The organism is Marininema mesophilum (assembly GCF_900106775.1).
Taxonomy (GTDB): domain Bacteria; phylum Bacillota; class Bacilli; order Thermoactinomycetales; family DSM-45169; genus Marininema; species Marininema mesophilum.
The window spans coordinates 115,343-230,685 of sequence record NZ_FNNQ01000001.1 but is presented as its reverse complement, the minus strand read 5'-3'; the positions used below and the strand labels follow the sequence as shown (position 1 = coordinate 230,685).

85 protein-coding genes and 1 other annotated feature (2 of these 86 running past the window's edge) are annotated in these 115,343 nt (G+C 47.0%); of the genes, 73 read left to right on the top strand and 12 right to left on the bottom strand.

Annotated elements, in window-relative coordinates; genetic code table 11:
• The 12 genes from ftsZ to ileS all read left to right on the top strand — a co-directional run.
• On the top strand, window positions 1-837 hold the 3' portion of the coding sequence (gene ftsZ, locus BLV90_RS00910) for a cell division protein FtsZ (protein ID WP_091734759.1). Its footprint begins 279 nt before the window's first position; only the last 837 of its 1,116 coding nucleotides appear in the window; its start codon lies off the left edge, out of view; its stop codon occupies window positions 835-837.
• A 236-nt stretch (window positions 838-1,073) separates the two neighbouring features.
• Window positions 1,074-1,982, top strand: coding sequence for a sigma-E processing peptidase SpoIIGA (spoIIGA, locus tag BLV90_RS00905; RefSeq protein WP_091734757.1), 909 nt, complete (start codon window positions 1,074-1,076; stop codon window positions 1,980-1,982).
• Window positions 1,983-2,012: 30 nt separating this feature from the next.
• Window positions 2,013-2,735 (top strand): RNA polymerase sporulation sigma factor SigE, encoded by a 723-nt coding sequence (gene sigE / locus BLV90_RS00900; protein ID WP_091734755.1) that lies wholly within the window; start codon window positions 2,013-2,015, stop codon window positions 2,733-2,735.
• A 175-nt stretch (window positions 2,736-2,910) separates the two neighbouring features.
• Window positions 2,911-3,690, top strand: a complete 780-nt coding sequence (sigG, locus tag BLV90_RS00895) for an RNA polymerase sporulation sigma factor SigG (RefSeq protein ID WP_091734753.1) — start codon at window positions 2,911-2,913, stop codon at window positions 3,688-3,690.
• A 119-nt stretch (window positions 3,691-3,809) separates the two neighbouring features.
• On the top strand, window positions 3,810-4,124 hold the full coding sequence (locus BLV90_RS00890; RefSeq protein ID WP_091734751.1) for a YlmC/YmxH family sporulation protein: 315 nt from the start codon (window positions 3,810-3,812) through the stop codon (window positions 4,122-4,124).
• Between the two features lie 64 nt (window positions 4,125-4,188).
• Complete coding sequence (pgeF, locus tag BLV90_RS00885; protein WP_091734749.1) at window positions 4,189-5,013, top strand: peptidoglycan editing factor PgeF; 825 nt, start codon at window positions 4,189-4,191, stop codon at window positions 5,011-5,013.
• Between the two features lie 5 nt (window positions 5,014-5,018).
• Window positions 5,019-5,711, top strand: coding sequence for a YggS family pyridoxal phosphate-dependent enzyme (locus BLV90_RS00880; RefSeq protein WP_091734747.1), 693 nt, complete (start codon window positions 5,019-5,021; stop codon window positions 5,709-5,711).
• Window positions 5,712-5,736: 25 nt separating this feature from the next.
• Complete coding sequence (locus BLV90_RS00875) at window positions 5,737-6,153, top strand: cell division protein SepF (protein ID WP_091734745.1); 417 nt, start codon at window positions 5,737-5,739, stop codon at window positions 6,151-6,153.
• Between the two features lie 4 nt (window positions 6,154-6,157).
• Window positions 6,158-6,427: a YggT family protein gene (locus tag BLV90_RS00870; RefSeq protein ID WP_091734743.1), complete on the top strand. Its 270-nt coding sequence runs from the start codon at window positions 6,158-6,160 to the stop codon at window positions 6,425-6,427.
• On the top strand, window positions 6,427-7,206 hold the full coding sequence (locus BLV90_RS00865; RefSeq protein ID WP_091734740.1) for a YlmH family RNA-binding protein: 780 nt from the start codon (window positions 6,427-6,429) through the stop codon (window positions 7,204-7,206). The genes BLV90_RS00870 and BLV90_RS00865 overlap by 1 nt, the downstream gene beginning before the upstream one ends.
• A gap of 132 nt (window positions 7,207-7,338) precedes the next feature.
• Window positions 7,339-8,184 carry a DivIVA domain-containing protein gene (locus BLV90_RS00860; RefSeq protein ID WP_091734738.1) on the top strand — a complete coding sequence of 282 codons (846 nt, stop codon included), beginning with the start codon at window positions 7,339-7,341 and terminating at the stop codon, window positions 8,182-8,184.
• 170 nt (window positions 8,185-8,354) lie between these two features.
• Window positions 8,355-8,594 (top strand) — a binding site (T-box leader).
• A 40-nt stretch (window positions 8,595-8,634) separates the two neighbouring features.
• A complete protein-coding gene (gene ileS, locus BLV90_RS00855) occupies window positions 8,635-11,415 on the top strand; it encodes an isoleucine--tRNA ligase (RefSeq protein ID WP_091734736.1) in 2,781 nt (926 codons plus the stop codon).
• A gap of 83 nt (window positions 11,416-11,498) precedes the next feature.
• Here the strand turns inward: ileS and BLV90_RS00850 are convergent, their stop codons facing one another.
• Entirely contained in the window at window positions 11,499-11,708 is a 210-nt protein-coding gene (locus BLV90_RS00850) for a hypothetical protein (RefSeq protein ID WP_091734734.1), read from the bottom strand.
• A 188-nt stretch (window positions 11,709-11,896) separates the two neighbouring features.
• On the opposite strand from BLV90_RS00850, the gene BLV90_RS00845 reads away from it, so the two are divergent.
• The 31 genes from BLV90_RS00845 to BLV90_RS16615 all read left to right on the top strand — a co-directional run bounded on the left by BLV90_RS00845 (window position 11,897) and on the right by BLV90_RS16615 (window position 64,272).
• Window positions 11,897-12,610 carry a TraR/DksA C4-type zinc finger protein gene (locus BLV90_RS00845; protein ID WP_091734732.1) on the top strand — a complete coding sequence of 238 codons (714 nt, stop codon included), beginning with the start codon at window positions 11,897-11,899 and terminating at the stop codon, window positions 12,608-12,610.
• Between the two features lie 172 nt (window positions 12,611-12,782).
• A complete protein-coding gene (gene lspA / locus BLV90_RS00840) occupies window positions 12,783-13,280 on the top strand; it encodes a signal peptidase II (RefSeq protein WP_091734730.1) in 498 nt (165 codons plus the stop codon).
• Complete coding sequence (locus BLV90_RS00835; RefSeq protein ID WP_245726202.1) at window positions 13,277-14,203, top strand: RluA family pseudouridine synthase; 927 nt, start codon at window positions 13,277-13,279, stop codon at window positions 14,201-14,203. The genes lspA and BLV90_RS00835 overlap by 4 nt, the downstream gene beginning before the upstream one ends.
• A 159-nt stretch (window positions 14,204-14,362) precedes the next feature.
• Window positions 14,363-14,902, top strand: a complete 540-nt coding sequence (gene pyrR / locus BLV90_RS00830; RefSeq protein ID WP_143034964.1) for a bifunctional pyr operon transcriptional regulator/uracil phosphoribosyltransferase PyrR — start codon at window positions 14,363-14,365, stop codon at window positions 14,900-14,902.
• 150 nt (window positions 14,903-15,052) lie between these two features.
• On the top strand, window positions 15,053-16,414 hold the full coding sequence (gene uraA, locus BLV90_RS00825; protein ID WP_091734728.1) for a uracil permease: 1,362 nt from the start codon (window positions 15,053-15,055) through the stop codon (window positions 16,412-16,414).
• A gap of 168 nt (window positions 16,415-16,582) precedes the next feature.
• The gene (locus BLV90_RS00820; RefSeq protein ID WP_091734726.1) at window positions 16,583-17,503 is read left to right on the top strand and encodes an aspartate carbamoyltransferase catalytic subunit; all 921 of its coding nucleotides are present in this window, start codon (window positions 16,583-16,585) and stop codon (window positions 17,501-17,503) included.
• A gap of 6 nt (window positions 17,504-17,509) precedes the next feature.
• Complete coding sequence (locus BLV90_RS00815) at window positions 17,510-18,805, top strand: dihydroorotase (RefSeq protein WP_091734724.1); 1,296 nt, start codon at window positions 17,510-17,512, stop codon at window positions 18,803-18,805.
• 68 nt (window positions 18,806-18,873) lie between these two features.
• Entirely contained in the window at window positions 18,874-19,959 is a 1,086-nt protein-coding gene (gene carA, locus BLV90_RS00810; RefSeq protein WP_091734722.1) for a glutamine-hydrolyzing carbamoyl-phosphate synthase small subunit, read from the top strand.
• Window positions 19,952-23,173, top strand: coding sequence for a carbamoyl-phosphate synthase large subunit (carB, locus tag BLV90_RS00805; protein WP_091734721.1), 3,222 nt, complete (start codon window positions 19,952-19,954; stop codon window positions 23,171-23,173). Before carA ends, carB begins: the two co-directional genes overlap by 8 nt.
• Window positions 23,173-23,922, top strand: a complete 750-nt coding sequence (pyrF, locus tag BLV90_RS00800) for an orotidine-5'-phosphate decarboxylase (protein ID WP_091734718.1) — start codon at window positions 23,173-23,175, stop codon at window positions 23,920-23,922. The genes carB and pyrF overlap by 1 nt, the downstream gene beginning before the upstream one ends.
• Window positions 23,919-24,503 (top strand): orotate phosphoribosyltransferase, encoded by a 585-nt coding sequence (gene pyrE / locus BLV90_RS00795; protein WP_091734716.1) that lies wholly within the window; start codon window positions 23,919-23,921, stop codon window positions 24,501-24,503. Before pyrF ends, pyrE begins: the two co-directional genes overlap by 4 nt.
• A 566-nt stretch (window positions 24,504-25,069) precedes the next feature.
• Complete coding sequence (gene sbnA / locus BLV90_RS00790) at window positions 25,070-26,032, top strand: 2,3-diaminopropionate biosynthesis protein SbnA (protein WP_091734714.1); 963 nt, start codon at window positions 25,070-25,072, stop codon at window positions 26,030-26,032.
• 42 nt (window positions 26,033-26,074) lie between these two features.
• On the top strand, window positions 26,075-27,040 hold the full coding sequence (locus BLV90_RS00785; protein WP_091734712.1) for a 2,3-diaminopropionate biosynthesis protein SbnB: 966 nt from the start codon (window positions 26,075-26,077) through the stop codon (window positions 27,038-27,040).
• A 14-nt stretch (window positions 27,041-27,054) separates the two neighbouring features.
• Window positions 27,055-27,861 (top strand): ParB N-terminal domain-containing protein, encoded by an 807-nt coding sequence (locus BLV90_RS00780; protein WP_091734710.1) that lies wholly within the window; start codon window positions 27,055-27,057, stop codon window positions 27,859-27,861.
• Between the two features lie 78 nt (window positions 27,862-27,939).
• On the top strand, window positions 27,940-28,203 hold the full coding sequence (locus BLV90_RS00775; RefSeq protein WP_091734708.1) for an acyl carrier protein: 264 nt from the start codon (window positions 27,940-27,942) through the stop codon (window positions 28,201-28,203).
• Window positions 28,200-29,348: an acyl-CoA dehydrogenase family protein gene (locus BLV90_RS00770; protein WP_091734706.1), complete on the top strand. Its 1,149-nt coding sequence runs from the start codon at window positions 28,200-28,202 to the stop codon at window positions 29,346-29,348. The genes BLV90_RS00775 and BLV90_RS00770 overlap by 4 nt, the downstream gene beginning before the upstream one ends.
• Window positions 29,345-30,484, top strand: a complete 1,140-nt coding sequence (locus BLV90_RS00765; protein ID WP_091734704.1) for a GNAT family N-acetyltransferase — start codon at window positions 29,345-29,347, stop codon at window positions 30,482-30,484. Before BLV90_RS00770 ends, BLV90_RS00765 begins: the two co-directional genes overlap by 4 nt.
• A gap of 22 nt (window positions 30,485-30,506) precedes the next feature.
• Window positions 30,507-31,736, top strand: coding sequence for an ACP S-malonyltransferase (locus tag BLV90_RS00760; protein WP_091734702.1), 1,230 nt, complete (start codon window positions 30,507-30,509; stop codon window positions 31,734-31,736).
• Between the two features lie 21 nt (window positions 31,737-31,757).
• Complete coding sequence (locus BLV90_RS00755) at window positions 31,758-32,612, top strand: 3-hydroxyacyl-CoA dehydrogenase family protein (protein ID WP_091734700.1); 855 nt, start codon at window positions 31,758-31,760, stop codon at window positions 32,610-32,612.
• A 22-nt stretch (window positions 32,613-32,634) separates the two neighbouring features.
• A complete protein-coding gene (locus BLV90_RS00750; protein ID WP_091734698.1) occupies window positions 32,635-32,886 on the top strand; it encodes an acyl carrier protein in 252 nt (83 codons plus the stop codon).
• Window positions 32,883-34,070, top strand: coding sequence for an acyl-CoA dehydrogenase family protein (locus tag BLV90_RS00745; RefSeq protein ID WP_091734696.1), 1,188 nt, complete (start codon window positions 32,883-32,885; stop codon window positions 34,068-34,070). The genes BLV90_RS00750 and BLV90_RS00745 overlap by 4 nt, the downstream gene beginning before the upstream one ends.
• Window positions 34,067-35,611 carry a non-ribosomal peptide synthetase gene (locus BLV90_RS00740; protein ID WP_091734694.1) on the top strand — a complete coding sequence of 515 codons (1,545 nt, stop codon included), beginning with the start codon at window positions 34,067-34,069 and terminating at the stop codon, window positions 35,609-35,611. Before BLV90_RS00745 ends, BLV90_RS00740 begins: the two co-directional genes overlap by 4 nt.
• Window positions 35,611-43,320, top strand: a complete 7,710-nt coding sequence (locus tag BLV90_RS00735; RefSeq protein WP_091734692.1) for a hybrid non-ribosomal peptide synthetase/type I polyketide synthase — start codon at window positions 35,611-35,613, stop codon at window positions 43,318-43,320. The genes BLV90_RS00740 and BLV90_RS00735 overlap by 1 nt, the downstream gene beginning before the upstream one ends.
• 12 nt (window positions 43,321-43,332) lie before the next feature.
• Window positions 43,333-53,490: a type I polyketide synthase gene (locus BLV90_RS00730; protein WP_281241987.1), complete on the top strand. Its 10,158-nt coding sequence runs from the start codon at window positions 43,333-43,335 to the stop codon at window positions 53,488-53,490.
• Between the two features lie 24 nt (window positions 53,491-53,514).
• A complete protein-coding gene (locus tag BLV90_RS00725) occupies window positions 53,515-59,208 on the top strand; it encodes a non-ribosomal peptide synthetase (protein WP_091734690.1) in 5,694 nt (1,897 codons plus the stop codon).
• 2 nt (window positions 59,209-59,210) lie between these two features.
• A complete protein-coding gene (locus BLV90_RS00720) occupies window positions 59,211-60,248 on the top strand; it encodes an LLM class flavin-dependent oxidoreductase (protein ID WP_091734689.1) in 1,038 nt (345 codons plus the stop codon).
• Between the two features lie 65 nt (window positions 60,249-60,313).
• Entirely contained in the window at window positions 60,314-61,357 is a 1,044-nt protein-coding gene (locus BLV90_RS00715; protein WP_177167826.1) for an HAD-IIIC family phosphatase, read from the top strand.
• An 87-nt stretch (window positions 61,358-61,444) separates the two neighbouring features.
• On the top strand, window positions 61,445-62,008 hold the full coding sequence (locus tag BLV90_RS00710) for a hypothetical protein (RefSeq protein WP_091734685.1): 564 nt from the start codon (window positions 61,445-61,447) through the stop codon (window positions 62,006-62,008).
• Complete coding sequence (locus BLV90_RS00705; protein WP_091734683.1) at window positions 62,008-62,976, top strand: BtrH N-terminal domain-containing protein; 969 nt, start codon at window positions 62,008-62,010, stop codon at window positions 62,974-62,976. Before BLV90_RS00710 ends, BLV90_RS00705 begins: the two co-directional genes overlap by 1 nt.
• 26 nt (window positions 62,977-63,002) lie before the next feature.
• A complete protein-coding gene (locus BLV90_RS00700; RefSeq protein ID WP_091734681.1) occupies window positions 63,003-63,932 on the top strand; it encodes an ornithine carbamoyltransferase in 930 nt (309 codons plus the stop codon).
• Between the two features lie 214 nt (window positions 63,933-64,146).
• Complete coding sequence (locus BLV90_RS16615; RefSeq protein WP_281241986.1) at window positions 64,147-64,272, top strand: hypothetical protein; 126 nt, start codon at window positions 64,147-64,149, stop codon at window positions 64,270-64,272.
• An 83-nt stretch (window positions 64,273-64,355) separates the two neighbouring features.
• Here BLV90_RS16615 and BLV90_RS00695 read toward each other — a convergent pair whose 3' ends face one another.
• The gene (locus tag BLV90_RS00695; protein ID WP_091734680.1) at window positions 64,356-66,695 is read right to left on the bottom strand and encodes an FdhF/YdeP family oxidoreductase; all 2,340 of its coding nucleotides are present in this window, start codon (window positions 66,693-66,695) and stop codon (window positions 64,356-64,358) included.
• A 408-nt stretch (window positions 66,696-67,103) separates the two neighbouring features.
• Here BLV90_RS00695 and BLV90_RS00690 point away from each other — a divergent pair, with 408 nt between their 5' ends.
• Window positions 67,104-67,967, top strand: a complete 864-nt coding sequence (locus BLV90_RS00690) for a hypothetical protein (protein WP_091734678.1) — start codon at window positions 67,104-67,106, stop codon at window positions 67,965-67,967.
• A gap of 110 nt (window positions 67,968-68,077) precedes the next feature.
• Here BLV90_RS00690 and BLV90_RS16075 read toward each other — a convergent pair whose 3' ends face one another.
• Complete coding sequence (locus tag BLV90_RS16075) at window positions 68,078-68,218, bottom strand: hypothetical protein (RefSeq protein WP_177167825.1); 141 nt, start codon at window positions 68,216-68,218, stop codon at window positions 68,078-68,080.
• Between the two features lie 296 nt (window positions 68,219-68,514).
• The gene (locus tag BLV90_RS00680; RefSeq protein WP_091734674.1) at window positions 68,515-70,230 is read right to left on the bottom strand and encodes an Rqc2 family fibronectin-binding protein; all 1,716 of its coding nucleotides are present in this window, start codon (window positions 70,228-70,230) and stop codon (window positions 68,515-68,517) included.
• Window positions 70,231-70,646: 416 nt separating this feature from the next.
• On the opposite strand from BLV90_RS00680, the gene BLV90_RS00675 reads away from it, so the two are divergent.
• The 4 genes from BLV90_RS00675 to ilvA all read left to right on the top strand — a co-directional run bounded on the left by BLV90_RS00675 (window position 70,647) and on the right by ilvA (window position 77,539).
• Complete coding sequence (locus tag BLV90_RS00675; RefSeq protein ID WP_177167824.1) at window positions 70,647-73,385, top strand: calcium-translocating P-type ATPase, SERCA-type; 2,739 nt, start codon at window positions 70,647-70,649, stop codon at window positions 73,383-73,385.
• Between the two features lie 201 nt (window positions 73,386-73,586).
• A complete protein-coding gene (locus tag BLV90_RS00670) occupies window positions 73,587-75,095 on the top strand; it encodes an FG-GAP-like repeat-containing protein (RefSeq protein WP_177167823.1) in 1,509 nt (502 codons plus the stop codon).
• A gap of 196 nt (window positions 75,096-75,291) precedes the next feature.
• Window positions 75,292-76,131, top strand: coding sequence for a diaminopimelate epimerase (gene dapF / locus BLV90_RS00665; protein WP_091735391.1), 840 nt, complete (start codon window positions 75,292-75,294; stop codon window positions 76,129-76,131).
• Window positions 76,132-76,243: 112 nt separating this feature from the next.
• Window positions 76,244-77,539, top strand: coding sequence for a threonine ammonia-lyase IlvA (ilvA, locus tag BLV90_RS00660; protein ID WP_425433845.1), 1,296 nt, complete (start codon window positions 76,244-76,246; stop codon window positions 77,537-77,539).
• A gap of 47 nt (window positions 77,540-77,586) precedes the next feature.
• On the opposite strand, the gene BLV90_RS00655 is transcribed toward ilvA, so the two are convergent.
• The 5 genes from BLV90_RS00655 to BLV90_RS00635 form a co-directional block, all read right to left on the bottom strand.
• Entirely contained in the window at window positions 77,587-78,675 is a 1,089-nt protein-coding gene (locus tag BLV90_RS00655) for a nitric oxide synthase oxygenase (RefSeq protein ID WP_091734670.1), read from the bottom strand.
• Between the two features lie 306 nt (window positions 78,676-78,981).
• Window positions 78,982-79,389: a hypothetical protein gene (locus BLV90_RS00650; protein WP_091734668.1), complete on the bottom strand. Its 408-nt coding sequence runs from the start codon at window positions 79,387-79,389 to the stop codon at window positions 78,982-78,984.
• A gap of 598 nt (window positions 79,390-79,987) precedes the next feature.
• Window positions 79,988-81,106, bottom strand: a complete 1,119-nt coding sequence (locus BLV90_RS00645) for a Ger(x)C family spore germination protein (RefSeq protein WP_091734666.1) — start codon at window positions 81,104-81,106, stop codon at window positions 79,988-79,990.
• Window positions 81,093-82,244: a GerAB/ArcD/ProY family transporter gene (locus tag BLV90_RS00640; protein WP_177167822.1), complete on the bottom strand. Its 1,152-nt coding sequence runs from the start codon at window positions 82,242-82,244 to the stop codon at window positions 81,093-81,095. The genes BLV90_RS00645 and BLV90_RS00640 overlap by 14 nt, the downstream gene beginning before the upstream one ends.
• Entirely contained in the window at window positions 82,231-83,817 is a 1,587-nt protein-coding gene (locus BLV90_RS00635) for a spore germination protein (protein ID WP_091734662.1), read from the bottom strand. Before BLV90_RS00635 ends, BLV90_RS00640 begins: the two co-directional genes overlap by 14 nt.
• A 218-nt stretch (window positions 83,818-84,035) precedes the next feature.
• Here BLV90_RS00635 and BLV90_RS00630 point away from each other — a divergent pair, with 218 nt between their 5' ends.
• From BLV90_RS00630 to BLV90_RS00620, 3 genes are read left to right on the top strand one after another with little or no spacing between them, the layout of a single operon-like run.
• Complete coding sequence (locus BLV90_RS00630; protein ID WP_245726201.1) at window positions 84,036-84,257, top strand: FeoA family protein; 222 nt, start codon at window positions 84,036-84,038, stop codon at window positions 84,255-84,257.
• A 29-nt stretch (window positions 84,258-84,286) separates the two neighbouring features.
• Window positions 84,287-86,275, top strand: coding sequence for a ferrous iron transport protein B (gene feoB / locus BLV90_RS00625; RefSeq protein WP_091734657.1), 1,989 nt, complete (start codon window positions 84,287-84,289; stop codon window positions 86,273-86,275).
• Window positions 86,276-86,303: 28 nt separating this feature from the next.
• Window positions 86,304-86,498 (top strand): hypothetical protein, encoded by a 195-nt coding sequence (locus BLV90_RS00620; RefSeq protein WP_091734655.1) that lies wholly within the window; start codon window positions 86,304-86,306, stop codon window positions 86,496-86,498.
• A 55-nt stretch (window positions 86,499-86,553) separates the two neighbouring features.
• On the opposite strand, the gene BLV90_RS00615 is transcribed toward BLV90_RS00620, so the two are convergent.
• Together BLV90_RS00615 and BLV90_RS00610 are read right to left on the bottom strand one after the other, a co-directional pair.
• A complete protein-coding gene (locus BLV90_RS00615; RefSeq protein WP_091734653.1) occupies window positions 86,554-87,081 on the bottom strand; it encodes an S-ribosylhomocysteine lyase in 528 nt (175 codons plus the stop codon).
• A 37-nt stretch (window positions 87,082-87,118) separates the two neighbouring features.
• Window positions 87,119-87,835, bottom strand: a complete 717-nt coding sequence (locus tag BLV90_RS00610; protein WP_091734651.1) for a 5'-methylthioadenosine/adenosylhomocysteine nucleosidase — start codon at window positions 87,833-87,835, stop codon at window positions 87,119-87,121.
• Window positions 87,836-88,078: 243 nt separating this feature from the next.
• Between BLV90_RS00610 and BLV90_RS00605 the strand changes: the two genes are divergently transcribed.
• A complete protein-coding gene (locus BLV90_RS00605; RefSeq protein ID WP_091735386.1) occupies window positions 88,079-89,434 on the top strand; it encodes a glucose-6-phosphate isomerase in 1,356 nt (451 codons plus the stop codon).
• Between the two features lie 97 nt (window positions 89,435-89,531).
• Here the strand turns inward: BLV90_RS00605 and BLV90_RS00600 are convergent, their stop codons facing one another.
• On the bottom strand, window positions 89,532-91,214 hold the full coding sequence (locus BLV90_RS00600) for a phospho-sugar mutase (protein ID WP_091734649.1): 1,683 nt from the start codon (window positions 91,212-91,214) through the stop codon (window positions 89,532-89,534).
• A gap of 208 nt (window positions 91,215-91,422) precedes the next feature.
• Here BLV90_RS00600 and BLV90_RS00595 point away from each other — a divergent pair, with 208 nt between their 5' ends.
• The 21 genes from BLV90_RS00595 to pknB form a co-directional block, all read left to right on the top strand.
• A complete protein-coding gene (locus BLV90_RS00595) occupies window positions 91,423-92,628 on the top strand; it encodes an ROK family transcriptional regulator (protein ID WP_091734647.1) in 1,206 nt (401 codons plus the stop codon).
• Between the two features lie 341 nt (window positions 92,629-92,969).
• On the top strand, window positions 92,970-93,800 hold the full coding sequence (locus BLV90_RS00590; protein ID WP_177167821.1) for an MIP/aquaporin family protein: 831 nt from the start codon (window positions 92,970-92,972) through the stop codon (window positions 93,798-93,800).
• Between the two features lie 123 nt (window positions 93,801-93,923).
• Complete coding sequence (glpK, locus tag BLV90_RS00585) at window positions 93,924-95,435, top strand: glycerol kinase GlpK (RefSeq protein ID WP_091734643.1); 1,512 nt, start codon at window positions 93,924-93,926, stop codon at window positions 95,433-95,435.
• Between the two features lie 157 nt (window positions 95,436-95,592).
• A complete protein-coding gene (locus BLV90_RS00580) occupies window positions 95,593-96,180 on the top strand; it encodes a glycerol-3-phosphate responsive antiterminator (RefSeq protein ID WP_091734640.1) in 588 nt (195 codons plus the stop codon).
• A gap of 16 nt (window positions 96,181-96,196) precedes the next feature.
• Window positions 96,197-97,825 (top strand): glycerol-3-phosphate dehydrogenase/oxidase, encoded by a 1,629-nt coding sequence (locus BLV90_RS00575; protein WP_091734639.1) that lies wholly within the window; start codon window positions 96,197-96,199, stop codon window positions 97,823-97,825.
• A gap of 225 nt (window positions 97,826-98,050) precedes the next feature.
• Window positions 98,051-99,442, top strand: coding sequence for a branched-chain amino acid transporter BcaP (gene bcaP / locus BLV90_RS00570; RefSeq protein ID WP_091734637.1), 1,392 nt, complete (start codon window positions 98,051-98,053; stop codon window positions 99,440-99,442).
• Window positions 99,443-99,586: 144 nt separating this feature from the next.
• Complete coding sequence (locus BLV90_RS00565) at window positions 99,587-100,477, top strand: YicC/YloC family endoribonuclease (protein WP_091734635.1); 891 nt, start codon at window positions 99,587-99,589, stop codon at window positions 100,475-100,477.
• Between the two features lie 111 nt (window positions 100,478-100,588).
• Window positions 100,589-100,855 (top strand): extracellular matrix/biofilm regulator RemA, encoded by a 267-nt coding sequence (gene remA, locus BLV90_RS00560; RefSeq protein ID WP_091734633.1) that lies wholly within the window; start codon window positions 100,589-100,591, stop codon window positions 100,853-100,855.
• Window positions 100,856-100,867: 12 nt separating this feature from the next.
• Window positions 100,868-101,491, top strand: coding sequence for a guanylate kinase (gene gmk / locus BLV90_RS00555; RefSeq protein ID WP_091734631.1), 624 nt, complete (start codon window positions 100,868-100,870; stop codon window positions 101,489-101,491).
• Window positions 101,492-101,707 carry a DNA-directed RNA polymerase subunit omega gene (gene rpoZ / locus BLV90_RS00550; protein ID WP_091734628.1) on the top strand — a complete coding sequence of 72 codons (216 nt, stop codon included), beginning with the start codon at window positions 101,492-101,494 and terminating at the stop codon, window positions 101,705-101,707.
• Window positions 101,708-101,744: 37 nt separating this feature from the next.
• Entirely contained in the window at window positions 101,745-102,950 is a 1,206-nt protein-coding gene (gene coaBC / locus BLV90_RS00545; RefSeq protein ID WP_091734626.1) for a bifunctional phosphopantothenoylcysteine decarboxylase/phosphopantothenate--cysteine ligase CoaBC, read from the top strand.
• Window positions 102,935-105,391, top strand: a complete 2,457-nt coding sequence (gene priA / locus BLV90_RS00540; RefSeq protein WP_091734624.1) for a primosomal protein N' — start codon at window positions 102,935-102,937, stop codon at window positions 105,389-105,391. Before coaBC ends, priA begins: the two co-directional genes overlap by 16 nt.
• Window positions 105,392-105,429: 38 nt before the next feature.
• Complete coding sequence (def, locus tag BLV90_RS00535) at window positions 105,430-105,897, top strand: peptide deformylase (protein WP_091734622.1); 468 nt, start codon at window positions 105,430-105,432, stop codon at window positions 105,895-105,897.
• Window positions 105,898-105,901: 4 nt separating this feature from the next.
• Window positions 105,902-106,855 (top strand): methionyl-tRNA formyltransferase, encoded by a 954-nt coding sequence (fmt, locus tag BLV90_RS00530; protein WP_091734621.1) that lies wholly within the window; start codon window positions 105,902-105,904, stop codon window positions 106,853-106,855.
• Window positions 106,855-108,228, top strand: coding sequence for a 16S rRNA (cytosine(967)-C(5))-methyltransferase RsmB (gene rsmB / locus BLV90_RS00525; RefSeq protein WP_091734619.1), 1,374 nt, complete (start codon window positions 106,855-106,857; stop codon window positions 108,226-108,228). The genes fmt and rsmB overlap by 1 nt, the downstream gene beginning before the upstream one ends.
• A 205-nt stretch (window positions 108,229-108,433) precedes the next feature.
• A complete protein-coding gene (locus BLV90_RS00520) occupies window positions 108,434-110,026 on the top strand; it encodes a spore germination protein (RefSeq protein WP_091734617.1) in 1,593 nt (530 codons plus the stop codon).
• Window positions 110,007-111,155, top strand: coding sequence for a GerAB/ArcD/ProY family transporter (locus tag BLV90_RS00515; RefSeq protein ID WP_177167820.1), 1,149 nt, complete (start codon window positions 110,007-110,009; stop codon window positions 111,153-111,155). Before BLV90_RS00520 ends, BLV90_RS00515 begins: the two co-directional genes overlap by 20 nt.
• Entirely contained in the window at window positions 111,136-112,269 is a 1,134-nt protein-coding gene (locus tag BLV90_RS00510; protein WP_091734613.1) for a Ger(x)C family spore germination protein, read from the top strand. The genes BLV90_RS00515 and BLV90_RS00510 overlap by 20 nt, the downstream gene beginning before the upstream one ends.
• 220 nt (window positions 112,270-112,489) lie before the next feature.
• A complete protein-coding gene (gene rlmN, locus BLV90_RS00505; RefSeq protein WP_091734611.1) occupies window positions 112,490-113,554 on the top strand; it encodes a dual-specificity RNA methyltransferase RlmN in 1,065 nt (354 codons plus the stop codon).
• A gap of 200 nt (window positions 113,555-113,754) precedes the next feature.
• Window positions 113,755-114,507 (top strand): Stp1/IreP family PP2C-type Ser/Thr phosphatase, encoded by a 753-nt coding sequence (locus tag BLV90_RS00500; protein WP_091734609.1) that lies wholly within the window; start codon window positions 113,755-113,757, stop codon window positions 114,505-114,507.
• Between the two features lie 31 nt (window positions 114,508-114,538).
• Window positions 114,539-115,343, top strand: the 5' end (the start) of a protein-coding gene (pknB, locus tag BLV90_RS00495; RefSeq protein WP_177167819.1) for a Stk1 family PASTA domain-containing Ser/Thr kinase. Its footprint extends 977 nt past the window's final position; the window shows 805 of its 1,782 coding nt (coding positions 1-805); the start codon lies at window positions 114,539-114,541; its stop codon lies beyond the right edge, outside the window.

Here is a 115,343-nt window from a genome sequence, read left to right as displayed (position 1 = left end):
AAAGGGTCGGATTTGGTCTTTGTAACCGCTGGGATGGGTGGTGGTACTGGTACTGGGGCTGCACCAGAGATCGCTGAAGTTGCTCGAGAAGTAGGGGCGCTGACCGTTGGGGTAGTGACTCGTCCCTTCACCTTTGAAGGGCGTAAACGCTCCTTGCAAGCGGATGAAGGGACCGCCGCTCTAAAGGATAAGGTTGATACCCTGATCGTCATCCCCAATGATCGACTCTTAGAAATCGTCGATAAAAATACGCCGATGTTGGAAGCCTTCCGTGAAGCGGATAACGTTCTCCGGCAAGGGGTGCAGGGTATTTCTGATTTGATTGCGGTCCCTGGATTGATCAACCTCGACTTTGCTGATGTAAAAACCATCATGACTGAGCGCGGCTCTGCCCTTATGGGCATTGGGATGGCAACCGGTGAATCCCGTGCTACAGAAGCGGCTAAGAAGGCCATTTGTAGTCCGCTTCTGGAGACCTCCATCGATGGTGCGCGTGGGGTTTTGATGAATATCACAGGTGGTACGAATCTCTCACTCTATGAAGTGAATGAAGCCGCTGATATTGTTGCTTCTGCTTCAGATCCAGAAGTGAATATGATCTTTGGTGCTGTGATCAATGAAGAGCTGAAGGATGAAATTCTCGTTACGGTGATTGCAACTGGCTTTGATCACAAGGAGCAAGAAAAAGCAGCGAAAAAGCCAGACTTTGGTAAACTTCACAACGAGAGTAGCCAGCAAAAAAAGAAGCAACAAATTGTGGATATCGTCGGACCCAAATATGAAGATGAAGACAGCTTGGATATACCAACCTTCCTACGTCATCGGCGTAAAAAGTAAATAGGAAAAAACTAGCTCTCCAGCTTTAGCGGAGAGCTAGTTTTTTTGTGGACATCCGAAATGAGGCGAAATTCCAGTGAAGGTTATAAAGGGAGTTTAGGCTTATCTAGTACAGAAGGGTACGATTCTTGCGCTCAATCGACAAAAAAAATGACCTCTATCCAGCAAGTTTAGACAGACATTGAAATAGAGATTAGGTATACTGATGACACCTCTAAAGGGAAAGGGAACCAAATATGGTTGTCTATGCCGATGTGGTATTTCTGCTCAACCTATGTATTGACTTTCTACTTCTCTGGTTGATGACAGCCATCCGGCGTCAACACCCATCCCTTCTACGAATTTTGTGTGCAGCTATATTGGGGGCGGGTTACGCTGTTTTTCAACTATGGCAGCCCCTCACGTTCTCCTACACGTTCTATGGCAAACTTCTATTTTCTATGCTGATGGTTTGGGTCGCAATTGGATATCATTCCTTGGTGGCGTATCTACGTAGTCTAGGTATCTTTTATCTGATTTCCTTTGTGACTGGAGGCGGCATGTTTGCCCTCCATTACTTCCTAGGTAGTGGGGTTCATGCAGGAGGAGGTTCTCTGTTCTCTCTTTCTTCTGGCTGGGGATCACCGATTTCTTGGGTATTTGTCTTGGTAGCTTTTCCGATTGTTTGGCTTTACACTCGTTTTTCCTTCCGCTCCTTAGCTGATCGGCAAGTGGTAAATGACCATTTGGCTAAAGTAAGAGTCCAATGGGGAGATGTCAAACTAGAATTGATGGGATTGATTGATACGGGAAACCAATTGCGAGATCCCATCTCACGAACGCCAGTGATTCTAGTGGAAGTGGAGGAATGGGGACGGGTATTGCCAGTCGGTCTTGTGGATGCTGTAAGGAAAGGAAATTGGGATGGACTTGGCAAGGAGATGCCAGGGGAGTGGATGACTCGCGTAAGACTTGTCCCCTTTCGGGGAGCAGCTAGTGATGGAGATATCCTTGTTGCATTGAAGCCGGATAAGTTAGAGGTGTATCAGCAAGGAGAGTGGCATGAAGCGGGCAAGGTGTTGGTTGGGCTGGATACTGGACGTCTTTCCTCCGACGGAACCTATCAGGCAATTCTTCATCCTTCATGTGTGTCGGTGGCGGGATAGGATTAAGAGATGGGGAGGTCATAGGGAAATATGATGATCAAATGGAAGTTGGCAATGCAACTCTTTTGGTACCGTATCCTTATGCAGATCGGATTAAAAGGAGAAGAGATTTATTACATCGGTGGTAGTGAGGCTCTTCCTCCACCGCTCAACCGGGAAGAAGAAGAGCATCTCCTTGATCGTCTTCCTAGTGGGGATACGGCTGTACGCGCGATGTTAATCGAGAGAAACTTGCGTTTGGTCGTCTATATCGCGCGCAAGTTTGAAAACACAGGAATCAATATTGAAGATCTAGTCTCTATTGGGACGATTGGATTGATCAAAGCGGTTAATACCTTTGATCCTTCTAAGAAGATCAAGTTGGCGACCTATGCATCGCGCTGTATTGAAAATGAGATCTTAATGTTCCTGCGTCGCAACAATAAGATTCGTTCAGAGGTATCCTTTGATGAACCGTTAAATATGGACTGGGATGGCAATGAGCTTCTGTTATCGGATGTGATGGGAACTGAAAACGATATCATTTGTCGCAACATCGAAGAACAGGTGGATCGTAAAATTCTTCGTGTTGCATTGATGAGGTTATCGGAGCGAGAGCGAAAAATTATGGAGCTTCGCTTTGGGTTAGATGGTGGGGAAGAAAAAACGCAAAAAGATGTAGCGGATATGCTTGGTATTTCCCAATCCTACATCTCTCGATTAGAAAAACGGATCATCAAACGTTTACGAAAAGAATTTAACAAGATGGTGTGAAAAAAAGAAGTTCATCATGCCTAGAAAGCATGAGTGTTTGAGCCCTACGGGGCTTTTTCTTTTGCTTGAAGAGATTCCGCCTAGGTGGTTTTGCTTGGGAATATTTGCTTTTATGGATTATAAATTTTCCTCTGGAGGAGATACTTAACAGTAGCTTTGAGTAGGAGGGGAATCCATGGCGCGAAACAAAGTGGAAATCTGCGGAGTGGACACATCCAAGCTCCCCGTGCTCAAAAACGAAGAGATGCGAGCGCTCTTTCGTTCCTTGCAGGGAGAGGGGGATCTCTCGGCAAGGGAGAAGCTGGTGAATGGCAATCTACGTCTTGTACTCAGTGTCATTCAACGCTTCAATAACCGTGGTGAAAATGTGGACGACCTTTTCCAAGTCGGTTGTATCGGCTTGATGAAGGCAATCGACAATTTTGACCTGGGACAAAACGTGAAATTTTCTACCTATGCAGTCCCCATGATCATCGGGGAAATCCGTCGCTATCTGCGTGATAATAATCCGATCCGCGTCTCTCGATCTTTGCGCGACATCGCTTATAAAGCGCTTCAGGTACGGGATTCTCTAACTTATCGACACTCCCGAGAGCCAACAATTGTGGAAATATCAGAAGTGCTCAATGTTTCAAAGGAAGAAGTGGTGTTTGCCTTAGATGCCATCCAAGACCCAGTCTCCCTCTTCGAGCCCATCTATCAAGATGGAGGCGATCCGATTTTTGTGATGGACCAGCTCTCGGATGATCGAGACAAGGACCTGCATTGGGTAGAGGAGATCGCGCTTCGCGAAGCAATGGGTAAGTTGAATGATCGGGAAAAAATGATCTTATCCATGCGGTTTTTCGAAGGAAAGACCCAGATGGAAGTGGCTGACGAAATTGGTATTTCCCAAGCCCAGGTTTCACGTTTGGAAAAGGCAGCGATTCAACAGATGAACAAGTTTATTATGTGATCCTATGGACTGTCCGCACGCATGATCGTGCGGTCTTTCTTTTTGATGAGATGAACAAGGACAATTTTCAGGGCGAGTACATATACTGGGTATAAAAAGAAAAAGCAGGGTGATCGCCCATGATTAAAATTTCGGAGCTTCAAGCAAAAGATGTGGTCAATATCAGTGATGGGAAAAAACTTGGTCAAATTAACGATTTAGAATTAGATTTACGAGAAGGACAGATCAAGGCGTTGGTTGTGCCTAGTGAAAGCCGGTTTTTTGGTCTGGTCACAGGGGGAAAAGAGACAGTGATTCCATGGAATCGTATTGTAAAAATCGGAAATGATGTGATCCTTGTTCGCTTGGATAACGGGCAAAGCTATGTGGAGGATTCAGAGCGTTCCAGAGAGCCTCGCCCACTCCTCAATTCCCCTTTTGAGTCAGCGCGGTAAGGGATAAACACCTTTGTCTCCTCCTAGGCCTGTGGTAATATATGATGGGAAGGAGGAGAGAGAAATGGAACCGTTTCAAGCTTGTAAAGAATCATCTGTACCGTACTTTTCTCTTCTCCCCTGGGAACGAGAGTTTCCAAGACTGAGAGCAGGGATCAGCACTCGAGATAGCGAATCCATACAAGATCCAATGCATTGTAACTATGCTCTGCATATTGGCGATGATCGAGCAAATGTCCTAGATAATCGTAAAAGGCTAGCAGAAGCCCTGGATGTGCCGCTGTCTTACTGGACATGTGGCGATCAAGTTCATGGAACTCATATCCATGAAGTGACATCAGAAGAGCAGGGAAGAGGGTTGTATGATGCCTCTACTGCCTATCCGGCCACAGATGGTCTTATCACCCATGCAGATGATGTGTTACTCACCTCCTTCTATGCGGATTGTGTTCCCCTTTTGTTTTATAGCCCAGATACGGAATGGATGGGGGTAGCCCATGCAGGTTGGCGGGGAACAGTAGGGGGAATTGGAAGGAACATGGTTGAAGCTTTCCACCTTCGTGGGGCAAGCCTAGCCAATTTAAGAGTGGCTATTGCACCGTCGATAGGTCGATGTTGTTATGAGGTGGATGAGCATGTGACAACCCCCTTACTTCAAGCGTTACCCCATGCGGATGAAAGGGTCTTACAATCGACTGGTGAAGGGGGATGGCGGTTGGATCTAAAGGAAGCCAATCGTCAAATTCTTCTCCAAAGTGGTCTTTTTGAAGAACATATCTTCGTCAGTCAGTGGTGTACCAGTTGCCATCCCGCTCATTTTCATTCGCACCGTCGAGATCGAGGTAACACGGGTCGTATGGTTGCCTACATCGGAAGGCGGAAGGGGTGAGAAGGATGGATGAGGATATCTTGACCTCATGGCGTGTTGTAAAAGGAGAGATCGACACAGCTTGTCGTCAGGTTAACCGTGACCCTGAGGAAATCAATGTAGTCACGGTCACGAAATACGTTGATCAGAAGCGAACACAAGAAGCCCTGGATGCAGGACTACTCCATATTGGGGAAAGCCGTGTTCAGGATGCTGTTCCCAAATGGGAAGCACTTGGCAAACGGGGAATATGGCATTTTATTGGGCATTTGCAACGGAATAAGGCAAAGGCGGTTGTGGGCAAATTTTCATACCTCCACTCCCTCGATCGCTTTTCTTTAGCAGAGGAATTGTCCAAGCGTTGTGATACAGTGGGTGAGAACATCCGCTGTTTCCTACAGGTGAATGTTGCTGGGGAAGAAAGTAAATTTGGCCTGTCACCCAAGGAACTACCGGAATTCGCTCGGGAAGTGAGCCAATTGCCCGGGATTCAATTAGAGGGGCTGATGACAATGGCCCCTTATGTAGAAAATCCCGAGGAAGTGCGTCCTATTTTCCGACACCTTCGTGTTCTTAGGCAGGAACTAAGACAATTGGACGAGCTTCTGCTCACACTACCCCACTTATCCATGGGAATGTCCCGAGATTATCGGGTGGCGATTGAAGAAGGAGCAACCTATATTCGCTTAGGTTCTGTATTGGTCGGGGGAGGAAAATAGCGCGGCGCTGAAGGGGGCGGCCGTTTTGAATTTTAAGGATCGCATGATGGGGTTCTTTGGGATTAATGAAGACGAAGAGTATGAGGTTGATGGATCACCGGATGTTGACGCCTCTACTGTGATGAAAAATCGGAAGAACGTGGTCTCTTTGCACTCCCAGAAAAATGTTCGGGTGGTGCTTGCTGAACCACGAATGTATGATGAAGCCCAAGAAATTGCGGATAACCTAAAAAATCATCGACCTACCGTGGTGAACCTGCAACGGGTGCCTAAAGATCAAGCTATCCGTATCGTTGACTTTTTGAGTGGTACGGTTTATGCTCTGGGCGGAAATATCCATAAGTTAGGATCTCACATTTTCTTTTGCACGCCGTCCAACGTTGATATACAGGGAACAATTTCTAATATCTTTCCAGATGAAGCAAATGATATACTGAGGTGACCCCATGAACATCTTTGCTATTGTCGACATGTTGTTTAATATTTACTCCGTGGTGCTAGTGATTTATATATTGATGTCCTGGATTCCACAATTGCGCGAATCTGCGATTGGTACGGTAATTGGCTGGATAGCAGAGCCGTATCTTTCCGTTTTTCGTCGCTTCATCCCGCCCATTGGGATGATTGATATCTCACCCATTATTGCGTTGTTTGCTCTGCGATTTGTGCAACAAGGTGTCTTTTTTATCATTGAATTGATCTTGAGGAATATGTGATGTCAATGGAAGATGAGCTTTTTCATCATTTTCGTCCGGATGAACGGATGTTCGTCGAGCGAGTTCTGGATTGGACTTCGCGAGCTGAAGAACGGTATCAATCTGTACTTACCCCGTTTCTAAATCCACGAGAACAACGAATCGTCGATATGCTTGTTAGGCGATCACCAGATCTTCACGTTACCTTTGATGGTGGGTTTTCCAATGCTGAGAGACGCAGGGCTCGGATTGCTCCTCAGTATATGGATGAGGAGGATTTCGGACTCGCTTTTTTTATGGTGAGTTCGCTATCTCCTGATGGAAAATTGAAACATCCAGATGTCCTAGGCTCCTTACTGGGCTTAGGTATGAAGCGAGATAAGATTGGGGATCTTCTTTCTCATGCTGATGGGTATCAAATTATTATCGCCTCGGATATGGCGGATTATATACCACTTCAGTTAACTCATGTGGGGAAGCTTACCATTCGCATTAGCGAAATGGATCGGAATCAGCTGATCTCCCCCATTATAGAAACGACAGAAATGTCGATTTCTGTCGTTTCTATGCGTCTGGACGCCGTCGCTTCGGATGCTTTTCGTATATCTAGGTCTAAAGTAGTAACCCTAATCAAGAACGGTCGATGTCAGGTGAATTGGAAAACGACTGAGAATCCGGCAGAACCGGTAAAAGAGGGAGATGTCTTGTCGCTACGCGGGTCTGGCCGTACAAAGGTGGGGGAAATTCAGGGGCGTTCTAAAAAAGGACGTTTGCTAGTTTCGCTTATCAGGTATAAGTAAGAAAGCCGTTAAAACCGGAGGTTCTTCCCACGAATGTCACCACTTTTGGACAAAATAGCTGGTCATGTGGAGGTAATTCTGCTACCATTGTAGAATAGTAAGTGGCGAACCCAAATTAGAGGAGGTGTCGACATGCCGCTTAGTCCTTTGGATATACACAACAAAGAATTTACTAAGTCTTTTCGCGGCTATGATGTAGATGAAGTAAACGACTTCCTCGACGAAATCATCAAAGACTTCGAATTTTTCACTCGTGAGAAAAAACAATTGGAGCAACAAGTCGAGGAATTACAGCAGGAATTGGAGCAAGCAATGGATCAACAATTGCCTCCGATTCAGGAAGCTAGTCCACAACCTCCTGCACCTGCTCAACAACCGCAGCCTCGCTATCAAGCACCAGAACAATCTTATCCGGCTACGCCTTCCCCAGCTGCACTATCGTCCATGGAGCAAAGCATCCATAAGTCGATTCGTGTCGCTCAGGAAGTGGCTGAAGAAGTTCGCTTGAATGCAAAGAAAGAAGCAGAGTTGATTGTACAAGAGGCTGAGAAAAACGCAGATCGGATCATCAACGAAGCGTTGCAAAAAGCCCGTGCAATTCACAGTGAACTGTTTGACCTCAAGCAAAAAGCAACGATCTATCGTGCGCGTTTCCGTACGCTGGTTCAATCTCATATGGATATCCTAGACAATTCCGATTGGGAATCCCTTGAGGAGCTTGAGGAAGGTTTGGAAGAAGCGGGAGAACAGTTGAATCAATATGCACAATCTGGCCCTGAAACGATGAGCCTGGAATCTGGTGAACAGTTCAGTACACAGGAATATAGTGCACAGGACTTCAACACCCAAGAATTTAACCCAACGATAGGTAACGATGATAGTGGCTACGCAGAATCTTCTTATATGGATGAAGAGGACGAGCCACGTCGTGATCTGCGCCGTACATCTCGCAAGATGAAACGGAAAGCGATGTTCTAATAACTGATAGAAGCACTGACCAGCTTGACACAGGGGTTTTGTGCTTGGTATCATTTAGAAAATGATCGATTGGGTTACCCAATGAAAAGAAATCAGGTAGGTCTTCGCTAACAAGAGACAAACCTGAGTTTTTCAAAAAGACCCTGTGGATCCTCCACAGGGTCTTATCATATCCGGCAATGACTGGGAGAGTAAGCAAGGGGTTCATGGTATAAGCGAGCCAGGGATGGTGTAAGCCTGGTCGATGTCCCTTACTGAAGATCACCCAAGAGCCGTCCCCTGAAATGGCGAAATCCAGAATAGGGCGGACCGAGTCATTTACGTTACGAATGCTTGAGTGAGTTCTAACCACTTTTTTGTGGCTTAGGACTTTAGTAGGGTGGTACCACGGGTTACTTCTCGTCCCTAAGGGGATTGAGAAGTTTTTTTATTTCTGAAGGGGTGAGATTGTTGGACTATAAAAAAACCTTAAATTTACCTGAAACGGAGTTTCCGATGCGAGGAAACTTACCCAACCGTGAACCAGAAATGCAGGCATGGTGGGATAGGACAGATGTCTATGGTCAAGTGGCAAAGAAACGGGCGGGACAGCCGAAGTTTATCTTGCATGATGGTCCCCCCTATGCGAATGGAGATATCCATATTGGGCATGCATTAAATAAGGTGCTAAAGGATTTTATCGTTCGATATAAATCGTTGCAAGGATTTGATGCTCCATATGTTCCCGGATGGGATACCCATGGTCTGCCGATTGAACAGGCAGTTACCAGCAAGAAGAAAGTGAACCGGAAGAAGATGGACCCTGTCGAGTTCCGCAAGATCTGTGAAGATTACGCTCTCTCCTTTGTTGAAAAGCAGAAAGCACAGTTTAAACGATTGGGCGTTCGCGGGGATTGGGATCATCCGTACATTACCTTAAAGCCGGAGTATGAGGCAAGTCAGATTCGCGTTTTTGGTGAGATGGCGAAGAGAGGCTATGTGTATCGTTCCTATCGCTGCATCTATTGGTCTCCTTCCTCGGAATCCGCCCTGGCTGACGCTGAGATCGAATATCAGGATAAACGTTCTCCCTCCATCTATGTAGCCTTTGATGTAAAAGATGGGAAGGGCAAACTACCTGAGGATGCCTCCGTCATCATCTGGACAACCACTCCCTGGACGCTCCCTGCTAACTTGGGGATTGCTCTCGGTGCAGAATTTACGTATGTACTCGTAACTACAGGAGAAGGGCGTAAATTTTTGTTGGCAGAGGATTTAGCTGAGGATGTGCTTAAGCTAATCGGAGTTGAAGAGTACACCAAAGAAGAAACTTTCCGCGGAAAAGAGTTAGAGGGTGTTCTTTGCCAACATCCCTTTTATGATCGAGAAAGTCCAATCATTCTTGGAGACCATGTCACATTGGATGCGGGTACAGGTTGTGTCCATACGGCTCCTGGGCATGGTGTGGATGACTTTGAACTTGCTAAGAAGTATGGACTGGGTGTTATTAGTCCAGTTGATGAAAAAGGAAAGTTGACGAAAGAAGCTCCTGGATTTGAAGGATTGTTTTACGATGATGCCAATAAAGTGGTCACCGAAAAACTGACCGAATCAGGTCATCTATTGAAACTCGTCTTTATCACCCATCAATATCCCCATGATTGGCGGACGAAGAAGCCAGTTATCTTCCGGGCGACAGAGCAATGGTTTGCCTCCATCGATGGATTCCGCAAAGAGATGCTAGATGCGATTCAACATGTAAAATGGACTCCATCCTGGGGAGAAACACGACTAGGAAATATGGTAGAGGATCGAAATGACTGGTGTATTTCCAGACAACGAGTCTGGGGAGTACCCCTTCCTATTTTCTATTGTGAATCCTGTAATCACCCGCATATCACGGATGAGTCAATCGATAAGGTGGCTGATTTATTTAGCCAAGAAGGTTCCTCTGTGTGGTTTGCCCGAGATGCAAAAGAGTTATTACCTGAAGGTACTCAGTGTTCGGAGTGTGGAAACCATAGCTTCCGTAAAGAGACCGACATCATGGATGTCTGGTTTGACTCCGGTTCGAGTCATGCGGCTGTTCTGGAAACACGAAAAGATTCCTCCTGGCCAGCGGACCTCTATCTAGAAGGTTCAGATCAATATCGTGGCTGGTTTAATTCTTCCTTGTCTACTTCGGTTTCGACGAAGGGTACTGCACCTTATCGTGAAGTTCTCTCCCATGGATTTACACTGGACGGGGAAGGAAAGAAGATGTCTAAATCCCTCGGCAATGTGATTGATCCCTTGAAAGTGATGAAAAACTATGGCGCCGACATTTTACGTCTATGGGTTTCCTCTACGGATTATCAAGCCGATGTTCGGGTTTCAGAGGACATCCTGAAGCAGATCGCTGAGGCTTACCGGAAAATCCGTAATACCTTGCGTTTTCTTCTTGGAAACTTGGCGGATTTTGCTCCTGTGGAATACGCGGTCCAAGTGGCTGATTTGGATGAAATCGACCGCTATGCGTTAATTAAGTTGCAGCGGTTGATTGAGAAAGTAACGACTGGATATGAAAACTATGATTTTCATACTGTCTACTATCAAATCCATCACTTCTGCACCGTTTTCTTGAGCCAGTTCTATCTAGACGTATTAAAAGATCGCCTCTACACGTTGCCTGCTGCTGATGCCAAACGCCGTTCTTCCCAGACGGTCATGTTGGAAATGCTAAAAACCCTGGTGGTTTTGGTGAACCCCATCATTCCGCACACGACAGAAGAAGTATGGAAATTTGTGCCGGGTACCAAGGATGAAAGCATTCAGTTAGCAGATTTTCCTCAAATGAAGGTAGCGGTATTGGATCGTGAACTTGAGGAGAAGTGGGATCGCTTGACTGAACTGCGGGATACGGTGCTGAAAGCGTTGGAAGAAGCACGTGCGGCCAAGGTGATTGGGAACTCCCTCGGAGCGGCTGTAGAGCTATATCCATCCGAATCCAATTTTGAGCTACTACACAGCATTCAGGACAATCTGACGGAGCTGTTTATCGTTTCCCAGGTTAGCTTATTCCAAGGAGCTAAACCTGAGAGTGAAGGAGTAGTTAAGGGAGAGGGACTCGATGTAAAGGTAAATCCTGCTTCCGGTGAAAAATGTCAACGTTGCTGGATGATCAGTCCCACGGTAGGGACGGATGAAACCTACCCAGAGCTTTGTGATCGCTGCGCAGACACGGTTTCTAAGCACTACGCTGACGTGGAGTGACGAGGTAGGATTAAAGAGATCATCCCACTGCATTTCAAGAATGAAAAAATCCGCAACCAGAGAATGTAGCTGGTTGCGGATTTTTATTGTCGTTGTTGACCTTCACTGTGGATAAGAAAAGCTAATAACGAAATAGCAGAGATACCAATCATGATCATGCCAATGTGATTAAGGAGTGGGGAGCTATAGGGAAGGATGAGGCGATCCACAAAAAGGAGTAGGACTCCAGTCCACCCATTGACTATCAATACACGATGATTGGCATGTGTGTAAAACCCTTCTTCGTCTTTCATGTGTGTCACACCTCTTGTTACTAATGTAGGTTCAGGATATCACAGGTAGTCAGGTGTTTGTAGGAGACTCAGCGAGTAAGGATTCGTATTCATTCAGACGCGTTGAATTTGTGGATTTTGGGAGACTATAAAAGGAATTCCTTCCCGTCATTTGCGCATGACCCGCGACTGCACAGGAAGAAAGGGGTATGATAGCCATGCTAACAGAGGAACAACTGGCTGGATTAAAGAGCCAATTGGAAAATGAAAAGGCACGTCTGCAAAAGAAATTATCCGATAACAACCATTTTGGGATGGAACAAGGAATGAATGACTCAATCGGTGAGTTATCCGGTTATGATAACCATCCTGCGGATATTGGAACCGAATTGTTTGAGCGAGGGAAGGATCTTGCTTTAAATGATGAACATGAAGAGCAATTGGAAGAAGTAGAAATGGCGCTTCTGCGGATGGATGCACATCATTATGGCACTTGTGTGGTTTGTGGTGAAGAGATTCCTTATGAACGACTGGAGGCAGTACCTGAGACTTCTTTTTGTATTGACCATCAACGGGATAAGGATATTTCCAATCGTCGCCCTGTTGAGGAACAAGTACTACAGAGTCCCTTTGGGCGGACCTTTAATGATTGTAAAGATGATAATGCCTTTGATGGAGAGGATGCATGGCAAGCTGTTGAACGTTATGGGACATCTAATCCACCGGATTTCTTCCGCGAAGGGAAGGACTACAATGAGTTAACGATTGATCCAGAAGAGCGGATTGGATATGCAGATGATGTAGAGGAACTTGCAGTGGCTGGAGTGGATGGCCGGCCGATTGAAAGTACTGTAGGAATTTATCAAGATGCAGCCAATCGAAGAAAAGAAGAAATAGATGACGAAGAGAATCCCCTCGAGTAACTAACTCTATTGTGAACATGATATGCCATTTCTACCTGGAGAGCCTCCATGCTCTCCTTTTCAAGTTGTTGGCTTACTTGGGCTTGTGCTACAATGAGATCCTGAAACCAGTGTGAATAAATCCGTGAAAGCGGTACTTATAAGTCATGAAGAGGGACAGGAGGAAGCATTGTTGCGCTACTATATATTTGCTGCTGCAATCTTGCTGTTGGATCAGGCGACAAAGTGGTTGGTTATGAAAAAAATGCATTTGTATGAGTCGATTCCATTGTGGGAAGGCGTTTTTCACATTACTTCCCATCGAAACCGTGGAGCTGCTTTTGGCATTTTGCAAGACCAACGCTGGTTGTTTATTTTGGTTACGTGTGCCGTGTTGGCGGCTATCGTCTTCTACCTGATGCGGATAGGAAAGAGTCAACCGATGCTTTCTTGGTCTTTGGCTTTAATCCTGGGTGGAGCGATCGGAAATCTTGTGGATCGGATCCGTTTTGGTGAAGTCGTCGATTTCCTGGATTTCCGCTATATCAACTTTGCCATATTTAACATAGCGGACTCTGCAATTTGTATCGGAGTTGCCCTCATGTTGTTGGTTACGTTACGTCAGTCCGAGGGTGAGTCGGAAGGGGCGGCAAAGGAGAAGTTGGTCCAAAAAGCAGGGGATAGCCAGTGAGTGATACAGAGAACTTACACGCTTTTCATGTGGACGAATCGGAGGCAGGAGAACGGCTGGATAAATTCCTTGCTAATCGCGAGGATGATTGGTCCCGGATGGCTGTCCAGGCTTGGATCAAGGATAACCGAGTGCTGGTAGATGGCCAGCATGTAAAAAGCAATTATCGTCTTGCAGTAGGGGAACATATAGAAGTAGCCGTTCCTCCTCCGGAAGAGTTACACATCGAAGCAGAAGCGATCCCACTGGAGATTGTATATGAAGATGACGATGTGATCGTTGTGAATAAAGAGCGGGGGATGGTGGTTCACCCGGCACCAGGAAATTACTCGGGAACGATGGTCAATGCTTTACTTTACCATTGCGACGATCTTTCGAGTGTAGGCGGGGTGATTCGCCCCGGGATTGTGCATCGCATCGATAAAGATACCTCGGGCCTGATCATGGCTACTAAAAATGATGTGGCACATTGGTCTTTAGCGGAGCAGTTGAAGGAGCATACGGTGGAGCGAGTCTATGAAACACTTGTTATCGGTAATCTCCCCCATGATCATGGAACCATCGATGCGGCGATTGGACGCGATCCAAAAAACCGTCAACGAATGGCCGTGGATCCAAAAAAGGGAAAACATGCGATTACTCATTTTGAAGTGGTAGAGCGATTTGGAAAGGCGACTTTGGTTCGATGTTGTTTGGAGACGGGTCGCACCCATCAGATTCGTGTGCATATGAAGTATATTGGCCATCCGATTGTTGGAGACCCTGTGTACAGCACCCAGGTGAAGAAATGGCCGATTAACGGGCAGGCGTTACATGCCAAAGTACTCGGGTTTCTCCATCCACGCACCGGGGATAAGCTTCGCTTTGTATCCGAAGTACCAGAGGATATGAAGGCATGTTTAGTTCGTCTTCGTCAACAATAATGTGATTGACATCCTATAGGGGATCCGTCATAATAATTTTAACTGAATAAGACCTTTTAACTCAGTCCCGTGAGGCTGGCAAGGGTGCGTATGCACGGAGTAGTGTGCGCTTTTTTGCCGAACATGGGTAAAAGAAGCGCTTTTTTTATGGAGAGAGGAATGATCCACTTGGATATGAAAACCATCCTCGATGATGCGGCCATTCGCCGGGCATTGACACGGATCGCTCATGAGATCATTGAGCGGAACAAGGGAGTATCGGAAGTGGTTCTCGTCGGTATTCGAACGCGAGGGATCTACCTTGCCAAACGGTTAGCCGAACGAATTCAGACCATCGAAGAGCAGACGGTCCCTGTTGGGGAATTGGATATCACCCTCTACCGAGACGATTTGACAGAGAAGATCGAACAACCGGAGGTGCGGGATTCAGATCTACCTGTCTCTATCCATGGTAAGACCGTTGTTCTGGTGGATGATGTTCTCTTTACCGGACGTACGGTACGAGCGGCAATGGATGCATTGATTGATCAAGGGCGCCCGAAGATGATCCAACTGGCCGTACTGGTGGATCGGGGACACAGGGAGTTACCGATTCGGCCTGATTATGTAGGGAAAAACGTTCCTACCTCTCACAGTGAAGTCGTCACGGTCACTGTAGAGGAAATTGATCCCCAGGATCGAGTCATGATTCGTAAATAAAATCAATAAGAGTTCACCCTTTAAGGACGATCCCGTGAGGTCGGTAAGGGAGGACGCTAGGCTTCCCCATGGTCCTTTGAAACTTGGGAAAGTGCGTCTCTCTGCCGAATCTCAGGCAGAGAGCTTTTTTATACCAAGGAGGTTTCGTTTATGAAAGAAAAAATGGTTCTGGATGTTCATGAGAAACCGCCTATTGGAAAGTGGTTGGCCTTTAGCTTACAACACCTTTTTGCCATGTTCGGAGCAACCATTCTTGTACCGATGCTGACCGGCCTCTCCCCTGCTGTTACCCTGATGTGTAGTGGAGTAGGAACGATAGCCTATCTCCTCATTACACGAGGGAAAGTACCTGCGTACCTAGGCTCATCCTTCGCTTTTATCGTTCCGATTATCTCAGTATCCCAATCCCAAGGAAAAGAGGCCGCTTTGTTCGGATGTTTCCTCGTCGGCCTCGTTTACGGTGTAGTGGCTCTGATCGTTGGTAGGATGGGTTCTGGTTGGTTGGATAAAATATTGCCACCCGTTGTTATAGGCTCAGTGGTCATTGTCATTGGGTTGGCTTTAGCAGGAACCGCAGTCGATATGGCGAGTATGAAAAAGGTAGCCGTACCCATCCCCGATACAGTAAAAGAGTATCAGGCATTACCAGGTCAAGTGGATCAGGTGAATCAGGAGAAAGGGACCATTACTTTGAAGGTTTACTCGATGGAAACCTTCGGGGTAGCTTTAGCCACCCTGGCAATCGCGATCAGTGCCAGTCTTTTTCTTAGAGGGTTCCTCAATTTAATTCCGATTTTACTGGGGATCATTGGAGGATACCTCATTGCCCTCTCACTAGGAATGGTCGACCTTACCCCTGTACGAGAGGCCCCTTGGTTGGCGCTCCCTGAGTTTACTTCCCCGAAAGTCTCCTGGTCAGCAGCATGGGTAATCGTACCCGTCACCTTGGTGGTGTTGGCTGAGCATATCGGTCACTTAGTCGTGACGAGTAACATTATGGAACGAGATTTGTCAAAGGATCCAGGACTTCATCGCTCCCTTTTGGGAGATGGGGTATCCGTCATTTTTTCCTCCTTTCTAGGAGGGCCGCCAACAACGACTTACGGAGAAAATATCGGTGTGATGGCGATCTCGCGTATCTTTAGCGTCTGGGTGATTGGTGGGGCAGCCGTGTTGGCGACAACCTTCTCCTTTATCGGAAAACTCTCGGCATTGATTGCGACCATCCCTACCCCAGTGATGGGTGGTGTTTCCATCCTCCTCTTTGGCATCATCGCCTCCTCGGGACTTCGGATGTTGGTAGAAAATCGCATTGATTTTAGTGATAAGCGAAATTTGGTCATCGCCTCTGTGGTCCTGGTCATCGGCATTGGCGGTGCTGTCCTCAAGTTGACGGGTATTCATCTGGAACTTGAAGGTACAGCGCTAGCTACCGTAGTGGGGATTCTACTCAATCTAGTGTTTCCGCTGAAACGAAAAGGAAAAAATAACAGTGCTTCCCAAGTGGCCTAAAACTATAAAGCGAAGAAGCAACCTTTAAATCCAGTCCTGTGAGACTGAGGAAGGAAGCGGGTAATCTCCAGTGGTAATTCCTATCACTTGGTGGATTGCAACCTGGCCACTCCTTCCGATAAAACAGAAGGAGTTCTTTTACGAAGAAGAGAGAGGAGACGATATAGAATGATTTCAATGATAGCGGATCGCGGCCATTTAATTGATACGGATCATTTGTCTCGGGAGGAGATGGAGGAGCTCTTCATACGAGCAGAGTATTGGCGTACCCATCCTGAAGCATGGCAACACGCCTTTCCAGGACGCTTTGCTGCCAATCTCTTCTTCGAACCAAGTACGCGCACACGGATTTCTTTTGAAGTGGCGGAGAAAAAACTAGGAATGGAAACCCTACATTTAGATGGTGAACGCTCCAGTACGGTGAAGGGCGAGACGATGGAGGATACGTTAAAAACTTTGGCGGCCATCGGGGTGGAGGTCGTCGTCGTTCGCCACCAGGGAGTTGGGCGACTGGCTACCATGGCGGAGGTCGACACAGGGGTTACCTTGATCAACGCAGGGGAAGGAAATGGTGGCCATCCTACCCAAGCATTGCTGGACCTCTTTACATTACAGCGTCATTTTGGTCACTTAGCTGGTCTAACCGTAGTGATCGCTGGGGACATTCGTCACAGTCGTGTAGCTCGCTCTAATTTGTGGGCATTACGCTCCTTCGGTGCCCGGGTAATAGTAACTGGCCCGGAATCCATGAGAGATCCCTCAATGGAGGAGGTAGCAAGCTACCTTCCCTTTGATGAAGCGATCGAACAGGCCGATGCGCTCATGATGCTCCGCGTCCAATTGGAACGGCATGAGGAGAGTCTATTTACTTCAGCCGATGCGTATCGGTTGGCCTATGGATTGACACGGGAACGATTGGAGAGGATGCCCGCTCATGGAATCATCCTGCATCCAGCACCTGTCAATCGTGATGTGGAGATTGAGAGCGAGTTAGTTGAGCATCCCCGCTCTAAGATTTTTACTCAAATGGAGAATGGGGTTTGGATTCGGATGGCCGTCTTGGAACGAGCACTATTGGGGAGAGGATGAGGGGATATGGGAGGACAATTGTTAACGAAGGGCAGAATGATCGGTGAGGGCGGTCAGTTGGTCCCTGCAGATGTGCGTATCCATGAGGGACAGATTGTTGAGATCGGAGCCAATCTTCCAGAAGCAGGGGATAAGGTGATTCCGGTAGATGGCAAGCTAATCATACCTGGATTAATCGATCTGCATATTCACCTGCGGGAGCCAGGTTTTGAGGCAAAGGAGACAATCGCAACAGGGACAAGCGCCGCGGCTAAGGGTGGCTATACTGCAGTGGCATGTATGCCAAATACACGCCCAGTGACGGATCGTGTAGAAGGTGTGCGCAGGATCCTTGAGACCAATGAGCGCGAAGGAAGTGGTGTACGAGTTCTCCCGATTGCTGCGATTACCAAGACTTCTAATGGCGAAGAGCTGACGGATATGGAGGCCTTAAAGGAAGCGGGAGCCTTTGCAGTTTCTGATGATGGGGTAGGGGTACAGAGTCCACGGATGATGAAAGCGGCGATGCGACTTGCAGCAGAGGTGGATGTTGCGGTAGTTGCCCACTGTGAAGAGGAGGATCTGTTGGTAGAGGGAGCCTGTGTTCATGAGGGTAGCTTTGCAAAAGCTTACGATCTTCCTGGCATCCCTGGAGAGTCTGAAGCGATCCATGTAGGACGGGATATACTACTAGCCGAAGATACCGGGGTACATTATCACATTTGCCACATGAGTGCAGAGGCATCTGTCCGTTTGCTTCGGGAAGCAAAATCCCGGGGGCAGCGGGTAACCGGGGAAGTCACCCCTCATCATCTACTTCTTTGCGAAGAGGATATTCCAGGGTTAGATACACGCTATAAAATGAACCCTCCTCTAAGACGGAAAAGGGATCAACAAGTTTTATTGGCAGCACTAAAGGATGGCACCATCGACTTTATTGCGACGGACCATGCCCCTCACATCGCTGAGGAGAAGGCGCAAGGGATGGTTAACTCCCCCTTTGGGATCGTCGGTCTAGAGACAGCTTTCCCCCTCCTTTACACGCACCTTGTGGAAACAGGCAAGCTGACGCTAAGTGAGTTAGTGGACAAGATGACCCGGATTCCAGCAGAGTGCTTCAATCTGCCCTGGGGACGTTTGGTGGAGGGAGCGGTTGCGGATCTGGCCGTGATTGACTTAGAAACCGAACGAGCAGTCGACCCCGATAATTTTGCTTCAAAAGGGCGTAATACCCCCTTCGAAGATTGGAAGCTAAAAGGCTGGCCTACGATGACCATAGTTGAAGGGCGTATCGTATGGCAGGAAACTGGGGTTCACATCTAAGCTCGGGCATGGTTGGATTAAAGTAGAGAGGCTGACAATAAGGAACGGGAAAATTGGGAGGGTGAAACATGAGGGCCAAGCTATTATTAGAAGATGGAACCAAGATGGAAGGACACTCCTACGGAGCAGAGGGTGAGCAGGTAGGGGAAGTCGTATTTAATACAGGGATGACAGGGTATCAAGAAGTGTTGACGGACCCTTCCTATTGTGGGCAAATCGTTACGATGACGTATCCTCTCATCGGCAACTATGGGCTAAATCGGCATGACCTAGAATCGCGTAGTCCTTTTGTGAACGGATTTATCACCCGGGAAGAGGCTACAGTACCTAGTCATTGGCGAAGTGAGCAGAGCATTAGCCACTGGCTAAAGGAATACGGGATTCTGGGGGTCAGTGGGATTGATACCCGAATGCTCACGAAGAAACTTCGTATCCATGGCACGATGAAAGGAATCCTTTCTACTTTAGAAGAACCATGGGAGGCATTAGCTGAACGCCTCGGGGCGACGGAGTTAATGCGCGATCAGGTTGCACGGGTAAGTGCACGCAACATCCATGTTTCCCCAAGTTATGGACCGCGAGTGGTGCTGATGGACTTTGGCGCCAAGTATGGACAACAGCGTGAATTAACCAAGCGGGGTTGCGATGTCGTCGTAGTTCCCTGGAATACCTCAGCAGAGGAAGTTCATCGCTTGCGCCCAGATGGCGTATTTTTGTCCAATGGTCCTGGAGACCCGAAGGATATCCCCTCAGCGATTCGTACGGTAGAACAATTACTAGGCCATTATCCACTCTTCGGGATCTGTCTTGGTCATCAATTATTTGCCCTCGCCTGTGGCGCGGACACAGAGAAGATGAAGTTTGGTCACCGGGGTTCTAATCAACCGGTAAAGGAATTATCTACAGGGCGCACTGCGATTACCTCTCAAAATCATGGGTACACCGTGCGCATCGATTCCTTAAAAGATACGCCCCTGGAATTAACGCACATTGCTCTAAATGACGGTACCTGTGAAGGATTAGCACATAAGGAGTTGCCAGCCTTCTCCGTTCAGTACCATCCCGAAGCCGCTCCAGGCCCTCATGATTCCAATTATCTCTTTGATCGCTTCGTAGAAATGTTGACCAAAAAGGAGGGCGCCGTCCATGCCTAAAGATACCACGTTGAAAAAAATCCTGGTGATCGGTTCCGGTCCCATAGTGATCGGGCAGGCGGCGGAGTTTGACTATGCGGGTACCCAGGCGTGCCAATCGCTAAGAGAAGAAGGCATTGAAGTGATTCTGATCAATAGTAACCCCGCAACGATTATGACGGATACGGACATCGCCGATAAAGTTTACATTGAGCCAATGACCCCAGAGTTTATCACCCAAGTGATTCGAAAAGAACGCCCAGATGGACTTCTGCCAACTCTAGGAGGGCAAACGGGTCTGAACTTAGCAGTAAAGTTGGCGGAGAGTGGCGTCTTGGAGCGAGAAGGAGTACGACTTCTCGGTACGGAGCTCCATGCGATCACCTGTGCAGAGGACCGGGATCTGTTTCGTAATTTGATGCGCGAGTTAAATGAGCCGGTGCCTGAGAGCGATATCGTACACACCGTGGAGGAGGCGGTCTCCTTTGCGGATCAGACTGGGTATCCATTGATCGTACGTCCCGCCTATACATTGGGCGGCTCCGGCGGAGGAATTGCCGACTCGGAGGAAGAACTGCGTGAAATCGTGGATAATGGGATTCGCTATAGTCCGATTGGCCAATGTCTCATTGAACAGAGTATCGCTGGATTTAAGGAAGTAGAGTATGAGGTCATGCGGGATGCGGCGGATAACGCTATCGTCGTTTGTAACATGGAAAACTTTGACCCAGTGGGTGTCCATACAGGGGATTCTATCGTCTTCGCTCCTACCCAAACCCTCTCGGACCGAGAGCATCAAATGTTGCGTACGGCTTCATTGAAGATAATTCGAGCGCTTGACATTCGCGGTGGATGTAATGTGCAGTTGGCCCTTGATCCACACAGCTTTCAGTATTATGTCATCGAGGTAAATCCCCGGGTAAGCCGCTCCAGTGCCCTCGCCTCTAAAGCGACGGGTTATCCTATCGCTCGGATCGCGGCAAAGATTGCGATTGGCTATCAATTGGATGAGATTATTAACCCGGTGACAGGGGAGACCACCGCTTGCTTTGAACCCACACTGGACTATGTTGTATCAAAAATTCCGCGCTGGCCCTTCGATAAATTTACGGATGCAAACCGGAAGCTAGGTACCCAGATGAAAGCGACTGGGGAAGTAATGGCCATCGGTCGTACCCTGGAAGAATCTCTGTTTAAGGCTGTACGGTCCCTAGAGATTGACCTGGATCATGTACAACTTCCTGATGCAGATCAATTGGATCGCAAGACCCTCATCCAACGCTTAGCCGTACCCGATGATGAACGTCTCTATTTACTCGCAGAATGGTTCCGCCGTGGGGAAGGCCTTGAAGAGGCACACCGCATCACCCAGATTGATCGTTTCTTCCTCGGGAAATTAGAAAAGATCGTTGCATTAGAGAGGGAGCTAGCCGATGAGGAGTGGACGCTAGATCTTCTTACCCGAGCCAAACGACTTGGGCTAACGGATCGAAGTATCGCCCGGTTTAGTGGTCGAAAGGAAGAAGAAGTGCGTCGCTATCGCCAAGCAGAGGGATTACGGCCGGTATATAAGATCGTGGATACCTGTGCCGCGGAATTTGAAGCGGCTACTCCTTACTTTTACTCCACCTATGAGTGGGAAGATGAGGTAGTTAAGACAGGGAAAGATACCGTCGTAGTTCTTGGGTCGGGTCCTATCCGGATTGGGCAGGGAGTAGAGTTTGACTATGCGACTGTCCATGCGATCCAGGCGATTCGTGATGCTGGATTGGAAGCCGTAATTATCAACAACAACCCGGAGACGGTTTCCACTGACTTTAATATCTCTGATCGACTCTACTTTGATCCGCTCTACATTGAAGACGTTCTTCACATTATTGAAAAGGAACAACCTGTCGGGGTCATCGTCCAATTTGGTGGACAGACTGCCTTAAACCTGGCACGGGATTTAAGAGAAGCAGGTATCCCGATCCTGGGTACTTCTCTTGATGAGATTGACCGAGCAGAGGATCGCGAAAAATTTGAGCGTCTTCTTGGTGATGTAGGAATCCCACAACCTCCTGGTAAAGGGGTTACCTCCGTTGAAGAGGCGTTGGAAGTGGTCAGAGAGCTTGGCTTCCCTGTCCTTGTACGCCCCTCCTATGTGATCGGAGGACGGGCGATGGAGATCGTCTATAGTGAGAAAGAATTGCTTAATTATATGGCTGCGGCGGTGAAGGTAAATCCTAATCACCCGGTTTTGATCGATCGCTATTTGCAAGGGAAAGAGATCGAGGTAGATGCTATCTCCGATGGTGAAACCGTGATGGTGCCTGGCATCATGGAGCATATCGAGCGGGCAGGAGTTCACTCAGGGGACTCGATTGCGGTTTACCCTCCACGCTCCATCACCCAGAAGCAAAAAGAGCGCCTGGTAGAAATGACGACCCAGCTAGCTCGGGCACTAAAAACCAAAGGGCTTATCAATATCCAGTTCGTTCTTCATGAAGAAGAAATTTATGTGCTGGAGGTAAATCCTCGGGCATCACGAACCGTACCTTTCCTCAGTAAAGTGACAGGGGTACCTATGGCGCGTGTTGCGACACGAATCATGCTGGGGCATAATCTATTGGCTCAGGGGTATTCAGGTGGCTTATGGCCTGAAGGGGAGGATGTAGCGGTTAAAGTACCTGTATTCTCCTTCGCCAAACTGCGCCGAGTGGATGTCACACTAGGGCCGGAAATGAAATCGACAGGAGAAGTTATGGGACGAGATCGAGATTATGCTCGTGCTGTCTATAAAGGGCTCCTCGCAGCAGGTGTCTCTCTCCCTCGCTTTGGAACAATCATCGCTACGATTAGCGATAAGGATAAAGAAGAGGCGATGGTTCTCATGCATCGCTTCCACCAACTGGGATATCAAATTGTAGCGACCAGCGGAACAGCCGATATGTTAACAGAAGCAGGCTTGCCCGTTACGCGGGTTAATAAGTTAAAGGATGGATCTCCCCATATTCTGGACTGGATTCGTGAAGGGAAGGCGGACCTCGTCGTCAACACCTGGACCCGTGGTAAAACGCCAGAGCGAGATGGTTTCCGGATTCGTCGGGAGGCCGTCGAGCACGGGATCGCTTGCCTTACCTCACTCGATACCGTAGAAGCCCTTCTTACAACCCTAGCCTCCATCTATCTAACCGCTGAACCTATCGGACAACCGAAGGAAGCCCCTGTACAAACGGTGGAGGTGACCGTCTGATGAGTGCCACCAGCACAGATCAATCGTTGTCTCAACGTGAGAGGGTGGCGGTGGCGCTTGATGTGCCCAGTTGGCAAGCGGCAGAGGCTTTTCTAAACCAGTGGCAGGGAAATGAAAAACCCTTTATAAAGGTGGGAATGCAACTCTTCTATGCCGCAGGGCCTGGGTTTATCCAGGAACTGACCGCCGCAGGGTATGACATTTTCCTCGATGTAAAACTACACGATATTCCGAACACCGTAGCGAGTGCGGTTCGTTCCCTTGCAGGGCTTGGGGTGAAATGGATAACCCTTCATGCCTCAGGTGGCCGGGCGATGATGGAGGCTGCTCGGGAAGCGGCAGAAGAGGCCGGTAGCCAGCGCCCGCGGCTCCTCGCGGTCACTCAACTAACGAGTACCGATCAAGAGATGTTAAATCATGAGATCGGCATCCCGGGAACGGTGCGCGACTCAGCTCTTCATTTAGCCGATCTAGCCCAACAAGCGGGGATGGACGGTATCGTCTGCTCAGGGGAAGAGGCACGAGGCATGAAGGAAAGTGTGGGTTCTCTCTTCACGGTCACCCCAGGAATTCGCCTCGACGGGAAGGCCTCAGAGGATCAAAAGCGTGTCATGACTCCCGAAGCGGCAATCAGTGAAGGGGCGGATATCCTTGTTGTGGGCCGTCCCATCACCCAGGCAGAAGACCCTGTAGCAGCTTATCAGAGTATCCTTAAGCGAGTGGAAGAAGCAAGGGGGAATAGAGGATGAGTCAAATCTGGAACGGATTGGAAACCATGAAGCGAACCGGTGTACTGAAAGAAGGTCACTTCGTCCTCTCATCAGGTCGTCATAGTGAGCAATACATGCAGTGTGCTCAGCTTCTGCAAAATCCAAAGGAAGCCGAAGCGGCGGGAGAAGCCCTAGCTGATTTGTTTCGCGACATCGAAGTGGATGTCGTAGTCGGTCCGGCATTAGGTGGCGTTATCATCGCCCATGAAACCGCAAGGGCGCTAGGTGTCCGCTGTCTCTTTGCCGAGCGGAAAGAAGGAGAGATGAGCCTTCGCCGGGGCTTTGCAGTATTTCCAGGAGAAAAGGTTCTTGCTATCGAAGATGTCGTCACTACCGGGGGATCTGTCCAGGAAGTCGTCGACCTTGTAGAGGAACTTGGGGCTAAGGTCGTCGGAATCGGCTCCATCGTTGACCGAAGTGGTGGAAACACAAATTTCCGCCATCCCTATAAAGCACTCCTAGCTCATACGATTGAAAGCTATGAGCCAGAGGCATGTCCCCTATGTATAGAAGGGGTTCCTGTAGAAAAACCGGGGAGTCGGCAAATGACAAAGGCATAAGAATGAAAAGGAATCGACCCAATGCTAGGGTCCGGTTCCTTTTTTGATTTGATGATAAATTGGTACAACCGCTTCTAGTTGACCAAAAGGGTAATTTATTTTAATAGAGAAATAAAAGGTATGAACAAGTTGCACCGTCCCAAAGGGGAAAAAATGCTTTTCTTTATTGTATAACTATCCAAGCGAGAGTAATATTATTTGTATTTTTATATTATTTTTACATACACGAAGGGAATAGCTCTTTTTTAGAGAATATAATTTTTGGAGAGGATGCTCGATAGAGAATTTCTGAATGGGTCGCAGTAGTGTTTGAGTAAATGAGAATGAAGTGTATTGTCCTTTGTGTTCTAGTTAGTGGATGTATGATGAAGTGAAAGAGTTAGATCATATCACTTTAATAATAACTTAATAATAATGATATTTTCTATTTACTCTCTATTGTTATTTTAGAATCAAAAAAAAGATACTGAGTAAAAATAATGCGCCGAGCCGTGGATTAATTTGAGGAGCGATTGTGGTTTGCCTGAGTATCGTGGGTTAAAATTTTCATTTTGCGGGAGACGCATATGATTAACAAACTACAACAAGTACGAGCCTTTATTGGTAACACTCCGCTTGTCCAATTAGATTATGATCGTTTAGAAATTTTTGCGAAGCTAGAGTATCACAATCTGATGAATAGCATTAAAGTGAGACCAGCCTATCACATCCTAAAAGCGGCGATTAAAAAGGGTGAGATAACCCCGAGTACCACGGTAGTTGAATCTTCCTCGGGGAATTTTGGCATTGCGCTTGCTGCTTTGTGTAGACAACTTCAAATAAAATTCGTTCCAGTAATCGATCCTAATATTAATAATGCTTATGAAGATATACTCCGTGCCCTGTCCTATCGAGTGGAGAAGGTTACGGAACGAGATAGGACAGGGGGGTATCTATTAAATCGTTTGCAGAAGGTAAGAGAGCTTTTGCAGGGGATTCCTGATTCTTACTGGCCTAATCAATATGAGAATCCGCTCAATTATGAGTCCCACTACTTTGGGGTAGGAAGTGAAATCGCTCATCACTTTGAAGTGTTGGACTATGCGTTTATTGGGGTGAGTACAGGTGGAACGATTGCGGGTATTTCCCACCGATTGAAGGAGAAATTTCCAAAAATCAAAATCGTTGCCGTGGATTTGGTGGGATCGGTGATCTTTGGTGGGCCACCAAAAAAACGTCACATACCTGGTATTGGTGCTAGTATGGTGCCTAAGCAAATTGAACGCGCATTGATCGACGATGTGGTGATGGTTAAGGAAATCGATGCAATAGATGGCTGTCACCGTTTGTTTGAAGAACATGGGGTGTTTGCCGGGGGTTCCTCGGGAAGTTGCTATCATGCTATCCATCATTATTTTTCTGAGATGGATTTGGTTGAGCGACCGAAGGTGGTTTTTTTGTGCCCAGATGGGGGCACAGCCTATGTAAATACCGTCTATAACGCTGACTGGGTTGCGCAATTACGTCAGGAAGAACATGTAACCAGTTGATCGATGATGCGGTAGTGAACTAAACGAAAAAGAGGGAAAAATATGCTTTATTTGAATACTGAACATATTCAAACCTTAGGGATTGACTGGGATGAAACGGTAAGGGTCATTGGTGAGACGGTTCGCTATATCCAAGAGGGAGCGTATCATCAACCGATAAAGCCCTATCTGCAATTTCCTAACCCGAGTAATCGCATTATTGCTATGCCTGCTTATGTGGGTGCCGATGTCAATATGGCGGGTATTAAATGGATTGCCTCTTTTCCCAAAAATATCGATCAGGGGATGCAACGTGCTCATTCATTAACGATCCTGAATGATGCGAATAATGGCTGTCCGATTGCCATGTTTAATACAGCGATTATCAGCGGGATTCGTACCGCATCAGTGACAGGGCTGATGATCCAAGAAGCCTTGAAAGACCGCCATTTACAGGATTTAAAAGTGGGTCTCCTTGGCTTTGGACCGATTGGGCAGTTGCATTTGCAAATGCTTACAGCCCTTTTTGCGGATTCGATCACAGAGGTCCACTTGTATGATGTACGGGAAATCGACAGGACAGCGATTCCTGAGCAGATCGCAACGCGTACGCACATCGTGGATAAATGGGAAGATGCTTATGAAGGGGCGGATTTATTCATTACTTGCACTGTTTCTGCGAGCGGTTACATCGATAAAAAACCGAAAAAAGGTGCGCTATTACTAAATGTTTCCCTGCGTGATTTTAAGCCTGTGATGCTTGACTACGATCTCGCAGTAGTTGTTGATAGCTGGGAGGAGGTATGTCGGGCGAACACAGATATTGAAGTGATGGCTAAGGAGCGGGGATTGCAAAAGGAAGAGACATTTTCGATGACGGATGTGGTGTGTAAAGGGGTACTTCAGGAGATTCCGGATAACAAAACCCTATATTTTAACCCGATGGGGATGGCCTCCTTTGATATTGCCATTGCAGCCTATTATTACAGACAAGCAGGTGAAAAGGGTGTAGGTCAGACTCTTCAATAAGGGTGTGATTTCAAATGAGTCAGGTCATTCAGGATTATAGGAGGTTCGCAGGTAATGATGTCCTTACTACGCTAACGCTTCTATCCGCTGAGAAGCTCTTATTCCATGAGACCCATGAAAAAGAGCGATTGGATCGAGTTTGCCGATCCATAATGGAAGAGGGAGTTATTCATCATCCGGCGCTCGCTCTGAAACTACCCTCAGGCAATTACTTATTGCTTGATGGTGCCCATCGTGTCATGGCGATGAAAGAGCTTGGTTGCAAAGGGTTAGCTGTACAGGTGGTAGAGGAGCAGCAGGTAAGACTGCGGGCTTGGAATCACCTGCTTCCGATGGGCGAGTGGTGGGAAGCGCTAGGATGTGATCCACATATCACCTGGTCGGATACGAGGATGGATGGCCGCCTGCTTGCTCATGTAACGGAGGCGACGGGCAGGGAGTATTTTCTGTATCCTCGTGACACAGATGAAAATTTGTTCACCCATCTTACAGCTTGGCATCGCATTGTTAGCAAGTACCAACACGGGTGTATCGTACAACGAGTTGCGGATGGAGGAACGACACAGTTTAGGGAAGGGGAAGTATTATTCTCCTATCCGGATTATACCCTGGAGGAGCTAAAGTGGGTTGTGGAAAATGATCGTTTGATGCCAGCGGGTGTTACACGAACAATTGTACAGGGGCGGCTTCTTAATTTACGCATCTCACTAGATTTGCTACAGGAAGAACGCTTCGATCAACACCGCTGGGAGGAGCTGCTCCAGGGTTGGAGTCGTAGCTTAAGACTCTATACGGAACCGGTATACATATGTGAAGGATAGTAGGATCAAAAATTAGCTAGCCGAAGGCATGAGCCACTCAGCAAAAAGACGAGGGAAATTCGTTAAGGAGGTAGAAATATGAGCACCCATGAGAAAATTCGTCAATATATCGAGAGTAATCTCGTTACCTTCGATGCTACAGAAGCTGAATTTACCGATGATGACAATATTTTCGAAAAGGGATTTTTAAATTCGTTGTTTGCTATGCAGATGCTTACCTTTATCGAAACGGAATTCGATTTGACAGTAGACAATGATGACCTTGATCTCGTCAATTTTTCCACAGTGAATAACATTGTTCGTCTTATTGAAAAGAAGCAAAAGGGTAGGTCACCTGCATGAAAGCCCTTCACGATGTGCTTACCCAGGTGGAACAGTTCGCAGCGGAGGAACTTAGGCCCAGAGCAGGGGAGTTTGAAGCACAGCAAGAGATCCCGCAAGATGTGATCATAAGTCTTGCAAAGCATGGGGTCCTAGGTGCAACAATTCCGGTGGAATATGGTGGACTGGCGCTGGATGCTATCGACTACGGTAATCTTACAGAAACGGTTGGTAAGGCATGCAACTCGGTACGTGAATTGCTTACCGTTCATGTTTCATTAGTAGGGGAGTCGATAAAGCGTTGGGGGTCAGAGGAGCAAAAACGGTACTGGTTACCGAGAATGGCAACGGGGGAAATCCTGGCGGCCTTTGCTTTAACCGAACCGGAAGTAGGCTCCGATGCGAAAGGGATTGGTACATCCTATCGACAAGAAGGGAATCGCTTTATCCTTAATGGTCGTAAAAAATGGATCTCCTTTGGGGGAATTGCGGATTTATTTTTGGTATTTGCTTCCCGGGGGGAAGAGATGACTGCCTTTCTCGTCGAATCCTCGATGGCTGGTGTCTCCACGACGAAGATGAGCAACTTACTAGCAAGTAGCTCATCTCACCTTGCTGAAATCCACCTCCAGGATGTAGAGGTACCACTGGAAAATGTATTGAGTCGAGTGGGAGGTGGGTTTGCCTATGTGGTTAATACCGCACTGGATCATGGGCGTTACAGCATTGCTTGGTCAGGAGTAGCCATCGCCCAGGAAGCCCTTGATGGGATGGTGACTTATGGAAGAACCCGCAAACAAGGGGGCAGGGTGATCTGTGAATATGCTGAGGTGCAAAAAATGATCGCAGATGCCAGTGCGAATCTACATGCAGCGCGTGCTCTCTGTGTAGCCGCTGGTTTGAAACGACGGGATAAGCATCCCGATGCGATCATCGAAACCACCATCGCTAAGTACTTCTCCTCAAAAATGGCGATGAAAGTGGCTACCGATGCGGTGCAAGTATTTGGCGGGAACGGTTTTTCCCGGGACTATCCGGTAGAGCGCTTGTTCCGTGAAGCGAAGGTATTAGAGATCATAGAAGGCACCTCCCAGGTGCTTCAACCAGTGATTGCCCAGCATGCACTACGAACTTGCTATCGAAAGGGTTGGTGGAGTGAACCATGATCTATCCGTTAGCAAGGGAATCGGTAGTTCCCGAACAGATCCAGCCTCTCTTTCATGAGCACCTTCGGCATCCCATATTAAATGGAATTCTAGCCGGTCATAACAAAGGACGCATCTATGTGGATCATCCAAGGCACCCTGCCTGTGCATTGATTTGGGCTGAACAAGAGATTTTTTATCTGCTTGGGGAGCCGAAGGCGGCTTTCGTCGATACCCTGCCCACTTTTATCAAAGAAGTGATTGCACCGGAAGCCATGCGCATAGACGACCCTTTTTTTCAGGTAGAGTTGCTTCCTGGGGCAAGTGATTCGCTGAAATGGCAGTCCATTATTGAGGAAGAACTATACGAGTTTATCCCCAAGTCCTATGATCGGGTCATGTTTACCTTTTCCCAGGAGAGATATCGCAAGCTCCCTCCGCTTTCCATACCCCCGGGGGTTCGTGTTGAACCAATTACCTTCGAGTCGCTAGCGAAGGATGAATTGAAAGAGGTACGAGAGATGATCACTGATTTTTGGGTGACATCGGATGCTTTTCTCAAGAAGGGGTTTGGCTATGTTGTCCTGCTTGGGGATGAGGTTGTTTGCTGTTGTTTGACCGCCTTTGCCACTGAGACGGATGTAGAGATTGGGATTCACACGTATAGTCGTGCTCACCGAGGCAAGGGTTATGGCGAGATAGTCACCCGTGCCTTCCTCGACAAGTGTTTGGCAGAGGGCCGGGTTCCCCATTGGAAAACAGAGGATTTTCGTCTGCCCTCGCTCAAGCTGGCGGAAAAGGTAGGGTTTATCAATCGTCAAGAGTATAGAGCGTACGTGTTTTTGTACAACGAATTGGATAATTTCCTATTTACTGCTTACCATCGTCTTCGTTACCGAGGGAACTTTGTGGAAGCAGAGCATTATCTTGAACAAGCGATTAGACTAGGGAAATTAAAGGGGTGGCATCATTTTCTGCTCGCCTGCGGTTATTCATTGGCTAAAGATATAGAAAAATCCTTATTCCATATGAAACAAGCGGTGGAATTGGGTTGGAAGAATGTTTCAGATATCCGCTATGATCTCGATCTAGTCAATCTTCGCAAAACAAAGAGGGGACGATTGTTGCTGGAGGAGTTTGAGAGGAGATTGGGCTAAAGAAAGGCAGGGGACACGATTGATGAAGGTCGCATTTATGTTCCCGGGGGTAGGATCCCACTATGCTGGAATGGGTGAATATTTTAACGATAACTTTAAAATTGCCCGGGAAACCTTTCAAGAAGCGAGTGATACGTTAGGGACAGATATGGTTAGTCTCTGTATGGATAAATCCCGTAAGTTGAGTTTAGATGCCTTGGAAAACGCGCAGACAGCATTGGTCACGGTTAGTATGGCGGCATTTCGCGTGTTTGAGCAGGAGATTGGCATAAAACCGGATGCAATGCTTGGTTATTCACTCGGTGAGTACTCCGCTCTTTGTGCTTCAGGGGTGATGGGATTCGCAGATGTGTTGAAGCTCGTGCATAGTCGGGGGCTGATTGTAAGTGAATATGCAGCCTCAATAGATGGCACGATGGCATGGGTGAACAACCTTGAACCAGAGACGGTGGAACAAATTTGTGCAGAGGTAAAGAAGGCGGGGGAAGAGGTGGTTGTTTCCGCCTATGATACACCGCAAAAAACATCGATCTCAGGCTCAAATGCTGGGATTCGCCTTGCGGGGGAGAAGGTAGTAGAGCGCGGAGGAATTCCTATCCCGTTAAGGATGAGTGGTCCTTTTCATTCTCCTTTGATGAAGCCGGCGGCGGATCGCTATCGAGAATTATTGATAGACAGTAAGATCCATTCACCGAATGTCCCCGTGATCGCAAATCGTAGTGCACTTCTTTACAGAGATGTGGAAGGTGTATTGGACAACCTGTGGTTACAATTGGTGGAACCAGTACGTTGGCTTGATTCTCTCCGCTATTTACTCCAAGAGGGGATGACGATTGCAGTGGAGATGGGGCCGAAGGATGTTCTGAAATATCTGCTCAAGGCCGTTGATCCTAACCTGTTAATGGTTAACTACGAAAAGGAAAAGGACGTGCGCAGGACCGAGCAAGCGCTAGTCGTGCAGGAGACAGAGTATAACCAAGTGATTACCAATTGTCTGGCAGTGGTTGCCGGCACGCGTAATTATAGCACCGATCTAGCGGATTACGAGAGACGTGTCGTGCTTCCCTTTCGACAAGTTCAGCATCGCTATGAGGAGTTAGCCGCCTCTGAATCCTCCCCCAAATTGAGTGATGTACAGAGGGCACTTCAAATGATGCAAGGTGCACTAACAGCGAAACGGATACGCGGGGAAGAGCGAGAACGTCATTTGCAAAGAGTATTGAACAACAAAGTGTTGCAGATGCATGGATAAAACCCAAGGAGCGATGCGGGAATGTTTCAAAGAATCGGGATTATCGGTGCTGGTACGATGGGCACCGGCATGACGGTGGATCTAGTGTTGCATGGTCTAGAAATCATTTTAGTGGATATAGAGGAGGAGCAGTTGGAGAGGGCAAAGGCTGAGATTTTACAGACCGTTCGCTTTGCCCCGATGCTGAATAAAAAATACCCCAGGATGTCCGAAGAGGAAGTCCTATCCTTGGTACATGCCACCACCCAGTTAGAGGATGTGGCGGACTGCGACTATATCGTAGAGAATGTACCTGAAAATTGGTTAATCAAAGAACTGATCTACCTCCGATTAGATGAGATTTGTAGAGAAGAGACTGTTTTTGGTGTAAACACCTCATGTATTTCGATCACGAAGGTAGGCGGTGTAACGAATCGCCCAGATCGAGTGATTGGCATGCATTTTATGAATCCTGTTTATATGAAGCCTTCTATTGAAGTTATCCGTGGTCACTTAACTTCGGATGAGACAGTAGCGAGAGCGGAGGCGTTTCTTGCCCAATTGGATAAAGATGCGATTATCGTCAATGATCAGACGGGTTTTGTCTCCAATCGGATTTCCCATCTCTATATGAATGAAGCTGCTTGGGTAGTGATGGATGGAGTAGCAACGTCAAAGCAAGTGGACGATATCTTTAAAAAATGCTTTGGTCACAAAATGGGCCCCTTGGAGACAGCGGACCTGATCGGGTTAGATACAGTTATGCACTCCTTGCATGTACTTTACGAAGAATACCAAGATCCAAAATTCCGCTGTTGTCCCCTGTTAAAGAAGATGGTGGATGCAGGGGAGTGCGGTCGAAAGCAAGGAAAGGGATTTTATGCTTATTCTAAATAAACTCTCTAGGGAGTGAGAAAAAATGGTCGAGGCAACATTGGAACAAATCGTATATACCTATATCGCTGAACATGTGGATGATGAGTTCGATTATGATACAGAGATCTTTGAAGAAGGGTTCGTAAATTCGCTGTTTGCGATTCAGTTGATGACCTTTCTGGAGAAGGAATTTGCTATCAAAATCACGATGGACGATCTCGATATGGAAAACTACAAGTCTGTCAATGCTATCGGGGAATTTGTCCGTCGCTGGCGGGAGCGGAATGTGCGATGAGAGGGCATTTGGCCCGATCTCATCAAGAACCGTATCGAGAGTTTGTTGATTTCGTAAATACGTATGTAGAACCCTATGCAAATCGCTGGGATATCGAGCAGGGTATTCCCCAGGATGTGATCCGCCGATGTGCTGAAAAGGGTTTTCTCGGTGCGACGATTCCTCGGGAGTATCGCGGGCAGGGTTGGGATTATCTCACCTATGGAGCATTCACTGAGGCTATCGGTAGGGGTAGCATCTCTTTGTCTGGTTTGTTTAATGTTCATACGATGGTGATGGAGTCGATACTCAAGTGGGGATCCGAGGAGCAAAAGGCCTATTGGTTACCCATGTTGGCTTCAGGTGAGAAGGTTGGGGCGTTGGCCATGACCGAACCTGGCGCTGGCTCTGACTTAATGATGATGCAGACGACGTACCAGCAACAGGGAGATCGATTCATCTTAAACGGCCAAAAAAAATGGATCACCTTTGGTGCTGCTGCCGATGTGTTATTGGTTTTTGGGAAGCTAGCAGGTGAAGAACCGATTGCCTGCCTTGTCCCAAAGGACAGCCCAGGGCTGACCATTACTCCCATTCCGGATATGTTAGGCTTTAAAGCTTCGTACCTTGCTACATTGGAATTTAACAATGTGGAAGTACCAGCGGCAAATATGATCGGACGTCCGGGGTTTGCGATCTCTTACCTAGCGCCCTATGCGCTGGAGTTCGGGCGAATTTCCATCGCCTTTGCCTCCCTTGGTTTACTCCGTGCTTGTATAGAGTTATGTGGGGCACATGTGATGGATCGTAAGACCTTTGGCACCAATCTGATTGACCAGGGGATGATCTCCCATATGATCACCGATATGGGGGTGGATTTAGAAGCAGCCACCCTGCTCTGCCTAGAAGCCGTTAAAGCAAAGGATGGGCATAGTCCTGATGCAACAGAAAAAATCATGGTTGCTAAGTATTTTTCATCCCGGGCGGGCGCGCGCCATTCTACTAATGCCGTGCAGATGATGGGTGCGTTAGGATGCAACGAACATCACTCGGTATCCCGTTACTATCGCGACGCAAAGACGATGGAAATCGTCGAAGGGAGCAATCAGATCCACCAGCTATTGCTTGGTAAAGGGTTTGCCAAAAGGGCGAAGCGCGCGATGCGGACGTCGGAAAAGGCAAAGGGAGTGCAACAGCGAGTATGAATCCAATCATGCAACTATTTTTTGAGGCGCAGGTAAAACGAACGCCTGATGCTGTAGCAGTCACCTTTGGTAAGCAATCTTTAACCTACAGGGAATTAAACACGAAGAGCAACCAATTAGCCTCTTGCCTGCGCAAACGTGGTGTTGGACCTGAAACGATAGTTGGTGTGATGGTGGAACGTTCCTTGGAGATGATGATTGGTATTTTTGGGATTCTGAAGGCGGGTGGAGCCTATCTCCCCCTCTCCCTCTCTTATCCGAAAAAACGTCTCCAATATATTGTGGAGGATAGCGGGATGGCGTTAGTCCTGACCCAGAGCAACCTCCTTCAGCAGTTGAAAGAGTCAATAGAGTTAGCTGCTTTATCATTGGATGATGCTACTTTGTACATAGGTTCAGGGGAAAATCTCCCCTGTTTGAATCAACCAGCGGATCTTGTTTATGTGATTTATACCTCGGGCTCGACGGGCAAACCGAAGGGAGTAATGATTGAGCACCGTGCTCTGGTGAATCGCCTTGAATGGATGCAGGAAGCTTATCCTATCGACTCCCAGGATACCCTCCTGCAAAAAACACCAGTTACCTTTGATGTTTCCGTTTGGGAGATATTTTGGTGGTCCATGGTTGGCGCAAAGGTATGCCTCCTGGCACCCGGCATGGAAAAGTTTCCCCAAGCAATTATCGAAGGTACTAAAACGATGCAAGTTACGGTGATGCATTTTGTTCCTTCGATGATGAATGCCTTTCTAAACTACATCGAAGGGGCGGATGAAATCGATCAACTAACTTCCCTGCGGCGTGTATTTGTTAGTGGGGAAGCATTGATATCCCGACAAGTGAAGAAATTTAACGATCTACTTCATCGTACGAACGGTACGCGGTTGACGAACCTTTATGGTCCGACAGAAGCGACGATTGATGTATCCGCCTATGACTGCCCAACGAAGAGCAATTTAGAGGAGAATATACCGATTGGTCGAGCAATTCGAAATATTGATCTCTTTGTCATCGATGACAAGGGTCATCCGTTGCCACGAGGACAAGTAGGGGAACTATGTATAGCTGGAATTGGCCTGGCACGCGGATATGTAAATAATCCTTCCTTGACTGCTGAACGTTTCATCGAGAATGAAGAGGGTCAGCGCATGTATCGAACAGGGGACTTAGCCCTTAGACGACTTGATGGCAACATCGAGTATCACGGTCGGATCGATCATCAGGTTAAAATCCGCGGATTGCGGATTGAACTAGGCGAGATTGAAGCCTGTGCCATGGCTTGTGCAGGGATTCAACAATGTGTTGTGTTAGTGCGCAGGGAATCGGAGACTGTAGTGAAGTTGGTTGCCTACTATGAGGCATCAGAGGGTTTTCAATCGATCCGTCTGAAAAAACACCTTCGCTTGCATTTGCCTGACTATATGGTGCCGAGTAGCTATATACACCATCGGACGCTACCACTGACCGAGAACGGCAAGGTCGATCGGAAGTTGTTAGCTACCTGGGTAGCTTCAAAGAACCTTACGGGAGGAGGGGTCTCTTGATGACGGAGGCAACGAAGATACGGAAGGAAGATGTTGAGGATATACTGGCGCTTACACCGCTTCAGGAAGGAATTATCTTTCATTATTTAAAAGAACCTCATAGCAACATATATCGAGAAGAACTTCGTCTTCGCTTGTCAGGTGAGGTCTCTATCCCGTTATATGAGCGGGCCTGGCAGCATGTGGTTCGCATGAATGAGATGCTTCGGACAGCCTTTCGTTGGGAGGGTGTTAAACATCCTGTACAGATCGTGTTGAAGGAGCATACACCGCGCTTACTTTTTAGTGATGGAGCAGCGCTAGGAGATGATGAGGCTTACGATCTGCATCAGGTACCCTTTTCCGTGGAGTTGTGCCGTCTGGGGGAGAAGGAGTATGAAATGATTCTCCGCCATCACCATATTTTGTTTGACGGGTGGAGCAACGGTGTGATCCTGCTCGAGTTTATCCAGGCGTATCGTGAACTGGTACAGGGGAAGACCCCATCACTGACCAAGAAAGCGAAATTTAAAGATTTCATCCGTTGGCAACAAGACCAGGATGCATCTCGTCAACAAACCTTTTGGCAAAAGTATCTGGCGGATTTAAAAGAACCCATCCCTTTGTCTGAAAAAAGGTTGAAGCGTTCGATAGCACAAACGGTTACCAATCACCTGGGTGAGGAGCAGAGCGCTAGGATCAGAGAGTTTGCCAGGCAACAGGGTATTACAGTGGCAGCATTGTTCTATGCTGCTTGGGGTGTGCTACTGCAACGGTATCAAGATTCTGAGGACGTATTGTTTGGTACGACCGTATCTGGCCGTGGGGGAACGCTCCCAGGTGTGAAGGAGATGGTAGGGCTATTTATTAACACTCCACCACTTCGGGTGACCCATCAGGAGGAGCAGAGGGTAAGTGACTTGCTCCAGCAAGTGCAAAAGGATCTATTAGATCGGTCGGAATATGAGAGTATCTCCTTAGTCGATGTGGATAGTTCCTTTGACACCATCCTAGTGGTAGAGAATTACCCCCTTGATGTAGCGCAATTGACCAAACCAGATGAGATCCTACAGGTGACAGGCTATGAAATGCGTGAGCTGACCAACTACGATCTTACGGTTTCCGTCGAGTGTTTTGATTCTATTAAACTCGTAATGATGTGGCCTGAGGGTGCTTTTGATGCACAGATGATCACTCGCATGACCCATCATTTTCTACGTCTGCTAGATGAAATGATAGCGGATGTTACAAAACCCATCGCATCCCTTGCGATGATGAGTAATGATGAGCAATTAAAATTGTTGCAAGGCGGCCTTCAACCAGCAGCCACCTATCCACCTCTGACAATCTATGAATTATTTGAAGCCCAGGTGAGAAAGGATCCTGAGCGAATTGCACTGACCTTTGGTGATGAGCACATGACCTACGGTCAATTGCAGGAACGCGCAGATCAAGTAGCGGTTTTGCTACAGCAAAGGGGCGTGAAGCCTGATGAACTCGTTGGTGTGATGCTGGAACCTTCCTTTGATATGATGGCGGTTCTGCTCGGGATACTGAAAGCTGGGGGGGCGTATGTCCCGATTGAACCGGACTATCCGCAGGAGAGGATCTCCTTCATCCTCGAAGATTGTGGAACGCAGTGGTTGATTACTTCTGAACGATTCAGGGAGAAGGCGAAAATTGCAGGTGAGCTACTCTTTATCGAGCATTTCTCGAAGCTCGCTGAAGAAGATTCCTCAAAGGGAGCTAGCATTCCGATGCCAGCCGTTAGTCCTGAGAATCTGGCTTATGTGATCTACACTTCAGGAACCACCGGTCGCCCCAAAGGAGTGATGATCGAGCATCGTAATGTAGTACAGCTTGTGATGCATCAACCGAGCCAGTTTCATTTTTCAGATCAAGATACATGGTTGCTGTTTCACTCCTTTTGTTTTGATATGTCCGTCTGGGAGATGTATGGTGCTCTCCTCCATGGAGGCCGACTGATCATTGTGCCAAAACAAACCCTGCGCGATACCTATGGGCTAGTTGAACTAGTAGCCCGGGAAAAAGTGACCGTGTTAAACCAAACCCCCTCTGCGTTCTATATGTTTCAACAGGTAGCAGAAGAATTTCCCGATCAAACATTTTCCCTTCGTCTGATCACATTCGGCGGAGAAAGGTTGAAACCGGATTTACTAAAAAGCTGGCGCCAACGTTCTCCTCATATAGTGATGGTCAATATGTATGGGATTACAGAGACGACGGTCCATGTAACCTATAAAGAAATCGGCGATGAGGAAATGAATAGCAACCTTAGTGCTATCGGAGTTTCCTTGCCAACCTATGCTTGTTATGTGCTAGATTCACACCGACGATTGTTACCTAAGGGTATGCAGGGTGAATTATATGTGGGTGGCGGTGGTGTAGCCCGGGGCTACTTGAACCGCACTGAAATAAATGCGGACCGTTTTATAGAAAATCCCTACCGCCCTGGGGAGAGATTATACCGATCTGGTGACTTGGTGCGCATGCTGGAAAGCGGTGAAATGGAGTATATCCGTAGGATCGACCATCAGGTGAAAATTCGTGGATATCGTATCGAGACAGGTGAAATTGAACACCATTTGCAACAACACGATGCGATCAAGGAAGCCGTGGTTGTGGCGGTAAATGATCAGGAGGGTACGCCGGAGTTATGTGCCTATGTGGTAACCCATACGGAGATTTCTAAGGAAGAACTACGTAACGATTTGGTGGATAAAGTTCCTGGTTACATGATCCCTGCTTATTTTATTCCTATAAACAATATCCCGCTTACATCCAATGGGAAAGTGGATCGCAAGGCGTTGCTGCGCAAGAGTGAGGCAGTTCATGTCAATAGAGGTCATGAAGTATCCCAGGACGAGATAGAGTCTACTGTGGCGAAGGTATGGCAAGAGGTGCTCGGGGTGCAAGAGATTGGTTTGCATGAGAACTTCTTTGATGTGGGGGGAAACTCTCTCAAAATGATTCGCCTGCTGTCGCGCCTGCGCAGTACCTTTACGAAGGAAGTGTCCATGCCGACGTTATTTAGATATACCACCATATACGACCAGGCCTGTTACTACCGAGGTGGAGAGAAGGATGCACTGGCTACCCCCACCCCCATGCCTCCCACGGGGAGTGATGTGGCGGTTGTGGGGATGGCGGTGCGGTTGCCTGGAGCGCCTAATCTGGGACAGTTTTGGGCTAATTTACAACAGGGTGTAGAGTCGATTCGTGTCTTTACAGAGGAAGAATTGCGTGTGGCGGGTGTGCCAGAGGAGCAACTTCAAAAACAGAACTATGTGAAGGCAAAGGGCTACTTGGAGGATACCGATGCCTTTGACCATCAGTTTTTTGAATACGGTGCTAAAGAAGCAGAGATGATGGATCCACAGCTTCGTATTCTCCATGAATGCGCCTGGGAAGCCTTGGAGCATGCTGGGGAATCCAAATGGGCAAATGGCGAACGGATGGGAGTTTATGTGGGTGGCTCACCCAACTTTCATTGGTTACGCTCGGTTGCTGGGGAGGGTACGAGTGCTCTCGATGAATTTCAAGCGATGTTGCTGAATGAGAAGGATGTTTTCGCTACTCGTCTTGCCTACAAACTGAATTTGACGGGGCCAGCGGTTACAGTGCAAACAGCATGTTCCACTTCCCTTGTTGCGATTGAGAACGCCTGGGCGGACCTGATCCATGGATGTTGTGAGGCGGCACTCGCAGGAGGAGTGAGTATAACCTATCCGACGAAGACGGGTTATTTGTATGAGGAGGGGATGATTCATTCCCCAGATGGTCACTGCCGGGCCTTTGACGAAGATGCCGCGGGAACTGTTGGCGGAAACGGTGTCGGTATGGTTGTATTGAAGCGGCTCGAGGATGCCCAGCGCGATGGGAATACGATCTATGCCGTGGTCAAAGGGGCAGCGGTCAACAACGATGGGGCACGTAAGGCTGGATTTACAGCCCCTGGTGTTGAAGGACAGGCAGCTGTAATCCAAGCAGCTCAACAAATAGCCGGGGTAAAACCTGAGGAGATCGCCTATGTAGAGGCCCATGGGACAGGTACACAGTTGGGTGATCCCCTTGAAATGGAAGCACTAAAGCTGGCCTTTGGAGAACAGGAGTCAGGACGGGTACTGATCGGGTCGGTAAAAACGAATATCGGACATCTGGACGCAGCGGCAGGTGTAGCCGGATTTATTAAAACAGTTTTAGCCCTTTATCATAAACAAGTTCCCCCAAGCCTTCATTATCAGCTCCCCAATCCGAAGATTGACTTTGGTAAAAATCCCTTCCGTGTTAATACGATGTTGACTCCCTGGGATGATAAGGTGTATCGCGCTGGTGTTAGCTCCTTCGGGATGGGAGGCACGAATGCCCATGTCGTACTTGAATCAGCACCTAGTGTCCCTTCGTTGGCAGAGAGTCGGAAGTGGCATGTACTGACGCTTTCTGCTAAATCAGAGCTTGCGTTGCAGATGATGGTCGAAAATTTAGCCAAGGATTTGGAAAAAAATCCATACAGAATGCTTTCTGATGTTGCTTATACATTGCACACTGGACGCCAGGACTTTCCGCACCGCCGTACGGTGGTAGCTCCAAATATAGCTGATGCAATTGCTCAATTGCGTAGTGTTGGTGAAACATCGGAAGCAAAATCTCTCCGTCCAGTCATGTTCCTCTTTTCTGGCCAGGGTTCCCAATACGTGAATATGGGTCGGGATCTTTACGAAAATGAGCCGGTTTTCCGCGAACAGATGGATTACGGTTTTACCTTGTTGAAAAAACACATCAACATCGATATGCGCTCCATCTTATTTCCAACCGCAGGCGCTGAGGAACTAGCTACCCAACGACTGAAAGAGACCGCGTTTACCCAACCGCTCCTCTTCCTCATCGAATATGCACTTGCCTTCCTATTGATCCACTGGGGTGTGACTCCACAGCGGATGATTGGACATAGTATCGGAGAATATGTTGCTGCCTGTGTGGCAGGGGTAATGGCCTTTGAAGATGCTCTTTATTTGATATCTATACGGGGTAAATTGATGCAAACGCTTCCTGTAGGGTCCATGCTCAGTGTGAATCTAGCAGAGGGTGATATCGAAGAATTTTTAAGAGAAGAGATTGATCTAGCAGCGGTTAATTTACCGGAGCAGGTAGTTCTCTCAGGTCCGACCGCTCTCCTCGAAAATTTGGAGCGTACATTGTCCGAAGCTGGAGTGAAGGCAGCGATGCTACATACGTCACACGCCTTCCATTCTCGCATGATGGACCCTATTCTCGCTCCATTTGAGAGGGAAGTAGCCAAGGTGAGCCTCTCTGCCCCGAATATCCCCTACCTTTCTAATGTGACGGGTACATGGATTACCGCAGAACAAGCAACCTCGCCAACCTATTGGGTTAAACATCTACGTGGTACTGTCCAATTTTCAAAGGGATTATCTGAGCTCCTCCGTACGGAGCAAGCGATTTGCCTTGAAATTGGACCGGGTCGTGTGTTGTCCACCTTTGTACAAACTCATCCCGAACGTCAGGTGGGGCAAACTGCACTTAATCTTCTTCGCCATCCCCTTGATTCTGTGAAGGATAGCGCTCACTTACTCAAGCAGATCGGTCGTTTGTGGATGCTTGGAGGAAGGGTAGGCTGGCAAGCCTTCTACGGTGAAGAGAAGCGACAGGTCCTACCTTTGCCTACCTATCCCTTCGAGAAAAACCGCTTCCCCACCGATCCAAAAACCGCCAGCCTCAGCTCGCTTCCACAGGTGAATCATGCTAAAAAACGGGCCAACATGGATGAGTGGTTCTACATACCCTCTTGGGAGCGGAGTTCGATACCTGCGCAACCACAGGTAGAATCATGGGAGAATGGGGACGATGTTTGGCTCCTCTTTGTGGATCAGCAAGATCGCATGGAATCGTTAGTGGTACATCTACGTAATAAGGGACAACGGATTATCATTGTGCAACTGGGTGAATGGTTCTCTCGTACAGCAGAGGATGCCTATACAATTCACCTCCACGAAAAAGCCGACTACGGCGAGCTTTTCGCTGATTTGGAACGCAGAGGGTGCCTCCCTCGAAAAATACTGCATGCCTGGAGCTGTCATGGCATACAGGAAGAAACGCTATCCCAGGAGCGAGTAGTACAGGGGATCGATGAAGGGTACTATTCATTGCTCTATTTGGCACAAGCCCTTGGCAAATACGGGGTTGAAGGGAAGTTGTATGTCCTGACGGAGGGCATGCAAGAAGTTACAGGGACGGAGAAGGCGCTTTATCCTGAACGAGCGACGATCTTGGGATTCACTAAGATTTGTGGACTCGAATTTCCCTCGCTCACCTGCCGAACGCTGGATATGGATTTTGGGCTCCCGGAGAAATTTTTTACTGAGGTGATATTACAGGAGTGTCTCAGTGACACCCCCGATCTAGTAGTTGCTTATCGCGGTCGGCATCGCTGGGTACCGACCCTTCGCCAAACTTCCTTTGCCAAGGAAGAAGGGGAGACAAACCGTTTACGAGCAGGTGGTGTCTACTTGATTACAGGAGGTCTTGGTGGGATTGGTTTGGCAATCGCCCAGTACCTGGCCCAGCGGGTGCCTGATGTCAAACTAATCCTGCTTGGCCGCTCAGAGTTTCCAGCCCGTCATGAGTGGGATCATTGGATCAATGGACAGGAGCAAGATCTGCGCAAGGCGGCTGTTATACGTGCCCTAGGTGAAATGGAGAGCCAGGGTGCTGAGGTGATGGTAGTACAGGGGGATGTGGCTAAGGAACATGATATGCGTCACATGCTCAGCCAAGCAAAGGCGCGGTTTGGTGAGATCCAGGGAGTGGTTCATGCAGCTGGAGTTGCGGATTATCTAGGTATTATGATGAATCGCGACAAGGAGCAAAACGATGCCATCCTCGCCCCGAAAATCACAGGGACTTTGCTTATGGACTCTCTCCTTCAGGAGGAGCCCCTTGATTTCTTCGTGCTTTGCTCCTCCATTGGGAATGTTGCCTATCACATGAAGTTCGGGCAGAGCGGCTATAGCGCAGCCAATGAATTTCTCGATGCATTTGCTGTTTATAAAAACCTGCGTGATGGAGTATATACGGTGTCCATCAATTGGCCGGATTGGCAGGAGGTCGGTATGTCCTTGCAATCGGCAAAGGTGTGGGCGAAGCAATTGAACACAGATGTTGAAAGTGTGCTGGAGGATGGGGTAACCGCCCAGGAAGGGGTTGAGGTATTCCATCGCATTATCAGCCACAACCATCCTCAGGTAGTGGCATCCCCGGTTGATCTGCATTGGAAATTGACCGATGGGATGAGGTACTACACGGAGCTATTGGATCAAGGGGGCAAAAATAAAGCAAAACAACAGCGTTCTGATCGGTTAGTGGACTTTGTCGCTCCGTCCAATGAGATCGAACAACAGTTAAGTGAATTGTTACAGGGCATGTTTGGGTATGAACAGGTGGGTATTCACGATAATTTCTTTGATCTAGGGATGAGCTCACTCGATCTTGTCCGGGTTAACGCCAAACTAAAGGATTTGTTCCAATACGATCTGCCTGTGGTTACCCTCTATGAATATTCGTCGATTCATACCCTCGCGAAATACCTGAGCCAACCTGGGGCGACTGAAGAAGCACAGCCACGTGAAGAGCTAGGTATAGCGAAAACCGTGATGAAAAATACATTGGCCCGATTGAATAAACGACAGTAGGGAGGGAATCCGTTGACACGCAGCCTGGATGACAACGAGAAAACAGGTCTGGAAATTGCCGTGATTGGGATGGGTGGTCGATTTCCAGGAGCAAATCATATCGACGATTTTTGGGAAAACCTCAAACAAGGTGTTGAATCGATAGCGCATTTTAGTGAAGAAGAGCTGATCGAGGCGGGTGTCGATCCCGACTTGGTTCAGCACTCTAACTATGTGAAGGCGAAGGGTTATATCGAAGATGTCGAAAAGTTTGATGCTTCCTTCTTCTCCTACTCACCTCGAGAAGCGGAGATTACCGACCCGCAGATTCGCATCCTGCAAGAGATCGTCTGGGAGGGACTTGAGATGGCGGGATACGATCCTAAGTCGTATCCGGGTCTCATCGGCCTTTATGTTGGTGCTGCAACCAATTTTAATTGGATGAAACAGAGTCCGCTCCTCGGTAGCAGTAGTGCAGCCGAGTTTTCAGAAGCAGGGACCCTGTGTTACAAGGATGCGTTATCCACGCTAACTTCCTACAAGCTTGGATTAAAAGGTCCATCCTTTACACTGTATACGGCGTGTTCTACCTCGTTGCTCAGTGTTCACCTCGCTAGTCGTGCTCTGTTGACGGGTGAGTGTTCGATTGCTGTGGCAGGGGGGGTACGGGTCTCTTACCCGACGAAGGAGGGTTATCTCTACGAAGAGGGCATGACGTCATCGCCTGATGGAAAGGTGCGCGCTTTTGATGCTGCTGCCAAGGGAGCTGTGTTTAGTGATGGGGCGGGAATCGTTGTGCTCAAGCGCTTAGAAGATGCCCTAGAAGACGGGGATACCATCCATGCGATTATCAAGGGTTCCGCTGCTAATAACGATGGGGAGCGCAAGGTGGGGTATACCGCGCCAAGTGTCGAGGGTCAGGCTGAGGTGATCAGGGCAGCACATGGCTTTGCTGAAATTGAACCAGAGAGCATTTCCTACATCGAAACCCATGGAACCGCGACAGCGCTGGGAGATACGATTGAATTTGAGGCGATTAAGCGCGCTTTTTCGGATACAAAGCGAAAAGCATTCTGCGGTATTGGCTCAGTCAAGAGCAACGTCGGACATTTAGATACAGCGGCTGGCGTTACAGGGCTAATCAAAACGATTCTGTCGCTAAAACACAAACAGTTGCCGCCTAGTCTTCATTTTAATAACCTCAATCCTAAAATCGATTTCGTAGATAGTCCTGTTTATCTAAATAGAGAGCTTTCCGAGTGGAGGACAGAAGGGATCTATCCCCGTCGTGCAGGTGTCAGCGCCTTTGGGTTTGGTGGCACCAATGTGCACGTCGTGCTAGAGGAATGCCCAAAGCTTACAAGTGAACTACCATCGACAGATCGTCATCTGTTGGTGCTATCCGCACGCAGTGAGTATGCTTTGGCTCAGATGGCAGAGAACCTGGCGACGCATTGTGAACAACATCCTGAGATTTCCTTGGCGGATCTTGCGTATACGTTGCAGATAGGGCGGCGTGAATTCCCTGTTCGTCGCTCCCTAGTTGTTAAGGATACAGCGGATGCGATTCGGCAATTACGTCAATCTTCCTTACCCACTCCTATTCATACGGAGAAGCGTCCTGTTGTTTATCTTCTACCTGATAATGCCAAGGAAGCAGTCAAATTGGCCCTCGCGCTGGCTGATGGTGATGGACAGTTTCCTAGGGAACTGGAAGAGGTGTTGGAGCGGGCTTCCTCTCAGATGGGCTTTAATCTAACTGAAGCGATCCTTTCTCAATCCTGGCCCGCCGCTACTGAAGAGGCTATAGTCGTTGCGATTGGCGTTGCACTCAGTACTTTTCTTCATAAAATTCTACCAGCGGCATCTCTTGTAGGCTTTGGGGTGGCTGAATTGGCTGCCGCTGCAGTAGCAGGGGTTTTTGAGCTAGAGGATGCCCTTACCCTTGCCACAACACGTCAACAAGCTACGCTAGAACGTCATGTAAAAAAGATCTCATACAACCCTCCCAAGATTCGTTTTCTGTCCAATGTGACAGGGGATTGGATTACTGCGAAGCTCGCGATGGACCCCCTTTACTGGGCAAAGGTAGCGGTAGCGCCTCCTGCTCATGAGGTCGGCATGGAGGAGGTGCATAAACTTCTAAACAATAATCACCTTTGCCTTCACATGCTAGAGCTTCCTGCTAAGATCGAATCAGAATGGGCATCGGAGAAACTGATTCCATTAACGGCGGACTTATCCTCTATACTCGGGTGTTGCTGGGAAAAAGGTGCTGTAGTGAAATGGGAGGCTCTTTATGAAGGAGAACGCCGTTTACGAATCCCATTGCCTACCTATCCCTTTGAAAAAAGGCGGTATTGGCTAGAACCAAAAGCCCAAGATGCTATTAAGCAGCATGCCAATGTATTGGAGAAACGGCCGGACATCGCAGACTGGTTTTACCGTCCGATATGGGGGAGCAAACCCTTTCCGGCTAATCTGTCAGGGAAGGATCAACAGCCATCTCTCAACTGGCTACTTTTCGTCGACAAAGAGGGGGTAGGGCAAAGAGTTGCTGAGGGTTTACAGGCAGGTGGGCATCGAGTCATAACAGTTGCTTGCAAGTCGGCCTTTGCTGTAGCGGGGGAGATGGCCTATGCGGTAGATGCAACGAAGGAAGAGGACTATCATTCTCTGTTCGATGAGCTGCGTAAGCGGGAGTTGCTACCTGATCGTATTGTGCACCTGTGGAATGTTTCCCAGGAGGATCAGGGGCTTGCCTTTTTGGAGACTGGCTTTTATAGCATGATTCACCTTGCCAAGGCTCTTAGCGTTCAAAATATTATTCATCCCCTTGAAGTATCGGTTGTGACAAATCAGCTACAAAAAGTGTGTGGAGATGAAAGCGTTTGTGCTGAAAAACAGCCTTTGCTCGCACCCGTTAAAATATTGCCCCAGGAATATCCCAATGTGCGTTGCCGAAGTGTAGATATCGAACTTACCGATTTGGAATGGACTGTATCTCACTTGCTAGCTGAGTTGCAACGAGAGATTGCTGATACGGTGTTAGCTTATCGAGGGGACCAGCAATTCATCAGTACCTTCGAGCTACTACCCAAGGAAGAAATCCAAGCGGCCATTAACCTGGAACCACAAGAGGTTGCTCCTCGTCTGCGTGAAAGGAGTGTCTACCTGATCACGGGCGGGCTTGGTGGTATTGGATTAAAACTGGCTGAATACCTAGCCCGTTCCGTCAAGGCGAAGCTTGTTTTGATTGGCCGTCACGGATTACCCGAACGTAGCGAGTGGGAGCAGGTTTTAGCCACCCATGGCAATGATGATCGGCTAGCGATTCGAATTCGAGCAGTATTAACCCTTGAGCAATTGGGGGCCGAGGTACTGGTACTTGGAGCAGATGTTGCAGACTCTACCGAAATGCGCGCAGCTCTCCTCCAAGCTGAAGAGCGATTCGGAGCGGTCCAAGGGGTGATTCATGCTGCGGGGGTACTTCGCGTTCGCTCTGCCCAATGTGTGATGGCGACAATTACGCGGGAGGATTGCGAAGAGCAATTCCGACCGAAGCTTCATGGATTGATGGTATTAGAGGAGCTACTAGGTGATCGTGAGCTGGACTTTTGTCTGTTTGTCTCCTCACTGTCTCCTATCCTCGGCGGACTTGGGTTTGTTGCCTATGCCGGTGCCAACCTGTATATGGATGGCGTGGCTGACCGATTGAGTAATCGAGTAAATAATCGGTGGGTGAGCGTCAACTGGGGCGACTGGCAATACACAGGCGAGGCTTATGATAAGCCGATGTTGGGTGAAACCCTGGAACGTCTCGAGTTAACTGCGGAGGAGGGGATCAAGACTTTTCAGTGTGTTCTTGCCCTCTCCAACATTCATCGCGTCATTATTTCCGCGGGGGATATGTTTAGTCGATATGATCAGTGGATCACTATGGAGAGCCAGCGTCAGCAGCAATCACTTCCATCTGGTAAACCCCAACAGGGCAATAACCAACGAAATCGCATGACTATCGGTAGCTCAAACCTTGTAGAGATTGAAGCAAGCATCGTTGACATATGGCAGGAGTTCTACCGCGTAGACCATGTAGAAGTAACCCATAATTTCTTTGATCTAGGAGCAACCTCCCTTGATATCATCCAAATTCATGGGAAGCTGATCAACCGACTGGAACGGCATATCCCCATCGATGTGATGTTTGAACACGCGACGATTCGCGCTCTTGCTACTTATTTAAGTGGTGGGGAAGAAGTTTCCTCACAGGTAACCCATCGCCGATACTCCCCAGGATCAGTAACGGGAGATATTGCCATCGTGGGGATAGCGGGTCGCTTTCCCGGGGCGCAAAATATAGGGGAATACTGGGATAACCTGACCGCAGGTATGGAGTCGATTCGCTTTTTTAGCAATGAAGAGCTATTGGAAGCGGGTGTACCAGAAGCAGATGTGACCCAACCCAATTACGTCAAGGCAAAGGGGTATTTAGAGGGCGTTGATCGCTTTGATGCGGCATTCTTCGATTACACGCCCCAGGATGCAGTATTGATGGACCCGCAACTGCGGATCTTCCACGAGGTAGCCTGGGATGCCCTGGAACATGCAGGGTATGAAGGGGAAACCTATCCGGGTCGTGTTGGCGTATATGCGGGAGCCTCCCCGAACCTTTACTGGCAAGTACTTTCCACCTTAGCAGAATCGAGCGAACCATCGGGGCAGTTTTTGACTTCGCTACTCAATGATAAGGATTCACTCACCACACAAATATCTTATCGATTTAATCTGAAAGGTCCCAGTACCAATATCTTTACGGGGTGTTCCACATCCTTGGTGGCTATTCATACAGCCTCCCAAGCGCTTTTGAATGGTCATTGTGAGATGGCTCTTGCAGGAGGGGTTACCCTTGCCCTCCCTGATAAATCAGGTTACATCTACCAAGAAGGGATGCTTTTCTCTGCGGATGGTCATTGTAAGCCCTTTGATGAAAAGGCAAATGGAATGCTCTTCGGCGATGGTGTGGGTGTGGTTGTATTGAAAAGGCTAGATGATGCACTCGCCGATGGGGATACGATTCATGGCGTAATTAAGGGTAGTGCCATTAACAACGATGGGAGTAATAAAATTGGCTACACCGCTCCAAGTGTAGAGGGACAAGTTGACGTGATCCAGTCGGCCCATGTAGCGGCTGGCATTGATCCTGATACCATCTCTTACATTGAAACCCATGGCACAGCAACCAAATTGGGTGACACCATTGAGGTTAAGGCACTTGGCGATGTCTTCGGGGGAAGAGAAAAACAAAGTCTCCCCATTGGCTCCGTAAAGTCGAATGTCGGCCATCTCAATGCTGCTTCAGGGGTTGCTGGTTTAGTAAAGACCGTGCTTGCGATGCAACATCGTCAGCTTCCTGCTAGTTTAAATTTTGATGAACCGAATAAGGCGATTGACTTTGCAAACAGTCCCTTCTATGTCAATACGAAACTTAAGGATTGGGATGAAAGTGATGGTGTGCTTCGGGCGGGGGTTAGTTCCTTTGGCATTGGGGGGACGAATGCCCACGTGGTACTTGAGGAAGCCCCCGATCTTCCTCCGACTTCTCCGAGTCGCCCTTATCAAGTGTTGCTGTTATCCGCCAAGACAGAAAAAGCCCTGGAGCGGATGACCGCTAATTTGGGTCAATTTCTGGAGGAGAATCCTGAAATAAATTTGGCGGATACCGCTTATACACTCCAAGTAGGGCGGAAAGAGTTTACTTACCGCCGTGCACTCCTCGCCTCCTCGGCACGCGAAGCGGCTGAGTGGCTACAAGAGAAAGAGTCACGCCGAATCCATCACCACCATGTGAAAGAGAAGAATCCGAAGATCGCCTTTCTCTTTGCGGGCAATGGTTCCCAATATAGCCATATGGGACGGGATTTGTATACTAACGAACCGATCTTCCAAAAAGAGATGGACAAATGTTTTGCCATCCTACATCGCTTGACGGGTCAAGATTTCAAAGCAGTGGTCTTTCCAAGGGAAGAAGATCGTGAAGTAGCAAAACAGAAACTGCTGAAGATGGAATACTGTCAACCACTTATTCTCTCCTTCGAATATGCCTTAGCTGCCTTGTTACAACATTGGGGTATTGCACCATCTGCACTGCTAGGCTATTCCTTCGGTGAGTATGTAGCCGCTTGTCTAGCCGGTGTGTTCACATTGGAAGAGGCGCTGAATCTTATCGTTATCCGGGGTCGCTTGATGAGTTCTTTGCCGGGTGGTGGCATGCTTTCGGTTCCCCTCGAGGAAGAAACATTACTACCGATGCTCGAAGAATTTTACGAACAGGGTGGCGGTCCCTTGTCCCTGTCGATTGTTAACGGTCCATCCTGTATCGTGGCAGGTTCCCCTGGGACGATACAGGAATTTGAAAAGTGGCTCCGTAGTAAGCGTCTGTTGAGCATGCGAGTCACCATTGAAGGAGCTGCCCACTCTCATCTTCTTGAACCGATTATGGAACAGTTTGCCGAGCATGTGCGTCGCATCAACTTCAAGCCGCCGATCTCCCCATATATCTCCTGTATTACAGGAACATGGATCACAAAAGAGCAGGCCGTTGACCCAGACTACTGGGTACGTCATATGCGTGAAACGGTACGTTTTGACAGAAGTATCGAAACGTTAAAAAGAGAAGGAATCGGTGTTTTTATTGAAATCGGACCTGGGCGAGACCTTAGCGTGATGGTCCAGCGTTCCCTTGATAGGAAAGAGAACGCACCAAGGCTATTCAATACGACCCGTCCCGAGCAAACCACGTTGACCGATGATCAGTACCTGCTCAACCAGATGGCCCAGCTCTGGACAGTAGGTGTTTCGATTGATTGGAAACGTTTCTATGAGGGAGAGAAGCGACGCCGCATTCCGCTACCGAGCTATTCCTTTGAACCTGTTTCCCACAAGTTACAAGGGAACCCCTTTGATATCGGTAGCCAGCTTCAGGCTACGAAGCCGAAGCGGACGGGTAAGAATACCAATTTGGATGAGTGGTTTTACGTCCCACAATGGACGTCTACCTTATCACCTCAACTTGTATCCGTTGGGAAAGAGCGTTGGTTGATCTTTGCGGATCGCTGTGGGCTAGGGGATGGGATCGCTACCCACCTAAGGGAGACGGCGGATGTCACAGTGGTTTATCCAGGAGATCATTATAGCAAGCAAGATCACAAGAAATATCAGATAAACCCAGCTGAAGCAGCAGACTATGCTTCCTTGCTGAAGGATACAGGGATTCCTACCCGTATTTTGCACCTTTGGGGCGTGACGAAGAGTCCACGAAAGCGTAGTCCTGAGCGGGTAGCGAAGATGCAGGAAGTAGGATTTTACGCCCTTTTCCACCTTGCTAAGGCATTTAGCACTCAACAGGTGATCGATCCAATAACCCTGTGCGTGATTACGAATGGTGTGCAATCCGTCACAGGGGAGGAAGAGCTCGTTCCAGAAAAGGCTCCCCTGTTGGGGACATCCATCGTCCTTCCCCAGGAGTACGCCTACTTTAATTGTTTGAGTATCGATGTATCGCTTCCCCAGCGGGGCAGCCAGCAGGAGCGCCGTTTGATAAAGCAATTGATCGCTGAAGCGATGGTGGACAGGGTAGAGGATAAAGCGATTGCCTACCGTGGGATGACACGCTTTGTGCAAAGTTATACCCCGCTGAAGATGGGGAAAGCGGATGAAACGGAGCTCCCTCTAAAACGAGGCGGAGTCTATTTGATCACAGGGGGACTTGGCGGCATCGCTTTGATACTTGCTCGTCATCTAGTAAAGCAAACCCAGGGAACCATCGTCCTCACCTCTCGGTCAGGGCTCCCACAACGGGATGAATGGAATCAACACCTCAGTGCAGCCACGGCCAATGCCGCGAAGATTCGCCAGGTGTTGGAGTTAGAGGAGCTTGGTGGAAGAATCGATGTGCAGGCAGTGGATGTCAGTGATCGCGAGGGCATGGAGGGATTGGTTGCTGATATAGAAACTCGTTTTGGTGAGCTCAACGGTGTGATTCATGCTGCGGGTATTATCGGCGGAGATACCTATAATCTGGTCAGGGAGTTGACAAGGGAGGATTGTGAAGCTCACTTCACCTCAAAGGTATACGGTCTTCTTGTGTTGGAAGAAGTACTTCGAGGTAAGAAACTGGACTTTTGTCTGTTGATGTCTTCGATCTCCGCTGTTCTCGGAGGATTAGGTTATCTTCCCTATGCAGCCTCCAACCTCTATATGGATGCCTTTGTCACCTACTACAACCGCGAGGCGGAATTGCCCTGGCTCAGTGTAAACTGGTCGGATTGGAAGTACTGGGAGGAAGAGGACAAGGATATGCAAATCGGTGCCGCGGTTCATGAATTGTCTATGACACCAGAAGAGGGGATTGACATGTTTAATCGAGTCCTCACCTGGCGCCAAGGGGATCTGCTTGTGCACAGCCCTGGAGATCTGCAAGCCCGTATCGATGAGTGGGTCCATTTGAAATCACTGCGGGAGGAAGAGGATGAAGTACTTGAAGGCACAGAGTCCTTCCATTCACGTCCGAATTTGTTAACCGAATTCATCCACCCACGCACTCGAACAGAGGAAAAACTATGTAGTATCTGGCAGCGTGCCTTCCGTGTGCAACAGATTGGTGTGCGAGATGACTTTCTCGAACTGGGTGGCGATTCGCTAAAGGCGATTACTATCGTGTCGCGAATTCATAAGGAATTAAATGTAGAGGTGTCTGTGGCAGAGATGTTTAATCTCTCCACGATTGAAGGGCTGGCCAACCATATTGAAGGAACGGAAGAAAGCCAGTACAACGCGATCATGCCTGCACCGGAAAAGGAGTACTATGAACTTTCTTCTCTCCAGAAGCGGTTCTACATCTTGCACCGCTTACATCCAGACAGCACTTCTTACAACGATACATCGGTTATTTTACTCGAAGGAAGTATCGATACGAATCGGCTTGAGGAGGGTTTCCAAAATCTAGTACAGCACCATGAAATCTTCCGCACCACCATTGAGATGGTGGGCGATGTACCCAAGCAACGAATTCATCCCCATGCTGAGGTAGAGGTAGCGTATTTTACAGCCGTGGAATCGGAAGTGGATGGAATCATCCATCAGTTTGTGAGACCCTTCGACTTTAATCAGCCACCATATCTGCGGATCGCTTTGATTCGTTTGGTAGAAGAGCGACACATCCTGGTGATTGATCTTCATCACATCGTAACGGATGGGGTGTCTTATGATATCTTCGTGCGCGACTTTTTGACACTTTATGCTGGTGGCGAGTTGATTCCGTTGCGCCTTCAGTACAAGGATTACGCGGAATGGCAAAACAGTGAGCAAGAAAAGAACGCGATGAGTCGCCATAGGGAGTATTGGATCGATCAATTCCAAGATGAAATTCCCGTATTGCAATTACCACTAGACTTCCCCCGTCCTGAAACACAGAACTTCACAGGGAATACATGCCACTTTACTCTCGGAGCAGAGTTAACACAAAAGATCCGTAAGCTGGCTATCCAGGAGGAGACGACTCTCTTTACGGTTCTTCTGGCAAGCTACTATGTCACACTTGGTAAATATAGCAATCAGGATGATATTGTGATCGGTACCCCAGTCACCGGGCGCCCCCATGCTGATCTGCAAAACATCATTGGTGGTTTCATCAACATGTTGGCTCTGCGTAATTCTCCGCAGGAAGATAAACCCTTACAACTGTTCCTTCAGGAAGTGCGCGACCATGCGTTGGAGGCCTTTGAACACCAAAAATACCCCTACGAAGATCTCATCCTGGAACTTGGTCTGCAGGGGAATCTAAGCCGTAATCCACTGTTTGATGCGGTGTTTGTACTGCAAAATATGGATACAGAAAAGATGGAAGTGGACGGGCTATCCGTTTCATCCTACGATTACGATCACCAGCGGGCACAGTTTGATCTGCTTCTACGGGCCAATGAAGGAGACGACAGTATCGAGATGGCATTGGAGTATGCGGATGCATTGTTTAGACGAGAATCGATGGATAAATTTTGCCATCGTTTTATCGAGGTGTTAGAACAGATTACTTCCCATGTGGATATTCCCATCCGAGAGATTAAAGTGAAGCATCAATTGAAGGAGCTACAGTCGGTAAATTCAGCAACGGATTTTGACGATTTTAATTTTTAATCGGGAGCAAGGAGTTGGTTCGAAATGGCAGCGCGAATCGTCACAGAAGATCTCATCATAGCAGGCCAGCAAAAAAATAGAGAACGCCGCTACTGGTTGGGCCAACTGGCGGGGGAGCTAGCTGACAGCCGCTTTCCCTCTGATCGGGTGGCTGGGTTGGAGGGAGAAGGGGGCTTGGCCTCTATCCCCTTCGACTTCGACGAGGAGTTGTCTAATCGTCTTGGGGAAATTTCCAACCATTCCGACCTTCGCCTATTTATGGTGCTGACGGCTGGGCTGACTTTGCTTTTAAATAAATACACGGGGTTGGAAGACGTCCTGGTAGGAGCACCGGTGAACCGTCAACAGGAGGAGGCAGATTTTATCAACACGGTTCTCATTCTGCGCCAGAAAGTTCAGGATGAGATGAGTTTTAAGCAGCTTCTCATGCAGGTGCGTGACACGACCTCTGCGGCGATCCAACATCAAAACTTTCCCCTGATCACCCTTAAGGATCAATTGAATGAGGAACTACCTGAAGGTCGTTCCTTTCCCTTTCGGACAGCCATTGTGCTCGAAGAATTGCAGGATATTGACTATCTTGAGCCTGCTGCCCCGGAAATGATCTTCTCCTTTCGCCGGGAGAATGGTCGTTTTATAGGAACGATCCACTATCGTACCGAGCGATTTCTCCCCGGTACGGTTGCAAGACTCGGAGGTCATTATTTATCCCTGCTTGCTCAGGCAGTAAAGCATGCGGATATTCCTCATGTTGAGCTAGATTGGATTCCCTCAGGGGAGCAGGAGGAACTGCTGCATTTTAATGATACAGTGGCGGATTATCCCCATGAATGTACGCTCGTCCAGCTATTTGATCAGCAGGCGGCCAATACCCCGGATAGACTGGCCGTCGTAGCGGAGGGGAGCTCCCTTACCTATGCTGAGGTAAAACAACAGGCAGATCGTGTCGCTACCGCCTTACGCCATAAGGGGATTGGCTCCGGTCACATCCTGGGTCTGTTACCTGAACGGAACTCGAAAACGATTGTTGCGCTCCTCGGTATCATGAAGGCTGGGGCAGCGTATCTGCCCATTTCCCCCCATTGGCCAGCCAATCGTGTCCAGGAAGTATTGGAGGATTGCGATTCCCCCCTGTTGATCACCCCGGAAGTATACAGGCAATTGCTTACTGTGGAGGCCGAGGAATTGCCTCCTGTCAGTCATCCAAATGATTTGGCCTATGTGATCTACACCTCGGGTTCCACGGGCAAACCGAAGGGGACCATGATTGAGCATAAGAGTGTTGTCAATTTTACCTGGGGAATGTGGAGGGAGATTTATTCCCTATATGAAGCCCCCTTCCGCGCAGCACTCGTCTCGCCCTTTGAATTTGATGCTTCTATACAGCTGATTTTTGGAACGCTTTTATTTGGCCATACCCTTTATATTGTGCCGGAGGAGGCCCGACTGAACGGGGGGCTACTTCTTGATTTCTTTCGTTACCATCAAATAGAAGTGACTGATGGTACACCGACTCACCTGCGCCACATGATGGATCATCTCCAATATGGAGAGGATCTTGCTCTGTGCCATCTCATCATCGCCGGAGAAACCTTACCCCCGTTGCTAGCCAAGGGCTTCCTGGAGCGATTCGGCGCCAAAAAACCACAGTTAACGAATGCCTACGGACCAACCGAGGCAACAGTCAATGCAAGTAGCTATCACATCTCCTATGAAAAACTAGCAACTATGCAACGCGTTCCGATTGGGTCGCCATTACTGAACTCAAAGGTTCTTATTTTGGGTCCACGAAATCAGCTCCAACCCATCGGAGTACCCGGTGAACTGTGCATAACGGGGAATGGTTTGGCTCGGGGTTATCTTCATCGACCAGAAAGTAACCTAGAGAAATTTCAAGTTAATCCCTTTGCTGCTTCGACAGCTATGGTCGACGAAGGCCGCATGTATCGTACGGGGGATCTTGCACGTTGGTTACCTGATGGAAACTTAGACTACCTAGGACGAATCGATGATCAAGTGAAGATTCGCGGCATGCGAATTGAACTAGGGGAGATTGAGAGCCGGTTGCGGGCTCTGCCATCGGTTCGTGATACAGTGGTTACCCTTCGGAAAACGGCGGAGAATGAAGATGCCCACCTTTGTGCCTATGTAGTCCTGGAGATACCTGTTGATGTAGCGGATATTCGCCGCTCTTTGGCAGAGGATTTACCCTACTACATGGTACCTACTTATCTGATTCCAATGGATAAATTTCCAGTTACCCCTAATGGGAAGATTGACCGAAAAGCACTACCCGCTCCGGAAAGGCTTCAATCGAGTAGCACCTTTGAAGCGCCACGCAATGATGTTGAAAGGGCATTGGCGGATATTTGGTGTAGAGTGCTTGGGGTAGAAGAAATCAGTATTCACGATAGTTTCTTTGAACGGGGTGGCAATTCGCTCCAAATTACTACGATTGCTTCTCATATCAAACGGGACTTAGGCGTCGATATTCCCCTACGTGAAGCATTCATAAAGCCAACCATTCTCGATTTAGCGGCTTATGTGCAGTCGGCGGAGCAAAAGGATTATACGGGATTGCAACGGCAAGAAGAGCGGGAAGACTATCCTGTTTCTTCCGCACAAAAACGTCTCTATGTCTTGAATCGGTTTGAGGGTATTGGTACGGCGTATAACATCCCTGGTGTTCTAAAGGTGGATGGCCCCTTTGCAGCTGAACGACTTACAGTTGCTGTTCAATCATTGGTTGAGCGTCATGAATCCCTACGTACCTCCTTCCAATTTAAAAATGGTCAGCCGGTTCAGATCGTTGGAGAGCCGGTGCCTTTTCAAGTTGAACGGTTTGAAGGGTTCGATACACAGGAGATTCCAGCCCTGATTCAAGCCTTTATCCGTCCCTTTGATCTGACAAAGGCACCGTTGTTCCGTGTGGGACTCATCTCGATCAGCGGTCAGCCTAACCTACACTATGTACTATTTGACCTCCATCATATCATCGCAGATGGCGTATCCCTTGCCCTCCTCGAGCAGGAGTTTATCCGTTTGTACATGGGTGAAAGCCTTGAAACTTTAGATTTGCAATATAAAGACTACGCAGTTTGGCAACGCGAACAGGTGCAGAGTGAGGAGATGAGGGAGCAGGAGCGTTTCTGGATCAACCAATTTAGTGATGAGGTTCCCGTTTTGGAGTTGCCGACAGACTATCCGCGGTCACTAAATAAACATTTTGCTGGGGATCGTTTGCAATTTGACCTACCCGCAGACTTGACAGAGCAGTTGAAAAGCTTCGCCGAACAACAGGGTGTGACCTTATACATGCTTCTCCTTGCAGCATATAACGTGCTCCTTCATCGATACACGAAGCAGGAGGATATTATCGTAGGCACCCCCATCGCTGGCCGCTTGCACAGTGATCAGGAATCAATGGTGGGTATGTTTGTGAACACCTTGGCTCTACGTAATCGTCCTACAGGGGACAAAACCTTCAGCCAATTGCTTGATGAAGTAAAACAACATGCGATTGAAGCCTATCAACACCAGGAATATCCCTTTGAGGAATTAGTGGATCGTTTGCAATTAGAGCGTAATTCCAGTCGTAATCCGTTGTTTGACACGATGTTGTTTATGCAAAACTACACCCGTCAGCCTGGTGTGGCTAAAGGCCTAACTTTTACACCCTATCCCTTTACCCACCATGCGGCCAAGTTTGATATTACGCTCGAGTTTCATCAAGAGGCTGATGGAATGTTGCTGGCGGTGGAATACGCTACCAAACTTTACAAACGGGAGACGATGGAGAGGTTTTCCCAACATTATTTGAGGATACTGGAAGATGTCATTCAAAAGCCCCATCAAGCCTTGCAAGATGTTTCTTTGCTAGATGAGGAAGAGACGCAAAATCTTCTCACTACCTTTAATCAGACAGCAAGCGACTGGCAAGAAACCGGACTGATTCATCAATTGCTAGAAAAGCAGGCTGAGGAGTACCCGGCGAGAGATGCCCTTATTTCGGAGGAAGGGATATTGACCTACGGGGAGCTAAACGCACGAGCCAATCAACTAGCCAGGCACCTCCGTGAATGTCAAGTGGGGCCAGAGGATCGCGTGGGGTTGCTACTGAGCCGCTCACAAGAGATGGTCATTGCCATCTATGCTGTTTTAAAAGCCGGAGGCACTTATGTACCGATAGATCCGGAGTTCCCCACAGATCGCATTCAATATTTGCTACGGGATAGTGGAGCTAGCATGCTATTAACCCAAAGGGACTGGCGGGAGAAAGTCGATTTTTCAGGATCTATTTTGGATGTGACCGATAAAGAAATCTACCAGGGTGATCCTAGCAACTTACCCTCCGTCACGGCATCCGAACATTTGGCGTATATCTTGTACACCTCGGGCTCAACGGGTCAGCCAAAAGGGGTGATGGTTGAACACCGAAATATTATTAATTTCTTACATGCCATGCAGCAGGAGTATCCAATGATGGCGTCTGATACTTTCTTGTTGAAAACTCCCTACACCTTTGACGTTTCTGTCCCTGAGCTATTTGGTTGGACGATAATGGGTGGCCGTCTCGCCATTTTAAAAGAAGGCGATCATCGTCATCCAAAAGCGATCCTACGTGCGGTTACTGAGTACAACGTGGGTCTGCTTAATTTTGTCCCATCGATGTTTGGCGCTTTCCTCAATGCACTAGGTGGCAATGGACAACCTCTCAAGCTATTAAAATATTTGTTACTTAGCGGTGAAACGGTGACAAAGGATTTAGTAGAACGATTCCATCGCTTAGGTACAGATGTCCAACTAGACAACCTATATGGTCCAACCGAGGCAACCGTCTTTACCACTCGATATCCGCTCACAAATTTGCAGGAGTCTGTCCATGTTCCCATTGGTCGACCCATTGCCAATGTACAGGGCTACATCCTTGATGGACAGGAGAAGCCCGTTCCCATCGGTGTAGTCGGCGAGTTATTTATCGCAGGTGCAGGCCTTGCTCGGGGATATCTAAATCAACACGAACTTACCACAAAAAAATTCCGCCCCCATCCATTTATTGAAGGGGAGCGGATGTATCATACCGGTGACCTTGCGCGCTGGCTTCCAGATGGCAATATCGAATTCCTCGGACGGATCGATCACCAGGTGAAGGTAAATGGCTTCCGTATCGAGCTGGGTGAAATCGAAACTCTACTCTACCAATTGGATGGGATTATCGAGGCTGTTGTAGTGGATCAGGTGGATTCGCTAGGTAATAAACAATTGGTTGCCTATTATGTTGCAGATCGGTTGATAGAGCCTACCCATATCAAAACACATGTGAGTCGCTTCCTACCAAACTTCATGGTGCCGGCTTTTTTTCACCCACTTACGGAAATGGCGCGCACATCCAGTGGCAAAATCGACCGTAACTCACTCGTATCCATCCCGATAGGTGTTCAGAAAGAGGCTGTTTCGCTGGCCAAGCCGCGTACTGAACTGGAACGAAAACTGGTCCAATTTTGGAAACAGTTATTTAAGAGGGATGAGGTGAGCATCGATGACGATTTCTTTGAACTGGGTGGAAACTCGCTAGCAGCTGTGGAGCTAGACCTTGCTTTAGAAGAGAATGGAGCGATTGACGAGGCGGAGCTCCTTGTCTATGAACATAGAACGATTCGTCTGCTTGCAGAACACCTTGAAAGTTACCGAGTCCAGGAAGATCGAGGAGGGGATTAACGATGGAATTTTGTTGGGGATTACCTGTCATTCCAACTCCTCAAACCAAGGATTTATTGGATGCATATATCGATCAGTCCAAGCGTGCGGAGGCGAACCACTTTGATGCGGTGCTAGTTTCCGTTGCACCAACCTCCGTCGATCCGCTAGTTGCGACTACGTTAATCGGAATGAGCACAGAGAGCGTAAGGATTCTCGTTGCCCAAAATACGAACCAGATGTTGCCCACCGTTACAGCTAAAGCGGTAAATACCCTAAATCAACTAATCGGTGATCGCGTTGATGTCAATGTCGTTACAGGCAGTGCCTCGATTGTCTTAGCCCGTGACGGTAAACCGGAAGCCCATGGTGTACGCTACGCGCGTACAAGGGAGTATATCGATCTGCTCCAACAACTCCGTGGGGGAGTCACCACCTTTACGGGTACTTTCTATCAAGTAGAGAATAGCGACATTTATCCCAAGGAGAATCCAGAGCGTCCATCTCGATACTTTATAGCCGGCTCCTCCGAGGATGCGATGCGGGTAGCCGCCCAACATGGCGACGCTTATATTCTTTATGCAACCGATCGCAAAACCTTAAGGGAACACTTTGCAAAGGTGCAAGGCTATGCAAAGGAATACGGCCGTAATGAGATCCCGTGTGCCGTATTGGTTGATATCATTGCCCGAGAGACTACTGCAGAGGCCTTTGAGACCGCCAATGAACTGCTTAAGAGAACGCCTAAAACCTTAAAGAGAATGACCAAACTGTTTCTGAAAAATGCAGACTCGGTGGGGCTCAGTCGGTACAAAAACCTGCGTGCAGAGGATGACTACTGGGTAGACGAGCATCTGTGGGGGGGACTAAGTGCCGTCAACCCCTCCAATTCCGTCTCCATCGTTGGAAACTACCAAGATGTGATATCCACGCTTCTTGATTTTAGGGAGGCAGGGGCTAGTTACTTTCTCCTCACCTCCCAGATTAGTGACTCCGAAATCGAACGCATTGGTCAAAACGTACTACGCCCCTTGAAAGAGAAGGCGATGAGCACCGCATGAAAATAGCGAACCTACTGCTAGAGTCAGTGACGCGCTGGTTTGGGTGATGAAGAGGAGGTATGACCTTGAGTAAAGAGATCAAATGTGTCGTCTGGGATTTGGATCATACGATGTGGGAGGGTGTATTGCTAGAGTCCCCTCATGTCACATTGAAGCCAGGTATCCCGGAGATCATCCGTGAGTTGGATAGCCGAGGGATTCTACAGTCCATTGCGAGTAAGAATCATCGTGAGGATGCCTTAGCCAAGCTGAAGGAATTTGGCTTGGCAGAGTACTTTCTCTATCCAGAGATCCATTGGAATGCTAAATCAACCTCCATCGAAAACATTCGCAAAAACTTGAATATCGGTATCGATACCTTCGCCTTTATCGATGATCAACCCTTTGAATTGGAAGAAGTGAAGAGTGTACACGAGGATGTGCTCTGTATCGACGCAGCGGGTTATAAGGAGTTGCTAACCCGTCCATGCCTGCAACCGAGGATCATTACTAAGGATTCCACAAGGCGCCGCTTGATGGTTATAGAGGATATGAAACGCCAGCAGGAGGAGGAGACCTTTGAGGGACCGAAGGAGGAATTTTTAGCCTCCCTCGATATGAAGTTCGTGATCAGTGAAGCGCGGGAGGAGGACCTTCAACGTGCTGAGGAGCTGACGGTGCGTACCAATCAGCTTAATTCAACCGGGATTACCTACGACTACGATGAACTCAACATTTTTCGTCAAGATCCGAATCATCTCCTACTCGTCTGTGAATTAACGGATCGATATGGCTCCTATGGAAAAATAGGTCTTGCACTTATTCAGAAGACTGCAGAAGCTGATTACTTAAAGCTCTTACTGATGTCTTGTCGTGTCATGTCCCGTGGCGTTGGAACAGTGCTTTTGACCCATTTGATGCAAAGGACAAAGAAAGCCCGCAAACGTTTTTTGGCTGAGTTTTGCCAAACAGAACGTAACCGGATGATGTTTGTCACCTTTCGCCTAGCTGGATTTAACGAGGTAGATAAGCGCGAGGACATCTCTATCCTTGAACATAATTTAGAGAAGCTCCACCCATTCCCCCCTTATATCGAGGTGCAAGTGCCCCAACTGGAAGAGAGTTTCTAGTAGCCATGAATGGATGGTTCACCCGGCGCGTTGATGAACTTCAGTCAACAGCCCGATTCCAATAAATAAATGGTGAGGTGGTTTTAAATGAGGCAATGTACACCCTTAGATATAACCCCTTATATAAATAACCGTGGGATAACACAAGCCAATATCGATCATCACTTAGGATTTATCTCCGTAGGGGGCTGTTCTTTCCCTTTGGAGGAAGTGCCGATAGAGACGGGACTGATCTGTGAGGAGATCCCTTTTCTATTTAGTCGTACCGATGAGGGAGACAACATTGAATTAGAAGGACAAACCCTCTCTTTCGCGCAGGTGCTGGCAGGTCAAGTTCATATCCTGGGTGTTTCAACCAATGGTAACTTTTTTGACCGCGTACAGTTTTTTCGTGAAGGAAAGCTCGTCCGCGTATCTCGCCTTGCGTTGACCAATTTTATTGAACGGGAGCCATTCTTTCCCCAAAACCGTGTCGCTCTGCAATTCACCCATGTGAATACACGGGTAGGACCCAAGGATACCTTTAAACCGATCCTCTGGCATACATCTCTTGATTTAGAGGGAGAGTTCTCTATTGATACGATCTGTTTCGAGGATAATCCTTCCATGCATATCTTTGCCATCACGATTGAAAGCGGGGGAAACGACTAATGGGAGAAGTTACTGCATATGTCGACTCGAATAAAAATTGTTTTCACCTTGTCTTAGCCGCTATTCTTGAGCGAAATGGCATTCATCCGGATTATGCATGGAACCAAGCGGGCCTATATTATGAAGAGTCGGAAAATCATTGGAAAATGACCCCCTATTTTGAGAGCGTGGACAACTGTCTACGCGGGGTAAAGGTAATATCAGAGAAATTTTCCTGCAATGATCGCCTATTGGATCGTTTGGATGATTTATTAACTCGAGGCCAGAACGTTGTCGTGCCCGTTGATATCTATGAATTACCCTACAGCATGTACTATCGAGAACAGCATAATCCCCATAGTATCGAGATGTTACGGCTAGAAGATGGGAGTTATCACATTTGCGATCACTTTTTTCAATTCATTGGGACACTCTCCCGCAGTGATTTGAAAAAAACATTGGATGCCTACAACAGCCATTGTTTACCCGATATCACCTTTAGTTATCTACAAATCTCTGAAAATGAATTGAAACTGCCAGATATAGAGGATGCCACTACGATAATCAAAAAGAATTGTGCGATCATGGAGGGCGTTCTACTTGACGGAATGGAGTCCCTTGGATCAGGGATTTATGGCTTTGGTGTCATTGTTCGATTGATCAAGAAATTAGATGAGATGTTGTCATTAGAAGAGTCAGCGGCAAAGGATCTCATGGAAGAAATGTACTGCGATATAAAGGAAGTAGCCTATTCACGAGACAATTATAGCGCCTTCTTAAAAAGGATGGGCTTGGGTCAACTTACGAGCCCGGTAGAAGAAGCTGCCCAATGTTGGCGGGCGGCATCGAACATGTTATTACGTGCCAAAGTAGCAGGCAATCATGAGGGGATGAAACCACGAATCTTTAAGCGACTTGAACGAGTACAGGAACAAGAGCGCTTGGTTGTGGAGCAAATGGAGAACTTTTTGTCAGTCAAAGGTAAGTAACCTTCATATAAAGGTGGCATCCAGTGATGAAAAGACATTTAATTACCCTTGCAGATCTTTCTGATCAAGAGCTCGGTTATCTAGTGTCGCGAGGGGTCGAATTTGCCGAGGGTAAAGTACTGCCGAGTCAGCCATTATCGGGCAATGTGATCGGGATCTACTTTCGTAAGACCTCTACTCGAACGAGAACCGCATTTTCAGCAGCAGCCCTGCGATTGGGTGCGCAGATTATCTCCTATGGTCCAGATGATCTACAAGAAAATACCGGAGAATCGATAGACGATACTACGCGGGTCTTGTCTCGGATGTTAGATGGATTAGTAGCACGAACCGCTGGAAGTCCGCAAGAAATGCAGGCATTTGCCTCCCAGGAACGGATGGCGGTGATTAATGCGATGAGTGCGGATGAGCATCCAACACAAGGACTAACCGATCTGACGACTATGCAACAACATTTTGGTGAATTACAGGGACTTCGCGTTCTATATCTTGGTGAAGGGAATAATACAGCCGCCGCTCTGGCCCTCTCTCTATCCAGATTCCCCGATATAACTCTGCATCTCCTTACCCCAGCGGGTTACGGTTTATCACAATCCATCCTTGACATGTCGCACAGGTATACGAGATCTTCCCAGGCAAAGGTGATCGAATGCCATGATGCAACGAATTTACCAGGTGAAGTTGATGTCATTTATACGACCCGGTGGGAGACAACAGGAACAAGTAAAGCGGAGCCCACCTGGCGAGATAAATTTCGCCCCTTTTCAGTGACTGAAAAATTACTTGAGCGCTACCCAAATGCGATCTTTATGCACGATCTACCCGCTCATCGTGGGGATGAGGTGAGTGCAACAGTACTAGATGGTCCAGCAAGTATTGCCTTCGATCAGGCGGAAAACAAATTACATAGTGCGCTAGCGACACTAGAATGGTGTTTGGGAAAGGGTAAAATATAACTCTATAATAGACATAGTTTTCATATTTAGGAGGTTTTTTAGCGAAATGGATAAAATGGTATTTCATCAAGTTGGGGGCGCTGGTATATGGTATTAATGGGGATAATACTGTGCGTTGTGTTGTGGTTGGCTGCCTTATACAATACTCGATCTTCGCGGAAGAAAAGTCATATAAAATCTCGATTTTTTGGTGTTGGTGATTGGGGATCGGATGATGGAGGTTTTGATAGTGACTCAGGCTGGGATAGTGGAGGCGACAGCGGTGGGTCAGATGGAGGAGGCGGAGGTTGAGTGTGATGATCTCATAGAGGAGATATCTTCTAATATTCGTATGGTTTAATCATAAAGAAAAAGGCTGTTTTTGACGCTATCTAGCATCGGAACAGCCTTTTTTTATTCTCTAAACATAATGGTTTAAAGGGATCACACTTCTACTTCTTCTTCCTTTTTACGTCCCTTCGTCTCCTTCCGCCCATAAAAAATTTCCGCCTTCTCCAGTGTGACCGTCCCATTGTATTCTGGAATCTGGGCGTACTTTTCGTATACCCCCTTTGGCAAGAGAGTGTTCCCTTCAGGCCAATGGACAGCTAAATTTCCTGTGCGAATGGGAGCAAAACGGGCCTTTCCTTGTAGTCGACCATGGGTATTATGAAGGACTACAGCGTCGCCCTCTTGAATATGAAGACGCTGAGCATCCTGTTCATGGATCAAGATATCTGTGCGTTCTGCTTCATTAAAGGGATCCACTTCTCCGTAAATCATGGAGTTAAATTGTTTTCCACGCCGAGTGGTGATGGCAAATTGATCCTCCCCGATACGCCGTTCGGGAATATCAATGGCTAGCAGGTGGCCGTGACCGTCGGGTGTAGGGCAAGTCCCATCTTCACATAGCCAGGCACCTCCCCATTGAAAGAGATCCCCTTTTTGCTTTAGATGCTGGATCCCATCATAGTCTGGGGCGGCATGGGCGATCTCTTTGCGAATGGCCTCTGCCGATTGTAATCCTAGTTGATTAGCCTCTTCAGGGTGAATGAGGCTAGCTAACTCTCGATAAATTTCCCATTCGGGACGAGCTTCTTCGATACGAGGGCCATCTATTTCCGGGGAAAAGTAGACCATCCGTTCGGTTGAAGTGGAAGTTCCTCCCCCAGGTTGTTCGTAACGGGTCATGGCTGGGAGAACAATGACCGCTTCGCGAGCATCCAGGAGAGTCGAGGTGTTGAAAATGATGTCTTGGTGTATGCGGATATCTAGATTTTCCAAACTATTGCGAATGAAGGTGGGATCTGGCATGGTTTCTAAAAAGTTTCCTCCCGATAGATAATAAAGACGGATCCGTTGGGAGTGCTCCTCGGAAAGGAGTGCGTTCTCAAGGGTGACGCCTACTGTATCTCCCTGCCAGCGGGGAATGGAAAAGCTCCAGAGATTTTCTAAACGAGCGATGTTCTCTGCTTCAAATCCACCACCAGGTAAGCTAAAGGGATCTGCACCCATTTCCCCAGCACCTTGAACCCCAGAGTGCCCCCGGATCGGCATTACCCCACAGTGTTCACGGCCAATAAAGCCACGGAGTAGAGCGAGATTGGCTACCTGGGAGATGTTGTCCGTACCAAAGCGGTGTTGGGTTAAGCCCATGGACCAAACGAAGACGGCGGATTTTGCCTGGGCGAGGCATTCTGCGAAGGTGATCATCTGCTCTCGGGTTAGACCCGCGGATGCTTCAAGGTCTTGCCACTCATATTGGCACACATGTTCTTTTAGTTGGTCAAATCCCTGGGTATGTTCATTTATAAAGGAATGATTGATTGCAGATCCTGGGTGTTTCTCCTCCATTGCAAACCAATGTTTCATCACACCATTCATAAAGGCGATATCCCCTCCAATGTTGACGGAGTAAAAATCATCCGCCAATTTGGTGCCGAATAGGGCGGATTCGGGAATCGAGGGAATCCAATATTGATCCATAGAGGGCTCATGATAAGGGTTAATAACGATGATTTTGGTACCCTTACGTTTGGCGGCGTACATGTATTTGGTAGAGACTGGCTGATTGGTGGCGGCGACAGAGCCCCAAAAGACAAGGACATCGGTGCCGATCCAGTCTTTGTAACTACAACTGGAAGCACCAATTCCCAGGGAACGTTTTAATGCGGTTTTAGAGGGGGAGTGACAGATCCGGGAAGCGTTATCTACATGGTTGGTTCCAAGGTAGCGGGCAACTTTTGCGGCGGCATAATAAGATTCATTGGTGATACCGCGGGATGTGAGATAAAAGGCGAATTGATGAGGGTCAAGGCTTTTCATTTTGTTAGCGATTCGATTAAGTGCATCTTTCCACGAAATTCGGCGGAAGCTACGGTCACCAGGTTCCCTAAGTAGGGGATAAGGAATACGCCCCAGTTTACGTAATTGGGTGCTATTCATCCTTCGTAGTTGTTCGATGTCTGAATGGAGGGTTTCAGCTGGAATGGCTGGCATGGTGTTGAGACGGAGTACATTGAGACGAGTAGTACATAGATGGGGGCCGGTCAAGGTTTGGTCGGATAGACCAGCTACGCCAAGTGCACAACCATCACAAACTCCTTGGGTGAGGATACGGGTAGCGTAGGCGAGATTATCTCGGTTTTCCCAAGCCGCACGGGCGGTATCTCGAATATGATGGGGCTTTACCTTACCAAGACCGAAGGGGATGGGGCTTACCCATAGATCCGGGTTAGGGGTTTTAGGGAGGGGAATGGGTCCGGTGTGTTTGGTTTTACCCATGTTTGAATGCCTCCTGATCCGTAATTTTGTGACATCTATCCTTGCGCAAAATAGCTATGTTCAGAGTATCATACTATGTATAGGGTTAAAACGGCCCAATTTAGACTAATGAAACGGTTGAACTAAAGTGTGCTTATATACTAATACCTAAATGATTGGGGATTTCATGGCCAAGTCAATCTTTGAGCGGAGCTGCATAGGGCAATGATGAGTGCGTCTTCTTTAGACACTTAATGTGGTAAAAAGGAAAGTTAACCTTTTTACTTGCGGATCTTCCTTTCTAAAGGGAGATTGCTGTTCTGGTAGCTATCTGATAAAGTGAGTCGCAGAATGTAACGATGTAGGACATTATTGGATTCCATAGGGTGAGCCGTGTTTTCTACGGCGCTTTTGCACGGGAGGAAGTACATGGATAAGATTGTAATGAATTCCCCGATACAAGTGCCAGAATTGGCTGTTACGACGCACCCGTTAGTCCGAGTAGGGGTGACGGGTGATCGATTACTGGTTGTCTCCCAAGGAGGAGGAACCCTGCTCTCTGACTATTCCTTGGATGGTGGGTCCGCGCGTGGAATTCGATTAGAGGATCCCGGGACGGAGATCCACTTTGTCCAGGCGTTATCAGAGGATCGCTTTTTACTGGTTTCCGCATTTTCAGAGAATCAAGAGCATAATGCCTTTATCTATGATAATCAAGGTCACCTTCTCGCTTCCTTCCATGTTGGAGATGCAATAGAGGATGTTCAGGCGGTGGGGGATCGTTTTTGGATCGGTTATATGGAAGAGGGTGTAGAGGGGGATAATCTTTTAAGCCGTGAGGGGGTTATCTGCTTTAATTTAAGAGGTAAGCTTCTTTTTAGCTATTTAGAGACGGCAATCAAACAAGGACTTCCTGAAGTGAGAGACTGTTATGGTTTAAATGCTTTACCCAATGGTGAGACATGGATCTATTATTTTACGGATCATATTTTGGCACGGGTCGAGGATTTTCGCGTACGACAGTTTTGGAAGGGGGGACCTGTGCTCAGTTGGCGATCGCCTTTGGTGCAAGCAGGAGGATTTGCTATTTGGGGGCGGATTCTCCTCTTTGGAAACCCACGGCGTCATTTATACAGAGGCTCTCTCAACCGCAGAGCGTTAGAGAGGGTGATGCCTGTTGATGAAGAAGGCGAAGAGATTAGGTTTGATCGTTGGTGGACTCGTGATTCTCGTTTATTTTTATCAGTGGGAGATGAGGTCTACTGTTATGATATGAAGGAAACGATCTACTGAGATGTATGAAAAAGACGCCCCATGTCAAAGGAGCGTCTTTTTAGCATCCGTTATTATTTATTTAGATGGAAAAGCGTGCGAACAAGTAGGCGTTGTTCCTTTTGGTGAACTTAGGACAACCGCGGTTGCTCGTCTGCTGGGTAATCAGGGTAGTGTTGAGGGAGTTCAAACCTTTCTTTGACAAATAGCATGGCGAAGAAAAGTACATTACAGGTGACAAAAGCACAAACCAGCATATCTAAGAGGTTCAAGGGTGCTCCCACCTTCCATCCCTATTTGAGTTTATGGTACCACACTCCTCTTCGCCATTTGTTGAGGGTGTGTAAAGACCCTTTTTCATGATTGTAAAGAGCTGGAATGCCTTTTCATTTATCCCCCTGATGCATCAAAAATAAACGGAGACAAAAATCCCTCCCCAGTTACTGGGGAGGAGGTTAAGGAAGGTTGTCGGATAGTTCGCTGAGAGCAAAGCCTCGGTCGTCCTTCTGCTTCTTCTGGGGGTTCATACGCCCTTATTGTATGAAAAAAACAAGGCTGTTGTGAAGAATTAAGCTTGTAGGTTTTTCTCCAGCTTACGAATAAGCGCTTCATCTGGAGTGATAAAGAGAGTCTTTTGCTCATCATATGTGACAAAGCCAGGTGGTCCACCAGAGGGTTTACGAACATGCTTGATCAGTGTGTAATCTACCGGAACTTGACTAGATTCTCGTCCCTTTGAATGCCAGGCAGCAAGGAGGGCCGCTTCGTGTAGGGTTTGTTCACCAAAGTTTTTCTCCCGGATCACCACATGGGAGCCTGGAATCTCTTTTGTATGAAGCCAGGTATCAGTGGCAGAAGCAAGTCGATGGGTTAAGTAATCGTTTTGTTTGTTGTTTCTGCCGACGAAAATGGTAACTCCCTCGGAGGAGAGAAAGGCGGTAGGTTTTGGGCGTTCGGCCTTTTTCGGTTTTCGCTTCTGTGGCCTTGCTTTCAACCAGCCTTCCTCTACCAACTCTTCTTTGATTTCTTCGGCTTCCTTTGTCGTAGCATCCTCAAGTTGAACAAGCACAGATTCAAGGTATGCATTATCCTGTTTGGTTTTTTCGATTTGTTCTTGATTCCATTTGCGGGCAGACTTTGCTTTGTGATAGAGCTTAAAGTAACGCTGAGCATTTTCTGAAGGGGACCAGCGGGGGTCGAGGGGGATCGTAATCGATGCGGACTCGGGATCATAATAATTGATGGTAGTGATCTCTTTGTCCCCTCGATGAATTTGATACATATTAGCGGTCACTAATTCCCCCCATGTGCGATAAGTGTCCGCTTTTTGTGTGTCGAGAAGTTCTTGTTCCAGCTTCTTGATCTTCTTTTCGTTCTTATCCGTCACCGTTTTAAGGTTACGGATTAAATCGTGATTTTGCTGGCGGGTTCGATCCCGTTCAGCTTTACCAAGATAAAAAGCATCTAAGCATTGTCCAATATGGTCAAAGGTGTGAACTTCACCTGGGAGGTAGGTGAGTTGGATTGCGGAAAAAACGTTTTTTTTACCATAGATAATCACAGGTGAAAAGCGACATTCACGTATGGATTCCATCGTTCTATGGAAGGAGTCCCATAGAGAATCTCGATTTCCCAGCTCTGCTCGATGGACAATCTCGGAAGCCGTTTGGGGGCCGATACCGGAGAAGCCTTGGAGAATTTGTTTATCCATTTGCCCTTGGTTCCATTGGATCCTTTGCAGGAAACCTTCCCGGTCAATGGTGAGGGGATTCTTTTTCCCCTGCTCAGGGGGAGCAATATAGGAGATCCCTGGCATGACTTGGCGATGTCGACTCATAGCAGGACTGACCCGTCGGATGGCGTCCATAATTTTATTCGCCGCAGGATCGACCAAGATGATATTGCTATGGCGTCCCATGATTTCGATAACCAATTGGCGGATTACTTCAAAGCCAAGCTCATCCCGGCCTCGGATATCGATGATCACCACCCGCTCCATATCTACTTGGCGTACGCTTGTGATGATACCCCCTTCGCAGTGCTTCCGAAGAAGCATACAAAACATGGGAGGAGAGAGTGGATTTTCAGCGCGTGCATCCGTCAGATGAAGACGTGGGTATGCAGGGTGCGCCGAGAGAAGGAGACGTTGGTTAGCACCTTTATTTCGTATGTGGAGAATCAGTTCTGAGTCTGAAGGCTGATAGATTTTGGCGATACGGCCGTTGGTAAGTGATTCCTGAAGTTCGTGTACGACTGCCCGTGTGACGATTCCGTCGAAGGACATAGCGAGTCCCCCCTGTGATCTAAGATCCGCTCATGATGAGTCCATGTTCCAGTATATCGGATTAAGGTGTGATTACAAGGGATTGACACTCCCCAAGGTATTTCCTTTGGGGCTGTTGAGTCGTTAGGATATCCACCGTCCATTATATACTTGATATTTTTCTATTTATTAGACTGCTAAATAATACGGAAAGTAAACTAAATAAAAGTGAAATCCAGCCGATATTGATATGTGCATTCCATACTATTCCCATCAACGAGACACCAATGGCGGTTCTTTCTTACAGATCTACTGCTTCAAAGATGATGAAAGTCGGGTAAGTCTGTAATCAAGCTACTTCCAGTGAGGTTAGCATGTTTGAAGGCCTGTCTGAATAAGGTTAGCATGAGAGTTCTTTGGACAAAGGGGGAGGAAGCGTGTCAGAAGGAGGCCGTTACGTCGACTGGAATGTAGAACAAGTGACAGGTCATTTCAAAGTGGATCCTGCTGAAGGATTGGACGATGCAGAAGCGGGCCGCCGGATGGAGCAAACGGGTCCTAACCAGTTGGCCGAGGCGGAACGTATATCCCCAGTTGTACTGCTATTAAATCAGTTTAAGGATTTTATGGTGCTCGTTTTATTAGCGGCGACATTGGTGTCGGGATTGCTTGGTGAATATACCGATGCCATCGCGATTATCGCGATTGTGGTCCTAAATGCAGTCCTTGGTTTTGTACAAGAGGTACGAGCGGAAAAAAGTCTAAGTGCTCTGCGAGAATTATCCGCTCCTACTGCGCGGGTGATGCGAAATGGTGAGTGGAGCCGGATTCAAGCAGCTCATCTCGTGCCAGGAGATATCGTTGCTTTAGAAAGTGGGGACCGTATCCCTGCGGATCTACGTTTAATTCAAACGGCCAATATGTACATCGAGGAGTCTGCTCTGACAGGCGAATCCGTTCCAACGAGCAAAACGAATGGGAAATTATCTAGGGGAGATGTTCCTCTGGGTGATCGTAAAAACATGGCTTTCCTGGGTACGATGGTGGTTCGTGGTACCGGGATTGGTGTGGTTGTCCATACAGGGATGGAGACGGAGATGGGACGCATCGCTCACTTGATCCAGACGACAGAGGCGATGCAAACTCCCTTACAACGTCGCTTGGAACAATTGGGAAAGATTTTGATTGGGGTTGCTCTACTCCTAACGGCCGTGGTTGTAGTTACGGGGATTTTGCATGGGCATGATGCCTATAAAATGTTTCTCTCGGGTGTAAGTCTAGCCGTAGCCGCCATCCCTGAGGGACTCCCTGCCATCGTCACGATTGCGCTAGCCCTTGGTGTACAAAGGATGATCAAACGACGAGCGATTGTGCGCAAGTTGCCATCAGTGGAAACCTTAGGGTGCGCCTCAATTATCTGCTCCGATAAGACTGGAACACTTACTCAGAACAAGATGACGGTGACTCATCTTTGGTGTGATCGCCGTAAGATAGAGCTATCTGGCTCGGGCTATCAACCCGATGGAGATTTTTATCGTGATGGGCGAGAGGTGAGACCAGATAAAGAGGTAGCGTTAAAACGACTCCTTGAAGTGGCTGTTCTTTGTAATAATGCTCGTCTCATTGGCGAATCCTCTCGAGAGGGTCTCCTGCGGCGGAAGCAGGAAACCTGGCGAGTAGATGGAGATCCAACCGAGGGAGCTCTGCTTGTTGCAGGAGCGAAGGGTGGGGTAGGGGGAGAAAGTCTCCTCCAATCCTGGACGCGCATCCGAGAATTTCCCTTTGATTCTGAGCGGAAGATGATGTCGGTTTTCCTGGAAGATCGGGGCGGGAAGCGTTTCTTATTTACTAAGGGAGGACCTGATGTGCTCCTCGAACGGTGCACTCATATCCTCCAGGGTGGGCGGGCCGTTCCTCTTAAAGAGTCCCACCGTACAGAAATCATACAAATGAATGAAGAGCTAGCAAAAATGGCTTTACGCAATCTGGCATTTGCTTACCGGGAATGGCAGGGCGCAACTCCCGATAATGAGCGAACAGCCGAGCGTAAGTTGGTTTTTGTAGGGCTAGCGGGGATGATCGATCCTCCTCGAGAAGAGGTGAAGGAAGCGATTCGAACCTGTCGCCGTGCAGGAATCCGAACGGTGATGATCACGGGTGACCATCAAATGACGGCGGTAGCTATCGCCCGCCAACTTGGCATCCTGCAAGGGGGAGCCACTGTTAATGGTAGTGAGATTCAACAGATGGGTGAGGCAGAGTTTCGTAAAAAGGCAAAAGATATCCATGTCTATGCCCGAGTCTCCCCAGAACATAAATTAAAGATTGTAAAGGCATTGCAAGAAGAAGGACATGTTGTTGCGATGACGGGGGATGGTGTGAATGATGCTCCCGCGATAAAGGCTGCGGATATTGGGATTGCCATGGGAGTGACGGGGACTGATGTCTCCAAGGAGGCTTCCTCACTCGTTCTTGCGGATGATAATTTTGCTACGATTGTGGCTGCGATAGAGGAAGGACGAAATATTTATGACAATATTCGTAAATTTATTAGTTACCTACTTGCCTCCAATGTGGGTGAGATCCTCGTTATGTTTTTAGCCATGTTGGCGGGGCTTCCATTGCCCTTAGTGCCCATCCAAATCCTCTGGGTGAATTTAGTGACAGATGGGTTGCCAGCGATGGCATTAGGAGTCGACCCAGCAGAGGAGGATACGATGAATCGGGATCCGCGGAACAGTCGCGAAAATATCTTTGCTGGCGGTGTGGGATGGAAGATTCTTAGCCGAGGTCTCTTTATCGGTCTCAGTACTCTGGTAGCATTTTGGATCGCATATAGTGAATCTCCCGATGATCTTGTACGTGCGCAAACCATCGCCTTTGCTACCTTAGTGATGGCACAGCTGATCTATGTATTTGACTGCCGTAGTTCGCGCACGGTTTTTCATCGTAGTCCTTTTAGCAATCCATTGCTTGTGTTGGCGGTGGTTTCCTCAGCAGCTCTGATGATTGGTGTGATGTATTATCCACCACTTCAGCCCATTTTTCATACCACCTCCCTTGCTTTACGAGAATGGGCGTTAGTTGCTGTGGCGGCGGCAATACCTACATTGGCAGCGGGAGCCCTCGACATGATGCTTCCCCTCCGTCGGATGGTAACACGTACCGAGAGATAAGAAAGATGTTATGAGAAATATCGACGAATTGACGATGTTGTCAGTTCGTTTTTTAGTGAGTTTGTAAGGGATGGGAAGTGGGAGAGAATGTGGATCTTGCATAGGATGGTGAACAGGGAAACCCCATGATTCATGAATCAATTTCCACATTTTTTGTATCCTCAGGATCACGCACAATCAAACCAGATAGGAGGTAGGGAAATGGTATGTCCATCTTTTAGTGCTCAAACCACTTTTGCTGTGGGAGATGCACCATTTGAGATTACTAGCGCTGATTTTAACGGAGATGGGATTCCTGATTTAGCTGTTGCCAACCAAAATTCCAATACTGTAAGTGTTTTGATAGGTAATGGCAATGGCACCTTTGGGCCCCAAACTACCTTTGCTGTAGGAGCTGTACCAATCGGAATTACTAGTGCCAATTTTAATAGCGGTGGCTTCCCTGATTTGGCAGTTACTAATTCTGGCGGTAATACGGTGTCTGTTTTACTAGGCAATGGGGATGGTACCTTTGGGCCCCAAACTACTTTTGCTGTAGGAGCTGTGCCAATCGCGATTACTAGCGCCAATTTTAATGGCGATGGGTTCGCCGATTTAGCTGTTGCCAACTCAACCGATAATACCATAAGTGTGTTAATAGGCAATGGGAATGGCACTTTTGGGCCCCAAACTACTTTTGCTGTGGGAGTTAATCCATTGGGGATTACTAACGCTGATTTTACTGGGGATGGCATCCCTGATTTGGCAGTTACTAATGTTGTCGATGATACTATAAGTGTATTAATAGGCAATGGGGATGGCACCTTTGGGCCCCAAACTACTTTTGCTGTGGGAAGTCTTCCATTTGGGATTACTAGCGCCGATTTTAACGGAGATGGGATCCCTGATTTGGCTGTTACCAACCAAAATGCCGATACTATAAGTGTGTTAATAGGCAATGGGAATGGCACCTTTGGGCCCCAAACTACCTTTGCTGTGGGAGATAATCCAGTCGCAATTGCTAGCGCTGATTTTAACTGCGATGGCTCTCCTGATTTAGCGGTTATCAATATTGACGGTAATACGGTGTCTGTTTTATTAGGCAATGGGGATGGGACTTTTCAGCCCCAAACTACCTTTGCTGTAGGAGCTGGACCATCGGGTATTGCTAGCGCTGATTTTAATGGCGATGGGACCCCTGATTTAGCTGTCACCAACTTAGGCAACGATAACATCTCTGTTTTATTGGACAGCTGTGTCACTTCACTTACCTGTACGGATCTTACCCTCGCGAATGATCCAGGAACCTGTGAAGCTACTGTTCCTTTCCCTACACCACAATGTTCCAACGTATCCACAATCAGTGCCCCCGCCACAGTACCTGTTGGAACTCCTACCCTAGTCACGAGTGCCGCAATTAGTAATGTGAATCCCACCAATATCGAAACCTGTACCTTTACCGTTACCGTCAATGACACCGAACCTCCTGTCATATCTGGTCTGAACGATATCGACATCGAAGCAGATAACTCCATTGGCGCCATCGTCACCTACCCTGACCCCATTGTGACGGATAATTGTCCTGGAACGATTACCAATTCCTGCAATCCACCCTCCGGATCCTTCTTTTTCATCGGTTCGACCGTTGTTACTTGTACCGCTATCGACTCCAATGGTAATTCGGCTACCGGTACCTTTATCGTTACGGTCTTCCCTTCAGAAGAAGAATAGAGGTTTAGGTTAGCGAACAAGAAGATACCGAGCAGCGAAAACTAGAGAATGTTTGCCTCAAGGGACACCGCATCCCTCCCTCTTGTTGCATGGCTTTTCTACCTGAGGTATTCTCATAGAACAAACAGTGAGCTTATTGCATGCTCATGAAAAAGGAGGAAGGTGTTCAGCGAGTTGAACACCATGGACGATGGAATTGAAATTTACCAAAATGCATGGTCTTGGCAATGATTTTATCATTGTAGCGAGTGAGCAAGAGCTCCCTGAGGCAGTTTCTACCTTAGCCAAGCAAGTGTGTGATCGTCACTTTGGCATTGGAGCCGATGGGCTTGTCTATCTTTTACCTTCCAATCGGGCGGACGTGAGGATGCGTATTTTTAATGCGGATGGAAGTGAACCAGAGCAGTGTGGCAATGCGGTTCGCTGTGTCGCTCGCTACTACTATGAACGGATTTCGGATGCGAAGCGTGAACTGACAGTGGAAACAGGCGCAGGGATTCAACGAGTCTGGATAGAAGGGGACGACAATACTCAGGTACGAGTTGATATGGGCAATCCCATTTTAGCCGGTTTACAGATTCCGACCACCGTTGATGGTGAGCGTGTTGTAGATCAGGAGATAGCGGTAACTGCAGAGGGAGAGGGTCAGTCCTATTTCTTTACTGGGGTGTCCATGGGGAACCCACATGGTGTGATAGAGGTGAAGGATGTTCAGCATTTTCCCGTGGAAAAATGGGGGCCGTTGCTAGAAAATCATCCGATTTTCCCTCATAAAGCCAATATCGAGTTTATCTCTGTACGTTCCAAAAATGAAGTGGATATGAGAGTGTGGGAACGGGGAGTAGGAGAGACGCTTGCATGTGGGACAGGGGCTTGTGCTACCCTTGTCGCTACCTCCCTTCGTGGACGGACGGAACGTCAGGGAACGGTTCACCTCCTTGGGGGGGACCTTTTTATCGAATGGCAAGAAAGTGATGGGTGTGTTTATATGACAGGTGCGGCTTCCTTTGTCTTTGATGGGGTGTTGCAGGGTTAGAAGTTGAGGAAGTTTCCTAACTCTATTTGGAAAACATTTTACGTCCAAAGTGGTTGTCAAAAGGAGCCTCCCAGGTGTATGATGATCGGAAAAACAATCGGAGGCAAGTTCAGTGAGCGAAGCAATCGAAGTCAAAAATCATGAACAACGACCACTACCTCATTTGCGCATAGCAGTGGAGGATATTATAAGAGCCAACCATGTGTTAAAGGACGTCATTATCCCTACCGCGTTACAAAAGGATGCATGGCTTTCAGAGCAGTATGGTTGCAATCTTTATCTTAAGAGAGAAGATTTGCAAATGGTTCGCTCCTTTAAGATTCGTGGTGCGTACAATGTGATTCATCAATTAGCCCCCGAGAAGTTACAGCTGGGAATTGTCTGTGCCAGTGCGGGAAATCATGCCCAAGGAGTGGCCTTTACCTGCCGTGAATTAGGTATCCACGGGCGTATCTATATGCCAAATCCAACACCGAATCAGAAAGTAAAACAAGTAAAGCGATTTGGTGGCGATGCTGTCGAGGTGATTTTAACCGGAGATACCTTTGATGATGCTCTGGCTGAAGCCCTCTCCTACAGTGCCGAAAAGGGAATGGAATTTATTCACCCTTTTGAAAATCCTGCTACCGTAGCGGGACAGGGAACCATTGGATTGGAAATATTGAATGATCTTCCAGAAAAGTTGGACTATCTGATCATGGGGATCGGAGGCGGAGGACTTGCAGCTGGAGTGGCCTCCTATGTGAAAGCTCTCAGCCCCTCTACGAAAATTATCGGTGTAGAACCTGGGGGAGCTTCTTCTATGTCTAAGTCAGTCGAGGCTGGGGAAGTTATCACACTAGATACCGTTGATAAATTTGTGGATGGTGCAAGTGTTCAGCGAGTGGGGGAACTTAATTATCAAATCTGTCGTGAGTTGATCGATGAATTTATCAGCGTACCAGAGGGTAAGGTGTGCACCACGATCCTTGAGTTATACAATGAGAATGCAATTGTTGCTGAGCCAGCTGGAGCGTTACCGATTGCTGCCCTTGACCAGCTTGGTGATCGGCTTCATGGCAAAAATGTGGTGTGTATTCTATCCGGTGGAAACAATGATATCGAACGAATGCCTGAGATCAAGGAGCGCTCCTTGATTTATGAAGGGTTGAAACATTATTTTACGATTCAATTTCCCCAACGTTCCGGTGCGCTCCGCGAATTTATCAATGATGTATTGGGGCCAGATGATGATATTACCCGCTTTGAATACACGAAACAAAATAGTAAAGAGCAAGGTCCTGTTCTACTAGGAATCGAGTTGAAACGACGGGAGGACTATGCTCCTCTCATTAAGCGAATGAAACGAAAGGGTTATCCATTTATCGAGATCAATAAAGATCCAACCTTATTCCAATTGCTGATATGAAAAAGATCCTGGGGCAGTGTACTTTATAGCCCCAGGATCTTTTTCAATTAATAAGGTCGATCCTGATAAAAGTAGTTGGGAGTTTTTGATGTGTCGGTGTAGGAGGTGTGCCAGATGGAGGTTGTTGCAGGAGAGAGTGGAGGGATCAGCCAGCTCCAATCCCCTGTGAGATCCCGACCGCTTTCCCGCTCTTTTTTTTCAAAGAGGGCAAATTGTTGGGCTGCTGTGTGATGATCGACGATGCTAACCCCTGCCTTCTTGAATGAATGAAGGACGGCGATGTTTAGCTCAACCAATGCTTTATCCCGCCATAGCGTGGAAGGAGTTTGGGTGAGACCCAAACAGAAAGCAATTTCAGGTAGTAGATTATACCGCTGGGTATCGGCAAGATTACGTGCTCCAATCTCTGTGCCCATATACCAGCCATTGAAGGGGGCGGCGGTATATTCAATACCACCCATCTCCAATTTCATATCGGAAATGATGGGCACAGCGTACCACTGTATATGAAGATCTGCTAAGGAAGTATATTCAGGATGATGGATAGGAACTTCTAACGCAAGTTCGGATGGAATCTCAAACCACATGGGCGGTCGATTGCCAAGCTGTATAACAAGAGGAAGCAGATCAAAGGGCGTGCCAGCTCCCTGCCACCCCAATTTCTCGCAAACTTGAGTAAAGGCAACAGAAGCGGGATCACCAATAATCCCCTGGTTCTTTTGATAGCCTGCATAACGAAGTAATTGATGATTCCAGATTCTCACCTGGGGCAAATTGGCCTTCATGGGCTTAAAAATAGTGATGGTTGGCCGGATTTTCCCCTGGTTCGTTGCATAGCGAAGATGATCACATAATGAAGTGAAAATCTCTTTCTCCGTTCGTAGGTGGCGGGCGTCCAATACATGGAGGGAATCCCAAAAAAGACGGCCGATACAGCGATTACTATTGCGCCAAGCGATTTTAGCACCATGTTCCAACTCTTTGAAGTGATGGGTATATTCCCCTGTGTTGCGAATAGACTCCTCTACTTCTGCCACTCTTTGTTGAATTTCTTTTGGAGAGTGACCAAGTTCTTGGTAGCAGTCAAGGATAAACTTCCTGGCTTTTGCTAAACAATCCTCTTGTTGCATCTTCATGCTGGTCTCCTCACATAGAAGATCTCTAGTCTAGTTATTCTATCCTAGAATGGATTGCAAATCGAGTTGGAGTTATTGGCAAAGCCGAAAAGGAATTCACTTTAATCGAGATGTCCCCAAGGTAAAGGTTGGCCGTTGATCGATAAATTCATAAAACGTGATCCTTTCTCTCCTAGCTAGGTTAGAAAAGATCACGTTTTATATTTAAGCGTATTAATATCTCTTAAGTAAGTGAAGGGGAATAGGGCAGCAGCATCTCATTAAAAAAAACAAGAAAGAAGACGGGAAACCCGCCTTGTTTACCTTTTACCATTTAATATCACTTGTCTTGCCAGCGTAGTAAACATCTAAATTTGCGTGTTCACTGTGAAAAGTAAATTCGTACGTACCAGACCTAATACCATCATTCTTTTTGAAATCGAATATCTTACCTGATCCAACTTTTTCATTCATAACGATTCTTCCAGTGTCCTTATGACGTAAAGTAGCAGTTACAGTATCAGCCCCTCTATTGATAACCTGTACTTTAAGATATGGAAACCCTTCGGTAGCTGAAAGTTCCACTGTATGTTTATTGTAGCCGGTTATTATGGTATCTTCCCATGCATCCTCTATCTTTGCACTAGCAGTCGTTGGGAATGATAGTGCAGTAAAGCCGACTCCAAACACTAAAGCTAAAGAAAGAATTACTGAAAAAATCTTGTTCTTTTTCATGGTTTTTTCCCCCTTGTCTATTTGACTAGTTCATATTACAAGATCGACTATAAACAGTCAAGATTAATTTTAATAAAAATGAGTTATATTGATCATATTATTAAAAAATAAATAAATATACGCGGTAATGAATCGAAAAAACTAGATCATCATGTAATTAAATATATATTTTCTTCCATATAAATGGGGTTGTTCATACTAAAATATTTATCATTTTTCCAAAAAGCGGATTTCTTTGTGCATTCAATTTTTAATATATGGTTGGGTATTTTTGCTAAGGCCATCAATGGGCACAAAAACCCCGTCACCCTGTAAGCTAAGGAATAACGGGGCTTTATTACGTTTATGCACGGAATGCTTTATCAATTGCTTCTCTCAACTCCAAAGGTGATGGTTTTGCATATCGAGTTACGTTGCGATCCAATGAGGTTAACTCCGAAACACGAAGGCCACTATAGTTCAATAGATACATTATCGCGATATACGGTTTATCTTTCCTGTGCCGTTGCTATGTTGCAAAGCAAGGCGTAGAAATCCCAAAGGAATACCTACAACCCTTTCCCCACTATGGTGGGAACATTTCCATCTAATGGGGTTTTCAGTTGGTTTTTCGCACCCCCAGTGGATTGATGACAACCTTATATTTAATCGAAATATCCGCTTTAGAGAAATCGGTGCTCCAGTTCAACTTTTTCCACCATGTGGGATGATAAGTTCGAATGAAATTCCCTAGTCCATAAATATCAGAACGTAATTGTTGAGCTTTTTTCACGGTGTTCATTGCTTGAATTTCATAGGCTTTTTCTACGTGACGAGATACTTTTTGCAAAGACTTAGGGTCATCTAGATTAACTGAACATGTCATTTCTTTAACTAATGCTTTCACATTAACCATAATTCGAAAAACAGCTCTCCCCTTGCGATTGCCAAAACGAACTTTGCTAGTCACTATATTAGGCTGAATAGCAATTAAACCTGGCTTTACTTTACAGGGAGTAACTAAATCTTCCCCAGTACCATTATGATTGATTTGCAACAACGATCGGGATTCTATCCGATTAAGAATGCCTACCATCTTCTCTTCTTTAAAAATAGCTACACCATTCCATCTCACTTTTTGACCGTCAATACTCAAGTAATTGAGTATAGGTTGGTCAACCGGATTTGCTTCATCAATAAAAAAATGATTTAATCCTTTTTTCTTCATAATTAATTCATCTTCACTTTTATTTTTTAGAAACGAAATAATATACCCAGCTGGATTTGATTCAAGAGGTGATCTCAGCTGAAAAAAATGCTGAGCCTCTCCTTTTGCAACGATCATATACTCCCTTCGCCTGAACTCTGGATTGCGACCAAAGGCATCTAGTAGATTAGAAAGGCCTTGTTTAGCAACCTTCTCGCTGATAATAATGAGGCGAGTATCTCCAAAAGTGACGCGTTTATTCGACTGAAAGCGAATATCATTCGTAGCATCGGATAGGGTCTTACCGCGTCCAGTAAAGATTTGTACCGGCTGCTGCGTTGCTGTCGCACCTCCACTTATACCCATGTTATTTTGGGGAATAGGTGTCAAAATGCTGACTACCAATTGATCCTTATCCTGATCGATAGCTATCCCCGTCACCGATAAGCGATCTTCAAGTTCTTGTGAATCCCAACACCCTCCTAAGAGTAAACAGACCAAGATGACAGGCAAAAATTTAAGAAGTCGCATGGTCTTCCTCCTTCTTTCGCCCACGAACAACCCATAAAATAAAGAAGATCCCAACAAAGAGGACGGTTATAATCATCTCTGCTATACTGGACCATCGATCCCACTTCCATAATTTATTAATGTTGGGTGGGTATTGGGATAAAAAGAATACTATTATACTAAGAGTGATCGCTACCCATTTACGCCTTTTCTCTTTTAATTGAAGATAAGTCATCATCACCTCGACGGTAGCATTAAAGATAATGACGATGGTTGTTAATATATTAACCATCCACATAACAACAAAAAGGGCATCAACACGGTCTAGGATTCCACCAGGAACATAGATCGACTTAACATTCTCGATAGGGGGATACATCAGTTTGGTAACTTCCCAAGTTCCAAAGATACCTAAACACGATACCAAAGTTAACCAGGAAAAAAAAGTGATGGCGAGATAGGATACAGCATGCGTACGGGTCGATTTTTCTGGTTGTTGATAAAAAGCCATATATACAAATAAAATACTATATCCGCTATAACTCTTCATCGTAGTTATGACACCATAGAATACCTTGTCCCAATTGGCCTGAAACAATGGGAAAAGGTTGCGAAAATCTCCATTCTCCGCGACCCCTGCAATAAACAAGGGTATTGGAAGGTAAACGAATGGGAGCAAGAACTCAGTTATCCGAGCGGTAATGACTAATTTATTACTAACGGCTACTACGGATGCTATTATGATAGATATCAAAATTACGATCTGAGGCGTTCTTGGTAACACATAAATGTTAATCGCATCACTATAACCACGTGTCACAATAGAGGTTATCCACAGCCATAATCCTCCTAATACGAGAGCAAAAGGAAGGGCCAAAAATTTGCCCATCCACCATTGTTTCTTGTTAGCCATACTCTCAACCAACTGAATCACATTTTGACGGGGAATTTTCTGCATTAGAGCGCCAATCAACCACACGATACCAAAAACAAGGGTTCCACTAATGAAGACGATCCAGATACTATCTGTACCGGAGACCTCAACACTCTCTCGAGGCATCATAAGCACTTGAGTCCCAACAACCAATGAGAAGAGTAGAGTGTAAATTTGATAACTTGAAATGGAATCACCGAAGCCACGAATATTATTGTTGTCCACCAGATTTCACCTCTTCCTCTCGTTTGGCATCTTCGGGACGGAAGATCACCGGGCGTTGCTTCATAAATTTCCACGGAACACGTATGAGACTATCTTTTAAATCGGACAAGCGAAGCGGACTAAAGGGAGCCAAGTAAGGTACATTAAATGAACGCAGTTTAAGTAAATGGATAAGAATTATAAAACTTAGGAGAGTAACCCCAAATAAACCTAATATCCCTGCAACAACTATCATTGGGAAACGTATAAGACGGATAGAAATTGCCGCATTATAGTTGGGAGTAGCATAAGAACTAATCGTTGTTAAACCCACAACGATGACCATTAAGGGGGAGACCAAACCTGCGGTCACCGCAGCCTGTCCAATAACAAGCGCACCAACAATCCCAATGGTTGGGCCCATCGGGCCTGGTAAGCGAATACTCGCTTCTCGTAATATTTCTACGCTGATTTCCATGATAAGAACTTCTACAACGGATGGAAAGGGTACTGACTCTCTCCCAATAGCAGCTGCGAGGGTTAGTTGTGGTGGAATCATCTCTGGATGGAAGGCGGTGAAGGAGATATAGAGAGCGGGTAGTAAAAGGGAGATGAATAGGCTGAATAAGCGAATAAAACGAATAAACGTACCAATAAGATATCGTTCATAGTAATCATCTGGGCTATTATAAAACTGGGAGAAAATAGCTGGAGCAATAAGAACGTTTGGAGTCCCCTCCACAATCACTGCCACTTTTCCTTCCAATAGATGAGCGACAACCGTATCGGGCCTCTCGGTATTTTGTATAGTAGGGAAAATGGACCATACATTATCTTGAATCATCTCTTCGATATAGCCGCTTTCGAGAATCCCATCGATATCGATGGTTTGAATCCGTTTTTCTACTTCTTTTACCATTCCCTTCTCAGCAACACCGTCAATATAGGCAAGGGATATGGGTGTTTTTGTGCGTTTCCCCACAGTCATCCCCTTCATGCGTAGATCTGGATCCTGTAACCTTATCCGAACAAGGGCGGTATTGATACGCATCGACTCGACAAAACCTTCTCTAGGACCCCGAATAACTGTTTCTCCTCGAGGTTCACCAACCATCCGCCGATAAGCCCCTTTTAAACCAATGATAAACCCCTCTGCATATCCATCCACAAAGAGCACTGCATTACCAGCCAATGTGTTGCTTACCAAATCCTCCATCTTTTTTACCCGTTTTACGTCCCCATATTGTATAAGGCTTTGATCGACAGCTTCTATCAGATCTTTCTGCCCATCTAAGGTTTTTCCCATTAGCATCAGGGGTTCTAATACATTTTCATCAATCCCATTATTAAGACTTAACCCATCAATATAGATAAGCCCTGCTTTGCGATCTGTCGTGTGTTGAATGGTAAAACGACGGACGACTAAATCATTACTATTTTCCTTGTCCAGAAGGGTTTCAAAGAACACTAAATTAGCTTCGACATCCGAAGATACCAAATCATCCGCTACATGTTCTTTTTGCTTTTGCTCTGTATATTTTTGGAGGACTTTTTTTTTACGGAGTTCTCGTATTCGTCGAATCCGATTTATCATTATTTATCACCACCCCTTATTTTTTCCATAAGAATATTCAATTAAACCTCCTTCATGAGCTGAAAAATACATACGTTAAGGAATAACTCCAAACCGATTATCAAACGTAAGGCAGCCAAAGATATCAAGAAAAAATAGGATAGACGAAAGGAGAGAGATAGGTTATGATCAATTTATGATAATGATTCTCATTCTAGATTGGGGTGAGCCTGTTGTTCTTGAGCGAATGTAGGGTAGGAACTAAAGGCCGAATTAAGAATGTTCAATTGAAAGAATCTTATCGCAATCGGGTGATGGATCTGGGTTTAACACCGGGCACAGAGATTGAAGTGGTTCGGAAGGCATTACTTGGAGATCCGATTGTGATTCGTTTTAGAGGATATCAAATGGGATTCCGCCGCAGTGATGTAAAAGGGATCCAGATTGAAACGGGAAATTGATTTATAGCCAAGGGTGAGGGATTACAGTCATGACACAGACGATTGCTTTAGTAGGGAATCCAAATGCGGGTAAGACATCCTTGTTCAATATTTTAACGGGAACTCGACAGAACGTTGGTAACTGGGCAGGGGTTACGGTAGAGCGTAAGGAAGGCTGGATAAAAGGCGAGCAAAAGTGGAAAATTGTTGATTTGCCAGGGATCTATAGTTTATCTTCCCAGACAATTGAAGAGAAAATCGCGCTATCGTTTATCCTCGGGGATGAACCTGATATCCTGCTCAATATTATCGATGCTTCCAATTTAGAAAGGAACCTATATTTTACGGTGCAATTGCTTGAAACGGGACTACCTACCATTGTTTCATTAAACATGATGGATGTGGCAGAGGGTCGTGGGCTTAAGATTGACAAGGATCGTTTGGAGCAGGCACTAGGTGTGATGATGGTGCCGATGGTCGCTCGCAAAGGAAAGGGAAAAAAATCCCTACTCAATCGATTTGAACATGGTGCTCGCCCTGGTTCCGTACAGATTTCCTATCCAGATCAAGTGGAACGTGGAGTGGCGGCCCTGCTCCCATTGCTCGAAGACGCGGGCTTGACTACAACCATCGATGCACGCTGGCTGGCTCTCATGTGGCTGGAAGGAAATGAAAGTGTTACCACGATGGTAAATGAGAAGACGGACCGGACTCTAATCGGAAAAATGAAAAGGGTACGGGAAGAGATTCCTACTGCGGATGCCCTCATTCGGCAAGCTCGATATGCATGGGTAGAAGGAATTCTCCGCGAATCGGTTAGCCAAACCAATGTAGAGCGTAAAACGTGGAGTGACCGAGTGGATAGTGTGCTCTTGCACCCTGTCATGGGATTGCCGCTATTCTTTCTCTTTATGTATTTGATTTTCCAGATCACCTTTAGTTGGGTTGGTATGATGGGATCGGATCTATTGGACGGTTGGTTGGCAGGACCTGCCTCTGATGGATTAAAGACACTACTTGTGTCAATGGATAGTCCTAACTGGTTTACACACCTGATGATTGAAGGTGTTGTGGCGGGGATGGGTGCTGTTCTTGTATTTGTGCCTCAGATTGCAATTTTGTTCCTGTGCCTATCGATATTAGAGGATTCAGGATATATGGCCCGTGCGGCTGTACTGATGGATCGGTTCCTGCGAGGAATTGGGTTAAACGGAAAAGCATTTATTCCATTGGTTCTTGGGTTTGGCTGTAATGTGCCTGCGATTATGGCAACACGAACTCTGGAAGATCAGAAAAGTCGTCTGTTGACGGCGTTGATTGCGCCATTTATGTCCTGCTCTGCCCGTTTATCTGTCTATGCACTTTTTGTATCTGCTTTTTTTGCTACGTGGCAAGCAGAGATTGTCTTTTTACTCTATATTTTTGGCATCTTAATGGCGATACTTACCGCCTTTATTCTTAATCGCTTCATTGATACAGAGGATGAACTTTTCGTGATGGAGTTGCCACCTTATCGTACGCCGATGCTCGTCAGCTTGTTGTTAAACACTTGGGATAAGTCCAAGGGGTTTGTTAAAAAAGCGGGGACGATCATCTTTGGTATGTCTGTCCTGCTATGGTTCCTAGGACAGTACTCATGGCAGGGAGCCGCTCCGATGAAGGAAAGCTTCTTAGCTTCCATCGGTGGCTGGATCGCTCCTATTTTCGCTCCGATGGGCTTTGACACCTGGGAGTCTGGTGTTGCGTTATTGACCGGATTCTTAGCCAAGGAAGTTGTAGTAGCAACGATGGGTGTTGCATATGGTGCAGGGACTTCTGTGGGGACTTTAGCTTCGCTTTTACCGGAGACCTTCACACCTGCCGCAGCCATTTCATTCCTCTTCTTTGTCCTTCTGTATACTCCATGCGTATCAACGGTGATGGTGTTAAAGAAAGAGACAGGGTCTTGGAAATGGATGATGTTCTCTGTCATCTATAGCTTTGTGCTCGCTTGGATTGTTGCTTGGATCGTGTATGTAATCGCAAACTTGATCCTGTGAAACTGAGAAAAGAGAGGAGAAACCATCGATGATTTACCTTGTGATTGTAGGTGTACTCGGATTTGCCGCATGGCAGTTGATCGGTTTCCTCCGCCGTCTAAAAAGTTCGGGAAGCGGTTGTGCCGCTGGCGGATGCAACAGTTGTCCGTCCAATGGGGGCTGTTCCATACAAGATTGGAACTTTATCTCGGAAGAGGCTATACAAAAATCGAAGATATCCTAAGATCGACACCAAAGAAAAAAAGGCAACCCCGGTTGCCTTTTTTCTGTAGTGTTTATTAATTTTCATAGCCTGTCCAAGCAGGGATCTGCTCTAGTTCTTCGGGTGAGAACTCTTCCTGGAATACTTTACCTAAGTGATCCGCTGGGATCGAGAGAAAGCGATTCGCCCATAATTGGGCACCTTCAAGATCATGATCGCGATAGTTTCCGCAATGGATAGGGGAGCATCCAGGTACCTCGGTAGCTTCTACTACATCCTGTAAAGCAAGACGGATATAGTTAGCAGCTTCCTCAGGAGTTATCTCCCCTCTCATAATGAGGTAAAAGCCAGTACGGCATCCCATGGGAGAAAGGTCGATTACCTGATCCGTATGGTTACGAATGTTTTCCGCCAACAGGTGTTCGAGGGAATGAAGAGCATCTGTTGGGATGAATTTTTCATTGGGTTGAGTAAACCGAATATCAAACTTGATGATGCGCTCTCTCCCTAGTTCTTTAACATCAGCGGTGCGCACATAGGGAGCTGCTACGAGGGTATGATCTAGGTTGAAAGACTCAACGTTAAAGCGTGCTTCGGATTTCATCAATGATCCGCCCTTTCGCTAGTGAAAAAAAGATAGCTTACAAGACCACACTCGATGGGATTCGAGTATGAAGATAGGATTCTAGTAATTCAGCGTTTCGCTCTGAGATCTCCCGTAAGAAGGTATCAAAGGAGACGTCAGCACTACCATCAGCTCGATCAGAAACCGAACGGATCGAGGCGAATGGAACATCATTTAGATAAGCAATTTGAGCAAATGCCGCGGTTTCCATTTCAGCACAGTCGGCCATTGTCCCTTCGTGGATGCGAGCACGAAGTTCACCATCGGAAATGAAGCTGTCCCCGGTGGCGATACGACCTTCAGCCACGATAAGTCCCTTTTGGGTAGCCGCTTCCCGCAGTCGGGTGATGAGGCCCGTATCAGAGGGAATAATACTCGGGACTCGGGGGAGGGTATAAGGGTCCTCCCCTACCCCAGTGCAATCGACATCATGATAGATGGACTCCGTGACGAGAACCGTTGCGCCGATAGGGAAACGGTTGGTCAATGCGCCAGCAGAGCCAATATTGATAATCTCCTCAGGGGAGTATGCTGTGATCAGGTATTGGATTGCGGCGCCTGCATTCGCTTTACCAATTCCACAGACGGCCAAGATGATCCGTTCCTCACCAACAAGGGCGTGGGTGAGATGGATTCCTCCGACTTGTTCTTCTTTTTCTACCTGAAGTCGTTTTTTTAATGGTGCTAATTCTTCATGCATAGCAGCGATAACTGCGCATGAGATGGATTTCATAAAAGGCCTCCTTCGGACAGTACACGGGTGAAAAATCTCATGATGAGGTTTACTTGGATCACCTAGGTGTAATATATCCCTATCAGCATGTCAAATGAACATCATCCATTATAACGCGAAAAAGGGTGTTATTTCACGGGGGGATATGAATATTTCATGAGGGAAATAAAAGTAAGGGGTAGAGTAATACATCAGGGAATGAGATAATAAAAATACTTTATTTTCGATTGGAGACGGAATATGATGACTAAGGGTCTACAATTTGATTATCAATCGGCTCTTTCCTTTGTTAATGAGAACGAATTGACACAGATGGAGCCTTCGATAAATACGGCACATAAACTTTTGCACGAGGGTACTGGGGTAGGTAACGAATTTCTTGGTTGGTTAGATCATCCTGTTAAGTATGATGTTGAGGAGTTTGCTCGTATTCAGAAAGCGGCTGAGAAAATCCGTGCAGATTCAGATGCACTAGTAGTCATAGGGATTGGCGGGTCATACTTAGGAGCTCGCGCAGCGATTGAGATGGTTTCCCATCGTTACTATAATGAACTACCCGCTGAAAAAAGGAAGGGGCCAGCTATTTACTTTGCCGGTAATCACCTTAGTTCCACCTCCCTAAACCATTTATTGGAAACCTTAGAGGGGAAGCGGGTCAGTCTTAATGTAATCTCAAAATCTGGGACGACGACGGAACCTGCGATTGCTTTTCGCGTCTTAAAGAACTGGCTAGAAAACCAAGTAGGAAAAAAGGAAGCAAATAAACGGATCTATGCTACGACGGATCGGGATAAAGGGGCATTAAAGCAACTAGCAGATAGCGAAGGATACGAGACTTTTGTCATTCCGGATGACATCGGAGGTCGGTACTCGGTACTGACCGCCGTAGGGCTGTTACCCATAGCAGTGACGGGTATTGATATTGAGGAAATGATGAAGGGAGCGGCAGATGCTCGACTGCGGTATGCTAATCCATCCCTATCTGAGAATGAAGCTTATCAGTATGCTGCACTGCGAAGCATTTTGTATCAAAAGGGTAAAACCATCGAGTTGCTTGTAAACTATGAACCATCTCTACAGATCTTTTCAGAATGGTGGAAGCAATTATTTGGAGAATCCGAAGGGAAGGATCAGAAGGGAATTTATCCTGCATCCGTTAACTTTACTACGGATCTTCATTCGATGGGGCAGTATATCCAAGAGGGACGGCGAGACTTATTTGAGACAGTGATTCGCATCAAGGAGACGAAGAGCCCTCTTGTCGTTGAATTAGATGAGGAAAATGTGGATGGGCTTAATTATTTAGCTGGCCGTACCATCGATGATGTGAATGAAAAGGCGCGTGAAGGAACCCTTCTTGCTCATACGGATGGGGGCGTACCCAATCTTTTACTTACTGTGCCCGATTTCAGTCCCTATTCCTTTGGGATGATGGTCTATTTCTTTGAAAAGGCTTGTGCCATCTCCGGTTATTTACTAGGAGTTAACCCCTTCGATCAACCGGGTGTAGAAGCTTATAAATCGAAGATGTTTGCCTTATTAGGCAAGCCTGGTTATGAAGAAGAACAACGCAAACTGTTACAGCGTCTGGGTGAATGATTCCATAAGCGAAAAAAACTCTAAGCAAAAAAGGAACTCCGAAAAAGGAGTTCCTTTTTTTGGTTGTTTTAGGTGACAGAATAAGTAAATGAAAGAGTTATAGGGAGGTTTCCAGTCGATCACGGAGATCCTTTTCCATTCGCTTCTTCTTCTCCTGTGCAGCGTCAATGATGTCAGCAACAGCGCTAATGTAAAATTTGATTTTGGGCTCAGTTCCAGAGGGACGGATAGCTACCCAGCTATTATCCGTGCAAAGATATTTAAGGACATTCGCTTTTGGTAGGTGATCGATGCCAAGACGATAATCTTTTACCTGTGCGATGGGTAGATCGGCAATTTGTTTTAGAGGTTGGTTGCGTAAGGTATCCATTAGCGTGGACATTTTCTCTAGTCCCTTTTTCCCTTGAAAGGTAAAAGAAAAAATGGACTCTATATAAGCGCCGTGTTGCTGATATAAAATTTCCAGAACTTCTGTGAGTGTGAGATTCTGCGCTTGTTTGTAATAAGCAGCCATTTCACAACACATCATTGCCGCCTGGATAGCATCTTTATCGCGAACAAAGGAACCAAGGAGGTATCCATAACTTTCCTCATAACCGAATAGAAATGGAGTGTTTAGTGCTTCGTATCTATCAACCTTCTCAGCGATATATTTGAAACCAGTCAGCGTGTCCTCCATTTTCACCCCAAAGGAGGAAGCAATCGAACGACCCATTTCAGAGGTAACGATGGATTTAAGAACAATGCCTTGGGAGGACAACTCCCCTTTAGCAGCTTTACGTTCGAGAGTATAGTGGAGGAGAAGCGCACCAATTTGATTTCCATTAAAGGCAGTATAGTTTCCAGCTGGATTTCGGGCGTATAGTCCTAGGCGATCTGCATCGGGGTCTGTACCGATGACGATATCGGCGGTATATTGTTCGGCTTCTGTAAGTGCAAGGGTAAATACGTCATGCTCCTCTGGATTAGGGGCGGAGACCGTTGGGAAATCTGGATCGGGTGTTTCCTGGGCTGAGACGGTGTGTACTTGGGTAAAACCCAGCTCACCTAAGATATGGCGGACAGGTCGATTGCCTGTGCCATGGAGAGGTGTGAAAATCACCTTTAACTGTTGGTTAGCGGTAGCGTTGTTTTCATGAGAAAGGGAGAGTACATGATTGTAATAGGCAGTGTCCACTTCACTGCCGATCTCTTTAATCCAACCAGAAGCAATACCGTCTTGTAAGGAGTGGGAGGGTAACGCCAATTCATCGATACCGGCTAATGCTTGCAGAATTTTATCGACACGGTGGGGGGGCATTTGTGCACCATCGCTACCATAGACTTTGTAGCCATTGTAGGATGCTGGATTATGGCTAGCCGTGATCATAATGCCGGCGGCAGCTCCTAAGTGACGAACCGCATAGGAAAGCATCGGTGTGGGACGAAGAGAGGGGTAGAGATATACACGGACCGAATGAGAGGCCAAGGTTCCTGCAGCTTCTGCGCCGAATTCCGGGGAGAAGCGGCGTGAGTCATAGGCGATTGCTACCCCCCGCTTTCGTGTATCATCTCCTTGAGCGATCAGAGTACGAGCAAGACCCTCCGTTACACGACGTACCGTGTAGAGATTCATCCGATTAATCCCGGGTCCTAGAAGGCCGCGCATGCCAGCGGTACCAAAATCCAAATGGCGGTAGAAGCAATCCTCGATCTCATCCTGGGATAATAAAAGCAGTTCCTGCATTAAGTCAGGATCTAAACCCCTATGATGCAACCAGCGATTATAGTGTTCATTCATTGATTTCCCCTCACTTTTAAGTTGTTTCATTTGCCTTTCTTGGATAGAATAGGTTTAGCTTGTTTATTCCATAAATAAAATGCCTTATGCTATACGGCTTTTTATAAATAACAATAAGTTGGAGGATATGAGAAAGTGAATCATTCGATTGAGCAAGGGTGAAAGGTTACGAAGTCCCGCCGCAAGCGGAAAAAAGGACGTGACGTCGATGACCCGAATGGTGCAAACGGGTAGTTTCCGATGGATGAAGTCCATCAATAAATCGATTATTCTCAATGTGATTCGCCAACAGGGACCCATTCCCCGTGCCGAGATTGCGAAGGTGACTCAATTAACACCACCCACTGTGACGAATATTGTAGGGGAATTGCTAGATGCGGGGATTGTTGTAGAGTGCGAATTGGGGGAATCGACTGGGGGACGAAAGCCGATTTTACTGCGTATCAACGCCTCTACTTTTGGAGTAATCGGTGTATATGCTGGAGTCGACCGAATACACGCCTTATCCGCTGATCTTGATGGAAATATTGAAGGGGAAGCAGAGGCGTTGATTCCTCCCAATCCTGATCGAGCCGTGTATATCCGATCAATTATCGATGTTATTCATCAATTGGCAGCTCCGATAAGCAGGAGTGGGCGCCCACTTCTTGGCATGGGGGTTGGAATGAACGGTTGGGTAGACAATGAACGAGGGATATCACTCTGTAGTCCTAACTTACATTTACAGAATATTCCTTTACGAGATATTCTAGAGCGTGAGTTTGCTGTGCCTGTGGAAGTGGAAAACGGTGTACGCACCTTAGCGATGGGAGAAAGTTGGTTTGGTGAAGGCTTGGAGGTAGAGGATTTTATTAGTGTGGACATTGGTGCAGAAGTAGGTGCCGCCTTTGTGATGAAAAAGAACCTGGTTTATGGCCCCTCCTTTACAGCAGGGGAGTTGGGACATACCACCGTAGATAGTGATGGACCTCTGTGTCGATGTGGGAATCGTGGTTGCTTAGAAGTATTTGCATCCAGTTCTGCCATGATTAAGCGAGTACAAGAGGGTCTGGATGCTGGGGTTGTCTCATTGTTGGCGCACAGCAAAGGAACTTTGACCAGCAGAAAGATTTTTGAAGCAGCCCGTATAGGGGATGCTTTTGCTATGGAAGTATTAATTGATATAGGAGGGTACTTAGGGATTGGATTAGCTAATGTAGTTAATTTATTTAACCCTCGACGCATTATCTTATGTGGGGAGATGATTAATCAGGCACCATTTGTAGTCAATACTATTAGAGAAACTGTAGAACGGAGGGCCCTAGCAACTCCTGTTGCTGATGTAACGATTCTACCGACAGGACTTGGCAAGAATGGGGGAGCCATCGGTGCATTTACCCTTGTTCTGCAGAAATTATTTCAACCGCAACACTAAAACTTGATTGAATGAAAATTGGATCTCTTGCATAAGTCGTATTAAAATAAAATATTCGCTAACCTTTTAAAGGTTAGAGGATAAAGTAAGTAGGATATTGCATTGGGAAGAAGAAATGTGTTTATATGAGACAGTTATTGGTAGTTAAAAAGTCTTGATCGATCTAGCAGTATCCCATATAATTGAAGCTGTACAGTTGAAAACGCTGTCAAGCGACCGGAGACGAGGAGAGGTCGTACTGCATCTAGGGTCCATTACATGTGATCACCTTGGAGCAGTACGTCCTTTTTGCTTCGCCTCGGTAAGTATTATCAAAACTGGATATGAAAGGGAGTGTAAAGTTGGATAAAAAGTTACGTGGTCAGATGCTGTCGGAATTCCTAGGGACTTTTATGCTCATTTTTATCGGTTGTGGTACTGTGGCTGGATTAGTACTTAATAAAGCGAATCTCGGACAATGGGAGATTTCATTGATCTGGGGGCTAGCCGTTACGATGGCTATCTATGTAACGGGTGCGATTTCTGGGACTCATATTAATCCTGCAGTAACGATTGCCAATGCGGTGTTTCGTGATTTTCCTGCCAAAAATGTAATCCCTTACATTGTATCCCAAGTGGCAGGTGCTTTTGCAGGCGCTGCAGTGGTGTATGGAATTTATCGGAAAGCTTTTCTCCAGTTTGAAGATGTGCATAATATGGTACGAGGATCAGCGGAAAGTGTGAAAACTGCTGGGATCTTCTCCACCTACCCTGCTTCATTCCTGACCAATTGGGACGCCTTCATCGTAGAATTTAGCATCACTGCGTTTTTGTTGGTTGTCATTCTTGGAGTAACCGATGATCGCAACCCACTGTTTGAGCAGTTAAAAAATGTTGGACCACTTTTAATCGGGTTTACCGTGGCAATTATCGGAGCTTCCTTTGGTAACTTGACGGGTTTTGCACTAAATCCCGCACGTGACTTCGGTCCAAAACTCTTTGCTTGGTTGGCTGGTTGGGATTCGGTTGGTGTGCCCGGACCTGGTGGTTATGCATGGGTGCCGATTGTTGCTCCTATCCTTGGCGGGTTAGCTGGGGCATTGATCTATGATTTGATGGTTCGTCGATATCTTGCACAAAGCAAAGCACCTGTAGGACAAGTGAAAAATAAAGCGTTTAGAGAGCACAGTTAGAAAAAGTTGTGCTAACATAAACTGAATATGGAAATTGGGCAATAAGGCATCGATTAACCTATGAAAAGGTTACAATAGATGTAAATAGGATGAGCCACTAGAGAATAGAAAAGGGGAAAAGAAATGAGTAAAGATGATCAATTTATGTTGGCGATCGACCAAGGTACCACAAGTACACGGGCGATGATATTTAATAGAAAAGGGGAAAGCAAAGGGGTTAGTCAACAGGAATTTACTCAAATTTTTCCTGAACCAGGTTGGGTAGAGCATGATGCTGAAGAGATTTGGCAAGGTACATTGGATGTAATGAAAGAGTTATTTGAAAAAGGAGCTATCCAACCTAAGCACATAGCAGGTATCGGAATTACTAATCAAAGGGAAACCGCAGTAGTTTGGGATAAAAACACTGGGAAACCCATCTATAATGCAATTGTTTGGCAAAGCCGTCAAACAGCAGACATTTGTGAAGAGCTAAAGGAAAAAGGTTTGGAATCGACCTTCCGAAGTAAGACAGGTTTAGTGGTGGATGCTTATTTCTCAGGTACGAAAGTAAAGTGGATTCTCGACAAGGTAGAGGGATCAAGGGAGAAGGCAGAACGAGGCGAACTCCTTTTTGGCACCATTGATACCTGGTTGATCTGGAAACTGACTGGTGGAGCCGTTCATGTAACGGATTATACCAATGCTTCCCGTACATTGATGTACAATATTCACGACTTGGATTGGGATGAGGAACTCCTAAAACACCTGGATGTTCCACGTGCCATGTTGCCTGAGGTTGTTCCTTCAAGTAAAGTGTACGGCAATACAACCAAGGATGTGTTTTTCGGCTTGGAGGTTCCGATCGCTGGTGCAGCTGGGGACCAACAAGCAGCTCTCTTTGGTCAGGCATGCTTTGATAAAGGAATGGCCAAAAATACCTATGGTACTGGTTGCTTCATGTTGATGAATACAGGGGAGCGGGCAATTCCTTCTTCCAATGGCTTGCTAACCACAATTGCTTGGGGTGTAGATGGTAAGGTGGAATATGCCCTGGAAGGAAGTATCTTTATCGCAGGGGCAGCGATCCAATGGCTACGGGATGGCTTGGAAATCTTGGAGAAAGCCGCTGACTCTGAAGGAATGGCTCGTAATCTTTCCTCTAATGAAGGGGTCTACTTTGTACCCGCCTTTGTTGGTCTAGGTGCTCCATACTGGGATCAAGAGGCACGAGGAGCTATTTTCGGGCTCACCCGAGGTACGAGCCGCGATCACTTGGCTCGAGCTGCTCTAGAATCCCTCGCTTATCAGACACGCGATGTATTGACTGCGATGGAACAAGATGCGTCGATTCACCTGACACAATTGAATGTGGATGGTGGCGCTGCTCTGAATAGCTTCTTGATGCAGTTCCAATCAGATATTCTACAGGCTAATGTGGAACGGCCGAAAGTGAACGAAACCACTGCTCTTGGTGCTGCTTATCTTGCTGGTCTAGCTGTAGGATACTGGAACAATAAAGAAGAGATTCGAGAAAACTGGGCTATTGATGCGAAGTTTAAGCCTGAGATGAAGGAAGAAGAGCGTGAAGCCCTTTATAAAGGCTGGAAAGATGCTGTCTCTCGTACTATGTCTCGCTCCGAAGTGACAATCTAAGGGGTTTCCTTTCCACAGGAAAGGGTGTACAATAGCAGTAGGAAAATTGTATCGGAGTTATTGGGACTGGAGACGATAAGAGAGTCCCTCACCCGGGTGGATGACTACACCATAGGTGGGGACTCTTTTTGCATTTTTCAGGAAGGGGTTACAAAAAATGGGTGACTTTAAGCAGGCAATCCAGCGGCATCCTGTTATCGCTGCTGTAAGGAGTGAAGAGGACTTAAATGCGTTGAAAGATTCAAAACCCACCGTTTGTTTTCTATTAGCAGGGGAAATCAATACGTTGAAGCAAACCGTGGACTGTGTGAGAAATATGGGAAAGCTAGTCTATATCCATTTAGATTTAGCGCAAGGACTTGGCAATGATCGTGCCGCACTACAATACCTTAAAAAAGTCATTCACCCAGATGGAATTCTTTCTACAAGGACGAATTTAGTCCGATTTGCCCGGGAGGAAGGGTTGTTTGCAATCCAGCGCCTATTTATTCCTGATGGCATGTCCGTAGAAACGGGGATCAATTTGCTGAAGCAATCCAAGGCGGATGCTACTGAAATAATGCCTGGTGTGATCCCATCCTGGGTCTTTAAAGACCTTCGCAAAAAGAGTGATATTCCTATCGTAGCAGGTGGATTATTAAGAGAAAGATACGATGTGGAGAATGCCTTTAAAAACGGAGCCAGTGCTGTTTCAGTGAGTCGTCACGAGCTGTGGTCATATGATGGTTACCCTATAAAAAAATGAAGGGAAGGATTTCATCATGAGATTTTCTGCGAAAAGTCGAATTCGATTTTTAGAAGAAATGCAAGAGGATCAACTGGACTTACTGGTCATTGGTGGAGGCATTACAGGGGCAGGAATTGCATGGGATGCTGCTTCTCGGGGATTAAAAGTAGGGCTTGTAGAAAAACAGGACTACGCCGGAGGTACGTCCAGTCGTTCGACAAAGCTGATTCATGGTGGTTTGCGTTATCTTAAGCAATTTGAAATCAACCTAGTAAGAGAGGTGGGTCAAGAGCGGGCTCTACTCTTTGAAAGAGCGCCTCATATCGTTATTCCTCAACCGATGATGCTTCCGATTTACCAGGGAGGTACTTATGGTAAATTCTCCTCCTCTATTGGGCTGGCTGTCTATGATCGCTTAGCAGGTGTCATCAAAGAAGAGCGTCGGAAGATGTTGTCTAAGGATGAGACCTTACGGCAAGAGCCCATGCTCAAGGGAGATGGATTAAAAGGGTCTGGTCTTTATGTAGAATACCGTACAGATGATGCACGGCTTACCGTTGAAGTAATGAAGACAGCAGCTTCTCTTGGTGCCAAGACAGTCAACTATGCTGAGGCAGAATCCTTTATTTATGAAAATGACCGCGTCCTTGGGGCACGGATTAAAGATCGTGTCGGCGGAGGTAGCTATGAAGTGAGGGCGAAGGAAGTTGTTAACGCAGCAGGTCCTTGGGTAGATACACTACGTGAGAAGGATGCTTCCCTATCCGGTAAACGACTTCACCTCACTAAAGGGGTGCATATCGTTGTCCCTCATGAGCGTCTACCGCTGAAACAACCTATCTACTTTGATGTTCCTGATGGTCGGATGATCTTTGCCATCCCACGCGCAGGTGTCACCTATATTGGTACCACCGATACCAACTATAATGGGTCAATCGATAAGCCAACAATGACGGTAGAAGATCGGGATTATCTCCTAGAGGGTATTAATTCTGTCTTCCTTGAGGCAAAATTGACTGCGCAAGATGTGGAGTCTGGATGGGCAGGAATTCGTCCATTGATCCATGAAGAGGGAAAAGATCCATCTGAACTATCCCGTAAGGATGAAATCTTTGAATCAAAGACAGGGCTTATCACTATTGCAGGTGGTAAACTGACTGGATTTCGTAAGATGGCAGAACGAGTAGTCGATTTAGTCAATAAGCGGTTAGAAGGGGCAGGAGTAACCTCCTTTGTTCCTTGTAAAACAGATCGTCTCCCCATTAGTGGTGGTGGAGATATGGGGCCAAAAGGCTTTGAACGATTTAAAGCGGAATGGATTCAGCGATTAACAGATAAAGGAACCGATCCAGCTAAAGCGGAGGAATTGGTTTATTTGTATGGGCGTCATGTGGCAGAGGTATGGAAGCGCGCTGGAGAAGAACCAGCTAATTTAGAAGAGGCACAAGTGGCCTATGCAATTGAGGAAGAGATGGCAGTTACTCCTGCTGACTATTTAATCCGTCGCACTGGTAATCTTTACTTTAATCGAAAACATGCCGAAGAAACATTCTCCTCTGTATTAGCTTGGATGGGTCAAATGCAAGACTGGGATGGAGAGACACTCGAAAAATATCGGAGTGAAGTCGAGGAAGAAATGGCCCGCACTCATCCACAGACGTAACCAGTTACCTGGAACGATGAAACACAGACCCAACGTAGGTCTGTGTTTTTTAGAGATTGCCTGGTAATATATTGATTAAGATGAAAAATTATCTTTTGACAGAAGTTTTCCTTGTGGTACAATATGTGGCGTGTGAATAAAGGTCTACAATATATTATGGGAGAGAATTCTGTTTTAAATTGACAGAGTATTCTTTTTGTGATTTGGAGAGAGGGGGGTTCCTGTTTGAGTCTTTTTAGAAAACGGAGCATTGATAAACTACTGCAAGATAGTCAAAAAGGGAGATCCCTAAAGCGTGATTTGGGAACATGGGATCTTACACTACTCGGCATAGGGGCCATTATTGGTACAGGGATCTTCGTATTGACTGGACAAGGTTCTGTAACAGCAGGCCCAGGCCTTATTCTTTCTTTTATCATTTCTGCGATTGCCTGTGGGTTGGCAGCATTGGCTTATGCTGAGTTTGCGGCTCTGGTGCCTATTTCCGGTTCCGCTTACACGTACAGCTACGCCACACTTGGTGAGTTTGTTGCCTGGATCATCGGCTGGGATCTGGTACTCGAATACTTGCTAGCGACTAGTACCGTATCCGTCGGTTGGTCAGGGTACTTTCAAAATTTACTCCAAGGATTATTCGGGTGGCAACTTCCCACTGCATTGACAGGGGCTCCAGGGGCTAAAGAAGGTGCAATCTTTAACCTCCCTGCCTTCTTGATCGTCATGGTGATTACGTTCTTGCTTTCCCGGGGAATCACCGAGTCCAAACGGACCAATAATGTGATGGTAGCGATTAAAGTAACGGTTGTCCTCCTCTTTATTGCTGTTGGAGCAAACTATGTAAAACCGGACAACTGGCAGCCTTTTCTTCCTTTTGGTGCATCAGGTGTGATGGATGCTGCGGCGATGGTCTTCTTTGCCTACATTGGTTTTGATGCAGTAGCGGCAGCGGCTGAAGAGACAAAAAATCCGGCGCGGGATCTACCGAGAGGGCTTATTTTTTCCTTGGGGATCTGTACGCTGCTCTATATTATCGTAACCGGTATTATGACAGGAATTGTACCTTTTGGTGATTTCAAAGGGGTGGATCATCCAATCTCCCTCGCGCTGCAAGTTGCTGGACAGGACTGGATGGCTGGCGTAGTTGATCTGGGTGCCATTCTGGGGATGACCACGGTAATGCTTGTTATGCTATATGGTCAGACACGAATCTTCTTCTCCATGTCCCGGGATGGTTTGCTTCCTCGACGCTTCTCCAAGGTACATCCGAAGTTCCAAACGCCCTTCGGAGCAACATGGTTCCTTGGGATTGTAGCTGGGTTAATCGGTGGTTTTGTTCCACTGGATCGTTTGGCCGAACTGGTCAATATCGGTACATTGGCTGCCTTCACTCTGGTTTCCGTCGGTGTGTTAGTGCTACGTAAAACACAACCGAATTTAAAACGGCCCTTCCGCACTCCCTTAGTACCTTTTGTACCCTTGGCTGCGATAGCCGCCTGTATCTTTTTGATGAGTAGGCTGGCGGCGATAACATGGATCGCATTTGTGATTTGGCTTGTGATTGGACTTTTGATCTACTTCACTTACTCAAAACGACATAGTACATTAAATAAAGACTAAGAGAAAATTTCAAGCTCCTTTACCCATTGGGTAAGGAGCTTTTCTGGCTTTTGAGAGTGGTAACATAAAATCCTAGCCAATGGCAAAACTCGTGACATTAGGAGAATGCTTGTAGGGGGAGGCCGTTTCCTTTAAAATGGGAGCATGACATCTACTATTCAAAGTATGACAGGTTATGGACGCGGTGAAGTGACAAGTCAAGGGATTCGCTTTGTTGTAGAGATCAAGACGGTTAACCACCGATTTCAAGAGCTCGTTCTTCGTTTACCTCAAGGATGGATGAGTGTAGAGGAAGCGGTGAAAAAAGTGGTGCAACCGGTTGTTCGCCGTGGGCGAGCAGATGTTTTTGTGCATGTGGAGGGGGTGGGGAAGCCTCCGTGTTCTCTTTCGGTGGATTGGGGGCTAGTCGATTTGATCGTTCAATCGGCTACGGAAATGGCACCTCGATATGGGATAAAGACACCACCTACAGCGGCAGAATTACTCCAACTTCCAGGGGTTCTAAAAATAGAGGAGACTCGCTTCGATCCACAAGCCTTGGAAGAGCCGTTACTTGAGGCCGTTGGGTTGGCTTGCAAAGCATTAGCTACTATGCGCAAGCGAGAAGGAGAGGCCCTCTATCGTGATTTGGTAGACCGTTCTGAGAATCTAAAGCGATATGGTAACGAGATTCGTGAACGAGCCCCACAAGTGATTCAGGCTTTTCGTGAACGGTTGGAGAGACGAATGGAAGAATGGCTGGAACGAGAGGCAGGATGGATGGACCGCATCACAGGGGAGGCCGCTCTCTTTGCAGATAAGGCGGACATCGAGGAAGAACTAACGCGGCTTGGAAGTCATATCGATCAGTTGGGTGTTGTACTTCTTCATTCAAATGAGCCGATCGGTAGACAACTCGATTTTCTTCTCCAGGAAATGAATCGTGAAGTTAACACCATTGGATCCAAGGCAAATGACGCTAAAATCGGGGCTTTTGTCGTTGAATGTAAGAGTGAACTGGAAAAAATGCGAGAACAAGTGCAAAATATCGAGTAAAGAGGTTATAATGAGATGAATGTGGTCTCCTAGACAGGAAAACGGATCAGGGATCATATTATAGAAGATTATTTACCTACTAGCACCCGTGCAATGAGGGGGTACTCCCGGTTGAGTATTAAACTGATCAATATAGGCTTTGGTAACATCGTATCCGCAAATCGAATCATTTCCATTGTTAGCCCTGATTCTGCGCCAATAAAGCGGATTATCACAGAGGCCAGAGACCGGGGTGTTTTAATCGATGCAACTTATGGGCGGCGCACACGCGCAGTGATTATCACGGATTCTGACCATGTCATCCTTTCCGCTGTTCAGCCGGAAACGGTGGCACACCGCCTTGCAAGCAAGGATCATTCAGAGGACATGGTAGACTAGAAGGAGAGCATGATGGGCATTCATTCAAAGAAAAAAGGATTATTAGTTGTGCTGTCTGGGCCTTCAGGGGCAGGGAAAGGCACAGTATGTGGTGCCCTTCGGACATATGCTCCAGAGTTAGTCTACTCTGTATCAGCGACCACTCGCAAACCTCGAGAAGGGGAAGTGAATGGGGTCAATTATTTCTTCAAGACGCGACAGGAGTTTGAAGAGATGATTGGAGAGGAACAGCTTTTAGAGTGGGCCCAATATGTAAACAATTATTATGGTACTCCTCGCGAATTTGTGAAGGAGCAACTGGAGCAAGGAAAAGATGTCCTGCTAGAGATTGAAGTGCAGGGGGCAAAACAAGTAAGAGAACGGTTCCCGGAGGGCGTATTTATTTTTCTTCTCCCCCCTTCTCTAAAAGAGTTAGCTTCTCGGATTAGAGGACGCGGTACAGAGACAGAAGAGATTGTCCGTCATCGGATGTCAGCCGCGGAGCAAGAATTGGGGGAAGTGGAGTATTACGATTATGTGGTGGTGAATGATCGGATAGAGGATGCTTGTGATCGAGTCCGCTCGATTATTACCGCAGAACATTGCCGGCGGGAGCGTTTTATCAATGATCAACCAAACTGGTTGGAGGGAATGTAAATGCTGTATCCATCGATTGATAAATTAATGGACAAGGCGGATAGTAAATATACCTTGGTCATACTTGCAGCGAAGCGGGCACGGGACTTACTCGAAGGGGCCGAGAGTAATCTGCACGATCTTCGTTCCAATAAAAACGTTGGTGTTGCTTTGGAAGAGATTGTAGCAGATATACTCGTACCGCCAGAGTCCAACGCGAAAAAGATAACAACCTGATGGGGTTGTTATTTTTTTCGGATAGGAGGAGAGATCCATGAAGGGAAAGCGGATTGTGGTTGGTGTGAGTGGTGGTATCGCTGCCTTTAAGGCAGCGGGGTTAGTTAGCAAGTTAGCCCAAACAGGAGCAGAAGTACGTGTGATTTTAACTGAATCAGCTACCCGTTTTGTAACTCCGCTGACGTTCCAGACACTGTCTCGCCATCATGTTTCTGTTGATACTTTTGATGAGCAAGATCCATGGAAAGTCACGCATATCGATTTAGCCGATCATGCGGATCTCTTTATCATTGCACCTGCAACTGCCAATGTGCTGGGGAAAGCGGCCCACGGCATCGGTGATGATATGTTGACGACGACCCTGCTCGCGACAAAAGCACCGATTATGGTTGCCCCGGCCATGAATGTGCATATGTATGAAAATCCAATCGTGCAGGAGAACATGGCGAAATTGGCCCGTTTAGGGTGGCATTTTATAGAACCCGGCTCGGGTCAGCTGGCTTGTGGGTATGTCGGCAGGGGACGGATGGAAGAGCCCGAAACCATCGTCATGGCAGTGGAAGATTTTTTTCGCGGGCAAGATACAGCCAAAGCGTTAACCGGTAAACGGGTTCTCATAACGGCTGGCCCTACTCGTGAGGCAATCGACCCCGTGCGTTATTTAACCAATCGTTCCTCTGGAAAGATGGGATACGTTTTAGCTGAAGCAGCGGTAGAAGCAGGAGCATCCGTTACACTCGTCAGTGGTCCTACTGCCCTGCCTAGTCCTCAAGGGGTACAGCGGGTGAATGTGACGACTGCAGAGGAGATGTATGATGCGGTGATGGGGCGGTTGAATGAAGCAGATATCATCATCAAATCAGCAGCGGTAGCTGATTATCAACCGGAGAACGTGGCAACGCAAAAGCTGAAAAAGGTTGGAAAAGAGATGGTCCTACGTCTTGTAAGGACGAAGGATATTGCCGCCGATATTGGTAAACGGAAAGAAGGTCAATTTTTCGTCGGGTTTGCTGCGGAGACAGAAAACGTTGCTGAGCATGCTCGGGAGAAATTGGCCCGAAAAGGGATGGACCTCATCGTGGCCAATGATGTTTCAACACCAGGTGCTGGTTTTGATGGGGATATGAATACAGTCAGGGTATACGATGGAGAGGGTGAAGTTCTTCATCTCCCCTTAGTCTCTAAAAAAGAAGTGGCAAGGCGCATAGTCGACTTGATCTCGGAACGATGGACAGGAAAATAGAGGCTGAGCGAAGGCGAATTGCTGCCGTTTATGTCGATGTGTCCGCCCATGGGACGGACCGGGCATTTGACTATCTCATCCCAGAAGCTTTGCTTAGTGAGGTAAAGGTAGGCAGCCGAGTACAAGTACCCTTTGGTCCCCGGAAGTTGATGGGATATGTTGCAGGTTTCCCTACGATCACGAATGCGAAGCGGTTAAAGTCGATTCATCATGTGCTGGATCTAACCCCTCCGCTGACCCCGGAGCTCGTCGGTTTGGCTGAATGGAGCGCTCAAACATGGCTTTGTCCCGTAATTAGCGTATTACACGGGATGGTGCCTGCGGTATTAAAGGGTCGCTATCAGCGGATCATATCTTTGCCTATCGGGGAGCAGGGGGGAATAAGTGAGCTAGCCGATGAAGGGGAGCAAAAGCTACTCACTTGTTTACAGGAGCGTAAGGAAGTTACAGAGGAGTACGCTTTGGCGCTCCCAGGTGTGACTCGTTCGCTCCTTCGTACGTTGGTGGAAGAGGGTAGGTTACAGTCAGACATTCGGGTAGGGGATCAAATTACGAGAAAAACACGTACCTGGGTGTTACCGGGAGTAGGAGATGCCTCTTTACAAGAAGCGATGGAAGAACTGCCACCCCAAGCATCGAGGCAGAAGGAAGTTTTGGCTTTTATGCAGGCTCGTCCTGAGGGGATTCCCCTCCCAGAATTGCTCACACATTTAGGCGTTTCCCGTTCAGCCGTTAACCGTCTCATAGAAAAGGGACTCCTCCTTCGCGAGGAACGGGAGGAGTATCGAGATCCTTACGCTCATCGCTCTTTTAAACAGACGACCCCTCTCCCTCTTACTGAAGAACAACAGCGTGCCTTTGATGCGATCAAGACACCGATGGTGGAGAAACGAAACCATTCGATCCTGCTTCATGGGGTGACAGGTAGCGGCAAAACAGAGATCTATCTACAAGCGATCACGGAAACCTTAAATATGGGCAGACAGGCGATTGTGCTGGTGCCGGAAATCTCCTTAACTCCCCAGATGGTAGAGCGATTTAAAGGGAGGTTTGGTGATCGAGTAGCGGTTCTCCACAGTGGGTTGTCCAAGGGGGAACGCTTTGATGAATGGCGCCGGATTCGCTCAGGGGGAGTAGAAGTAGCGATTGGGGCGCGGTCCGCTATTTTTGCTCCTTTTGTGAATATCGGGCTTATCATTATGGATGAGGAACATGAGAGCTCCTATAAACAAGAAGAGACCCCTCGCTATCATGCCCGGGAAGTAGCCAAAAAGCGATGTCAAATTCATGATGCGGTACTGGTCATGGGAACGGCGACTCCTTCAGTGGAAACCTATTACCGGGCTCGTACTGGAGAGTATGAGTGGATTACCTTGAGCGAGCGTGTTCACGGTCGTCCGTTTCCGCGTATGGATATCGTGGATATGCGAGAGGAGCTTCGGAGTGGGAACCGCTCCATATTTAGTAAATCCCTTAGGTCGGCTCTTAACGAATGTGTTGATCGAGGAGGACAGGCGGTTCTATTTCTCAATCGTCGTGGACACTCTACCTTTATTCTCTGCCGTGAATGTGGCAAGACAGTCGATTGTCCTCACTGTGATATTTCCCTTACCTATCACCGTACGAATGGAACTCTACGTTGTCATTATTGTGGGCATAATGAACGAGTACCAGAGAGTTGTCCGGTTTGTGGGAGTTCGCACATTCGTTATTTTGGGACAGGGACACAACGGGTGGAAGAAGAGCTGACCCGGTTGTTGCCTGGGATGCGAACCATTCGGATGGATGTGGATACCGTTAGTCGCAAAGGGGCTCACGAACGACTTCTCCAAGCTTTTGGCGAGGGGAAGGCGGATGTGCTATTGGGTACACAGATGATCGCAAAAGGGCTCGACTTTCCGCGAGTTACTCTAGTTGGAGTGATTGCCGCGGATTCAATGCTCCACCTGCCAGATTACCGGGCGGCGGAACGTACCTTCCAACTATTGACCCAGGTGGGTGGCCGTGCAGGGCGCCATGAAGCACCAGGAAGAGTGGTTGTGCAGACCTATACGCCAGAGCATTATAGCATTCGTATGGCGGCACAATATGAAGGAGAACCCTTTTATCGACAGGAGTGTCTCCTGCGGAAGCAACACGGGTATCCTCCCTTTTGTGAAGTATTTCAGATTCGGATGAGCCATCCAGACCTGGCATCGCTCATGCAACTGGCACACCGTGTGGTTGGTGATCTACGTCCTTTGCTTCCAGAGAAAGCAAATCTTCTTGGACCGGTTCCAGCACCGATTCCACGAATCAAAGATCGTTATCGGGTTCAAATCATGATTAAAATTACCGGCCATATAGATGGAAAAAGCAGATGGATAGAGGCTCTACGGAAGATACGCACAGAATACGAGGATATAAACCTGCGCGTAGGAGTTGATCGGGAGGGTTTCTAATTTCCCTATAGGTTAGATGATGGAAGGAGGGGGAAAACGTGGCGATTAGAAATATCGTAAAAGTACCGGACCCCATTTTAAAAGAGAAGGCAAAAGAAGTAACTAAATTTAATTCACGCCTTCATAAATTATTAGATGATATGGCAGATACAATGTATGATGCCCCTGGTGTAGGGCTGGCTGCGCCCCAGGTAGGAATCTCGAAACGAGTCATCATATTGGATGATGGTGAAGGTTTGATCGAAGCAATCAACCCCGTCTTGTCCAACTATGAGGGTGAACAAATAGAGCCAGCAGAGGGATGCCTCAGCATTCCTAATTTGATAGGAAATGTACGCAGAGCTGAACGGGTCCTGGTAAAGGCTCAGGACCGTGACGGAAACCCCTTTGAGATGGGAGCAGAGGGATATCTAGCACGGATTTTTCAACATGAAGTGGATCATTTGGAAGGAATTCTATTTACAGATATAGCAGTTCGTGTCTATGAACCTGGGACAGGGGAGTGAGTGGATGAGTGAAATAAATCAAATTCGAATCGTATTCATGGGTACACCCAATTTTGCAGTCCCCTCCTTGAAATCCCTTGCTGAAGCGGGTGGCAATGTCGTTGCAGTGGTAACTCAGCCAGATCGTCCCCGTGGGCGAAAGCGGGAGCTTACACCTTCTCCTGTGAAACAGGAAGCCGTTGAATTAGAAATCCCTGTCTTACAACCGGAAAGGTTGCGTGCACCAGAATCATTGGCAAAGGTACTTGCCTTTGAGCCTGACCTTATCGTAACGGCGGCCTATGGCCAGATCCTACCAAAATCCTTACTCGATGTACCGCGCTTGGGTTGCATCAATGTCCATGCTTCGTTGTTGCCCAAATATCGTGGAGGGGCTCCGATTCACCATGCTTTGATCGCTGGGGAGAAGGAGACGGGAATTACCATTATGTATATGGTGGAGGCATTGGACGCGGGGGATATTCTCAGCCAGTCAAGCATCCCGATTGAAGAGTCGGATGATGTGGGTACACTTCACAATAAGTTATCCGTATTGGGAGCCGAATTATTGCTGGAGACGATCCCTGATCTCCTAAAAGGAGAGATTGTAGCACGTCCACAGAATACCGATGAGGTTACTTATTCTCCTAACATTCGTCGCGAAGATGAAGAGATTCATTGGCAGAAAAGTGCTCGGCAGTTGACCAACCAAGTACGCGGATTACATCCATGGCCCGTCGCCTTTACCTTCTGGGAAGGAAAGCCCTTAAAAATTTGGCGAGCCCATGAATTGGACGAGCCCGTCACACAATTACCGGGGACGATTCTGCGCGCAGGTGGGGATGGAATTGTAGTTGCTACGGGAGATGGAGCTCTTGTGATCACCGAGCTACAACCCGCTGGTAAAAAAGCAATGACAGCAGAGCAACTTTTACGGGGCCGGCCGATGAAGCCTGGGACCCGTTTGGGGGATTGTTGATGGGTCAGCTTGAATCAGCACGGGATGTCGCGTTAGATATCCTGATTGCAACCGAGGAAAGAGGGGCATATATCAACCTTCTTCTCAATGATCGACTGAAAAAAAGTTCACTGAATGATACCCGTGATCGTGGGTTGGTGACTGAACTGGTATATGGTACGACTCAACGTCGTAATACCCTCGATTGGATTCTCAATGCCCTTGTAAAAAAAGGAGTTCATTCGCTAGAAATGTGGGTTCGCCAGCTTCTACGCATGGGCTTGTACCAACTTCGTTATCTGGATCGGATTCCCTCTCGGGCTGCGGTACATGAGACGGTTAATCAGGCGAAAAATCGTGGTCATAAAGGGATATCCGGCTTGGTTAACGGAGTTATGCGCGGGTATCTACGGCGGAGATCAGAATGGAATCTCCCTGACTTGCCCCAGGATATTGGCCAGTTAGCTCTTCTTTATTCCCATCCTGAATGGATGGTACGTCGCTGGGTAGAAAGTTATGGACGTGAGACCGCTACGGCCATATTAACCGCCAATAACGAGCCCCCAGCGATTACGCTTCGTACCAATCCTCTTAAAACCGACCGTCAGGCTTTGATTCACTATTTACAAGAAGCCTATCCCGAAGCGAAGATCGCTCCTTCTGAGATCGCTACACAAGGCATCGTTTTTCAGGGAGGCGGAAATCCAGCCCTCCATGCCCGTTATCAAGAGGGATGGTACTCCATTCAAGATGAAAGCTCCATGTTAGTTGCTGAAGTCGTAGGTCCTGCTCCAGGACAACGTGGGTTGGATGGTTGTGCTGCACCAGGTGGGAAAACGACACATCTTGCGGAACAGATGGGCAATGAAGGTGAGCTTCTCTCTTGTGATATTCATGGTCACAAAGTGGCGTTAATTCGTGCCAATGTCAATCGACTCGGTTTGACGATGGTAAAGACGCGTCAGGAAGATCTACGTACCTTGCCAGAAAAAGTGGATGGCTTATTTGACTTTGTATTGCTGGATGCACCTTGTTCTGGTTTGGGAGTGATCCGGCGAAAACCGGATATCAAGTGGTCGAAGGAAGCGACTGAGATTGAAGATCTCGTAGGTTTACAAGCCGAATTGTTAGATGCGGCGGCGAGCTTAGTCGCCCCAGAAGGGGTGCTTGTCTACAGTACTTGTACGATAGAACCGAGAGAGAATGAAGAGCAAGTGGCTGCTTTCTTGGCACGTAACGACACGTTCCAATTGGATGAGCGAATTGAAGAAAAGCTCTTACCCAAAGTAAAAAGCAAAGCACTTCTTCGTGAGGGAAGCATACAAATTCTCCCTCACCATTTTCGAAGTGACGGTTTTTTTATCTCTCGTATGGTAAAGCGAGCAGAGACATAACTTCGACTGAGTGTTCCAATTGAAAGGCAGTGTAACCGCCTTTCCATCCAAAAGGTCTTAATTAAATAATTCCTGATCTCTGTAGGTGCCGTTCTCTTGATGAGAACGGCTTTTTTTATGGGAAAATTGGATAAAGGGATGATCTTATTTTTGTTTAGTATGCTTTTTTTGTCTTAGGGGGAGTGTAAGGATGTGGTGATGGATAATGATAAAACGGATTCGACGTCTACGGAAACGCCGTAAAAACGACGTCCTCCAACAAAATGCAAAGAAAAAGCAAAAAGATCGGGTAGACGGAGTTTCGATATCCTCGGATGTCGAAGCTAATTTAGACTACTTTGAAACCCTTCTTGACAAGAAAAATAGCAATGATTTAATCGTCCGTCGTTTTACGATTCAATATACCACGGAGTGCAAAGCAGGACTTATTTATTTCGATGGGATGAGCCTTACTGCTGGAATCGATGAAAATGTATTTGAACCCTTAATGCTGATGGGAAAAACCCTTGATACGAAGAAAGATCTGTTAGAAGCTGTCGATCAAAGCCTTATACAATTTGGGGACGTAAAACGGATAACAAAGATGGAGGATTTGGTAAACAACACCTTGGGTGGCAACGTTGCGCTCTTTGTGGATGGATATGCAGAGGGATTTATCATTGGTTTAAAAGGGCCTCACCGGCGGTCGGTTAGTGATCCTCGGTCTGAAACAGTCATTCGTGGTTCTAGAGAAGGCTTTGTCGAGTCCATGCGTGTCAATACGGCCCTTGTTCGGCAGCGGTTACAGGATCCAGATCTACGTATGAAAGGGATGACCGTGGGTAAACGGACAAAAACACCCATTTCCGTCGCCTACCTTGACGGTCTTGCTGAGAACGAACTTGTAGAAGAAGTAGTAAAACGAATTGAAGCAATTAATATCGATGGAATTCTGGAAAGTGGCTATATCGAGGAGATGATTCAAGATAATGTTTGGTCCATTTTTCCTACCATACAAAATACCGAGAGGCCCGATACGGTTGTCGCTCATCTATTGGAAGGAAAAGTGGCAGTGATTGTGGAGGGAACCCCCAATGTTCTTATTGCTCCAGCAATTTTCTCCCAGTTTTATAATAGCCCAGATGATTACTATGAACGATATCTTATTGGTACGTTTATTCGATTGATTCGCTTACTCAGCTTACTGATCTCACTTTCTCTACCCGCCCTCTATATCTCCTTCATTTCCTTTCATCCGGAGATGATTCCACCACAGCTGACCATCGCTGCTTCTGCTGGAAGAGAGACGGTACCCTTTCCATCCATTATAGAGGCTTTAATCATGGAATTGAGCGTAGAGATATTGCGAGAAGCGAGTATTCGCTTACCAGGCCTGCTTGGCCCAACCATTGGGATCGTTGGGGCGTTAGTCGTTGGGCAGGCTGCGGTGACCGCAGGTTTGGTCTCCCCTTTAATGGTAATTATTGTTGGGTTAACAACGATTAGTTCCTATGCTACTCCCAGCTATAATGCGGCGATTTCTCTCCGTCTTTTACGTTTCCCAATAATAATGTCCGCAGGGATTTTTGGTTTATTTGGGGTTATTCTCTTAAGTTTTATAATCCTTATCCATTTACTTAAACTGCGTTCATTTAATGTGCCTTACATGGCTCCCTTTAGTCCATTGCGCTTGTCCGATTTAAAAGATAGTTTCATACGTGTTCCGTGGCAATATATGAATCAGCGCCCAGTAATCTTTCGTGCTGAAAATGACAAACGAGAGGAAGAGGTGAAATCTGGTGGGCAAAAACAACCATGATGATACAATTACGGATTATCAAGTATACAATCTACTCTTTTCATGTATAGTAGGGATTCAAGTGCTTGTGCTGCCTCGAGAGGGTGCAGAGGTGGGTGGTATAGATAGTATCTGGATCGTTTTCATTAGTGGAGCCCTTGTTTTTGGTCTCGTGTGGGTGATTGGCGCTCTAATGCAGAAAATTCCCCGTCAAAATGTGATTCAATTTACTGAGAGTGTCCTGGGTAACAAGAAGCGACGGTGGATGGGCAAATTTTTGGCCCTTCCTTTTACTCTCGTATTAGGAGGATTATGGCTGTGGATATCCTCTACTGTGACACGTGGTTTTGCTGAAGTACTTGACGCTTATGTGTTACCAGATACGCCTCAGCTCGTACTAATGGCCACTATCGTCGCGGTATCTGCAGTAGCCGTTAGCAATAAATTAGTGATTATCGCTCGGATTACTGAGTTTTTGACTCCATTCGTTTATCTTGCAATCCCTTTGTTTTTGGGAGCGTTTGCTAATGGGGATCTTCTTAACCTGCTCCCAATGTTTCAGTGTGACTGGAAAGATGTACTCAAAGGTGTGCTTATTACGATGTGCTCCTTTAGCGGATATAGCGTTTTATTTGTATATATGGCTTTTTTCCAACAACCAGAAAAATCAACTCGTACTCATGGGGTGGCCATTCTCGTCGCTACCTTATTTTTTTGGTTAACGGTGGTATCCTCTATAGATGCCTTTGGAGCTTGGGAAGTGGACCATCTGGTTTATCCCACCATCGAGGATGTTAAGGGGGTTTTTGTTCCTGGTGAAATCCTAGACCGTTTTGATGCGCTTTTTATTGTTATGTGGATGATCAATATATTTACGACCATCATTGTTATCTTTGGTGCCGCCGTCGAGTTGGCGATGACCTATCTCCAATTAAAAGAGAAAAGACGTATATGGGTGGCAATCATCTACGGTTTCATCGTGTGTTTTTTAGCCCAATATCCAGCCAACATTTATAAATTATGGAAATGGAGCCGATGGGCAAGTATTACGGAGATGATCGTCATCCTGCTCGTTGTTGGGATTTTTTTCATCTTATTGGCTGTGCGTGGGCGAAGGAAGGAGGAAGAACATGCGTCTTCACCTTCTTAAAATTTTGCCAGTTATCTTGGTCTGTTTACCCTTAGGAGGATGTTGGGATTCACAAGAACTTGAAGAACGATTATCGGTGACCGCGGTAGCTGTCGATCAGGATAAGGGTGATAAGGATCAACTTGTTGTCAACATGGAGATACCTATTCCCGTAAATAACACGGCAGCGGGTTCTGACGGAAGTGGCGCAGTGCCGGCGCAAATCTTAACAGGACGCGGGCATACCTTCTCCGATGCTGTCAGTGATGTTTACTATCAGTCGAACCAACACCTCACTTTCGGAGATACTCGTCTTATTATTATCGGCGAGCAGCTTGCTAAAAAAGGCATCTCTAAACTATTAGATGCCTTTGGTCGCGATCCAGAGTTTAGGCGAAGAGAGTTTATGATCGTTGCAAAAGGAGATGCTCAGCATTTTTTGAAGGTAAAATCACCAGAGCGAGTGGCAGCTGAATATGTTATTGCGTTTCTAAAAGATAAAATCGGAGATCGCTTAATTTTAGAACATAGGGGATTAAACCGTTTTTATACTGATAAAGCCAATCCGGCTAAAGAACCTGCGCTCAATTACTTGAGTGCTGACGGTCATACAGTAAAATGGGAAGGGTTAGCCGTTTTTAAAGGGACAAAGATGCTAGGCACTCTTAATCGGATAGAATCTCGATCAGTGGTGCAACTCCATGATGGAACTTTGGGGGAGGAAATGAATACTCTTTGTATAGAAAAGCCGGGTTATATTGCTATTAAACCATCAGCAGTGAAGCGTAAAATTCGTATTGGTAACCGCAAGGGGAGGGCGGTTTTTCGAATCACGATAAAGGTGTTAGGAGACATTGTTGAACAGTCATGTATAGGTGATCTCCATCAACCCACGGTATTGGATAGATTATCTCATCACGTAGCAAAGGCCTATGAAAATCAGGCAATGAACTCTATGAAAATAATGCAAAAAAACTTTCGTTCCGATATTTGTGGACTGGGGAATCGCATTCGAGCCTTTCATCCTAAATGGTGGAATGAGATGAACTGGACCGATGAGGATTTCTCTAAAGCGGATGTTTCGATTAAATATGAAGTTATCCTCAAGCGGCCAGGGGTGAGAATAGGAATATAATTTTTTGTATTTGATGAAAAGTAGTATATAATAGAGGGATAAAGCATAGATTGAAAGAAGGGGTAAACTTTTATTTGTTATGCAAAAATGTTTCATTAGAAACCATGAAACGGGGAAAAAATCCTTATGTAGTGCCCTTTTCTTTCCGGACACGGACTGATATAATGAGAAAAGTTTTGAGGTATGGTTGTATTTTATTTATGCTGGGAGTTTTCCTGTTATGAAGCCTTCTGTATACGACCGCACTCATACGGAGTGGGTAGCGTGGATGAAAGAAATGAAAGAGCCTGCTTTTCGAGCTGGACAAGTGATGGATTGGCTCTATAAAAAAAGGGTGGACTCTTTCAATGAAATGACCAACCTTCCCAAGCGAGTGCGGGAAAGTCTGCATGAGGCATTTTGGTTAGATCCCCTTGAGACGCTTACCGTTCAGGAATCCCGAGATGGAACTGTGAAATTCCTATTTCAATTGCATGACCATCATGCCATTGAAACGGTGATTATGCAGCATAATTACGGGAATAGCGTCTGTGTTACGACTCAAGTTGGATGCCGAGTGGGATGTACCTTTTGTGCTTCTACCCTTGGTGGACTAAAAAGAAACCTGACTGCTGGTGAAGTGGTCGCGCAAGTCTTGGCGGCTCAAAAATACTTGGATCGTAAGGGTGGCGGCGGACGGGTCAATTCCATCGTAATTATGGGGATTGGTGAACCCTTTGAAAATTACGACGCGACTCTTTCGTTTATACGGGTGATCAATGATTCCTATGGCCTCAATATTGGTCAACGGCATATCACGGTTTCCACCAGTGGGATCGTTCCTTCGATTTACAAGTTTGCGGATGAGGAGTTACAGGTGGTGTTGGCCATTTCCTTACATGCTCCAAACCAAGAACTTCGCAGGCAGCTGATGCCAGTAAGTCGCCGCTATCCTCTGGAGGAACTCTTGGAGGCATGCCAATATTATACGGTGAAGACGGGGAGACGGATTACCTACGAATACGCTCTAATTGGTGGTAAGAACGATCAAGAAGAGCATGCCCATGAGTTGGGTCAACTTCTTATAGGTAGTGGAGCACTTGTTAATTTGATTCCGGTTAACTTTGTACCTGAGCGAAATTATACCCGTACATCTCGTAATCAGATCTTCCGCTTTCAGAAGATCGTGGAATCCTACAAGGTGAATGCAACCATCCGCCGCGAACATGGTAGTGATATCGATGCCGCCTGTGGTCAGCTTCGTGCGAAGCACAAGGATAAAGAAGAGAAGAAGGTCCAAACCTGATAGATTAAGAAATACTACCTCGTTCGGAACCAACCTGGTTAAATATAGACCAATAGCGATGTTTCGTGTATGTTTAACTTAGTGAAGTTTTCTCCGAGGTGCGGTGTTGGTACTAAAAAGACAGGGAACTTAAAGGACTACTTCCTCTCCCTTCGTTAAGAAGCGGTTCCACCGTACAGGCAGGGAAAGGGGTCACCGGAATGGAAAATGCATGGCATACCCATAAAGGGCGTGTACGTGATCATAATGAGGACAGCGTGGGATTATTTGAGTCAGAGGATGGCGTCCCTGTAGCTGTTGTCGCTGATGGTATGGGCGGTCATCAAGCGGGTGATGTCGCAAGCCAATCGGTCGTCCGTATTATTAAGGAGGAGCTACATCATCTTAAGCGGGACATGGATACAGAGAAAATTCGTAAGTTAACGTTACGGGCAGTAGCAAAAGCAAATCATGAAGTTTATGAAATGGCTTCCAATAACAGTAAATTACAGGGAATGGGAACGACGACCATTACCGCTGTGCTAGGGGATGATGAGATTGTACTGTCTCATATTGGAGACAGTCGCGCTTATCTTCTACATGAGGATGGTCTTTATCAATTAACTGAGGATCATTCTCTCGTCAATGTCCTAAAAAAGCATGGTGAGATCACAGAAGAAGAAGCAAAGGTTCATCCTCAGCGCAATGTTATCGTACGTGCTGTAGGTACCAACGATGAAGTAGAGCCGGATATTATCGTTACTCCTTGGTATGAAGGGGATATACTAATGATCTGCTCCGATGGCCTTTCTAATATGGTGGAGGTCGACGAAGTGGGAATTGTACTTACGGCGAATCTTCCTCTGTCTAAGAAGGCAGATCTTCTATTAGAACGAGCATTAGAAGCTGGAGGGACAGATAATATTTCGGTCATCCTTATAAAACATGACGGATCTATCCAATCGACGAACTAGAAACTGTACAGGAGGGTGAGGTGAGATAACCGTGGAAGGCAGGAAGTTAGGAAGCCGCTATGAGGTAGTTAGTCGAGTAGGTGGCGGTGGCATGGCTGTGGTATATAAGGCTCTGGATGTTCTGTTAAACCGTTATGTTGCCATTAAAGTGTTGAATGAGAGCCTCTCTAATGATTCGGAATTTGTGCGAAGATTTAGCCGTGAAGCCCAAGCCGCCGCCAGTCTATCTCATCCTAATGTGGTGGGGGTTTATGATGTTGGTCAGGAAAACCACACCCACTACATAGTGATGGAATATATTGAGGGTCCCACGCTGAAAGAGTATATTCAGCAATACAGCCCTCTCACAGCAGAAGAGATCGTCTCAATTGCCTCTCAAATCTGTGACGCGTTAGCACACGCCCATGAAAACGAAATTGTTCACCGGGATGTGAAACCTCATAATATTCTCCTTGGTTATAATGGTCGGGCCAAGGTGACGGATTTTGGAATTGCCCGTGCGACAAGTTCTTCTACTATTACCCAAGCAGGATCGGTGATGGGCTCGGTTCATTATTTCTCTCCAGAACAAGCTCGTGGCAGTATGATTAGTGCGAAATCGGATATTTATTCCCTTGGTGTAATCCTATATGAGATGGTAACAGGGGAGCTTCCCTTTGATGGTGATTCCGCGATTTCCATCGCGATGAAACATTTACAGGAACCAGCAATGGACCCTTCTCAACTCAACCCGAATATTCCTCCCCAAATCCGGGATATTATCATTAGGGCACTGGAGAAAGATCCAGATGATCGTTATCCATCGGTGCGTGGGATGAAGCAGGATATCGATGCTG

Bases quoted from the DNA above. Each gene is read 5' to 3' on its own strand.
- coaBC (WP_091734626.1), top strand. From the start codon at position 101,745: ATGAAGGGAAAGCGGATTGTGGTTGGTGTGAGTGGTGGTATCGCTGCC.
- BLV90_RS00595 (WP_091734647.1), top strand. From the start codon at position 91,423: ATGACCCGAATGGTGCAAACGGGTAGTTTCCGATGGATGAAGTCCATC.
- BLV90_RS00765 (WP_091734704.1), top strand. From the start codon at position 29,345: ATGATCTATCCGTTAGCAAGGGAATCGGTAGTTCCCGAACAGATCCAG.
- BLV90_RS00745 (WP_091734696.1), top strand. From the start codon at position 32,883: ATGAGAGGGCATTTGGCCCGATCTCATCAAGAACCGTATCGAGAGTTT.
- BLV90_RS00785 (WP_091734712.1), top strand. From the start codon at position 26,075: ATGCTTTATTTGAATACTGAACATATTCAAACCTTAGGGATTGACTGG.
- fmt (WP_091734621.1), top strand. From the start codon at position 105,902: ATGAGTGAAATAAATCAAATTCGAATCGTATTCATGGGTACACCCAAT.
- rlmN (WP_091734611.1), top strand. From the start codon at position 112,490: ATGAAGCCTTCTGTATACGACCGCACTCATACGGAGTGGGTAGCGTGG.
- sbnA (WP_091734714.1), top strand. From the start codon at position 25,070: ATGATTAACAAACTACAACAAGTACGAGCCTTTATTGGTAACACTCCG.
- carA (WP_091734722.1), top strand. From the start codon at position 18,874: ATGAGGGCCAAGCTATTATTAGAAGATGGAACCAAGATGGAAGGACAC.
- BLV90_RS00890 (WP_091734751.1), top strand. From the start codon at position 3,810: ATGATTAAAATTTCGGAGCTTCAAGCAAAAGATGTGGTCAATATCAGT.
- BLV90_RS00695 (WP_091734680.1), bottom strand. From the start codon at position 66,695: ATGGGTAAAACCAAACACACCGGACCCATTCCCCTCCCTAAAACCCCT.
- pyrF (WP_091734718.1), top strand. From the start codon at position 23,173: ATGAGTGCCACCAGCACAGATCAATCGTTGTCTCAACGTGAGAGGGTG.
- BLV90_RS00605 (WP_091735386.1), top strand. From the start codon at position 88,079: ATGACTAAGGGTCTACAATTTGATTATCAATCGGCTCTTTCCTTTGTT.
- BLV90_RS00850 (WP_091734734.1), bottom strand. From the start codon at position 11,708: ATGAAAGACGAAGAAGGGTTTTACACACATGCCAATCATCGTGTATTG.
- BLV90_RS00510 (WP_091734613.1), top strand. From the start codon at position 111,136: ATGCGTCTTCACCTTCTTAAAATTTTGCCAGTTATCTTGGTCTGTTTA.
- uraA (WP_091734728.1), top strand. From the start codon at position 15,053: ATGAAAGAAAAAATGGTTCTGGATGTTCATGAGAAACCGCCTATTGGA.
- BLV90_RS00635 (WP_091734662.1), bottom strand. From the start codon at position 83,817: ATGATAAATCGGATTCGACGAATACGAGAACTCCGTAAAAAAAAAGTC.
- glpK (WP_091734643.1), top strand. From the start codon at position 93,924: ATGAGTAAAGATGATCAATTTATGTTGGCGATCGACCAAGGTACCACA.
- BLV90_RS00750 (WP_091734698.1), top strand. From the start codon at position 32,635: ATGGTCGAGGCAACATTGGAACAAATCGTATATACCTATATCGCTGAA.
- spoIIGA (WP_091734757.1), top strand. From the start codon at position 1,074: ATGGTTGTCTATGCCGATGTGGTATTTCTGCTCAACCTATGTATTGAC.
- BLV90_RS00780 (WP_091734710.1), top strand. From the start codon at position 27,055: ATGAGTCAGGTCATTCAGGATTATAGGAGGTTCGCAGGTAATGATGTC.
- BLV90_RS00815 (WP_091734724.1), top strand. From the start codon at position 17,510: ATGGGAGGACAATTGTTAACGAAGGGCAGAATGATCGGTGAGGGCGGT.
- BLV90_RS00865 (WP_091734740.1), top strand. From the start codon at position 6,427: ATGTCAATGGAAGATGAGCTTTTTCATCATTTTCGTCCGGATGAACGG.
- BLV90_RS00655 (WP_091734670.1), bottom strand. From the start codon at position 78,675: ATGAAGATGCAACAAGAGGATTGTTTAGCAAAAGCCAGGAAGTTTATC.
- pgeF (WP_091734749.1), top strand. From the start codon at position 4,189: ATGGAACCGTTTCAAGCTTGTAAAGAATCATCTGTACCGTACTTTTCT.
- rsmB (WP_091734619.1), top strand. From the start codon at position 106,855: ATGGGTCAGCTTGAATCAGCACGGGATGTCGCGTTAGATATCCTGATT.
- BLV90_RS00680 (WP_091734674.1), bottom strand. From the start codon at position 70,230: ATGTCCTTCGACGGAATCGTCACACGGGCAGTCGTACACGAACTTCAG.
- BLV90_RS00620 (WP_091734655.1), top strand. From the start codon at position 86,304: ATGATTTACCTTGTGATTGTAGGTGTACTCGGATTTGCCGCATGGCAG.
- BLV90_RS00705 (WP_091734683.1), top strand. From the start codon at position 62,008: ATGGGAGAAGTTACTGCATATGTCGACTCGAATAAAAATTGTTTTCAC.
- BLV90_RS00670 (WP_177167823.1), top strand. From the start codon at position 73,587: ATGGTATGTCCATCTTTTAGTGCTCAAACCACTTTTGCTGTGGGAGAT.
- BLV90_RS00645 (WP_091734666.1), bottom strand. From the start codon at position 81,106: ATGCGACTTCTTAAATTTTTGCCTGTCATCTTGGTCTGTTTACTCTTA.
- sigG (WP_091734753.1), top strand. From the start codon at position 2,911: ATGGCGCGAAACAAAGTGGAAATCTGCGGAGTGGACACATCCAAGCTC.
- BLV90_RS00720 (WP_091734689.1), top strand. From the start codon at position 59,211: ATGGAATTTTGTTGGGGATTACCTGTCATTCCAACTCCTCAAACCAAG.
- BLV90_RS00600 (WP_091734649.1), bottom strand. From the start codon at position 91,214: ATGAATGAACACTATAATCGCTGGTTGCATCATAGGGGTTTAGATCCT.
- BLV90_RS00700 (WP_091734681.1), top strand. From the start codon at position 63,003: ATGAAAAGACATTTAATTACCCTTGCAGATCTTTCTGATCAAGAGCTC.
- feoB (WP_091734657.1), top strand. From the start codon at position 84,287: ATGACACAGACGATTGCTTTAGTAGGGAATCCAAATGCGGGTAAGACA.
- BLV90_RS00740 (WP_091734694.1), top strand. From the start codon at position 34,067: ATGAATCCAATCATGCAACTATTTTTTGAGGCGCAGGTAAAACGAACG.
- sigE (WP_091734755.1), top strand. From the start codon at position 2,013: ATGATGATCAAATGGAAGTTGGCAATGCAACTCTTTTGGTACCGTATC.
- BLV90_RS00500 (WP_091734609.1), top strand. From the start codon at position 113,755: ATGGAAAATGCATGGCATACCCATAAAGGGCGTGTACGTGATCATAAT.
- BLV90_RS00615 (WP_091734653.1), bottom strand. From the start codon at position 87,081: ATGAAATCCGAAGCACGCTTTAACGTTGAGTCTTTCAACCTAGATCAT.
- gmk (WP_091734631.1), top strand. From the start codon at position 100,868: ATGGGCATTCATTCAAAGAAAAAAGGATTATTAGTTGTGCTGTCTGGG.
- BLV90_RS00520 (WP_091734617.1), top strand. From the start codon at position 108,434: ATGATAAAACGGATTCGACGTCTACGGAAACGCCGTAAAAACGACGTC.
- BLV90_RS00760 (WP_091734702.1), top strand. From the start codon at position 30,507: ATGAAGGTCGCATTTATGTTCCCGGGGGTAGGATCCCACTATGCTGGA.
- carB (WP_091734721.1), top strand. From the start codon at position 19,952: ATGCCTAAAGATACCACGTTGAAAAAAATCCTGGTGATCGGTTCCGGT.
- BLV90_RS00575 (WP_091734639.1), top strand. From the start codon at position 96,197: ATGAGATTTTCTGCGAAAAGTCGAATTCGATTTTTAGAAGAAATGCAA.
- BLV90_RS00725 (WP_091734690.1), top strand. From the start codon at position 53,515: ATGGCAGCGCGAATCGTCACAGAAGATCTCATCATAGCAGGCCAGCAA.
- BLV90_RS00710 (WP_091734685.1), top strand. From the start codon at position 61,445: ATGAGGCAATGTACACCCTTAGATATAACCCCTTATATAAATAACCGT.
- BLV90_RS16615 (WP_281241986.1), top strand. From the start codon at position 64,147: ATGGAGGTTTTGATAGTGACTCAGGCTGGGATAGTGGAGGCGACAGCG.
- BLV90_RS00860 (WP_091734738.1), top strand. From the start codon at position 7,339: ATGCCGCTTAGTCCTTTGGATATACACAACAAAGAATTTACTAAGTCT.
- BLV90_RS00610 (WP_091734651.1), bottom strand. From the start codon at position 87,835: ATGAAATCCATCTCATGCGCAGTTATCGCTGCTATGCATGAAGAATTA.
- BLV90_RS00820 (WP_091734726.1), top strand. From the start codon at position 16,583: ATGATTTCAATGATAGCGGATCGCGGCCATTTAATTGATACGGATCAT.
- BLV90_RS00755 (WP_091734700.1), top strand. From the start codon at position 31,758: ATGTTTCAAAGAATCGGGATTATCGGTGCTGGTACGATGGGCACCGGC.
- BLV90_RS00775 (WP_091734708.1), top strand. From the start codon at position 27,940: ATGAGCACCCATGAGAAAATTCGTCAATATATCGAGAGTAATCTCGTT.
- rpoZ (WP_091734628.1), top strand. From the start codon at position 101,492: ATGCTGTATCCATCGATTGATAAATTAATGGACAAGGCGGATAGTAAA.
- BLV90_RS00770 (WP_091734706.1), top strand. From the start codon at position 28,200: ATGAAAGCCCTTCACGATGTGCTTACCCAGGTGGAACAGTTCGCAGCG.
- BLV90_RS00580 (WP_091734640.1), top strand. From the start codon at position 95,593: ATGGGTGACTTTAAGCAGGCAATCCAGCGGCATCCTGTTATCGCTGCT.
- pyrE (WP_091734716.1), top strand. From the start codon at position 23,919: ATGAGTCAAATCTGGAACGGATTGGAAACCATGAAGCGAACCGGTGTA.
- BLV90_RS00845 (WP_091734732.1), top strand. From the start codon at position 11,897: ATGATAGCCATGCTAACAGAGGAACAACTGGCTGGATTAAAGAGCCAA.
- BLV90_RS00735 (WP_091734692.1), top strand. From the start codon at position 35,611: ATGACGGAGGCAACGAAGATACGGAAGGAAGATGTTGAGGATATACTG.
- pyrR (WP_143034964.1), top strand. From the start codon at position 14,363: ATGATCCACTTGGATATGAAAACCATCCTCGATGATGCGGCCATTCGC.
- priA (WP_091734624.1), top strand. From the start codon at position 102,935: ATGGACAGGAAAATAGAGGCTGAGCGAAGGCGAATTGCTGCCGTTTAT.
- BLV90_RS00880 (WP_091734747.1), top strand. From the start codon at position 5,019: ATGGATGAGGATATCTTGACCTCATGGCGTGTTGTAAAAGGAGAGATC.
- BLV90_RS00690 (WP_091734678.1), top strand. From the start codon at position 67,104: ATGGATAAGATTGTAATGAATTCCCCGATACAAGTGCCAGAATTGGCT.
- BLV90_RS00870 (WP_091734743.1), top strand. From the start codon at position 6,158: ATGAACATCTTTGCTATTGTCGACATGTTGTTTAATATTTACTCCGTG.
- BLV90_RS00650 (WP_091734668.1), bottom strand. From the start codon at position 79,389: ATGAAAAAGAACAAGATTTTTTCAGTAATTCTTTCTTTAGCTTTAGTG.
- BLV90_RS00565 (WP_091734635.1), top strand. From the start codon at position 99,587: ATGACATCTACTATTCAAAGTATGACAGGTTATGGACGCGGTGAAGTG.